Genomic DNA, 113911 nt, shown 5'->3' on the forward strand with positions numbered 1-113911 from the left:
GGTTGCTGCTGCTGGTCGTGGTGGCCCTGGGTTTCTTTCTGCGCCACCATCGCGGCCGGCGGCCGCTGGACAGCGCGCTCCCCGTCGAGGCGACCACCGAAGAGGATCTGCGTACCACCGCCCTGGCCGAACTGGCCCGCCTGCCGCGTCCCTATGGCGCGCCGGCCGGACCCTGGCTGCAGGCGCTGAATGCGCTGCTCAAGCGCCTCTGCCGCGCCAGCTATCCGGATCAGCTCAGCCAGACCCTGAGCGGCCGCGACTGGCTGGCCTTTCTCGATTCGCGCTGCCCGGCGGCCGGCCTGACGCGCTACATGATTCTGGTGGACGGCGGCTATCGCCCGGACTGCCGCCTGAATGACCGCGTCATCGACGGCCTGCAGGACGCCGTCGCCACCTGGATCCGCAAGCATGTTTGAATTCGCCTGGCCCTGGCTGTGGCTGCTGTTGCCGCTGCCCTGGGCGCTGCGCGTGCTGTTGCCCGCGGCCGACAGCGGCCAGGCGGCCCTGCGCGTGGAATTCCTCGGCGAACTCGAACACCTGGGCGGACGCATCCGTCACACCGGCGGCCTGAGCGGCACTCGCCGCCTGCTGCCCTTTCTGCTGGGCTGGCTACTGATCCTGGCCGCCGCGGCGCGCCCGCAATGGGTGGGACCACCCCAGCCGCTGGACGTAAGCGGGCGCGACTTCTTGCTGGCGGTGGACGTCTCCGGGTCCATGGACACCCCGGACATGCCGCTGGGCGACGAGAATGTCAGCCGCCTGACGCTGGTCAAGCAACTGCTCGGCCGCTTCATCGACAGTCGCCAGGGCGATCGAGTCGGCCTGATCCTGTTCGGCTCCCAGGCCTATCTGCAGGCGCCCCTGACCGCCGACCGACGCACCGTGCATGCCCTCCTCGAAGAAGCCCAGATCGGCCTGGCCGGGCGCAACACGGCGGTGGGCGACGCCGTGGGCCTGGCGGTCAAGCACCTGCGCAAGCGGCCGTACAACAGCCGCACCCTGATCCTGGTCACCGATGGCGCCAGCAACGGCGGCGTGGTGACGCCCGAGGTGGCGGCCAGCCTGGCGGCCAGCGAGCGGGTACGCGTCTATACCCTGGGCATCGGTGCCGATCCGGACACCCTGGGCGCCAGCGCGACACCCAGCGATCTCGACGAACCCATGCTGCGTCACCTCGCCGAGGTCACCAACGGCGCCTATTTCCGGGTGAGATCCAGCACCGAACTGGCCGCCGTGTCGCGCCAGCTCGATCGCCTCGAACCCATCCGCCAGCAGCCGGACCAGGCCCGTCCCACCCGTGAACTCTATCCCTGGCCGCTGGCCGGGGCGCTGCTGCTCGGCCTGGCCCTGGCGCTCGGCCGCCTGCCGTGGCCGCAGCGCTGGCAGCGTGGAGGCAAGGCCCGATGAACGACTGGCTGCCGCTGTTCCTGCGTCCCGGGTGGCTACTGGCCCTGGTGCCGGTCGCCCTGGTGATCGGCTCGCTGCGCCGACGCCGGCATCGCCACGGGCACTGGCAGGCGCTGCTGCCTCCGGCGCTGCAACCCTGGCTGCTCAGTGACAGCGATCGCCAGCGCTCGCCCCTTGGCCTGGTGCTGCTGGGCCTGGCCGGGGTGCTGGCCTGTCTGGCGCTGGCCGGCCCCAGCTGGCAGCAGGGCGAAGCGCAGAGCTTTCGCCGCAACGATCCGCTGGTGGTGGTGCTGGCGCTGACGCCCGACCTGCTCGCCACCGACGTCACCCCGAACCGCCTGCTGGCCGTGCAGCGCAAGCTGCAGGATCTGCTCAAGGCGCGCCAGGACGGCGAGACCGCCATCGTCGTCTATGCCGGCAGCGCCCACACCCTGGTGCCCCTGACCGACGACCTGCCGACCATGGACAACCTGCTCAAGGCGCTGCGGCCGTCGATCATGCCGGTGCCCGGGCAGCGCGCCGACCTGGGGATCGCCCAGGCCCTGGAGCTGCTCGGTCCGGCGCCCAGCGCCAGTGCCCGGTTGCTGCTCATCGCCAGCGACCTAGACGACCGCGAGCGCCTGGGTATCGAGCGCCAGCTGCAGGGTCGACTGCGCCAGCTGGCGATCCTCGGCCCGGGTACGCCCCAGGGCGCGCCGGTGGCCGCCGAGACCGGCAACTACCTGAGCGACGCCGCCGGCGGCATCCGCATCGCCCGACTGGACGAAGGCCACCTGCAGGGCGTCGCCCAGGCACTGGGCGGGCACTATCAGCGCTTGCAGCGTGACGACGGCGACCTGCGCCGTCTCGGCCTGCTGGAGCGTCCCGGCGCTGTGCGGGCCAGCGACGGCCGGGCCCCTGCGGACTGGCGCGACCAGGGTTACCTGTTGCTACTGCCTCTGCTGCTCCTGGTCGCCTGCGGCGCGCGCCGCGGCTGGCTGCTGAGCCTGCCCTTCTGTCTGCTGCTGACGCCCCCTCCGGCGCAGGCCGGCAGCTGGGACGACCTCTGGCTGCGGCGCGACCAGCAGGCCCTGCAGCTGCTGGCCGACGACCAGGCTGGCGCGGCCGCCGAGCTCTTCAGCGACGAGCGCTGGCGCGGCGTGGCGCTCTATCGCGCCGGCGACTTCAGCGGCGCCGCCGCGGCCTTCGCCCGGGATCCGTCGGCGGACGGCCACTACAATCGCGGCAACGCCCTGGCCATGGCCGGACGCCTGGAAGAGGCCCTGCGCGCCTACCGGGCGGCGCTGGTGTTGCGCCCGGATCTGACCCCCGCCCTGCGCAATCGCAATCGCCTCGAACGCCTGCTCGCCCAACGCGCCGCAGCCCAGGCCGAGGCCGCCGCCCGCAGTCGCAAGGCGCAGAACGCCAGCCAGAGCAGCGCCCAGGCGGACGAACCGGCCAATAGCGGTACCCCGCCGTCCGCTGCAGCCGCCGCGGCCAGCCCGCAGCAGCAGGCCCAGGCCGGCGCGGACTGGCTCGTCAGTCCCGCCTATGCCGAAGATCCCCTGGCGGAAGAACAGCGTCAGGCGGCCGAACAGTGGCTGCGGGAGATCCCCGACAACCCGGCCGAGCTGCTGCGCCGCAAGTTCTGGTACCAGCAACAACAACGCGAGGAGAACGCGCTGCAATGAAGTCCTATCCGTTGCTGCTGCCCCTCGCGCTGCTCGCGCCCCTGCTCCAGGCGGCGGATCTCAGCGCCCGTCTGGAGCGCAACCAGCTCAGTCAGAACGAGACGCTGGAGCTCATCCTCGAGACCACCGACCCCGCCCAGTTCGGCAAGCCCGATCTCGGCCCGCTCGAGCAGGACTTCCGCGTGCTCGGGGTGCGGCAGAACAGCCTGCCGCCCGGTGAGCGGGTGACCACGCGCTGGAACGTGACCCTGCAACCCAAGGCCAGCGGCGCCCTGACCATTCCCGCCCTGACCTTGGACGGCGCCCGCAGCCAGCCGCTGACGGTTACCGTGGAGGCCACCGCCGCCAGGCGCCAGACCCGCGAACCGGTCTATCTGGAAGCCGCGGTGGAGCGCACCCGGCTCTATGTACAGGCGGAAACCATCCTGACCATCCGCCTCTACCACGCCGTGGCGCTCTATGACGACCATGTGCTCACCCCGCCCAATCCCAGCGATGCGCGGGTGGATCTGCTCGGCACCCCCCAGGTCTACGAGCGCGACGTCGAGGGGGTACGGCATGGCGTGATCGAATGGCGCTACGCCATCCATCCCCTGCAGAGCGGTACCCTGGTGCTGCCACCCCAGACCTTCAGCGCCACCCTCGCCGGTGGCCTCGACGACAGCTCGCGCGCTGGCCAGCCGATCCAGCTGCGCACCCCGGCGCTGACCCTGGAGGTTCTGCCACAACCGGCCAGTTATCCGCCGCAGACGCCCTGGGTGCCGGCGCGCAGCCTGACCCTGACGCAACAATGGAATCCCGCGCCGGAAGACGCTCGCGAGGGCAGCGCCCTGACCCGCACGCTGCAGCTGCGTGCCGAAGGCCTGGCACCCGGTCAGCTCCCCCCGCTGGTGCTGCCCGAGATCGAGGGCGTGAAGCGCTATGCCGAGCAACCGCGGCTGTCGCTGCAGACCCAGGCGCGCGGGCTGGTCGGGCAACGCGAGGAACGGGTCGCCCTGATTCCCACATCCACGGGTGACAAGGTCCTGCCGCCGGTGGAGGTGGTCTGGTGGAACACCGAGACCGATACCCTCGAACGCACCACCCTGCCCGCCCAGCCCCTGGTGGTCGCCGAGGATCCGACGCTGCAACCGGTGGCATCAGCGGCGGCCAAGATCACCGGCAGTGACCGGGGACTCTGGCGCTGGCAGCTGGCGACGGCCTTCTTCGCCCTGACCACCCTGCTCGGCTTCGGCCTCTGGTGGCGCGCCCGCCGTCAGCCGGCGGTGTTGCCGACCGTGCCCGATCTCGACAGCCGCCTGCAGCGCGAAGAGCTGCGCCGCGCCTGCCAGAGCAACGATCCCCACGTCACCCGTCATGCCCTGGACGCCTGGGCCCGACAGCAACCGGAAACCCTGGCGGCCATGGGGGCACGTTTCGAGCCCCTGGCCGCCGCGCTCGACGACCTCAACGGGGCGCTCTACAGCGAAGCCGGTCAGCGCTGGCAGGGCGAGACGCTATGGCAGGCGATCAATGCCCTGCCGCCGCTGACGCCGGCAGCCGTGCACGACACCCTGCCACCGCTCTATCCGCGCTGAGCGGCTTCTTCCAGCTGCGCCAGGCGCTCTTCGAGGGCGGCGATGCGGGCTTCCAGCGCCTCCAGCCGGCCTTCGCGTCCGCCGGCAGGGGTAGCGCTCTCGGCGGCACTACCCAGCTGCGCGACCTGGGCATCGCGTTCTGCCGCGTTGCCGAACAGATGCAGATAACGCTCTTCGCGCTGGCCAGGCTGTCGCCCCAGGCCGGTGGCCAGGCCGCGGGCGATCAGCCGCTCCAGATGGTGGCGCACCTGCTCAATATCATCGAAGGCGTGCATCCGGCCGCTGCGGGCCAGCAATTCGCCCAGGGTCTGGGGCCCGCGCAGGAACAGCAGGGCGCAGAGCACCCACTGGGGTGGAGGGAGTTCCAGGGCCCTGTCCAGCCGCTGTTCCCAGCGATCCGCCCGGCTGCCCATGACCAGGCGGGCCAGGCCGCGTTCCTCCAGACGTCGCAGTCCCTGCCCCACTTCGCCCGGGGTGAGGTTGAGCACCGGCTCGCGGCTGGTCTTCTGGTTGCAGGCCAGCACCAGGGCATTGAGGGTCAGGGGATAGCTTTCCGGGGTGGTCAGCTGCTTCTCGATGAGACTGCCGAGGACGCGGATCTCGGTAGCCTCCAGCGGCTCTTCGGCAAAAGCTGGGGTGACTGCTTGGCTCATGGCGGACTCCGCTTGGATGACGCGCCAGCCTAGCCTGCTCTCAAAGCCGTCGCCACTGCGGCAGCCCGATCAGCACCACCGCGCCCACGATGACCAGCATGGCCAGCGCTTCGGCCGCACCGATCCGTTCGCCGGCGAACAGGGTACCCAGCAGCACCGCCACCACCGGATTGACGTAGGCGTAGCTGGTGGCGGCCGCCGGCCGTACCCGCCCCAGCAAATAAAGATAGGCACTGAAGGCGATCAGCGAGCCGAACACCACCAGATAGCCCAGCGCCAGCCAGCCACCCAGGGCCGGCCAGTGCTGCAGGCGCTCGCCGCTGAGGTAGCTGGCGCCGAGCAGCACCGCGCCCGCCACCAGCATCTCCACCGCGCTGGCCATGGCGCCACGCGGCAACGGCAGGTAGCGACTCCAGATCGAGCCGAAGGCCCAGGCCGCCGCGGCGAGCAGGATCACCGCGGCCCCGAGCGGCGTGGCGCTCATGGTATCGCCCAGATTGAGCAGGGCGATCCCCACCAGGCCCAGGGCGATGCCGGCCCATTCCAGCAGGGTATTGCGCTGCCCCCAGAGCAGACCGAACAGCAGGGTGAACAGGGGGACCGTGGCGATCGACAAGGCGGCGATACCGGAAGTCACGCCCCAATGCTCGGCCAGGGTCACCCCGCCGTTGCCGACGCCCAGGAGCAGGATGCCGATCACCGCGGCCGCGGCGGTCTCGCGCGCCGTTGGCCAGGGCGCCCCGCGCCAGCGCAACCAGCCCAGCAGGAGACTCCCGGCGATGAGAAACCTCAGCCCCGCCATCAACAGCGGTGGCCAATGGGCCACGCCGATGCGAATCACCAGATAGGTGGAACCCCAGACCACATAGAGCGCGAAGAAGGCTGCCAGCAGCGGCAGCCAGCTGGGCAGGCGTGGCGGCGCGAGGCAGGGCGAGGCGGAGGTGTCCATGCGCGAGAGCTTCCTGAGGGGTCAGGCTGCCATTGTAGAAGCGCGTGATGCGCCGGCTAAGATACAGTCAAGAGAGAAACGGCCGACCAGCCTTTGATTCAGCATACTTTAGGGATGGAGACCTTCGATTCGAAGGCAGGGAAACGGACATGGACCATATTGATCGTCGGCTCATCGACCTGCTGCTGGTGGACGGCCGCGCCAGCTACGCGGAGTTAGGTCGCCGGCTGGGCCTCTCCGCCCCGGCCATCGCCGAACGCATCGCCAAGCTGGAAGACGCCGGCATCATCACCGGCTATGGCGCCCGTATCGACCGCCGCGCCCTGGGCTACGGCACCGAATGCCTGATCTCGCTGCGCCTGCACAGCACCAGTCAGGGCCCGGTATTGAAGAAGCTTGAGGCCCTCCCCCAGCTGCTCGCCTGTCACCGGGTCACGGGCGAAGACTGCCTGATGCTGCGGGTCGCCGTACGCGACATGGGCGAACTGGAGAGCCTCATCGATCAGCTGACCCGATTCGGCATGAGCCGGACCGTGGTGGTGCTGTCGACGCCCTTCGAGCGCCCGCTGCCGCTCATGCCCAGCTGAAGACGCGCATAAAAAAGCCCCGGCGCCTCGCGGCACCAGGGCTGGCGGAGTACGACCACCTAGATGAAGGAATCGTCGTCGCCACTGTCGTCGAAGAAGCCGCCACCACCGCCGGTATCGCCATAGTCGGCGGCGTCCTGGAAGCCGGCGTTATCCTGGAAACCACCGGCATCCTGGAAACCCCCCGCCATTGTCGTAGCTGGCGTTGTCCGCCCAGCCTCCCTGGGAGCCGGCATCGGCCAGGCCCTGGTCGGCGGTCGGGGTCTCGTTGATGACGTTGACGATCTCCTCGGGTTGCGAGTGATGGAACAGGCCCGAGATAGCCTGGGCCGCCAGCACGCCACCGGCGACCCCGGCCGCGGTCTGCAGCGCACCGCCCATGAAGCCGCCCATGCGGGAAGGCGCGGCCTGGGGCGCGCCATAGCCGGGTGCGGGCTGGGCATAGCCGGGATTGGACTGGGCATAACCCGGATTGGCGGGACGCGGCGCTGCCGGACCCGGGTCATTCCAGCCGCGCGACGGCGCGGCGTTGGCCGGTGCCTGACCGCCCGTTGCCTGGCTGCTGCCACCGCCGAACAGGCTGGAGAGGAAGCCACCGCTGCTTGGACGATTCTGCTGGACCTGGGCCATCTGGCTTTCCAGTTCCTTGACGCGCTGATCCAGCCGCTTGATGGCGGCCTCCTGGATCAGCATCGCCTGGGCCATGTAATAGGGAGCCGCGGGCTGCTCGCGCAGGCGCTGCTGGATCAGCGCCTCGGCTTCCCGGTCACGGGGTGCGGTCTGGGCTTCCGTGGTCTTGAGACGGTCGAACAGACCTTCGATCAGCTGGCTTTCTTCGCGTTGCATGATGACCCTCCCGCAGACGGTCTACTGGCGGCCTTCCCCTGGGAACGGCCTGGATATCGAAAGGCGCAGCAGCCTGCGCTGCTATGCCAGATAGAGGCGTTGTAGCAGCTTTTCAAGCAGGACACGCGCTATGTTCAGCGCGGATTCAGCCAGCCCTCCCCGCCTTGGCATCACTCTTCTGAAGGGACAGCGGGGTGACGAGTTCCAGCGCCGCGCCGGTGACTGGACAACCGGCCTGTGCTGGGGGAGTCTGCCGCTTTCCCCGCGAGACTCGCCCATGCCGCCGCTGCTTATCCTCATCGACCAGCAACAGGGGATCCGCGCCCCCCATCTGGGCCCACGCAACCACCCGGACGCCGAGCTGCGCATGGGCGACCTGCTGGCGGCCTGGCGTCAGGCCGGAGCGCCCTTGCTACACGTCCGGCACCTGTCGCGCAGTCCGACTTCGGTGTTCTGGCCGGGACAGCCCGGCGTGCAATTCCAGCCGGCGCTGGCGCCGCTGCCCGGCGAGACGGTGTTCGACAAGCAGGTCCCCGACGCCTTCGCCAACAGTGGCCTGGAGCACTGGCTGCACCAGCGCGGAATAGGCTCACTGCTGATCTGCGGCGTGGCCAGCGAGAACTCGGTGGAGGCCACCGCGCGCAGCGCCGGCAATCTCGATTTCACCACCTGGGTCGCCGAAGACGCCTGCTACACCTTCGCCAAGACCGACTTCGCCGGTCGGCCGCGCAGCGCCGAGGAGGTCCATGCGATGGCCATGGCCAATCTGCACGGCGAATACGCCACCGTCACCTCCAGCGCGGCCATGCTCGAACGTCTGCGGACGAACGGGTCGCCCTGCTAGACTGCCCGCCTGCCCGTCTGGAAGAGCTGCATGAACCCTGTCGATATCCTGCGCGACTCGCTGTCTTTCTTTGCCCGCAATCTGCGGCCCCTGGCCGTCCTCACCCTGCCCTGGCTGCTGCTCGAAGCCCTGCTGCGCTATCAGGTGCTGGAACGCTTCGGCGCCAGTGGCGGCCTATGGGACATGCTGGTGAGCCTGCTCTGCTATCCGCTGTACACCGCCGCCCTGCTGATCTTTCTGGAGGCACGCACCCAGGGTAATACCCCGCGCCTGAGCGGCGTCTGGGGCGCCGCCCTGCTGCTCTGGCCACGCTTCGCCCTCCTCGCGGCCTTGACCTCGGGGCTGGTGATGCTGGGCTTCTCGCTGTTGATCGTGCCGGGCTTTCTGATCATGGCCAAGCTGGCCTTCGCCGAGAATCTGCTGGTGCTGGAAGGGCGGGCGCCGCTGGACGCCCTGCGTGGCAGCTTCCGGCTGAGCCGCGGGCACTTCTTCACCCTGCTGGCGTGCATCCTGGCCACGGTCCTGCCGGCCTGGCTGCTCGACGCCTGGATCACCCGGCATTTCGCCGAGGCCGCGGTAACGGAGATCGCACTGCAGACCCTCTCGGGCTTCCTGCAGCTGATCCCCAGCATCGCCGTCTACCGCATCTACATGCTGGTCAGGCAGAACGCCTGACCTTGCCGCTTACCACATAAGGTCATCCGGAACCTGATAGGCGGCATAGGGATCGTCCGGATCCGGCTCGCCGCTCTGCACGTTGAGCAGCACCACCCGCTTGGGATCGCGCTCCTGGATGCGCTCGGCGGTAGCCCGGGGCACCACCTCGTAGCGGCCTTCGTAGCGCACGATGGCCAGACTGCCCTTGCTGAGCTTGTCTCTCATCATGACGTTGACCGACAGGCGCTTGACCTTCTTGTCGTCGACGAAGTTGTAGTAGTCCTCGGTGCTCAGCTTGGGCAGGCGGCTGGTTTCGATCAACTGCTTGATCTGTGCCTGCTCGGCCTTGCGCTTCTTCTTGTCTTCCTGAGCGCGATTGAGCTCCTGGTCCTTGGCCAGCTTCTCCGCCTGGGCCTGCTGGACGGCCAGCTCCTGGGAGCGGTCCTTTTCCGTCTGCCCGCGATGCTCCATGCGGGTCTGCTTCTGCTTCTGCTTGACGGCCTGCTTGGCCTGCTTTTCATTGACCAATCCGGCTTTCAGCAGCTGGTCGCGTAGGGACATGCTCATCGATACGACTCGTCTAGATCATCCAAGGGGGCGCGACTCGAAAGCGGCCGCGCGCCAGGGTGTCCATCCTGCGCAGCCGACGAAGCGAGTGCAAGCCTTTCTCTGGGGTGAAATAATGCGGTCATTACCTATCCGCCCCTGGTTCGGGCGCTGCCGATCACAATTCGCCCATGATTACCTTCGCGATCGTCCTGCTCTTCGTCGCCAGCGTGCTCTTCGTCCACCTTCGCGGACGCGCTCGGCTGCCTTTCCTGCGCCAGCTGGTCAACCACTCGGCGGTGTTCGCCCCCTACAACGCCCTGATGTACCTGTTCTCCAGCGTGCCGTCCAAGCCCTATCTGGATCGCAGCCGCTTTCCCGAGCTGGACGTGCTCAAGGACAACTGGCAGGAGATTCGCGTCGAAGCCCTGCGGCTGTTCGACGAGGGCTATATCCGCGCCGCGGAAAAGGACAATGACGCCGGCTTCGGTTCCTTCTTCAAGAAGGGCTGGAAGCGTTTTTACCTGACCTGGTACGGCGAGCCGCTACCTTCCGCCCAGACGCTCTGCCCGCGGACCGTCGAACTGGTGCGGCAGATCCCCAACGTCAAGGGCGCCATGTTCGCCCTGCTGCCGGGTGGAAGCCATCTGAACCCCCATCGCGATCCCTTCGGCGGCTCGCTGCGCTACCACCTGGGCCTGGCCACGCCGAACTCGGACGCCTGTCGCATCTATGTCGACGGCCAGCCCTATGCCTGGCGCGACGGCGAAGACGTGATGTTCGACGAAACCTACGTGCACTGGGTCAAGAACGAGACCGATCAGACCCGGGTCATCCTCTTCTGCGACGTCGAGCGTCCGCTGCGCAACCGTCTGCTGACCCGCGTCAATCAGGCGGTCAGCCGTTTCCTCGGCAGCGCCACGGCGCCGCAGAACGTCGAAGGGGAGCGCGTCGGCGGCATCAACCAGGCCTATGCCTTCAGCAAGAGGTTCGGGGATCGCATCGGGGGTGGCGTGAAGAAGTTCAAGCGGCGCCATCCCAAGGCCTACCGCATCGCCAAGCCAGTGCTGGCGGTACTGGTGGTGATTGCGCTCTACCACTGGATCGTCAGCTGAGGCAGCGATCCTGCGCCACCGGCCTGATCAGCCGGAACGCTGCTGGCGTTGCCGATGCAGCCGCGCCACCAGCTCGGCTTCGGCCTGGGACAGACCACAGGCCTGAGTGAGATCGTCGGCGCTGGCGCCCAGCCCCACCAGGCGTGCCGCCTGGGAAAACGACAGACTGGTGGGATCGCTCTGCTCGATCTGGGTCAGGCGATCGGGCAAGGGTGCCACCACCTGGGCCAGCCCCTGCACCTGTTCACCCATGCGCACCTGCCCGGCCTGGTAGGTTTCCAGGCGTTTGAGCAGGATCTGCATGCGCTTGTCGACCAGGGCCTCCCGCTCGGCCAGCTTGGCCGCCTGTTGCTGCTGGCGCTGCCAGAGCAACCAGCAGCAACCGCCGAGGCCGGCACAGGCCAGCCCCAGGGCAACGCTGAGCAGGATCAGCCCGACGAGCATCAGATGCTTTCCAGCTCCGACCACTCTTCTTCGGTCATCAGCTTGTCGAGCTCGACCAGGATCAGCAGCTCGCCGTTCTTGTTGCACACGCCCTGGATGAACTTGGCGGACTCGTCATTGCCGACGTTCGGTGCGGTCTCGATCTCCGACTGCCGCAGATAGACCACCTCGGCCACGCTGTCGACCAGGATGCCGACGACCTGCTTGTCGGCCTCGATGATGACGATACGGGTGTTGTCGGTGACCTCGGTGGGCAGCAGACCGAAGCGTTGACGGGTGTCGATCACCGTCACCACGTTGCCGCGCAGGTTGATGATGCCCAGCACGTAGCTCGGCGCACCCGGGACCGGAGCGATTTCGGTGTAGCGCAGGACTTCCTGGACCTGCATCACGTTGATGCCGTAGGTCTCGTTATCCAGGCGGAAGGTGACCCATTGCAGGACCGGATCTTCGGAACCCTGTGCGGACGTTTTTTTCATGTTCCCTAGCCTCGTCAAATACCGCACGTGCGGCGAAGCGGGCGAACCCGCCGGTTAGTTGCAGCGGGCAGCCCTAGCGACGGCCACCCACCACCTGTTCAGCGAGCGCCGCCACATCCAGCAGCGCACACATCTGATCGATCACCGTACCGGCCAGCCACGGCCGGGTAGCGCGCTGATTCCGCCATTTGACCTCGGCGGGATCCAGCCGTACCGAATGGCTGACGCCATGCACGGCCAGGCCCCAGTCCAGGCCTTGCAGCGATATAACGAATTTCAGGCCTTCGCGATAGTCGTCGCGGTAGCGCTCGGGCATTACCCAACGCGCCGCGTCGAGCACGCGCAGGTTGCCTGCCTGGCAGGGTAGCAGGCCCAGGAACCAGTCTGGCTGACCAAACAGCGGCGTCAACTCTTCGTCGGTCAGCGGGTAGATGGAGCCCAGGCACACCAGGGGCGCGGCCAGGGTCAGGCCGGCCACGTCGAACAGCAGGCATTCGAAGGGTTCTTCGCCCCACTCAGGGCGACCTTCCAGGTGCACAGCGCCGGGCGGTACGCCAGCCGCGGCGGCGGGCTGCACCGCCGGGGTACCGAGGGCAATGCCCTCCACCACCGGACGCGCGGGCTCGGCAGCGGGGGCCAGGTCGGGGACGCGCCAGTCCAGCTCGATGTCGGTTTCCGGTGGCAACGGCACCTGGGTTGCAGGCTGCAGCACCTCGGGCAGGGCGACGCCGGCACGGCGGGCGGCCAGCGGCACAACCCGGGGTTGCCACGCGGCATCCCGTTCGAGCTCCTCGCGCACCGCGGCGGCGAATTCGTCTTCGCTCACGCTGGCGATCGGCGCCGCCGGTGCCACCACGGAAGCCACGACCGGCGTGGATTCGGCGGTCGGCAGTTCCAGGAACGCGTCCAGCAACAGGGCATCGAGATAGCCCTGGAGGACACGCTGAGGACGATTGTCGAGAGACGTCGGTTGGCTCATGGCGATCTACGTGGGTGAGTTGTCCAGCCTATCGGCCGGCGGGGTGGAAAACTTGAATCAGGCGACCTGGCTGCTGGGCGCCCCGTCGAGCAGATGCCGCAGCAACGCCCGGTAGGCGATGACGCCGCGACTGTTCACCTCGTGGCGCGACGGCACCTGCCCGGAACGACTGGCGTCGCGCAGCCGCGTATCGATGGGAATGAAGGCCTGCCACAGCTGCGCCGGATAGGTGCTGCGCAGCACCTTGAGCGTACCGATGGAGGCCTGGGTACGGCGGTCGAACAGGGTCGGCACTATGGTGTAGGGCAGCGCCTGCTTGCGCGAGCGGTTGATCATGGTCAGGGTGTTGACCATGCGCTCGAGTCCCTTGAGCGCGAGGAATTCGGTCTGGGTCGGAATCACCAGATGCTGACTGGCCGCCAGGGCATTGACCATCAGCACGCCGAGCAACGGCGGACTGTCGATTAGCACATGATCGAAGTCGTTCCACAGCTGTGCCAGGCTCTTGGAGATCACCAGGCCCAAGCCGCTCTGGCCGGGCGACTGACGTTCCAGGGTAGCCAGCGCCGTGCTGGACGGCAGCATCGACAGCTGCGGATGACTGGTGGGCAGCAGCAGCCGCTTCGGTAGGCCCTCCGGAACCTGACCACCGTGCTGGAACAGGTCGAACGCGCTGTGTTCGAGGCTGTCCGGATCCTGACCGAAATAGCTCGTCAGGGAGCCGTGGGGATCGAGATCCACCAGCAGGACGCGCTTGCCTTCATCGCCGAGCAACCCGGCGAGGGCAACGGTGGTGGTGGTCTTGCCCACCCCACCCTTCTGATTGGCGACAGCCCAGACTCTCATGTGCAGACTTCCTCCCGACGACACGACCAGCCGGGTCAAGGTGCCGGCTTGGTAGCCGGCGACGAAGATTTGACAGGCGCCACCCCGGGCGCCGGTTCTCCAGGCGATGCTGCAGATTGTGTGCCAGTCGACGAATTTTGCAAGGTGCTCTGTGGCCGGAACAGGTCGAGATTGCGCGAAATCAGCAGAACCACGCGCCGATTGCGGGCGCGATTGACGTCGCTGGTGTTGTCGACCACCGGTTGATAGGCGCCATAGCCCACTACAGCCAGGCGCTGCGGCGCGATGCCGTTACCGATCAGCAGCCGCACGATACTGGCCGCCCGCGCCGCGGACAGTTCCCAGTTGGTGGGATACAGCGCCGTGCTGATGGGGCGGTCGTCCGTATAGCCCTGTACCTGGATCGGATTCTTGAACGGCGCCAGAATCTTGGCCACCTTCTCCATGAGGCCGAAGGCGGGATTGCTCGGCAGGGAGTCGCCGCTGGCGAACAGCAAATTGGAGCTGAGTTCGATCTCCAGCCACATCTCACTGGCCTTGATGTTCAACTGGTCGCCGGCGATGAGATCGCCGAAGGTGGCGCGCACACTGTCGGCGATCTGCTGCAGCGGGTCGCTGGGGGTGCCCCTGGCCGGCTGAGCGGCACTGGCGTCCATCACCGTCGGTGTCACGCCCGCGGGACGCTGATCGCCGAGGGGAATGGGTTTGAGCGAGCGCTCCGGCTGACTGAAGATGCCCGACAGGCTGTCCGAAAGCACCTTGTACTTGCTTTCGTTCAAGGAAGAGATGGAATACATCACCACGAAAAAGGCGAACAGCAGGGTAATGAAGTCCGCGTAGGAGACCAGCCAGCGTTCGTGGTTCTCGTGTTCTTCGGGACGGCGGCGGCGACGAGGCATGCGGCGTCCTCCTAGTCCAGAAAACCTTGCAGCTTCATTTCAATGGAGCGGGGATTCTCACCCTCGCCGATGGACATCAGCCCTTCCAGCAGCATTTCCCGGTAGCGGGACTGTTGCTGGGCCAGCGCCTTGAGCTTGTTGCCGACCGGCAGCAACAGCAGGTTGGCGAAGCCGACACCATAGATGGTGGCGACGAAGGCCACGGCGATGCCGCTGCCCAGCTGGGAGGGATCGGCGAGATTCTGCATGACATGGATCAGACCCATCACCGCGCCGATGATCCCGACCGTGGGTGCATAGCCACCCATGGCTTCATAAACCTTGGCGGCAGCGATGTCGCGATCTTCCTGGCCGTAGAGATCCACCTCGAGGATGCTGCGCAGGGCCTCGGGCTCGGTGCCGTCCACCAGCAGCTGCAGGCCCTTGGCGGCATAGGGATCGGCTTCGCGAGCGACCAGGGGTTCGAGACCCAGCAAGCCTTCCTTGCGCGCAACGTTGCTCCAGTTGACCACCTTGCGGATGCCGCCAACGAGGTCCAGCCGTGGCGGTACGAACACCCAGGCCAGCATGGTGAGGGCCCGGCGCAGTACCGGCAGGCGGGTCTGCAACAGGACGGCACCGAGAGTGCCGCCGACCACGATCAGCGCCGCCGGAGCGTTGGCCAGGGCGGTAAAGGAACCGCCCTCCAGCAGGTTGCCACCCATGATGGCGGTAAAGGCCAGCAGGATGCCGATGAGACTGAGAACGTCCACGCTCAATGCCCTTCTGGCCAGCGAACGCCTGCCGTCACGAACAGGCCTCGGTCAGGTGTCTGCCGATGTCGTCCAGGCCATAGATGGCGTCGGCCAGATTGGCCTTGGCGATGGCCATGGGCATGCCGTAGATGACGCAGCTGGCTTCGTCCTGGGCCCACACCTGGCTGCCGACCTGCTTGAGCATCCGCGCGCCTTCGCGGCCGTCGGCGCCCATGCCGGTCAGGACCACCGCCAGCACCTTGTCGGCATAGGCCTTGGCCGCGGAGCCAAAGGTCACGTCGACGCAAGGTTTATAGTTGAGGCGCTCGTCGCCCGGCAGGATCTTCACCGTGCCGCGGCCGTCCACCATCATCTGCTTGCCACCGGGTGCCAGCAGAGCCAGTCCCGGACGCAACTGGTCGCCGTCCTCGGCTTCCTTGACGCTGATGCGACAGAGCTTGTCCAGGCGCTCGGCGAAGGCCTTGGTGAAGGCCGCCGGCATGTGCTGGATCAGCACCAGCGGTGCCGGGAAATTGGCTGGCAGCTGGGTAAGCACCCGCTGCAGAGCGACCGGGCCGCCGGTGGAGGTGCCGATGGCCACCAGGCGATAGTGCTTGCGCTTGGGCGGCGGCGAAGCCGGAGCCGTGGCTGCATGACTGGCAGGAGCGCTGCTGGGCGCCACCGGACGCGCCGCCGGGCGAGCGGTGGCCGGCGCGGTCGCGGTACTCGCGGGCGTAGCCGGCGCGACGCTGGGGGCCACGGCGAAGCGCCGGTTGGAACGGGCGATATGGTGGATCTTCTCGCACAGCAGCTTTTGCACACTGGCGGGATTGCGCGAGATGTCCTCGAAATTCTTCGGTAGGAAGTCGACCGCGCCAGCATCCAGGGCATCCAGGGTGACCCGGGCGCCTTCATGGGTGAGCGAGGAGAACATCAGCACCGGGGTCGGGCACTTCTGCATGATGTGGCGGACCGCGGTAATGCCGTCCATCATCGGCATCTCGTAGTCCATGGTGATGACATCGGGTCGCAGCGCCAGGGCCTGGTCGACCCCTTCGCGCCCGTTGCTGGCCGTGCCCACCACCGAGATGTTGGGATCGGCCGCCAGGATTTCCTTGAGCCGACGCCGGAAGAAGCCGGAATCGTCCACCACCAGTACTTTTACCGGCATACGTTGAAACTCCTAACTGGGGCGGCGCAGGCCGCCCGATGGCGCCAGGCCCAGGGCCCGACGCCGCTCGTATCGGGCCGACTCAGAGTCCGCGACGGGCGTAGCGCTTGAGCATGCTGGGCACATCGAGGATGAGCGCGATGCGCCCGTCGCCGGTGATGGTCGCTCCGGACATGCCGGGCGTTCCCTGCAGCATCTTGCCGAGTGGCTTGATGACCACCTCTTCCTGGCCCACCAGCTGATCGACCACGAAGCCGATGCGCTGGGTGCCCACCGAGAGGATCACCACATGCCCTTCCCCCTGCTCCACATGGGCCGCATTGGGCACCAGCCAGCGCTTGAGGTAGAACAGCGGCAGCGCCTTGTCGCGCACCACCACCACTTCCTGGCCGTCCACCACGTTGGTGCGGGACAGGTCGAGGTGGAAAATCTCGTTGACGTTGACCAGCGGGAAGGCGAAGGCCTGGTTGCCCAGCATCACCATCAGCGTCGGCATGATCGCCAGGGTCAGGGGCACCTTGATGACGATCTTGGAGCCCTGGCCCTTGGTCGAGTAGACGTTCAGGGTGCCGTTGAGCTGGCTGATCTTGGTCTTGACCACGTCCATGCCCACGCCACGACCGGAGATGTCGGAGATCTCGGCCTTGGTGGAGAAACCCGGGGCGAAGATCAGGTTGAAGCACTCGGTCTCGGTCAGGCGATCGGCCGCGTCGCGGTCGAGCAGGCCTTTTTCCACGGCCTTGTTGCGCAGCAGATCCGCGTCCATGCCCTTGCCGTCATCGGAGATCGACAGGAGGATATGGTCGCCTTCCTGCTCGGCGGAGAGCACTACACGCCCCGCGCGGGACTTGCCGTTCTCTTCACGTTCGGCCGGTCCTTCGATGCCGTGGTCGACCGCGTTGCGCACCAAGTGCACCAGCGGATCGGCCAGGGCCTCGACGAGGTTCTTGTCCAGGTCGGTTTCTTCGCCGACCAGCTCCAGATTGATCTCTTTCTTCAGGCTGCGCGCCAGATCGCGGACCAGGCGCGGGAAGCGGCCGAAGACCTTCTTGATCGGCTGCATCCGCGTCTTCATGACCGAGGTCTGCAGATCGGCGGTGACCACGTCGAGATTGGACACGGCCTTGGCCATGGCCTCGTCGCCGCTGTTCAGGCCCAGACGCACCAGGCGGTTACGCACCAGTACCAGCTCGCCGACCATGTTCATGATCTCGTCCAGCCGTGCGGTATCGACCCGCACGGTGGTCTCCGCCTCGCTGGTGGGACGTTCGGCGGGCGCTGCCGCTGCCGGCTTGGGCACCGCGGCCTCGGCAACCGGAGCCGGTTTCGGCGCGGGTGCAGGTGCAGGTGCAGGCTGAGGCGCAGCTACCGGTGCCGGCGCAGCAGCAGGTGCGGCTACAGTGTCGGCAGCTGCCGCGGGACCACTGAATCTGCCCTTGCCGTGCAATTCGTCGAGCAGGGATTCGAATTCGTCGTCGGTGATCTCGTCACCACCCGCCGCCGCCGCCGCCGGAGCCGCTGCAGCCGGTGCCGCAGCCTTGTTCGCGACGAACTTGCCCTTGCCGTGCAATTCGTCCAGCAGGGCCTCGAATTCATCGTCGGTGATGTCATCACCGCTTGCGGCAACGGCAGCAGGCGCTGCGGCAGCAACCGGCGCGTCATGGAACTTGCCCTTGCCGTGCAACTGATCAAGCAGGGCTTCGAATTCGTCATCGGTGATGTCGTCGCCACCGACGGTCGCAGGCGCTGCCGCTGCCGCACTCGGCTCACTACCCAGGGCATCGAGCAGATTCTGGAAATCGGCATCGCTCAATTCCGGCTCGGCAGCTGCAGCAGCAGCGGCGGGCGCCGGTGCCGCGACCACCGGAGTGGCAGCTACGGGCGCAGCCGCTACCGGCGCCGGTTCGCTGCCGGCCGGATCGGCCAGGCGGGCCAGCGCCGCCAGCAACTCGGGCGAGGCCGGGGTCGGCTCTTCGCGTTCCCGAACCTGACCAAACATCTCATTGACGGAATCCAGCGCCTGCAGCACCACATCCATCAGTTCGGCATCCACGCGGCGTTCGCCCTTGCGCAGGATGTCGAAAACGTTTTCCGCGATATGACAGCACTCGACCAGGGTATGGAGCTGCAGGAAACCGGCACCGCCCTTTACGGTATGGAAGCCACGAAAAATGGCGTTCAGCAGATCCATGTCATCCGGACGGCTTTCCAGCTCGACCAATTGTTCCGACAACTGTTCGAGAATCTCGCCGGCCTCTACCAGGAAATCCTGGAGGATCTCTTCATCGGCGTCGAAGCTCATTCCTGCACTCCCCAAGAGGGTCTGGGTCAGAAGCCCAGACTGGATAGAAGATCGTCGACGTCGACCTGAGCGGCCACGACGTCTTCACGCTTATCGGCATGAATCTGCGGACCTTCACCCTTCATCGTCTTTTCTTTTCGATTCTGTTCGATCAGCGCGCTGTGATCGTGACTGAAGCCGGTATAGCGATCGACCTGGCTGGCCATCATCACCAGCTTGACGAGGTCTTTCTCGATCTGCCCGACGAGATTGACCACGCGCTTGATCACCTGACCGGTAAGGTCCTGGTAGTCCTGCGCCAGGAGGATGTCGTTGAGCTTGGCCGACAGTTGTTCGGCGCTGCTCTCGCTGTGGCTGAGGAAGGCATCGACGCGCTTGGCCAGCTCGCGGAATTCGTCCGCGCCCATTTCCCGGCGCATGAACTTCTTCCAGTCGGCATGCACGGCACGGGCTTCGTCGCCGAAGTTGCCCACCAGGGGCGCGCTCTCCTCCACCAGATCCATGGTCCGATTGGCGGCGTTCTCGGTCATCTTCACCACGTAGGAGAGACGATCGGTGGCATCGCTGATCTGGGAGACCTCTTCGCCGGCCATGCCGCGCGGATCGATCTCGAAGTTGACGATGGCGTTGTGCAACTCGCGGGTCAGCTTGCCGACTTCCTGGTAGAGCCCCCGGTCACGCAACTGGTTGAGTTCATTGATGACATGCACCGCCTGGGTGAAGTCGCCACTTTCCAGGCATTTCACCAGCTCCTGGGCGTGCTGTTTTAGATTCGACTCGAAGTCGCTGAAGCTGTTGGTGCCAAGCTGATCCATAACGTCCCCGCGGCTTTCTTCAGCCGTTCACCCGCTCGAAGATCTTGTCGATCTTTTCTTTCAGCACCTGGGCGGTGAAAGGCTTGACCACATAGCCATTCACGCCGGCCTGAGCGGCTTCGATGATCTGCTCACGCTTGGCCTCGGCGGTCACCATCAGCACCGGTAGGGTCTTCAGGCGCGCGTCGGCGCGTACCTGGCGCAGCAGGTCGATGCCGGTCATGCCGGGCATGTTCCAGTCGGTGACGAGAAAATCGAAGTTGCCGCTCTGCAACATTGGCAGGGCGGTGTTGCCGTCGTCTGCTTCGGCGGTATTGGTGAATCCCAGATCGCGCAGCAAATTTTTGATGATGCGTCTCATCGTGGAAAAATCATCCACGATGAGGATTTTCATGTTCTTGTCCAAGTCGACCTCCGTCCTAATCCGCACACACGCCGCAAGGCGCGCCTAAGCAATCGTAGTAGCCTGAGTACCAGCCGGTTAACGCGAACGCCATTCCGCCAGCCGCGCCCGCAGGCGTGCCGCGCATTGACTGTGAAGTTGGCAGACGCGTGACTCGCTCACGCCCAGCACCTCGCCGATTTCCTTGAGGTTGAGTTCCTCGTCGTAATACAGCGAGAGCACCAGACGTTCACGCTCCGGAAGATTGGCGATGGCGTCGGCCAGGGCCTTGCGGAAGCGCTCGTCTTCCAGACCGCGACCGGGTTCGAGTTCATGCGAACCGCTCTCCTCGAGCCCATGCTCACCACCCTCCATGAGGTCGTCGAAACTGAACAGGCGACTCCCCATGGTGTCGCCAAGGATGCCGTAGTACTCATCCAGACTCAATTTAAGTTCGGCCGCGACTTCGGAATCTTTAGCGTCGCGACCCGTGCGCGCTTCCACGGCGCGAATGGCGTCGGTGACCATGCGCGTGTTGCGGTGCACCGAGCGCGGCGCCCAGTCGCCCTTGCGGACCTCGTCGAGCATGGCGCCGCGGATGCGGATGCCGGCGTAGGTCTCGAAGCTGGCGCCCTTGCCGGCGTCATATTTGCGCGAGGCCTCCAGCAGACCGATCATGCCGGCCTGCATCAGGTCCTCGACCTGCACGCTGGCCGGCAGACGCGCCAGGAGGTGGTAGGCGATGCGTTTCACCAACGGCGCGTAGCGGTTGATGAGTTGCTCCTGCTGGGTACGTTCCGAGGTTTTGCTGTACATGCGAAGCCCGCTGGATGCTGTCATGCGTGGGTACCGATGGCTGGTTGCACAAGGCGCTCGACAAAGAACTCGAGATGGCCGCGCGGATTGGCGGGCAACGGCCAGCCATCGACTCTCTGAGCTACCGCACGGAAGGCCAGCGAGGCCTTGGCACGCGGAAAGGCTTCGAACACGGGGCGCTGTTTCTGTACGGCTTTGCGCACCGCCTCGTCGAACGGAATGGCGCCCACATACTGCAGGGCGACATCCAGGAATCTGTCGGTCACCTTGGTCAGCTTAGCAAAGAGATTGCGACCTTCCTGGGGCGTCAGCGCCATGTTCGCCAGAACCCGGAAACGGGTGACGCCATGGTCGCGATTGAGCAGCTTGATCAGGGCGTAGGCATCGGTGATGGAGGTGGGCTCGTCGCACACCACCACCAGGACTTCCTGGGCGGCGCGAACGAAGCTGACCACCTGGTCGCCGATGCCGGCAGCGGTATCGACGATGAGCACATCGAGGTTCTCGCTGATGTCGCTGAAGGCCTGGATCAGACCGGCGTGCTGGGCCGGCGTCAGATTGACCATCGCCTGGGTGCCCGAGGCCGCCGGAACGATGCGGATGCCGCCCGGGCCGTGCAGCAGCACGTCGCGCAGCTCGCACTCGCCGGAGATGACGTCGGCCAGGGTGCGCTTGGGCGACAGGCCGAGCAGAACGTCGATGTTGGCGAGGCCCAGGTCGGCGTCGAGCAGCATGACGCGCCGCCCGATATCGGCCAGGGCCAAGGCCAGGTTGACCGACACATTGGTCTTGCCGACACCGCCTTTACCGCCCGTGACCGCTATGACTTGGACGGGATGCATGCTACCCATTGCCTGATACCTTTGATTGAAATCCGTCACACTTTAGACTAAGTGCATTTGGCGTGCCCAGGCATGCAATGCACCACTACCGTTCGTCTGCGCTAACCGGCGCGGCGGGCATTGCCTTGATACAGGCCGGCAAGCATGCCGGCCATGGTTTCTTCGCTCGGCTCCTCGGAGGCCTGCAGGCTCACCGCACGGCTCACCAGCTGATGGCTGCGGGCCGGATGCAGGTCGTCCGGGATACGCGGGCCGTCGGCGATATAGGCCACCGGCAGACGCTGGCTGATGGCCAGGCCCAGGGCTTCGCCGAGGCTGGCGGCTTCGTCCAGCTTGGTCAGCACGCAGCCACTCAGGCCGCAGCGCCGATAGCTGTGGTAGGCCGCCTTGAGCACCTGGCTCTGGCTGGTGACACCCAGTACCAGATAATTGCGAATCTTCAACTGGCGGTTGGCCAGGGCTTCGAGCTGCACCTTGAGCGCCGGATCATTGGCGGGCATGCCCGCGGTGTCGATCAGTACCAGGCGCTTGCGCGCCAGGGGTGCCAGCGCCTGGGCCAGGGACTGGCCGGGATCGACCAGGGTGACCGGCACGTCGAGAATGCGGCCGAGGGTCTTGATCTGCTCCTGGGCACCGATGCGGAAGCTGTCCATGCTGACCAGCGCCAGACTCTGGGGGCCGTACTTGAGCACGTAGTTGGCGGCGAGCTTGGCCAGGGTGGTGGTCTTGCCCATGCCGGCCGGACCGACGAAGGCGACGACACCGCCCTCCTCCAGGATCTTGGCGTCGGTGGTCTTGGCCAGCTGGGCGAAATTGGCCAGCAGCATGCGCCAGGCATGCCGCGGGTCCTGGATCTTGGCGACGCTGTCGAGCAGGTGGCGAGCCAGATCGGCGGGCAGGCCCATGCGCTGCAGACGGCGCCAGAGGCCGGCCTGTTGCGGACGGGTGGACTGCACCTGGGTCCAGGCCATGGAACCGAGCTGGACTTCCAGCAGTTCACGCAGGCCGCTGAGTTCGCTGCGCATGGCTTCCAGGGCGCGGCGGTCTTCCGGCGCGGCGCTGGCGGCAGGGGCGGCGGCGGCCGGCTGAGGGGCACGTGGCGGGGCGATTACCGGCTCGCGACGGCTGTCGGCGGCGCTGATGGCGCCGAGCAGCTGCTTGTCCTTGGGTGCGGCCGAGGGCACGCCCGGCGCGCGGATGCTGAGGTCGGCATGGGCCTGGGCGATCTTCGCATGGGTCTTGCGCAACTCCGCCTGCAGCTCCGCGTTGGGCGCGGCTGGTGCCGGAGCCTGGTAGTCCAGCGCCGCGGTCAGCTCGACCCCGCCGGCGACCCGGCGGTTGCTGAGGATGGCGGCATCCGGGCCCAGCTCGTCGCGTACCAGCTTCATGGCTTGACGCATATCGGCAGCGAAGAAACGTTTGACTTGCATGATCTAGACCTCAGCCATTCTGGCCAACGGTAGCGACGATGGTGACCTGCTTGTTGTCCGGAATTTCCTGGTAGGCCAGAACACTCATGTTCGGTGCCGCCATCCGGGCGAAGCGGGACATCATCCCGCGGATCGCACCGGCCACCAGCAGCACCACTGGCTTACCCATCATTTCCTGACGCTGCGCTGCCTCGATAAGGGAACGCTGCAGTTTTTCAGCCATGCCAGGCTCGAGGAACATGCCGTCCTCAGCGCCTTGACCGGCCTTCTGCATACTACTTAGCAACATCTGTTCCAACCTTGGCTCAAGGGTGATAACAGGCAGCTCAGGCTCCATTCCCACGATGTTCTGGACGATAGCGCGCGACAGGGCGACCCGCACGGCACCAGCGATGGCGGCGGGATCTTGACTCCGCGGCCCGACGTTGGCGATGGCTTCGGCGATGGTACGGATGTCACGGACCGGCACCTGCTCCTGCAGCAACTGCTGGAGGATCTTGAGCAGGGTCGACAGGGAGACGATGCCGGGCACTAGCTCCTCGGCCAGCTTGGGCGAACTCTTGGCCAGCACCTGCAGCAATTGCTGGACTTCCTCGTGACCGATCAGCTCGTGGGCGTGCTTGAAGAGCACCTGGTTGAGGTGCGTGGCGACCACCGTGCTGGCATCGACCACGGTGTAGCCGAGGGATTGGGCCTGGTCGCGCTGGGTGACGTCGATCCAGACGGCCTCCAGACCGAATGCCGGATCCTTGGCGGCGACGCCGTTGAGGGAGCCGTAGACCTGACCGGGGTTGATGGCCAGTTCGCGATCCGGATAGATCTCGGCCTCGGCCACACTGACGCCCATCAAAGTCAGACGATAGGCGTTGGGCAGCAGGTCAAGGTTGTCGCGGATGTGCACCGACGGCATGAGGAAGCCGAGGTCCTGGGACAGCTTCTTGCGCACGCCCTTGATCCGCGCCAGCAGCTGGCCACCCTGGTTGCGATCGACCATGGGGATCAGCCGGTAGCCGACTTCCAGACCGACCATGTCCACCGGGGTCACGTCATCCCAGCCCAGCTCCTTGGCCTCGGCCGGACGCTGTACGGGGGCCAGGTCCTGCTGCTTCTTGGCTTCCACCTCGGCGGTCTGCTTGGCCTGGCGCTGGCGCTTGTAGATCAGCCAGGCACCGGCTGCGGCGCCACCGCCCAGGCCGAGGAACGGCAGGTGCGGCATGCCCGGGACCAGGCCCATGGCGATGATGATGAAGGCCGAGACTGCCAGCGCCTTGGGCGAGGCGAACATCTGACGATTGACCTGCTGGCCCATGTCTTCGGCCGAGGACACCCGGGTCACCATGATGGCAGCGGCGACCGACAGCAGCAGCGAAGGGACCTGGGCGACCAGGCCGTCACCGATGGTCAGCAGGGCGTAGATGCGCGCCGCTTCGCCGAACGGCAGACCGTGCTGGGCCATGCCGATGGCCATGCCGCCGATGAGGTTGATGAAGAGGATCAGCAGACCGGCGACGGCGTCACCGCGGACGAACTTGCTGGCACCGTCCATCGAACCGTAGAAGTCGGCCTCCTGGCCCACTTCGGTCCGACGCTTCTTGGCTTCGACCTGATCGATGATGCCGGCATTGAGGTCGGCGTCGATGGCCATCTGTTTGCCGGGCATGGCGTCCAGAGTGAAACGCGCCGACACCTCGGAGATACGGCCGGCACCCTTGGTCACCACCACGAAGTTGATGATCATGAGGATGGCGAACACCACCGCACCGACCACGTAGTTGCCGCCGACCACCACCTCGCCGAAGGCCTGGATGACCTTGCCCGCGGCATCGTGGCCGTCCTGGCCGTGCAGCAGCACGACGCGGCTCGAGGCCACGTTCAGCGCCAGGCGCAGCAGGGTCGACACCAGCAGGATGGTCGGGAAGACCGCGAAGTCCAGCGGCCGCAGGGCGTAGACGCTGACCAGCAGGACCACGATCGACAGGGCGATGTTGAAGGTGAACAGCACGTCCAGCAGGAACGGCGGCATCGGCAGCGTCATCATGGCGAGCATCGCCAGGACGGCCAGCGGCACGCCCAGGTTGCCGCGAGCCAGACCGCGCATGTTGCCCATCATCATGGATTTGTCGACTTTCACACCCATTCCTCGCTTGCCGGTGCCGGCGTCACGGAAAGTTGACGCAGCGCACTGTTCGCAGGGGCTTGAGCAAGCTCCGGGCCAACTGCTCAAGACCTTGAATCAGCGAGGTTTTCCCGGGGGTGATACAGGACTGGTTACGGATCGCCGGAATCGTCGGCTGAACCGCGGGCGGCGGCCATGAGTCTGTCTAGGGACCCGCGCTAGCGCGCCTATCCGAGGAACATCATCATGAGAATCTGGACCGCGACGCTGTTGGCTACCTGCCTGGTCGGAACCGCCCAGGCGGCCGAATCCCTGACGATCCCGCTGAACAAGGTCACGACCGACGGTGTGGGCGAAAGCGTCGGTAGCGTACAGGTGACCCGTTCCAAGTACGGCCTGGTCTTCACGCCCGATCTCAAGGGCCTGGAGCCCGGCATCCATGGCTTCCATGTCCATACCAAGCCCAACTGCGGCGCGGCCGAGGTGAATGGCACCCTGACCGCGGGTGGCGCCGCGGGCGGCCATCTGGATCCGCGCAACACCGGCAAGCACAGCGCGCCCTGGTCGGACGACGGCCACCTGGGCGAATTGCCGGCGCTCTATGTGACCGCCGACGGCCAGGCCACCCAGCCGGTGCTGGCGCCGCGCCTGAAGCGCCTCGAAGAGCTCAAGGGCCATGCACTGATGGTGCATGCCGGTGGCGACAACTATGCCGACCAGCCCAAGCCGCTGGGCGGTGGCGGCGCGCGCGTCGCCTGCGGCGTCATCAAGTAGGCGCCTTCCCCTCCTCATCCCGCCGCAGATCCGGCGGGATGGGTAGATCGGACAGCTTGGGCTTGCGCCCGCGTCCGGCGCGGAATTGCCTGAGCTGATAGACATAGGCCAGGACCTGGGCCACGGCGACGTAGAGACCGGCCGGAATCTCCTGGTCCACTTCGGTGGAGAAGTACACCGCCCGCGCCAGCCCCGGCGACTCCAGCAGCGAGACCTGATGCTGCTGGGCGATCTCGCGGATCTTCAACGCGGTGAAATCGCTGCCCTTGGCCACCAGCACCGGTGCCCCACCCTTGGCCGCATCGTACTTGAGCGCCACGGCGAAGTGGGTCGGGTTGGTGATGACCACATCGGCGTTGGGCACCTCGGCCATCATCCGCCGCTGCGCCATCTGCCGCTGCATCTGGCGAATCTTGCCCTTGACCTCGGGCTTGCCCTCGCTGTCCTTGTACTCGTCCTTGATCTCCTGCTTGGTCATCATCAGCTTCTTGCGATTGCTGAGGATCTGGAAGGGCACGTCCACCGCGGCGATGATCAGCAGCCCCAGGGCCAGCAGCAGGGTGGCATGCCCCACCACCTGCATGCTGTGCAGCAGCGCCTGCTCGGTCGGCAGCTTGGCGATCTGCAGCAGCGCCGTGCGTTCGCTCATCAGCACCATCACCGACACGCCCAGGATGATGAAGAACTTGCCCAGCGCCTTGAGCAGTTCCACCAGGGAATGCTTGGAAAACATCCGGGCAATGCCGGACATGGGATTCATCCGGCTCGGCTTGGGCGCCAGCACCTTGCCGGAAAACAGGAAGCCACCCAGGGCGATATGACCAATGATGGCGGCGATCACCACCAGGGCGATCATCGGCAGCATGCCGATCATCGCCGCCTTGCCCGAGGCCAGCAGGAAGGTGCCCATGAAGCGCTCGTCCATGACCTCTTCCCGACGCAGGGAGAAGTTGCTGCGCATCACCTCCAGCAGCTTGCCGCCGAGAAAGGCGCCATACATCAGCAGGCCGCCGACCCCCGAGAGCATGACCGCCACCGTACCGAGTTCGCGTGATCGCGGGAGCTGCCCCTCCTCCCGGGAATCACGCTTGCGTTTCTCTGTGGGGTCTTCTGTGCGGTCTTCGCCATCGGATTCAGCCATGCGGCATATCTCCTAGCGGGCTCGGGCGAGTTCGCGCAGCCACTGCAGCGCCTCGCTGGCGAGACTTTCATAGTGGGAGAGGATGTCGGCGGTGCCGAGCCAGACGATGACCATGCCCAGCACCACGATCAGCGGCATGCCGACGGAAAAGATGTTCAGCTGCGGTGCTGCGCGGGTCATGATGCCGAAGGCGATGTTGACCACCAGCAGCGCGGTGATGGCCGGCAGCACCAGCAGGATACCGGCGCCCAATACCCAGCCCAGCCGCCCGGCGACCTGCCAGAAGTGCTCGACACTCAGGGTATCCCCCACCGGCAAGGTGACGAAGCTTTCGGCGAGGATCTCGAACACCACCAGGTGGCCGTTCATGGCCAGGAACAGCAGCGTCACCAGCATGGTGAAGAACTGGCCCATCACCGGCGCCGAGGCGCCGTTGACCGGGTCGATCATGGACGCGAAGCTCAGGCCCGCCTGGGTCGAGATGATCTGCCCCGCCACCACGAAGACGTGGAAGAACAGCTGCAGGCTGAAGCCCATCACCGCGCCGATGAGGATCTGCTCGACGATCAGCGGCAAAGCCTGGGGGCTGATGGCATCCACCTGCGGCATCGGCGGCAGGGTCGGTACCAGCACCAGACTCAAGGCCAGGGCCAGATACATGCGCACCCGCACCGGGACCAGCGTGGTACCGATGATCGGCATGGTCATCAGCAGCGCGGCGATGCGAAACAGCGGAAACAGGAAGCTGCCGACCCAGCCGCCGATCTGGGCGTCGCTGAGGGCGAGCATGGGCTAGCCGATCAGCCGCGGGATGTTGGCGACCGAGGTCTGGATGAACTCCATCAGCTGTCTGACCATCCAGGGTCCCAGCACGATCAGCGTCAACAGGGTGACGATCAGCCGCGGCAGAAAGCTTAGGGTCTGTTCGTTGATCTGGGTCGCCGCCTGGAACACCGCCACGATCAGGCCAACGATCAGGCTGGGTACCACGAGCACGGCCACCAGCAGCGCGGTTAGCCAGAGGCCCTGGCGAAACAGATCGACGGCGACTTCAGGGGTCATTTCGCTTCTCCACGCAAAGGGGGCACCGCTAGACGGTGCCGAAGCTGCTGGCCAGGGTACCCATGATCAGCGCCCAGCCATCCACCAGCACGAACAGCATCAGCTTGAACGGCAGCGAGATGATCATGGGTGACAGCATCATCATGCCCATGGCCATCAGCACGCTGGCGATCACCAGGTCGATGACCAGGAAGGGAATAAAGATCATGAAGCCGATCTGGAAGGCGGTCTTGAGTTCGGAGGTGACGAAGGCCGGCACCAGGATCGACAAGGGCGCCTGATCGGCACTGGGAATGTCGGTGCGCTTGGACAGCCGCATGAACAGGTCCAGGTCCGATTGCCGGGTCTGCCCCAGCATGAAGTCCTTCATCGGCACCTGGGCGCGGGCGATGGCATCCTGGGCACTGAGTTGTTCGTTCAGGTAGGGCTGTACGGCGGTGGTATTGATGCGGTCGAACACCGGCGCCATGATGAACAGCGAGAGAAACAGCGCCATGCCCACCAGTACCTGGTTGGACGGCGTGGTCTGCAGACCCAGCGCCTGACGCAGAATGGCGAAGACGATGACGATGCGGGTGAAGCTGGTCATCAACATGACGAACGCTGGAATGAAGCTCAGCGCCGTCATGATCAGCAGGATCTGCAGGCTGACCGAGTACTCCTGCTGACCCTGGCCGTTGGTACTCAGCGTAATGGCCGGAATCGACAGCGGATTGGCCTGCCCGGCCTGCTGCGCCAGTGCAAGGGGCGCGAACAGCAGCACGGCCAGGCCCAGCAGCCAGCCCAGGGTGCGCCCCAGACCGGCCGGTAGACGCGAAGGAATCATGGTTTCGCCTTGGGATCGCGGCTGATGAGTTCCAGCAGGCGCTGGGCGAATTCCGGCGCCGGCGCCTCGGTCTCGCCGAGTCGCACCGGCTCGCGCAGGCTGTGCAGCGGCGTGATTCGTCCGCCAGCGACGCCGATCAGCAGCTGCTCCTGGCCGACCTGCACCAGCACCAGCCGTTCGCGCGGCCCCAGGTGCTGGGTGGAGATCACCTTGATCACCTGCTGGCCGCGTGACCCCTGCTGCTGCACCCGACGCACCAGCCAGGCCAGACCGAGGATCAGCGCGATCACCAGCAGCAGGCCGAGCAGCAGCTGACCGACCTGCGCCCCCACATCCAGCCCCGGCGAGGTGGCTTCGGCGGCACGCGCGGTCAGGGGCAGGAGACCCAGCGGCAGGAGCAGACTCTTCATGGATCACCGCAGCTTCTTGATACGTTCCGTGGGGCTGATGACGTCGGTGAGGCGGATCCCGAACTTCTCGTTCACCACCACCACTTCACCGTGGGCGATCAGCGTACCATTCACCAGCACGTCCAGCGGCTCGCCAGCCAGACGGTCGAGCTCGATGACCGAGCCCTGGTTGAGTTGCAGCAGGTTGCGAATGGAGATGTCGGTATGGCCGACCTCCATGGAGATGGTCACCGGGATGTCCAGGATCACATCCAGATTGGGCCCTTCCATGCCAGTCACTGCCAAACCCCCACTGCTCTGACCAAATTCCTCCACCGGCGCCTTGGGCGGCTTGGGGGCTTCGACCTGGGTACCCTGAGCCATCAGGGCATCGATATCGTCCTGACTGGCATCGCCGGCTTCGGCCAGGGCTGCGGCCCACTCGTCCGCCAGGGCTTGTTCTTCGGGGTTGTCTGCCATCGTGTGGGTCTCGTGCTACGCCGGGCCGCGGCCCGGACGGAAAAAACGGTTTTCGCTCAGCGGCCGCGGCTGACCGGTTCGAGAATCTGCAGGGCCAGGTTGCCCTTGCGTGCGCCCATCTTGACCTTGAAGGTGGGCATGCCGTTGGCTCGCATGAGCATCTCCTCCGGCATTTCCACCGGAATCACGTCGCCTGGCTGCATGTTGAGGATATCGCGGAGTTTGAGTTGGCGCCGGACAACCGTCGCCTCCAGCGGCACGCGCACATCGAGCAGGTCCTCGCGCAGGGCCTTGACCCAGCGTTCATCCTGGTCATCCACGTCCGACTGGAAACCGGCATCGAGCATTTCGCGGATCGGCTCGATCATCGAATAGGGCATGGTCACGTGCAGTTCGCCGCCACCGCCATCCAGCTCGATGTTGAAGGTGCTCACCACCACCACTTCGCTGGGGCTGACAATGTTGGCCAGCGCCGGGTTGACCTCGGAGTTCATGTATTCGAACTGGCAGTCGAGCATGGCGCCCCAGGCTTCCTTGAGATCGACGAAGCACTGGTCGAGCACCATGCGCACCACGCGCAGTTCGGTGGGGGTGAATTCCCGGCCCTCGATCTTGGCGTGGCGGCCGTCACCGCCAAAGAAGTTGTCCACCAGCTTGAACACCAGCCGGGCATCGAGGATGAACAGCGCGGTACCACGCAGCGGCTTCATCTTGACCATGTTGAGGCTGGTGGGGACGTATAACGAATGGATGTATTCACCGAACTTGGTGACCTGCACCCCGCCCACGGAGACGTCGGCCGAACGCCGCAGCAGGTTGAACATGCTGACCCGGGTATAGCGGGCGAAGCGTTCGTTGATCATCTCCAGGGTCGGCATGCGTCCGCGGACGATGCGATCCTGGCTGGTGAGGTCATAGCCCTTGATGGTGCCCGGCTCGGCATCGGTCTCGGTCTCGACGATGCCATCGTCGACCCCGTGCAGCAGGGCATCGATTTCATCCTGAGAGAGCAGATCTTGCACGGCCATGGCGTTACCTATTGCAGGACGAGATTGGTGAACAATACCTGTTCGATGGCAGTCTGGCCGGTCAGTTTCTTCGCCAGCTCCTGAACCTTGCTGGTGGCCTGCTGGCGCAGCATCTCCTTGCCCACCGGGGTCAGGAGGCTGTTGAAGTCCTGGCCGGAAAACAGCATCACCAGCTGGTTGCGGACCTGCGGCAATTGCGCCTTGAGCGCATCCATCTGCGCCTGGTCGCGCCCCATCAGGGTCACCGTGACCTGCATGTAGCGCTGGCGACCGTCGGCGTTGTAATTGACCACAAAGGCTGGCACCAGCGCCTGGTAGACCGCCGCCAGGTGCACGGGTGCCGCCGGAGCGGCCGGCGCGGCGTGCTCGGGCTCCGCGCTCTTCTTGCCGAGCAGGAACCAGGTCGCGCCCACCGAGGCGCCAATGACCAGCAGCAGGGCCACGACGATGATGATGATAAGTTTGAGCTTGCCCTTGCCCTTGCCTTCCGCGGCTGCACCCTCTGCCGCAGGGGCCTGCTTCTTCGCCATAAGTGCTCGACCGAATCCTGTGCTGCGCGTCACCCCTGTTGGGTGACGCAGCTAACCTATTGATACGAAGGGGATATAGCAGGTGCGGCCGAGGCTGTCACCTGGCAGCCGGCGGCCCGTCATGCGTAGTAGTCGACCAGACTGCGCGCCGCGAGCGTCGCCGCGCCACGGGTTTCGGCGACATTCGCCACCGCTTCATCCTCGCCCCCGCCCGCGCCACGGCTGCCGCGACGCGAGTTATCGCTCTGGCCACCCTGCTGCGACTGCTGCCAGGCCTGACCGGACGACTGATCGGAAACGTTGACGTTGGCGAGGTTCATGCCCTGCTGGGCGAAGAGTTCGCGCAGGCGCTGGCTGCCGTTGTCCAGCGCTTCGCGCACGTCGGCGTGGGGACTGGCGAAGGTGACCTGGGTCTGGTCTTGGGTCATGTCGATGCGCACCTCCAGCTTGCCCAGTTGCGCCGGCTCCATCTGGATGTCGGCGGTCTTGAGATTCTGGCTGGACATCCACATGACCTTGTCGACCACCGCCTCGCTGAAGTTGCCTGCCTGCGGGCTGAGCGGCTGGCCGGGTACCGTGGCCGTGACCGGGCGAGCTGTCGCAGCGGGCGTGCTGAGGGCTTGGGACAGGACGGTGAGTTTGTCGGCGAAGGCATCGCTCTTGCTCGGTACCGCCGCGTCCTGCCCATCGCCCTTGTCCAGGGCCGCAGCCAGGGCCGCGCTGGCCGCCTGATCCGCCACCTGAGCGGGAGCGCCATCAGCCGGCAGCAAGCCTTGCAGCTGAGTGGCCGCCAGGTTGTTGGCGTTGGTGGCGGCCTTGGCGGCGTCACCCTGGGTCTGGGGTACCTGGCCCAGCAGTTGCGCCAGACCATCGTCCGCGGCCTGCTGCTCGCCGGGCTTGGCCGGAGTGGCCGTAGTGCCCGTGCCGACACCCGGGGTGGTCGTCTGGGCTACGGTTGCCACGGCAGCGCCCAGCAGCGCCGCCGGATCCAGGGCCTGGGCAGTGGCGGTGGCTGCGGCGTCCGCGGCCGTCCCGGTCGGAAGCTGAGGCGTTGCCACAGGTGTAGCTACCGGCTGCGGGAACTGACCGGTCATGCCGAACATGAACAGCGGATCCAGGACCGCGTCCAGCGGCGCCTTGGCGTCTTCGCCCTGGGCCACCGGCAAGGTCTTGCCGCTGTCGTCGGTAGCGGCTGCCGACGGCGCGTCGCTTTTGGCGGTGCTGTCGACCTCGGGCTTGGCGTCCGCCGTGCGGTCGTCATTGCTGGAGCGCTTCACCCGGTCATCGCCATCCCGGGCTCGCCCGGGTTCGTTCTTGCGCGCCAGGGTCGGGGCCTTGCTGTCGCTGGTGTCGCGCGGCTTTTCGCTGCGCACCGGCTCACGCGGCTGCTCCTGGGCGAAGACATCGGCGAACCGCTCCTGGGCTGCCGGGCGATCCTGGGAAGGGGTCTTGGCCGCCGCCCGGCCGGTACCGGCTGGAGAAGTGGCGGTATTCAAAAGGAAATCGGGCACGACGGCCATGGAGAGCTCCGAACGACGGGTTTCCGGGTATCTAGCAAGTTGCGCGCCAGCTGGAAACGCCAGCGCTTTGACGAGGTCAGCCCGCGTAGCGTTGCCGCTCGACCTTGAACAGGATGCGGACGATGGCGAATTCGCGCTCCATGGCGGAAACGCCCATGGCCAGTTCGGCGGTGGTCGCCCGGCGCCGCGCGCCCTCCTCCACGTCTCGACACAGCTGCGCCAGGGGCGCGGCGCCCATGTTGCCGGCGCTACCCTTGAAGCTGTGCGCCAGCTGGCGGACCTGCTCGGCATCGCCACCGATCACGCTGCGCTTGAGTTCGGCGATGCGCTCTTCGCAATCGAGCAGAAAGGTTTCGATGAGATCGACGTACTCCTCCTCCATGCAGTCGCGCAGGGCGGCGAGCGTTTCCGGATCGAGATGGGAGGAAAACATCGGCATTCTCACTGACAAGAAAAGGAACGAAGGCGGGGCCTGGCCTAGATATAGGTCGAGCGCGCCCGCTGGGCGTATTCGTCCATCTGTTTCTGTTCGCGCTTGTCCTCGACCTGGCGCTGCTCCTGGCGATAGCGCTCGACCAGTTTGCGCAGGCCTTCGAGGCGGGCATAGCGCTCCTGCCACTGGGTACGCGCCTTGGTCACCACGTCGCGGTGCCACTGGGCGTTGCGCTCCTGCTGGCCGATCGCCTCTTCCAGCTGGCTGAGAAAGCGCTGATAGCCGATCAGCCACTGCCCGGTGACACCACGGCTGCCATTGACCACCAGGCGCTGCTGGTAATCCTCGCGATAGCGCTGCAATTCACCCAGCTTGAACTCGGCCTGGGCCAGTTGCTGCTGGCATTGCCCCAGGCGCTGGGCGGCGTCGCGCTCGTCGCGCTCGCTCATCTCCACCACCGGACCCAGACGCTCGGCTCTGCCTTTCATGATCTATCAGCCTCCCAATACGACTTGGAGATTGGCGGAACTCTGCTCCAGCGATTCGCTTTCGCGCAGGCCCTGGCGCAGGAACTGCTGCATGGGCGCATAGCGGGCGATCGCCAGATCGGTTTCGGCATTCCCGCCGGGCACATAGGCACCGACGCTGAGCAGGTCCTTGGCCTGCTGATAGAGCGACCAGAGCTGCTTGACGCGCTGGGCGTTGCGCAGATGCTCCGGGCTGACCACCTGGGGCATGACCCGGCTGATGGACGCCTCGATGTCGATCGCCGGATAGTGCCCTTCCTCGGCCAGCCGCCGCGACAGCACGAAGTGACCATCCAGCACGCCACGCGCCGAGTCGGCGATGGGATCCTGCTGATCGTCGCCTTCCGAGAGCACAGTATAAAACGCCGTGATCGAACCCCCACCTTTTTCTGCGTTGCCGGCCCGTTCCACCAGGCGCGGCAGCTTGGCGAACACCGACGGCGGGTAGCCCTTGGTCGCCGGCGGCTCGCCGATGGCCAGGGCGATCTCCCGCTGCGCCTGGGCATAGCGGGTCAGGGAATCCATCAGCAGGAGCACGTTCTTGCCCTTGTCGCGAAAGTATTCGGCGATGCGGGTGCAGTACATGGCCGCGCGCAGGCGCAGCAGAGGCGCATCGTCCGCCGGCGAGGCCACGACCACCGCCCGCTTGATGCCCTCCTCGCCCAAGATGTGCTCGATGAATTCCTTCACCTCGCGGCCCCGCTCGCCGATCAGCCCGACCACAATGATCTCGGCCTTGGTCAGCCGGGTCATCATGCCGAGCAGCACGCTCTTGCCCACGCCGGTACCGGCGAACAGGCCGAGACGCTGGCCGCGACCTACCGTCAACAAACCGTTGATGCTGCGGATGCCAACGTCCAGGGGCTCGCTGATGGGTTCGCGCTTGAGCGGGTTGATGGTGGGGCCGTCCATCGGCACCCAGTCTTCAGCGCGCATGCGGCCCTTGCCGTCCAGGGCGTTGCCCAGGCCATCCAGTACGCGCCCCAGCATTGACATGCCCATCGGCAGGCGACCGGTATCCGGCACCGGCACCACCCGGGCGCCGGGCGCGATGCCGGCCAGGCTGCCCACCGGCATGAGAAAGGTCTTGTTGCCGTTGAAGCCCATCACCTCGGCCTCGACCTCCACCGGCTGATAGCCACCGCCATTGATCAGCCGGCAGCGACTGCCGACAGCGGCGCGCAGGCCTTCGGCCTCCAGGGTCAGACCGACCATGCGCAGCAGGCGGCCTTCGATCACCGGCTGCTGCTCCACCCGGATGGCTTCATCGTAGCCGCTGAGGCGGCGTTCGAAACTCAGACGCTCAAGACGCATGGGAGGCATCCTCGATGTCGATGTGCAGATCGGCTTCCTGGGGCTGGGTCGCCTGGTGGCGCTGCTGTTCGGCCAGCTGGGTCAGCGCCTGGGTCAGACGGGTCTCGATGCTGGCGTCGATGACGCTGCTCTCGGTCTCGATCCGGCAACCGCCAGGCATCAGGGTCTCGTCCTCGAGGATGCGCCATTTTTCTTCGTGGCGGTCACGCAAGGCCTTCATCAGCTCGAAGTCCTGGGGGCTGACCTGGATGCGGATGTTCTCGGCACCCATGGGCAGCAGCTTCAGCGCCGTGCGCACCACCTGAACCAACTGACTGGAGTCTAGCGTGAGTTCGCGCTGGATGACTTCGCGGGTGATATGCCGGACCAGCTGCACCATGCCGGCCTCCAGGGCTTGGTCCTGCTCGCCGATGGGATCGAGCAGATGGCTCATCAGAGTTTCCAGGCTGGCGAGCCGAACGGTCAGCGCCGCCTCGGCTTCCTGGCGCGCCTTGAGCTGGCCGGCGTGGTAGCCGTCGCGCTCGCCGGTGCCGAAGCCCTCGTTGTAGGCCTCCTGGCGGATCGCCTCCAGCTCTTCGAGGGTGATCGGCTGGACCTCTTCGACCGGGACCTCTTCGATCTGGGGCTCTGGCTGGGGCTCGGGCTCGGCTGCCGCGGGCACAGGGATTTCTGCAGGCGCGTCGAAGTTGTCGAAGGCTGGCAGTCGCCAGACGTCGAAGGCTTCCAGATCACGCGCCCTGATCAGTTCGCTCGCCGCTTCTTTGCTCATTACCTGTCCGTCAGAAAACCGCTACTGACCAGACCTTAGCAAAGCACAGGCCAATCCCGGCAAGCCGTCAGACCATTTCCTCGCCACCCTTGCCGCCGAGGACGATCTCACCGGCGTCGGCCATGCGGCGGGCCACGGCAAGCACCTCTTTCTGCGCCCCCTCCACCTCGGACAGTCGCACCGGCCCCTTGGCTTCCAAGTCGTCGCGCAGCAGCTCGGCCGCGCGCTTGGACATATTGCGGAAGAATTTCTCCTTGATGCCATCGTCGGCGCCCTTGAGCGCCAGCACCAGCACATCCGAGGACACCTCGCGCAGGAGCGCCTGGATGCCGCGATCGTCGACATCGGACAGGTTGTCGAAGACGAACATCAGGTCCTCGATCTGCCCCGACAGATCCTGATCCGCGTCGCGGATCGCGTCCATCAGCGGGCCTTCGACCGAACTGTCCAGGTAGTTCATGATGTCGGCGGCACGTTTGACGCCGCCCAGGGCGGTACGGGTGGTGCTGGCGCTGCCGGAGAACTGCTTCTCGAGGATCAGGTTCAGCTCCTTGAGCGCCGCCGGCTGCACGGTGTTCAGCGAGGAGACGCGCAGGACGATGTCCAGGCGCACCTTGTGATCGAAGTGGCCAAGGACTTCGGCCGCCTGGTCGGGATCCAGGTAGGCCACCACGATGGCCTGGATCTGCGGGTGCTCGTAGCGAATCACATCCGCCACCGCCCGCGGCTCCATCCACTTCAGGCTGTCCAGACCGCTGGTGTTGCCACCCAGCAGGATGCGGTCGATCAGGCCGCTGGCCTTGTCCTCGCCCAGGGCCTGGGTGAGCATCTTGCGGATGTAGCCGTCGGCGCCCACGCCCAGACTGGTCTGGTCGCCCACCACCTCGATGAAGTCGCCCAGCACCCGCTCGACCTGTTCGCGGTTGACGTTGCGCATCTGGGCCATGGCGGTACCGACCTTCTGCACCTCCTTGGGCCCCATGTGGCGCAGGATCTGCGCGGCGTCGGCTTCGCCCAGCGACAGGAGGAAGATCGCGGCCTTCTCTACCTTGGAAAGTTGCGCTTCATTCGTCGCCATTGATCCAATCCTTCACTACCTGGGCGACACGGCCCGGATCATCGTTGACCAGCTGCTTGATGGCGGTCAGTTGAGCGTCATAGCCCTCGCTCGGGCTCGGCAGCAACAGCGGCGCCGGACCGGCCAGGCTCACCTTGTCGTCGGCCAGATCGTCCGACAGGCCATCCAGACCACCGGCACCCAGGGCACCGGCACCACCGGCAGCGGCCAGGGCAGCGGCGTCCTTGGTGTTGCCACCGGACAGATTCTTCAGCACCGGACGCAGCACCCCAAAGACTAGCACCAGGATGAAGAGGACGCCGAGGGCCTGCTTGACCACGCCCCAGAACCAGGGCTGCTGGTAGAAGGGAATGCTCTCGATCTCTTCCTGCTGCACCGGGGCGAAGGGCGCGTTGATCACGCTCACGCTGTCACCACGGCTGGCGTCGAAGCCCACGGCATCCTGCACCAGACGGGTGAAGCGAGCCAGGTCTTCGGGGGTCCAGGGCTGGTGGCTGACCTTGCCGGCCGCATCGACCTTGACCTGATCGTCCAGCACCACCGCGACGGAAAGTCGACGCAGACGGCCCTGCTGCTGACGGGTGTAGCTGATGCTGCGGTCCAGCTCGTAGTTACGGGTGTTCTGCTCACGCTTGTCGGTCGGGTACGGCAGGGTTGCCGGCAGGCTGGTCTTGCTGTCGTAGATGTACTGGTCGTTGGCGTCACGCAGCGGCTGGCCGGGAGCGATGTAGTTGGCGCCGCCACCCTGGGCACCGGCCTTCTCCGGGGTCGAAGACGGACCGGGCGGCTGGTTGGACAGGGCACCGGGCACGCCCTGGGCGCCGCCGCCGGACGTCTGGCGCTGCTCGCTGTTCTGCTGCTCGCTGCGCAGGGCCGGCTGATCCGGATTGAACTGCTCGGAGGTCGACTCCACGGCATTGAAGTCCACATCCGCGGCCACTTCGGCCTTGAAGCGGCCGTTGCCCAGCACCGGCTGCATGATGTTCTGCACGCGCTGGGTCAGGGAGCCTTCCATCTTGCGGGTGTAGTCCAGTTGCTTGCCGGCGATCGACAGCTCGGAGAGATTCTGCTGGTCGGACAGCAGCTGGCCCTTCTGGTCGACGATGGTGACCTGGGACTTGTCCAGTTCCGGCACGCTGGTGGCGACCAGATTGATGATGGCCATGACCTGACCGGCATCCAGGGTACGGCCGGGATACATCTCGACCAGTACCGAGGCGCTCGGCTTGCGCTCGTCACGGACGAACACCGAACTCTTCGGGATCGCCAGGTGCACCCGGGCGCCCTTGATGTTGTTGAGGCTGGAGATGGTCCGGGCCAGTTCGCCTTCCAGGCTGCGCCGATAGTTGGCCGCCTCCATGAACTGGCTGGTGCCCAGCGGCTGCTCCTTGTCCAGCAGCTCGAAGCCGACATTGCCATCGGAGGCGGTGATGCCGGCCGCGGCCATCTTCATGCGCGCCCGGCCGAGGTCGTCGGACTTGACCAGCAGGGCGCCGGAATTCGGATCGACCTTGTAGCCGATGTCGGCCGCGCCCAGGGCCTGCAGCACCTGATTGGCGTCGAGACCATTCATGCTGGTGTACAGCGGCCGATAGTCCGGCTGCTGGGTCCAGAGCACCACGGCAAAGCCCAGGGCGACGCTGGCGGCCAGGCCGATCAGCAGACCCATCTGCCGCAGCAGCGGCATGTCGGACAGGTTGTCGAGAAAGCTGAGCCCCAGCAGCGACTTCTTAGGCTTGTCTTCAGCCTCGGGCTTGGTCGTCGGGACGGGTGCGTTGGTGAGAGCTTCAGCCATTTTCTAGACCGTCCTCAAATCGACATTTGCATGATGTCTTGGTACGCCTGAACAAACTTGTTGCGTACCTGGGTCAAGGCCTGCACGGAGACGCTGGCCTTCTGCGAAGCGATCATGACTTGAGTGAGGTCGACGCCGCCCTGCCCCAGCTCGAAGGCCTTGGCCATCTCGCCAGCGGTCTGCTGGGTCTCATTGACGGAGCCCACGGCCTTGCTGAGCATGTCGGCGAAGCTCGGACCCTGGACCTGTTCCGCGCCGGCAGCCGGAGCTACCACGGCTTTCGACCGGGCCATGGCTTCGGTCTGCATGGAGCGCATTTCCAGCATCAACCGATTGAACTCGACACCTTGAACCATTTGCTCTGCTCCTCTGGCACGGGAAATTGACGCCGTGCCCACTCGTGTCAGAGATAGAGCAATGCTTGTGCCAGATCCTAAAAATCCAGCTAAAACAATGGTTTGGGAAAAAGGTGCAAAGAGATGGTTAAAGTTTGCCGAAAATCAGTCGACGCTGAGCAGTTCGCGGTTGCGCTACAGCAGGGCCTTGCCGATGCCCTTCACCTCGAGCAGCTCGTCCACCGAGGCAAAGGCGCCATGGGCTTGGCGATGGTCGACGATCGCCTGTGCCTTGACGGCCCCTATTCCCCGCAGCCGTTGCAGCGCGGTGACGTCGGCGACATTGATGTTCAGGGGTGCCAGGCTGGCATTCGCGGCAGGTTTGGGTGCAGCACCCGTGCCAGGCTCACAGGCATTGGCCCACGGACCGAACAGGGCCAGCAACGTCACTATCCAGACGAATCTCATAGAGGAACCTCCCTGTTCCGCTGTTTGATCCGGAGAGCTTAACGCAAAGGGTCAGACGGTCAACTCACCAGAGACCCTGCTTGGGCACGCTCGGTCTGGAGGGCCAGTAGGGTCTGGCGAACGCCCTGGCGCCAGTCGCTCGGCGGGATGCCGAAGTGCTGCTCCAGCGCGCTGGAGTCCAGCATGGAATAGGCCGGGCGCTTGGCCAGGGTGGGAAATTCGGACGTGGCGATGCCGGTGATGAGCGGCGCCCGTTCCAGCATGCCCAGCTCCTCGCCGGCATCGATGATGTAGCGCGCGAAGTCGCACCAGCTCAGGCCGCTGTCGCCGCCGAAGTGATAGAGGCCATAGGCCGTCTGCTCAGGCTGAGCTTCGGCCTGGACGGCGATCTGCAACAGCGCATCGGCGATGTGGCCGGCGTAGGTCGGGCAACCCACCTGGTCGCTCACCACCCGCAGTTCGTCACGATCGGCAGCGAGCCGCAGCATGGTCTTGAGGAAGTTGTTGCAGTGTTCGCTGAACACCCAGGCGGTTCTCAGCACCACCGAGCGCGGGCAGGCGGAGAGCACGCGGTTCTCCCCTTCCAGTTTGGTCATGCCGTAGACCCCGGACGGACTGACCGGATCCTCGACCTGATAGGGTTCGGTGGCGGTACCGTCGAACACATAGTCGGTGGACAGGTGCAGCAGGGCGATGCCGGCGGCGCCGCAGGCCTGGGCAAGCACCGCAGGACCTTCGATATTGCCGCGGGCGGCGATCTCGGGTTCCTGCTCGGCCTTGTCGACCGCCGTGTAGGCGGCCGCATTGATCACGACGTCCGGAGCGAACCGCTCGAGATGGCTGGTTACCGAGCCTTCGTCAGCGATATCCAGAGTGGCACGTCCATGGGCCTCCCATGCCAGTTCTGAACGCTGAAGACGATCGGTCAGACAGCGTCCGACCTGACCGTTAGCTCCGGTAACCAGTATCTTCATCTATACAGCTCCGCCAATCGAAGGCCTTGTGCATCTTTGGCGGACAGGATGGGATCCGTTACCCGCCAGTCGATATTCAGATCCGGATCATTCCAGATCAAAGAACCTTCATCAGAGGGATCGTAATAATCTGTGCACTTGTATTCAAAATCAGCGGTTTCCGACAGCACCACGAAGCCGTGGGCCAGGCCCGGCGGTATCCAGAGCTGGCGCTTGTTGTCTTCCGAGAGGATCTCGGCGACCACGTTGCCGAAGGTGGGCGAACCGCGACGGATGTCGACGGCCACGTCCAGCACCTCGCCGCGCACCACGCGCACCAGCTTGCCTTGCGGCTTGCTGCGCTGGAAATGCAGGCCACGCAGCACGTTCCGGGCGGAGCGCGAATGGTTGTCCTGCACGAACGGCAGGGTGATCCCCGCCTGCTGGGCATAGCGCTCCGCCTGGAAGGACTCCAGGAAGAAGCCGCGGTCGTCACCGAAGACCTTGGGTTCGATCAGCTTGACGTCCGGGATCGCGGTGTCGAAGACCTGCATCAGTCCTGCTCCTTGCACAGCCGCGCCAGGTACTGGCCGTAACCGGTCTTGCTCAGCGCTTCGGCCTGCATGGCCATCTGCTCGCAGGTGATCCAGCCCTTCTGGAAGGCGATCTCTTCGAGGCAGGCGACCTTCAGACCCTGACGCTTCTCGATGGTCTGGACGAAGTGGCCGGCTTCCAGCAAGGCGTCGTGGGTACCGGTGTCCAGCCAGGCGAAACCGCGGCCCAGCAGGGAAACGTTCAGCGAGCCACGGCGCAGGTACTCGTTGTTGACGTCGGTGATTTCCAGCTCGCCCCGGGGCGACGGCTTGATGTTGGCGGCGATGTCCAGCACGTCGTTGTCGTAGAAATACAGACCGGTGACGGCATAGTTGGACTTCGGCTTCTTGGGCTTTTCTTCGATGCTCAGGGCCTTGCCCTGCTCGTCGAACTCGACCACACCGAAACGCTCGGGGTCGGCGACGTAGTAGCCGAAGACGGTGGCGCCCTTGTCCACGCTGGCAGCCTTGAGCAGCGTCTCGCTGAAGCGCTGGCCGTAGAAGATGTTGTCGCCGAGGACCAGGCAGACGTTGTCATCGCCGACGAATTCGCGACCGATGATGAAGGCCTGGGCCAGGCCGTCCGGGCTGGGCTGCTCGGCGTAGCTCAGCTGCATGCCGAAGTGGCTGCCGTCGCCGAGCATGCGCTGGAAGCCGGGCAGGTCGGCCGGCGTCGAGATGATCAGGACTTCCTGGATACCGGCCAGCATCAGCACGGACAGCGGATAGTAGATCATGGGCTTGTCGTAGATCGGCAGCGACTGCTTGGACACGCCCAGGGTAATGGGGTGCAAACGGGTACCGGAGCCACCGGCCAGCAGAATTCCCTTGTATTTGCTCATGGCAATCGTCCTCTGAAAATTGACTGTTGCTGTCGGTCGAACACGCCCGCGGGCGTGTCCGCGATAGGATCGTTAAACGGCTTCGCCGAGACGCTCGAGGCGGTAGGCGCCGGACAGTACCCGCTGCCACCACTCACGATTGTTCAGGTACCAGGTTACGGTCTTGCGCATGCCGGTCTCGAAGGTCTCTGCCGGCGTCCAGCCCAGCTCGCGGCCGATCTTGCTGGCGTCGATCGCGTATCTCATGTCGTGACCCGGACGATCCTTGACGAAGGTGATCAGGTCGCGATAGCGCTCGACACCCTCGGGCTTCTGCGGAGCCAGTTCTTCGAGCAGGTCACAGATGGTCTCGACGACCTGAAGGTTGCGTTTCTCGTTGTGACCACCGATGTTGTAGGTCTCGCCGACCTCGCCCTGGGTCACTACGGTATAGAGGGCGCGGGCATGATCTTCGACGAACAGCCAGTCACGCACTTGGGAGCCGTCGCCATAGATCGGCAGCGGCTTGCCATGGATGGCATTGAGAATGACGTGGGGGATCAGCTTCTCGGGGAAGTGATAGGGGCCATAGTTGTTCGAGCAGTTGGTCACCAGTACCGGCAGCCCGTAGGTCCGACCCCAGGCACGTACCAGATGGTCGCTGCCGGCCTTGCTAGCCGAATAGGGCGAGCTCGGGGAATAGGGCGTGGTCTCGGTGAAGAGGTCGTCGGTACCGTGCAGGTCGCCGTAGACCTCGTCGGTGGAGATGTGGTGGAAACGGAAGGCTGCCTTGGCCTCCGGCGCCAGGTCGTTCCAGTACGCACGGGTCACCTCGAGGATGACGCCGGTGCCGACCACATTGGTCTGTATGAAGGCGGCAGGGCCCTCGATGGAGCGGTCCACGTGGGACTCGGCAGCCAGGTGCATGACCACGTCGGGCTGGAAGGACGCGAAGACCTGCTGCAGGGCGGCGAAGTCGCAGATGTCCACCTGGTGGAATTCATAGCGGTCGGAGTCGGCGACTTCGGCCAGGGAATCCACGTTACCTGCGTACGTCAGCTTGTCGACGTTGGCAACCTTGCATTGGGGTCTCGTTGATAAGAAAACGTACCACGGCGGAACCAATGAAACCCGCGCCACCTGTTACCAGTACCTTCATCCTGAATCCTGCCTATATCGATTTGTACATCATCGCGCCCGGCGCTGCGGACGAGACATCGGAGGACGGCGCAGCCATCCCTGGCTTGGGTCACAGCCACGGCTATGTACCCAAAGACCTGAGTTAAACAGTGGCAGGAAAAGAAAGTTCAGCCTAGCGCTGGGCGGCTGCCGCTTCTGTGCTCGGCTTCAAATCCAGGCTGAAAGAAAGCGTGGACGGGATCACTCGATGGATCTCTTGCCGTGCAGCCAGTCGACGATGTCGCCCTCTGGCGAATAGCCCGCGACGGTGTCGCGCAACAGTTGCCGGACGCGGAGATAATCACCGGCATCGATCGCGCGACTCAGCTCGACGAGGGCTGCCCGGAAGGCATCCCAGGCCAGGAAGTCTTCGCTGGCACGCATGATCTTCGGATGGGAAGTCGGACTCACGTCGTCACCGATGAGCAACTCTTCATAGAGTTTTTCACCGGGTCGCAGCCCGGTGAACTCGATGGCGACATCGCCATGGGGATTGGCCGGCGAGCGGACGCTCAGGCCCGATAGCTTGATCATCTGCTCGGCCAGTTCGACGATGCGTACCGGCTCGCCCATGTCGAGCACGAAGACGTCTCCGCCCTCGCCCATGGCGCCCGCCTGGATGACCAGTTGGGCGGCCTCGGTGATGGTCATGAAGAAACGCGTGATCTTGGGATGGGTGACGGTGACCGGCCCACCCTTGCGGATCTGGGTCCTGAACAACGGGATGACCGAACCGGACGAGCCCAGCACGTTGCCGAATCTCACCATGGTGAAGCGGGTGCGATTGACCTGATGGATACCATCCGTTTGCCCGTGCAGCACGGGCGCCGCCTCGCGACTCAGGGCCTGCAGGATCATCTCGGCCAGGCGCTTGGTACTGCCCATGATGTTGGTGGGCCGTACCGCCTTGTCGGTGGAGATCAGCACGAAACTGGTCACGCCAGCCTGGATGGCCGCCTGGGCGGCATTGAGGGTGCCCAAAACGTTGTTGCCGAAACCCTCGGCAATGTTGTGCTCGACCATGGGCACGTGCTTGTAGGCTGCCGCATGGTAGAGGGTGGCCACCTTCCAGTGCCGCATCACCTGCAGGAGCAACGGCGCGTTGCGAATGGAGCCCAGCACCGGCACCAGGGTGACCGGCAGGGCTTCGCGCTGGATATAGGTCTCCAGCTCACGGTGGATGCTGTAGAGGTTGAATTCGGCGTGGTCGAGCAGGATCAGGGTGCGCGGTTTCTGGCCAATGATCTGCCGGCACAGCTCGGCGCCGATGGATCCCCCTGCCCCGGTCACCATCACCACCTGGGCGGTGATGCAACGGGCGAACAGCTCGGGCCGGGGCGTCACCGGATCCCGTCCCAGCAGATCGGCGATATCGACCTCCTGGAGGTCGTCCACCTGTACCTTGCCGCAGGCCAGGTCGCTGATCCGCGGCACGGTTCTGACGTGCAGCGGATAGGGTTCCAGCAGACCGAGAACCTCACGCCGCCGTGCACGAGTAGCGGACGGGATCGCCAGAAGGATCTCCTCGGCGCCCGTTTCATCGATCATCTGCTGGATGTGTTTGGGGGTGTAGACCTTGAGACCGGCAATGATGCGATTCGCGATGCTCTTGTCATCGTCGATGAAGGCCACCGGACGCATGGCCCGGCCCATGCGCAGCGCCGCGACCAGCTGATTGCCCGCCGAGCCGGCGCCGTAGATGGCGACCCGTGGCAGTTCGTCCGGCTGTTTGATGAAGGGCACGGTAATGGCGCGATACCAGTCGCCCAGGAAATACTGGCGCAGCGCGAGACGCAGGCCGCCGATCAGGATCAGGCTGACGATCCAGTAGTTGAAGATCATCGAACGCGGAACGATCTCCGGCAGGTCGCGATACCAGTAGATGACTACCGACAGCAGCAGCGTCGACAGCGTCACCGCCTTGGCGATGGCGATCAGGGCGTCGTTGCCCAGGTAGCGCATGACCGCGCGATACATCCCGAAGCGGATGAACAGGGGAATGGCGATGGCCGGCGCAGTGATGAACAGCCAGGCGTGCCCGCTGAAGGGCTCGATCATCTGCACGGAACCCAGGCGCAGATAGAAGGCCAACCATAGCGAGAGCCAGATCAGCAACAGGTCGACCGCGACCTGGATGACTCTCTTGGTACGCCGGTTCAGCTTGACCAGATGGTCACGCAACATGTCAGTGTCCCTAATCCCTGAATCCGGTGGACTGCGCAGCCATGGCTACCTCATCGGTCCCAGCATGGTATCGAAGGGCCAGGCAAAGCAAAGGCCCATAGGCAAGCAAGAGCCCCAGTATGGCACTTAAAAGACCCAGCCCCACCAGCAAAGCGATAGGCAGCAACCAGAACAGGTTGATGGCGAGTACCGACAGGGTCACCGGACGATGGGCGCCATGCTGACGGGAGGCCCACTGATAGGCGTGGGTGCGATGAGCCTCGTAGGGCTTCTTGCCCCGGCTCAGCCGCCGCAACAGGGTCCAGGTCGCATCGACCACGAAGACGCCGAGCAGGATCAGCCAGGCCCAGAACAGCGACAGCTCCACCAGTGCCGCCTGCAACGACAGCATGCCGAGAATCAGACCGAGAAAGCCACTGCCGACATCACCCATGAAGATGCGCGCTGGCGGAAAATTCCAGCATAGGAAGCCACCCACGGCCGCCGCCAGGAGCAGGGGTGCGCCCAGCAAGGCGCCATGCTCGGTCACGGCATAGATCAGCGCCATGCCCAGACAGACGACGAGCGCCTCGACGCCGGCGATACCATCGATGCCATCCATGAAATTGTAGAGATTCAGCAGCCAGACCAGATAGAGGACGCCAAGGGGCATCACCAGCCAGCCGGGCAGCCCCAGAACAGCGGACAGCTGCTCAGGAAGCGCGCCATAGCCGCCCAGCCACAGCAGGGCAGCGACCGCCGCCAGAAAGTGACCCAGCAGACGCCAGCCGGCGCCCACGTGCCGATGATCGTCGACGAAGCCGAGCACTGCCACCAGCAGCCCCGCTCCTATCAGGACGCCGCAGGAAGCCGGATCAAGCTGCCCCAGCAGCTCCAGCACCACACAGCCGAGCACGAACACCACGACGATCGCCAGGCCGCCGCCTCGAGGCGTCGCCACCTGGTGCGAACTGCGCGCGTTGGGTTCGTCGAGCAGTCCTCCGGACAGGGCATAGCGGCGCAGCGCCGCCGTGCCGAGCCAGCTGCAGCCGCCAGCCAGGAGCAACAGGAGCAGCATCATTTCCGACCCTCCGCACCGGCCCGTTGCGCGCCCAGCGCACGCAAGGCGGCCCGCGCCGACAGCGGGGGCTGCCAGCCCAGCAAGGTCTTGGTGGGCTGGATGTCGACCTGCAGCGACCCACAGAGACGTTGCGCCACCTCACCCCGCCCCAGCAATCTGGCGCCCCATTCGAGCCAGGCGGACGGAACGGCGATCAGCCGGGGTTTCTGACCCAGGCCTTCGGCCAGCGATTCGAGCAGCTCGGCGGTGGAAAGATCTTCATCGTCGCTGACCAGCAGGATGGCCCCGGCCGCCTTGGGCGCCGCGATGCACAGGATCAACAGATCGAGCAGATTCTCCAGCGCGAGCAGACTGCGCCTGTTGTGCCGAACGCCCCCCAGTGGCAGCGGTACGCCCCGCGCCAGGGTGTCCAGCAGACGGGCCACATTGGCCTTTACCCCAGGCCCGTAGATCAGTGGTGGACGCACGATGACCACTTCCAGCCCGGTCTCGGCCATCAGCGCCAGCAGCTGCTGTTCGGCAGCGGCCTTGGAACGCGCGTAGGCATCGGTGGGTGCGGGCAGATCGTCAGCGCGAAAGGGCTTGCCGGGAAGGGTCCAGTCACCATTGACCTTGATGCTGCTGACGAAGATGAAGCGACGGACGCCGGCAGCCTGGGCATCCCGGGCCAGCTTGAGGGTTGCCGCCCGATTCACCTCATCGTAGCGAGCCTCGCTGACCACGCCTGGCTGCTCGCCCAGCTGATGGACCCGGGCGGCGAGATGGATGACGGCATCCACCCCTGCCAGGGGCGCGGACCAGTCGGTATCGGCGGACAACTCACGGATCACCGGAATCACCTCGCCCGCGATCGAGGCAGCTGCCGGCTGGCGCTGCGCGGCGACCACCGGATACCCCTTGGCCTGTAGCTGCCGAACCAGGGCTGCGCCGACGAAGCCCCCCGCCCCAGTCACCAGAATCTTGCGTTCCATCAATGCGTTGCGCCGTGCCAGTCAGCCAGGAAAGGGCGCTTATGGTAAGACATTGCCCCGCGAGGGCCTAGCCACGCAGAACGCAGGCATAAAAAAGCCCGCCGAACCTGAGCTCGGCGGGCCGAAAAACTTGAGAACCTTAGAAGGTCTTGGCGGAAGCCTGGACTTCGACGGCCTGGAAGCGAGCGCTCGGCTGGCCAACGTAGTGGCGCGAGAAGCTCTCGACGCGCTGAACGGGCTGCAGGAACAGGGCAACCATCCAGCTACCGGCCAGAGCGGCTACAGCGAGGAAGGGATGACCGAGGTGCATGCTGGTGAAGCAGGCGGCGATACCGATCCAGATGAAAAGATAGTGGCGCATGACAACTTCCTCACTCGGCGTGGACTACGAGGTCACCCAAGACCTTATGTGAAGGAAGTCTCATACAAAAATCGGAACCCGTCTACAAAAATATCAAAACGGCTTGACTTTTTTTGTAAACGTCAAAATACCGATACCAGCCTTATGAATAACGCTTTTTTGACGGCTCCGAGCTAGCCAAAAAAACAAGGAAAATCAAACTCTTGTCGGGCAGACAGAGAAAAGACCGGCAGTGGGCGACGGCTTTATGGCTCCAGCTCGTTGACCCTGTCCCGCAGCTCCTTACCTGGCTTGAAGTGCGGAACGAACTTGCCGTCCAGCAGCACCGACTCGCCGGTCTTGGGATTGCGCCCCGTACGGGGTTCGCGATAGTGCAGCGAAAAGCTGCCGAAGCCGCGGATCTCGATACGGTCTCCAGTGGAAAGTGCCTGGGCCATCTGCTCCAGCATGGTCTTGATCGCCAGTTCGACATCCCTGGACGACAACTGCCCCTGATAGGAAACGATGCGCTCGATCAACTCCGACTTGGTCATGGATTTTTTCCTTCGTTATCAAGCGGCTAGATCACCTCCAAGGACTTTTAGCACGCCGACGGATTTTTGAAAAGTCAAGCGGACGACTTTGGTCCCGGCAACTTTTTACGGGTCATGACCACCCTGCCCACTTTTCGCCAGCCAAAAAAAAGCGACCCCGAAGGGTCGCCTTTTATTCAAGCTCGAACTTAGTTCTGGCTTTCCATCTGCGCCTTGATCAGGTCGCCGATGGTGGTGGGGCCAGCAGCAGGCTCTTGCTTGCTACGCAGGGAGCTCATGGCTTCCTTCTCGTCGTCGACGTCCTTGGACTTGACGGAGAGGCTGATCACGCGGCTCTTGCGATCGATGCTGATGATCTTGGCTTCGACTTCGTCGCCTTCCTTCAGCACGTTACGGGCGTCTTCGACGCGGTCACGGCTGATTTCGGACGCCTTCAGGACGCCTTCGATCTCGTTGGCCAGGGTGATGACAGCGCCCTTGGCATCGACTTCCTTGACAGTACCGCGCACGATAGTGCCTTTCTCGTTCAGGGAGGCGTAGTTGGAGAACGGATCGTCTTCCAGCTGCTTGATACCCAGGGAGATGCGCTCGCGCTCCGGGTCAACGGACAGGATCACGGTGTCCAGCTCGTCACCCTTCTTGAAGCGACGCACGGCTTCTTCGCCGGTTTCGTTCCAGGAGATGTCGGACAGGTGTACCAGGCCGTCGATGCCGCCTTCCAGACCAATGAAGATACCGAAATCGGTGATCGACTTGATGGTGCCGGAGATGCGGTCGCCCTTGTTGAACTGACCCGAGAACTCTTCCCACGGGTTGGCGCGGCACTGCTTGATGCCCAGGGAGATACGACGACGCTCTTCGTCGATATCCAGGACCATGACTTCCACTTCGTCGCCGACCTGAACGACCTTGGACGGGTGGATGTTCTTGTTGGTCCAATCCATTTCGGACACGTGCACCAGGCCTTCCACGCCCTCTTCCAGCTCGGCGAAGCAGCCGTAGTCGGTGAGGTTGGTGACGCGCGCCTGAACGCGGGTGCCTTCCGGGTAACGGGCCTTGATGGCGACCCACGGATCTTCGCCCAGCTGCTTCAGACCCAGGGAGACGCGGTTGCGCTCGCGGTCGAACTTCAGCACCTTGACGTCGATCTCGTCGCCGACGTTGACGATTTCCGACGGATGCTTGATGCGCTTCCAGGCCATGTCGGTGATGTGCAGCAGGCCGTCTACGCCGCCCAGGTCGACGAACGCACCGTAGTCGGTGAGGTTCTTGACGATACCCTTGACTTGCTGGCCTTCCTGCAGGGATTCCAGCAGAGCTTCACGCTCGGCGCTGTTCTCGGCTTCCAGGACGCTACGACGGGAAACGACAACGTTGTTGCGCTTCTGGTCCAGCTTGATGACCTTGAACTCGAGTTCCTTGCCTTCCAGGTGAGTGGTGTCACGCACCGGACGGACATCGACCAGGGAGCCCGGCAGGAACGCGCGGATGCCGCTGACGTCGACGGTGAAACCGCCCTTGACCTTGCCGTTGATGACACCCTTGACCACTTCGTCGGCGCTGAACGCGGCTTCCAGGACCAGCCAGGATTCGGCGCGCTTGGCCTTTTCGCGAGACACTTTGGTTTCGCCGAAACCGTCTTCGACGGCATCCAGGGCTACGTGGACTTCGTCACCCACGTTGATGGTCAGCTCGCCTTGTTCGTTGTAGAACTGCTCGAGCGGAACCAGGCCTTCGGATTTCAGGCCGGTATCGACCACAACCCAGTCGCCATCGATCGACACCACGGTGCCGACGATGATGGCGCCCGGCTGCATGTCGAGGGATTTCAGACTTTCTTCAAAGAGTTCTGCGAAGCTTTCGCTCATGTTCATACCTGTTGTATGGATACCCGATGTATCCGGCTACCGCATGACCAGCCCATGCGGGGTGAGTGGTTACCATCCGGCTGCCGGGATGCGACTGGTTCCCGGTAGCTTTCACCGACGACTCGGATGAGTCTCGGCCTTCATCCCGCCAGGTCGCGCTCGGCGGCCAGGGTCAGGATGCGTTCCAATACCTGTTGTATGGAGAGATGCGTGGAATCCAGCTCGACGGCATCGTCGGCCGGCTTGAGCGGAGCAACGCTACGCTGACTATCGCGGGCGTCCCGCTCACGGATCTCTTCCAGGAGGGCAGGCAAGCTAACATTTTCGCCCTTCTGCTTCAACTGAAGATAACGCCGCTGTGCTCTTTCCTCGGCACCGGCGGTCAGAAAGATCTTCAGCTCGGCGTCCGGAAACACCACGGTGCCCATGTCACGGCCATCGGCGACCAGACCGGGCGCCTCGCGGAACGCCTGCTGGCGCTGCAGCAGGGCATCGCGCACGGCGGGCAGGGTAGCGACCTGGGAGGCGCCGGCGCCGACTTCCTCGGTACGGATGACGTCGGTGACGTCCTCCCCTTCGAGGATGATGCGCTGGCCGTGCTCATGCCCGGCAAGAAACTGGACGTCCAGGTGGGCCGCCAGCAACTTGAGCGACTCTTCGTTGGTGTAGTCCACGCCATGGTTGCGGGCGGCGAAGGCCAGCAGGCGGTAGAGGGCGCCGGAATCCAGCAGATTCCAGCCCAGCTGACGGGCGACCAGCGCCGCGAGGGTGCCCTTCCCCGAACCGCCAGGGCCATCGAGGGTGATGACGGGTGCGGTACTGCTCATGAGTGCCCCTCCGTAAGAGATTGATGGACGGCGACCTGAGCGCCGGCCTGGGTACGACTGGCGAGGATGCGCCCGAAATATTCGCGCGCGCCGCGGGCATGGGTCAGCACCTCCATGAGGAACTGACCATCGCCGGCCTGGATGGCGCCGCGCAGCTCGTCGAGATCGGCGCGATAGGTGTCCAGGGCCTGCAGTACGGCTTCACGATTGGCGATGAAGATGTCGTGCCACATGGTCGGATCGCTGCCGGCGATGCGGGTGAAGTCGCGGAAACCGCCAGCAGCGTAATGGAAGATCTCGCGGTTCTCGCTGCGCTTGGCCAGGGAATCCACCAGATTGAAGGCCAGCAGGTGCGGCAGGTGACTGGTGGCAGCGAGGACCTGGTCATGATGCTCGACGGTCATGTGTTCGACATCGGCCCCTATGGCGCGCCAGAGCCGGTCGACCTTGTCCAGATCGGCTGGAAGGGTCTCTTCCAGTGGCGTGAGGATGACCTTGTGCCGGTTGAACAGCGCCGCGTTGGCTGCCGTGACGCCGCTGCGCTCGGAGCCGGCGATGGGATGACCCGGCACGAAGCGCAGCGGCTGGCCGGCGAAGGCCTGGCGAGCGGCGCGCACCACGTTGCCCTTGGCGCTGCCGACGTCGGTGAGGATGGCACCCTGCAACGGCAAGGCCGCGAGATCGGCCAGCACCCGCTCCATGGCCAGGATGGGCACGGCGAGCTGGATGACGTCGGCACCCGGGCAGGCATCGTCCAACTCGGCGACGCAGCGGTCGACCACACCCAGCTCGACCGCCAGCCGGCGGGTCTCGGGATCGCGATCGACCCCGACCACCTCACGACAGAGACCACTGGCGCGAGCGCCCTTGGCGAAGGAGCCGCCGATCAGGCCCAGGCCGACAACGACGAGACGGTCGATCAGAAGGGTGGCCACTTCAGCCACGACCCAGGACCTTGCTCAGCGCCGTCAGGAAACGGGCATTTTCCGCTTCGGTGCCGATGGACACGCGCAGGAAGGTCGGCATGCCATAGCCGGCGACGGGCCGCACGATGACGCCCTCCTGCAGCAGCCCCTGGTTGATCGGCGCGGCGTCGCGCCCCAGGTCCACGGCGATGAAATTGCCACGGGAAGGAATCCACGCCAGGCCGAGGTCGCGGAAACCGGCTTCCAGCTGGGCCATGCCCGCATCGTTGAGGGCCCGACTGCGGGCCAGGTAGTCGCTGTCGGCCAGGGCCGCACAGGCCGCGGCCTGGGCCAGGCTATTGACGTTGAACGGCTGGCGCACCCGATTGAGGACGTCGGCCACGGTCGGCGAGGAGAAGGCATAGCCGACGCGCAGGGCGGCCAGGCCATAGGCCTTGGAGAAGGTACGCGAGACGACGAGGTTGGGGTACCGGGCAAGGAATGCCAGGCCGTCCGGCAGCTCGTCGCCCTCGGCGTATTCGATATAGGCCTCGTCCAGTACCACCAGGACGTGCTCGGGTACGCGGGCGAGGAAGAGTGCCAGGGCCTCGCTGTCGAACCAGGTGCCGGTAGGGTTGTTGGGATTGGCGATGAAGACCACCCGGGTGTCGGCATCGATGGCGGCGAGCATGGCGTCGAGGTCATGCCCGTAGTCCTTGGCCGGGACGCTGCGGCCTTCGGCGCCGATGGCCAGGGTCACCAGCGGATAGACGGCGAAGGCATGCTCGCTGAACACGGCGTTGTAGCCGGGCGCCAGATAGGCCCGGGCGACCAGTTCGAGGATGTCGTTGGAGCCGTTGCCCAGGGTGATGCCAGGGGCGGCCACACCGAATCTCTGGCTGAGGGCCTGCTTGAGGTCGAAGCCGCCGCCATCCGGATAGCGGGTCAGCTCGGCCAGTTCGGCACGAATGGCTTCGAGGGCCTTGGCGCTGGGGCCGAGCGGGTTCTCGTTGCTGGCGAGCTTGACGATGCTGGCCGGCGCCATGCCCAGTTCACGGGCCAGTTCATCGACGGGCTTGCCAGGCACGTAGGGCGAGAGTTTCTGTACGCCGGGAAGGGCTTGTGCCAGGAAATCGCAGCTCATGGAGACCTCTTCAACTTGCAATGACGACGGTCGGGCCGCCGAAAATGGGCGCCATCTTAAAGCCAAGGCGGGTCGCGGACCAATCGAAGTTGCGCCTGCGCGACGGAAAGCCCCTAGCTGATGGCGCTGTAACGCCCGGGCCGATGGTTGATCGCCAGGGTCAGATTGAGGATCACGGCGCCCAGGATCGAGACGAGGATGGCAACGGGCTCGACGACCCACAGCGCCAGCAGGACGATCAGGCAATCGATGCCCATCTGCACCTTGCCCGCTCGCCAGCCATAGCGCTGCTGCAGATAGAGCACGGCAATGTTGATGCCGCCGAGGCTGGCCTGGTGACGGAAGAGGATCAGCAGCCCCACGCCCATCAGGACGCCGCCCATCACCGCGGCATAGAGGGGTTGCAGTGCGCTGAAAGCGATGAAGTGCGGGGTCAACTCGGTCAGCAGCGACACCAGGGTCACGGCCGCCAGGGTCCGCAGGGTAAAGGCCCAGCCCATGCGCCGCACGGCCAGCCAGTAGAACGGCAGGTTGATGAGAAAGAACGCCTGACCGAAGGAGAGGCGCGTGCCGTACTGGGCGAGAAAGGCCAGGCCTGCGGTACCGCCGGTGAGCAGGCCGGCCTGGCGATAGAGGTTGACCGCCAGGGCGATCATCAGGGTCGCGCTGAGCAAGGCCAGCACATCTTCGAGCAGATTGTGCCGTTGGGGAGTCACGGAGGTCATGGGGCCATCCTGGCGCAAGGGGGAAGCCGACCCCGACTCCGGAATCGGCCGGGAGACTGTCAGCCGAGCTCGGCCAGCAGCTTCTCCCACTCCTTGGTTTCCTTCTTGGAAGGCGCACCCAGCAGCTCGACCGCCTGGCGCAGGCGGAAGCGGGTGAGGTCCGGACCGAGGATCTCCATGGCATCCAGCACCGAGACCGAACTGGCCTGACCGGTGATGGCGGCGAACAGCAGCGGCATGACGTCGCGCAACTTCAGCTGCTGGTGCTCGGCGACCGCCTGGATCACCGCAGTAGTGCGTTCCTTGTCCCACTGGCGCAGGGCTTCGAGTCTTCCACAGCAGCAGTTGCATGACCAGGCGGACCTGGTCGGTGGACAGCTTCTTGTGCTGGAACAGCGCCGGATCCAGATTCAGGGCGCCGCTGAAGAAGAAGCCGGCCAGCGGAGCGATCTGGCTGAAGGTCTCGACCCGCTGTTGCACCAGCGGGGCGATCTTGAGCAGGTACGCGGGATTGAGCGCCCACTGCTGCACCTCGGCGGCGAAGCGCTCGGGGCTCAGCTCGCGCAGCCACTGGCCGTTGAGCCAGGAGAGCTTCTCGACGTCGAAGATCGGACCGCCCAGGGAGACGCGCTGGAGGTCGAAATGCTCGACCATCTCGTCCAGGGTGAATTTCTCGCGCTCGTCGGGCATGGACCAGCCCATGCGGCCGAGGTAGTTGAGCATGGCCTCGGGCAGATAGCCCATGCGCTGGTAGAAGGTCACCGAGGTGGGATTCTTGCGCTTGGAGAGCTTGCTCTTGTCGGGATTGCGCAGCAGCGGCATGTAGCAGAGCTGCGGCTGCTCCCAGCCGAAGTATTCGTAGAGCTTGATCAGCTTGGGCGCCGAGGGCAGCCACTCTTCACCGCGCAGGACGTGGGTGATACCCATCAGGTGGTCATCGACCACGTTGGCGAGGAAGTAGGTGGGCAGGCCGTCGGCCTTCATCAGCACCTGCATGTCCATGCGATCCCAGGGGATCTCGACCTCGCCACGCAGCAGGTCGGGGACGACGCAGACGCCCTCCTCCGGGACCTTCATGCGGATCACATAGGGCTGGCCGGCGTCCAGGCGCTGCTGCACCTCATCCGGGGTCAGCCGCAGGCCGCGACCATCGTAGCGCGGGGTCTCGCCCCGTGCCTGCTGTTCGGCGCGCATCTGGTCGAGTTCTTCCGGGGTGGCGAAGCAGAGGAAGGCATGCCCTTTCTCCACCAGCTCCCGGGCGTACTTCCAGTAGATCTCGCCGCGTTCGCTCTGCCGATAGGGGCCATGGGGGCCGCCGACGTCGGGGCCTTCGTCCCATTCGATGCCCAGCCAGCGCAGGGCGTCGTAGATCTGCTGTTCGGATTCGCGGGTCGAGCGGACCTGGTCGGTATCCTCGATGCGCAGGATGAACTGACCGCCGTGCTGACGGGCGAAGCAGAGGTTGAACAGGGCGATATAGGCGGTACCGACATGCGGGTCGCCGGTGGGCGACGGCGCGATGCGCGTGCGAACGGTGGTCATCGGCTTTCTCGAAAAACGCGAAGGGACAAAGGCGGAATGGTAGCAGCGCCAGCCCTGGCGCTGCCAGTTGGCGGAAAGCCCGAGCCTGTTCATGTTCTCGTGAGCTAGAGCCAAGCAAGGCGAAAATAGCTGAGGAAGCGGAGTTTACGAAGGGTAAATGAGCATTCCGAAGCTATTTTCAACGCGGCTTGGCCGACGCGCAGCAGAACAGGTACAGGCTCCTAGACCTGGACCAGGCGCTCGCGCAGTGCCTGGATCTCATCGCGCAGCTGGGCGGCGGATTCGAACTGCAGGTCGCGCGCCAGCTGCAACATCTTCTCTTCGAGCTGACGGATGCGCTTGCCGATCTCGCTCGGCGAGCGCAGTTCGGCGGCGTATTCGCCCTGGTCCTCGGCGGCCTTGGCCACTCGGCGCTTGCCCTTGGCACCCGGGGCCGCGGCGCCTTCCATGATGTCGCGGATGTCCTTCTTGATGCCCTGGGGCACGATGCCGTGTTCTTCGTTGAAGGCCAGCTGCCTGTTGCGCCGGCGTTCGGTCTCGTCGATGGCGCGCTGCATGGAGCCGGTCATGTTGTCGGCATAGAGGATGGCCTTGCCGTTGAGGTTGCGCGCCGCCCGGCCGATGGTCTGGATCAGCGAACGCTCGGAACGCAGGAAGCCTTCCTTGTCCGCGTCGAGCACCGCCACCAGGGAGACTTCCGGCATGTCCAGGCCTTCGCGCAGCAGGTTGATGCCTACCAGGACGTCGAAGGTACCCAGGCGCAGGTCGCGGATGATCTCCACTCGTTCCACGGTGTCGATGTCCGAGTGCAGGTAGCGCACCCGTACGTCGTGGTCGGCCAGGTAGTCGGTGAGGTCCTCGGCCATGCGCTTGGTCAGGGTGGTGCAGAGCACCCGCTCCTCCTGGGCCACCCGCAGGCGGATCTCGGAGAGCAGATCGTCCACCTGGGTGGTGGCCGGACGGATCTCGATGATGGGGTCGACCAGGCCGGTGGGGCGCACCACCTGCTCGACCACGCGGCCGGCGTGCTCTTCCTCATAGGGACCGGGGGTAGCCGAAACGAAGATGGTCTGGGGCGCACCGGCCTCCCACTCCTCGAATTTCAGGGGCCGGTTGTCCAGCGCCGAGGGCAGGCGGAAGCCGTATTCCACCAGGGTTTCCTTGCGCGAGCGGTCGCCCTTGAACATGGCGCCAATCTGCGGAACGGTGACGTGGGATTCGTCGATCACCAGCAGGGCATTGCTCGGCAGATAGTCATAGAGAGTGGGTGGCGGCTCGCCCGGACCCCGCCCGGACAGGTAGCGACTGTAGTTCTCGATACCGTTGCAATAGCCCAGTTCGAGGATCATTTCCAGGTCGAAGCGAGTGCGCTGCTCCAGCCGCTGGGCTTCGAGCAGGCGATTCTGGCTGCGCAGCCATTCCAGGCGTTCGGCGAGCTCCCGCTTGATGTTCTCGATGGCGCCCAGCAGGGTCTCGCGTGGCGTGGCGTAGTGGGTCTTGGGATAGAAGGTGAAGCGCGGCAGCTTGCGGATCACCTCGCCAGTCAACGGATCGAAGGCCGACAGGCTTTCCACCTCATCGTCGAACAGCTCGATGCGTACCGCTTCCAGGTCGGATTCCGCAGGGAAGATGTCGATGACGTCGCCGCGCACCCGAAAGGTCGCGCGGGCGAATTCCATGTCGTTGCGGCTGTACTGCAACTCGGCCAGGCGACGCAGGATGGTGCGCTGGTCGATGCGGTCGCCGCGATCCAGGTGCAGGACCATCTTCAGGTAGGCCTCGGGACTGCCCAGGCCGTAGATCGAGGACACCGAGGCGACGATGATGGCGTCCTTGCGCTCCAGCAGCGCCTTGGTGGCGGACAGACGCATCTGCTCGATATGGTCGTTGATGGACGAGTCCTTCTCGATGAAGGTGTCCGACGAGGGCACATAGGCTTCCGGCTGGTAGTAGTCGTAGTAGGAGACGAAGTACTCCACCGAGTTGTTCGGGAAGAAGGCCTTGAATTCACCATAGAGCTGGGCGGCCAGGGTCTTGTTCGGCGCCAGCACCATGGTCGGGCGCTGCACCTGGGCGATGACGTTGGCGATGCTGAAGGTCTTGCCCGAGCCGGTCACGCCGAGCAGGGTCTGGTGCGACAGGCCCGCCTCCAGGCCTTCCACCATCTGGCGAATGGCTTCGGGCTGGTCGCCGGCCGGGGTGTAGCGAGTGGAGAGCTGGAATGCGGACATGGCTGCCTCAAGAGCGCGGAAATGCACGGACACCACCGCGCCGACGCAAGGTCAGGGCGGTGTGGACGAGGAAAAAGCTGGAAGGCCCTAGATGAGGTCGCATGCACCCCTTTGCAATCCGCCTGCGGCGCCGCACGTCAGGAAATCTCCTACCGAGGTCGGGTCGCGATGGTGCCTGCAGGGGGCTATACTCCTGGTTCCTAAGCGTTCCGCCCTTCCCTTCACCCCTCATTCGAGCCCCTGCCCCATGAGTTTGTTCTCCGCCGTCGAAATGGCACCCCGCGACCCCATCCTTGGCCTGAACGAGGCCTATAACGCCGATGCCCGTCCGCACAAGGTCAATCTGGGCGTGGGGGTCTACTACGACGAGCAGGGCCGCATTCCGCTGTTGCGCGCCGTGGCCGAGGCCGAGCAGCAGCGCGTGGCCGCCCAGGCACCGCGTGGCTACCTGCCCATCGAGGGCATCGCCGCCTATGACCAGGCCGTCCAGCACCTGCTGTTCGGCGCCGAGTCGAGCCTGGTGCGCGAAGGCCGCGCCGTCACCGTGCAGGCCGTTGGCGGCACCGGTGCACTGAAGATCGGCGCCGACTTCCTCAAGCGGCTGCTGCCGGATGCCGTGGTCGCCATCAGTGACCCGAGCTGGGAAAACCACCGCGCGCTGTTCGAGGGCGCCGGCTTTCCCGTGCAGAACTATCGCTACTACGACGCCGCTAGCAATGGCCTGAACCGCGCAGGTTTCCTGGCCGATCTCCAGGCATTGCCGGAGCGCTCGGTGGTGGTGCTGCATGCCTGCTGCCACAACCCCACCGGCGTCGATCTGCAACCAGCCGACTGGCAGGCGGTGCTGGACGTGGTCAAGGCGCGCAACCTGGTGCCCTTCCTCGACATCGCCTACCAGGGCTTTGGCGACGGCATCGAGGAAGACGCCCAGGCGGTACGCCTGTTCGCCGACTCCGGCCTGACCTTCCTGGTCTCCAGTTCCTTCTCCAAATCCTTCTCGCTGTATGGCGAGCGGGTCGGCGCCCTGACCCTGGTCAGCGAGAGCCGCGAGGAAAGCGCCCGGGTGCTGTCCCAGGTCAAGCGGGTGATCCGCACCAACTACTCCAACCCGCCGACCCATGGCGCCACCATCGTCGCCAGCGTGCTGAGCAATCCCGAGCTGCGCGCCCTGTGGGAAGCCGAACTGGGCGAGATGCGCCAGCGCATCCGCACCATGCGCAACGCCCTGGTGGAAGGCCTGGCTGCGGCTGGCGCCACTCGCGACTTCGCCTTCGTCAACGCGCAGCGCGGCATGTTCTCCTACTCCGGCCTCACCGCCGAGCAGGTCGAGCGGCTGAAAAGCGAATTCGGCATCTATGCGGTCAGCACCGGACGCATCTGCGTGGCGGCGTTGAACGAGCGTAATCTGCCACCGACCGTCCAGGCCATCGCCGCCGTCCTGAAGGGCTAAGATGGCACTTCCGGCAGCGTCTTTTCAAGGCGCTGCCAAGGCTTGACTTCCCTTTATCTATCAGTAAGATACGCTCCGTTGTTCCGCGATAGCTCAGTCGGTAGAGCAAATGACTGTTAATCATTGGGTCCCTGGTTCGAGTCCAGGTCGCGGAGCCAAAATCTGAAAAGCCCGTAGCGGGCGACCGCTACGGGCTTTTTCATGGGCGCAACTTACCGCCCCTGCAAAGGGTCTAGGCATAGCGCCCCTGGCGCCCGGGCGGCGGGCAACTGCGGTGCAACGCCTCCAGATCCCAGGGCTTGGGCAGAAAGGTCGCTCGTGCCGCGCGAGCGGGATTGTCGTCGCAATAGCCCGAGGTGATGACGATGGGCAGATTGGCCTGCCGCCCACGGGCTTGCAGTGCCAAGTCGACGCCGCTCAGGATTCCCGGCATGCGCACATCGGTGAAGAGCAGATCCAGCTGCGGCTGCTCGTCCTGCAGAAAGGCACAGGCCGCATCGGCACTGCCGAAGGCATGCACCTGATAACCCCAGCCCTCGAACAGCTCCTGCAGCAGATCCAATAGGACGGGCTCATCTTCGGCGACCAATACGCGCTGGCAACTCATGAGCGAATCCTGTGATGGTTAAAGACGTAATCGTTTGACCATAACGTTTCGCTGCCGTCCTGACTTGTACGACCAAGGGCACTCTGTACAAGAAAAAACCCTCGTCCCGCCCAGAGCCAGCCATTTCGCTCGGGAAGGTGCAGGCCTTGTACAGGAAATCGCCGTCGAGCCGGACAGAGCCACCTTTGGTGCCACCATCCGCCCAAGCGAGACGGCTTTGCGTTAAGCTTGCGCCGCCGCCGTCTACCCCGCAGGTCAGAGCCTTGGATCCGTCGTCTCGTCGTCACTGGATCAGCGATCTCAGCAGCAGGATCCGCGCTCGTCCGGCACTGGCCTACAGCCTCGCCTTGCTGGCATTCGCCCTGGCCCTGGCGGCACGCTTCGCCCTGGTGGACGTCCTGATGCAGGGCTTTCCCTACCTGACCTTCTTTCCCGCCGTCATCCTGACCGCCTTCTTCTGCGGCAGCCGCGCCGGCACCCTCTGCGCCGTGCTGTCCGGACTGGCCGCCTGGTACTTCTTCATTCCGCCGGGCTGGACCTTCGACGTAGGGCCCCAGGGTGCCCTGGCCCTGGCCTTCTATGTGGTCATCGTCAGCGTCGACATCGTGCTGATCCATTACATGCACACGGCCAGCGCCCGGCTGCGCGCCGAACGGCAGGTGATCCACGACCTCTACAACGTCCAGACGACGATGTTCCAGGAGTTGCAGCACCGGGTCGCCAACAACATCCAGTTCATCGCCTCGCTGCTCATGCTGCAGCAACTCAAGTTGCCCGGCGACAGCCAGGCGTCCCAGGCCCTGGAAGAAGCCCGTTCGCGGCTGGAGAGCATCTCGCGCATCCACCGGCGCCTGCACGACCCCGCCGATGCCGATCAGCCGGTGGCCCATCACCTGCAGTTGCTGACCAGTGATCTGCTGGCCGCCGCGGGCCAGGCCAATGTCTCCTGCGCCATCACCGCCGAACCGCTCAATTTCGACCTGCCCCGTCTGACCACCCTGTCGATGCTGGTGGCGGAGGTGGTGACCAATTCCCTCAAGCACGCCTTCGACGCCGGCCAGCGTGGCCTGATCAGCATCAGCCTGCAGCGCGGCGACGATCAGCGACTGCTGTTGCGGATCGCCGACAACGGTCGGGGCATGCCGCCGCAATTCAATCCGCGTACCAGCCAGCGCCTGGGCTTCAAGATCATCAAGAGCCTGGCCGAACAGCTCGGTGGCGAGGCGCACTACCGCAACGACCACGGTACCGTGGTCGAGGTACAGCTGGCAGCCTAGGGCATGGCCCCCACCCGCGCCGGGCTAAAACCCTATACAATGCGCGGCTTTTCCAGCCAGGTGCCCCGCCATGACCGCTTTGCCACCCTGTCCCCTCTGCGCATCCGAATACACCTACGCCGATGGCGATCAGCTGATCTGCCCGGAATGCGCCCATGAATGGACGCCCGGGGACGTCGGTACCGCGGCTGAAGCCAAGGTGATCCGCGATGCGGTCGGCAATCCCCTGCAGGACGGCGATACCGTCAGCGTGATCAAGGACCTCAAGGTCAAGGGCTCGTCGCTGGTGGTCAAGGTCGGCACCAAGGTCAAGAACATCCGCCTGGTCGACGGCGATCACGACATCGACTGCAAGATCGATGGCATAGGTGCGATGAAGCTCAAATCCGAGTTCGTCAAAAAGGTCTGATCGTCGTGCCGGGGTGTTCCCTGGCGGAGCGATGCCCTACCCTTGAGGCTCTTTCCCTCCTGCCAAGGACTCTCCATGTCTCAGCGCTTCATCCGCTCGGCCCTGTTCCTCGCGCCCCTGCTGCTCGCCGGCCAGGCCTTCGCCCAGTCGGCGCCTGCCAACGCCCAGGAACCTCAGCCGTCCGTCACGGAGAAGTATGGCGACTGGCAGGTGATCTGCCGCATCGCCCGCAACGCGGACCGCTCCGCGCAGCTGTGCGCCATCACCCAGCAGAAGGACAGCGCCAAGGGCCAGCGCATGCTGGTCACCGAGTTGCGCCCCAATCGGGAAGGTGTGGACGGCATCCTGGTGCTGCCCTTTGGCGTGGCGGTGACCAAGCCGATCTCGCTGCAGATCGACAAGCGCAGCCTGGAGAATCGGCCCTTCCACACCTGCATCCCCCAGGGCTGCGTGGTGCCGGTGGAATTCGTCGGTGACGTCTTCAAGCAGCTGCAGCGCGGCGGTCGCCTGACCGTGACCACTCCGGTCGCCAATGGCGAGACCGCCAGCGAAAGCCTGTCGCTCAAGGGTTTTTCCAAGGCCTATGACCGCGCCAAGGAACTGACCAAGCCGCTGTAAGGACCGCTAGTCTGGCAAGGGCGCTGCCGGGTGCTGTGCCGTGCCGCTGGCGGCGGCACGCTCCACGGCGGCCACCAGCGCCAGGGTACGGGCGGCATCCTCGGTGCTGACCAGGGGAGCCTCCTCTCCCCGCGCGACCCGCACGAAGTGCTCCAGCTGCAGCCGCAAGGCCTCGTCCGGGACCGTTGCCCGCACCTCTGTCGCAAGCGGCTGGTGCCAGCCGGCGCCCGGCTCGGCATAGCGCCAGAGGCGCAGCTGCGGCACGCTCAGGGCGCCTTCGGTGCCGGCGAAGAGGTAGCAGGACTGGTCAGGCTGGTGGGGATAGACTGGATTCTCGCCACTGGTGAGCTCCCAGCTCCAGGGCGCGACGGCGCCGTCACTGGCGGTGAGACTGCCCAGGGCGCCGCTCTCGAATTGCAGATTGATCACGGCGCTGTCGGCATTGGCGTAGCCGCGCAGGGCGTTGTCGGCGAAGGCCTGGACCTGGCGCACCTCACCGCAGAGATGACGCAGCAGGTCGAGGTCGTGGATCAGATTGGTAAGCAGCATCCCGGCCCCCGCTTCGCGGCGCCAGGCACTCTCGAAATAGCTCTCAGGCTTCTGCAGTTGCCACAGCGCGGTGACGGTGACCAGGCGGCCAAGCGCGCCCTGGCGCAACAATTCATGAGCCCTGGCGATCAGCGGATTGTGGCGACGATGATGCCCGACCAGCAGTGGCACGCGCTGGTCGCGCTGGGCGTGCAGCAGCTGAGCCACCTCTGCTGACGTGGTCCCCACGGGCTTCTCCAGCAGCAGCGGGATGCCCAGATCCAGACAATCCAGGGCGGTGGCCACATGCAGCGCATTGGGATTGGCGACGATCACCGCTTCCGGGCGCACGCTTTCCAGCAGCTGCCGATGATCGCGGAAATGCGGCACGGCCCACTGCGCGGCGAGCTCGGCCGCCCTCGGATCGGGATCGGCCAGGGCGCACAGCCGGGCGCTCGGCACGGCTTGAAGATGATGCAGGTGCTGGCGGCCCATGTTGCCGGCGCCGATGAGGGCGATGCGCAAGGCAGCGACCATGAGAGAACCCCTTGTTGTGGTTGTCGAGGTCGCTCGACTCTAAGGGACGCCCGGTCGAAGGCGCTACTGCACCGGCAGGAAATTGATGAACAGCAGACTCTGGGCGTAGTTGACGCCGATGCGCCGATAGCGCTCGTCGAGCAACTGGGCGAGCAGGTCCAGGCGGGCGACGATCTTGCCGAACTCGGTGGCGAAGCTGAGGTTGCTGCCCTCCTCCGAGATCTCGTTGGCGAACAGCAGCGGTTCGCCCTCGGCGTTCTTGCGCTGGCCGAGCAGCCAGGTGGCCTTCTCGATGTTGCGGGCCGCGTTGTTGACGAAGCGCGCATTCACCACATCGGTGATGTAGAACTCGGTGCGATTGCCGTGGGCCGCGATGATCATGCTGCCGATGGCATAGATGAAGGCGCCGACGCGGTCGCCGCGGTAGTCGTCGCCGAGCACGTAGCTCAGGGCCGCCACGTCCTTGCGTCCGCCCAGCGCAGGCAGGCTGCGCTGCTGCTCGATGGCCATGCGGATCTCGCGCTCGGCGCTGGCGGCATCGGGCAGGCCGGTCTTCTTCCATTCGGCCGGATTGCGCAGGTAGAGCTTGTTCATCAGCCGGTAGAGACTTTGCAGATTGGCCTGCATGGCGAGGGTAGCCATGCGGTCGGAGCTGGTCTGCAGGAATTCGCTGGGGCGGGTCTTGCCGAATTGCCGGGCAATGTCCTGGGCGGACTGGCTGCTACAGCCGGCCAGGCTCGCGAGCAGGAGGCCAATCACACACCCGAGACGGGCGACGGCTGTGAAGGTAAGGGCAGGCATGGGGGCTTCGGCGGCTAAGGGCAGCCGAAGGGTAAGGCCTTCCCTGGCCGGCCTGCTGTGCGGCAGGCCAAGGAATGGGCCTTTTCGAGCCTATTCAAAGGCTCGCGAGCTAGCGACAAACACGGCCTAGGTGGCCCGCGAAAATGGCTGAGGAAGCGGATCGGACCTGCGCTCGGGTTTACAAGTAGTAAATGAGCATTCCGACCGGGCTGGCGACCCAGGGCATTTTCAACGCCGTTCGACCGACGCGTAGCAGCTATTGAACAGGCTCAGCCGTTGCTGGGGAAGGCAAACTGCGAAGCCTCCTGGGCCTCGCGTTGCGGCCAGCGCTGGGTGATGGTCTTGCGGCGGGTGTAGAAGCGCACACCGTCCGGGCCGTAGGCGTGAAGGTCGCCGAACAGCGATCTCTTCCAGCCGCCGAAGCTGTGGTAGGCCACCGGCACCGGCAGCGGCACGTTGATGCCGACCATGCCCACCTCGATCTGATCGGCGAACAGCCGCGCCGCTTCGCCGTCGCGGGTGAAGATGCAGGTGCCGTTGCCGTACTCGTGGGCATTGATCAGGGCGATGCCCTCTGCCAGGCTCTTGACCCGCACCACGCAGAGCACCGGACCAAAGATCTCTTCCTTGTAGATGCGCATCTCCGGGGTGACCTGATCGAACAGGCAGCCACCGAGGAAGAAGCCCTCTTCATGATCGGCCACCTTGAGACTGCGGCCGTCCACCACCAGCTTGGCGCCCGCCGCCACGCCATCGACGACATAGCCGGTGACCTTGTCCAGGTGCGCGCCGGTAACCAGCGGGCCCATGTCCAGGCCGCACTGGGTGCCCGGGCCGACCTTGAGCTTCTCGATCTCCGGCACCAGCCGGGCGATCAGGGCATCGGCGACCTGGTCACCGACGCAGACCGCCACCGAGATGGCCATGCAGCGCTCGCCGCAGGAGCCATAGGCAGCGCCCATCAGGGCATTGACGGTGTTGCCGAGGTCGGCATCGGGCATGACCACCGCATGGTTCTTGGCGCCGCCCAGGGCCTGGACGCGCTTGCCCTTGGCGGTGCCGCGGGCATAGATGTATTCGGCGATGGGGGTGGAGCCGACAAAGCTCAGCGCCTTGACCTCGGGGGCGTCGATCAGGCCGTCCACGGCTTCCTTGTCGCCATGCACCACGTTCAACACGCCCTTGGGCAGGCCGGCTTCCTCGAACAGCTGGGCGATGGCCAGGGTGGAACTGGGGTCACGCTCGCTGGGCTTGAGGATGAAGGTGTTGCCGCAGGCGATGGCCAGCGGATACATCCACAGCGGCACCATGGCCGGGAAGTTGAAGGGGGTGATGCCGGCCACCACGCCCAGGGGCTGGAAGTCGGACCAGGTGTCGATGCTCGGACCGGCGTTGCGGTTGTATTCGCCCTTGAGCAACTCGGGTGCCGCGGTGGCGTATTCCACGTTCTCGATGCCGCGACGCAATTCGCCGGCGGCGTCTTCCAGGGTCTTGCCGTGTTCTTCGCTGATCAGCTGCACCAGGCGCTCTTCGTTGCTCTCCAGCAGCTGCTTGAAGCGGAACAGCACCTGGGCGCGCTTGGCCGGCGGGGTATTGCGCCAGGCCGGAAAGGCGGCCTGGGCGGCGTCAACGGCCTGCTGCAGGGTGGCCGCATCGGCCAGGGGCACTTCGCGGATGACCGCGCCGGTGGAGGGGTTGTAGATCGGTGCGCGGCGGCTGCCACCGTCGACCAGCTGGCCGCCGATGAGATGCTTGGGACTCATGAAGGGACTCCTTGTACGAGGGATGGGCGCTTCCTCGGGGAAGCGCCGGAAAGAGGGTCAGTCGAGGCGATTGAGGACGTCACCGACCGCGGCGAAGACGCGATCCAGGTCTTCGATCCTGGCATTGAAGGTAGGTCCGAACTGCAGGGTGTCGCCGCCGAAGCGGACGTAGAAGCCGGCCTTCCACAGGGCGATGCCGGCCTCGAACGGGCGGATTACCGCATCGCCGTCACGCGGGGCGAGCTGCAGGGCACCGGCCAGGCCGCAATTGCGGATGTCCACCACATGCTTGGCGCCCTTGAGGCCATGCAGCGAGGCTTCGAACTTGGGTGCCAGCTCGGCGGCCTGCTGCACCAGATTCTCACGTTCCATGAGTTCCAGCGCCGCCAGACCCGCGGCACAGGCCACCGGATGGGCCGAATAGGTGTAGCCATGGGGAAACTCGACCATGTGCTCAGGCGTGGCCAGGTTCATGAAGGTGTCGTAGATGGCGCTGCTGGCGATCACCGCGCCCAGGGGCACGGCGCCGTTGGTGACCTGCTTGGCCACGTTCATGATGTCCGGCGTCACGCCGAAGAATTCGGCGCCGGTATGACGGCCCATGCGGCCAAAGGCGGTGATGACCTCGTCGAAGATCAGCAGGATGTCGTGCTGGGTGCAGATCTCGCGCAGGCGCTGCAGATAGCCCACCGGCGGCACGATCACCCCGGCCGAGCCGGACATGGGCTCGACGATGACGGCCGCGATATTGGACGCATCGTGCAGCTCGATCAGCTTGAGCAGCTCGTTGGCCAGCTCGACGCCGCCGGTCTCGGCCATGCCCTTGGTGAAGGCCATGCCCGGTTGCAGGGTATGGGGCAGATGGTCGACGTCCATGAAGGAGCCATACATCTTCCGGTTGCCGCCGATGCCGCCCAGGCTGGTGCCGGCAATGTTGACGCCGTGGTAGCCGCGGGCCCGGCCGATCAGCTTGGTCTTGGCCGGTTGACCCTTGATGCGCCAGTAGGCCCGCGCCAGCTTGACCGAGGTGTCGGCGCTCTCGGAACCCGAGCCGGTGAAGAAGACATGGTCCAGACCCGCCGGGGTTAGCTCGGCCATCTTTTCGGCCAGCTGGAAGGACAGCGGATGGCCGTACTGGAAGCCCGGCGAATAGTCGAGGGTGCCCAGCTGGCGCGCCACGGCCTCCTGGATCTCCTTGCGCGAGTGACCGGCGCCGCAGGTCCAGAGTCCGGAGAGGCTGTCATAGATGCGCCGCCCCTGGTCGTCGATCAGCCAGCTGCCTTCGGCGGCCACCACGATGCGCGGATCCTTCTGAAAGGCGCGATTGGCGGTAAAGGGCATCCAGTGGGCACGCAGGTTGAGCTGGGCGGCGACAGGTGGCGAAACGGTCAGCGGCTGGTTCATGACGGGGCCTCGGGCGGTGACATTGAGCCTGCAGAGTGCGCCCAGTCTTGCGTGAGTTAAATGGTTTTCTTCTCGCGCCTAAACATCTTATAACTCACCCAATCACCGGTTCTAACTCACTAAATCAAAAGAGGCTGACGGGGAGAACGACGCCGCTTCCTGCAGTCACGGATGGGCTTAATAGCCTTTCATAGACGCGATTATCCGTGCCAACTCGACACCAAAGAAACATCTTGAAACCAACAAATTTGATTAGTATTCAGTAAATTGCCTGAAACACTTTAAGCTGGCCGCCTGCCACCGTAGTCCCGTGGCGCCGAGGCACCCTCGCCTCACCTCTCTTCCCGGCGCGTAGTCCAGCCGGGCGCGGTAGCCTGTCCGCCGTCTCTGCCGCGTACCCAACTTTCCGCTTTTGCCAACCCGTGCCCCTCTTCCGAGGCAGAGCGCGCGGTTCAGCTATTCCTCAAGGAAACCTCCCCCATGCTGATTCAGCTCAACTGGATCCGCGGCCTGGCGGCCGTTCTCATCGTTTTCCACCACATGACCGTGGGCAGCTACCAGACCACCGAACATCAGCAGATCGCCCTGAATCTGCTGTCGCTGGAAACCACCTGCATCTTCGTCGCGCTCTCGGGCTTCTTCTTTCGCTACAACCTCGGCAAATACAGCTACCAGGTCTATCTGGGCAAGAAGCTGCAGAACGTCATCCTCCCCTATCTGCTGATCTCGATCCCCGCCGTGCTGCTCTATGTCTCCGGACTCAAGCAGGAACACGAGTGGATCGACATGAACGCCTTCCACGACTGGCCCCCCTTCGCCCAGACCGCGCTGCTGCTGGCTACTGGCGCGCACCTGGGTCCGCTGTGGTTCATTCCGGCGCTGACGCTGATCTTCCTGCTGGCGCCGGCCCTGGAGTGGATCGTCAAGCGTGGCCTGCTGCCGGCGGCGACCATGGTCGGCCTGCTGTATTTCCTGGTGTCCGATCGCCCGATCAATGACGCCGATCCGCTGCTGGCGGCCCTGCACTTCCTGCCGATCTACCTCTGCGGCATGCTGGCCTGCGAACAGCGCGAGCGGCTGCAACAGCCCCAGGCGCGTTACTGGCTGCTGGCGGCCCTGCTGCTGCTAAGTGGCGCAGCAGTGCTCGACAGCGCCTTCTACGGGCTACAGAAACTGGCACTGTGCCTGTTGCTGTTCGCCGTTTTCAGCCAGAAGGTCAAGGCGCCGGGATACGCCGAGAGCCGCCTGACCAAGGGCATGGCCCTGCTGGGCGCCTACAGCTTCGCCATCTACTTCCTGCACGGCTATCTCGCCGGCGCCTATCGCGTGCTGGGTCGCCTGCTGGGTGAGCAGAACTTCGCCCAGTACCTGGGCACCCGCCTGTGCCTGACGCTGATCACCCTGCTCTGCTGCATCGCCGCGGTCTGGGTGGTCAAGCAGGTCACCCGGCAGCGCAGCCGGGTCCTGATCGGCGCCTGAAACCGGTCGCTGGCGCCGCTCCCGACGGCGCCTTATGCTGTCCCGCATTTGCGGTGGCAGCCATGAAGACGACGCGCAAGGCCCTGCTCGCCCAGGTCGGCGATTTCGAGATCCGCCTGCTGCGACTGTTCAAGACGGTGGTGGAATGCGGCAGCTTCACCGCCGCCGAAGGCCGGCTGGGCATCACCCGCTCGGCCATCAGCCTGCACATGAACGACCTGGAAAAACGCCTGGGCATGCGCCTCTGCCAGCGCGGGCGCGCCGGTTTTTCCCTGACCGACGAAGGCCGCGAGGTGCTCAAGGCCAGCCAGTCGCTGTTCGCCGCCCTGGAAGGCTTTCGCAGCGAGGTCAACCAGTTGCACCAGCACCTGCGTGGCGAGCTGAACCTGGGCATCATCAACAACCTGGTGACCCAGCCGCGCATGCGCATCACCCATGCCCTGGCCGCGCTCAAGCGCGCCGCGCCGGGGGTGGTGGTCAACATCGGCATGACCCTGCCCGGCGAGATCGAGACCGGCGTGCTCGACGGCCACCTGCACCTGGGCGTGCTGCCGCTGATCAATGCCCTGGCCGGGCTCGACTACCTGCCGCTCTACGAAGAGCGCGCCCTGCTCTATTGCAGCCGCAGCCATCCGCTGTTCGCGGTGGCCGACGCGGCGCTGGACGACGCCCTCCTGGCCGCTCAGGACGCCGTCGGCCCCAATCACCTCCTCAACCAGGACGGCCACGAACGCCATGCCGCGCTGAACTGCACGGCACGCGCCTCGGATCGCGAAGGCGTGGCCTTTCTCATCCTCACCGGCTGCTACATCGGCTACCTGCCCGACCACGTCGCGCAGCCTTGGGTGGCCCAGGGCCAGTTGCGCGCCCTCGATCCCGAGCGCTTTCACTTCGACACCACCCTGGCCGCCGTCACCCGCAAGGGCCGGCGACCGAATCTGGTGCTGGAGCGCTTTCTCGAAGCCCTGGCCGAGACCGTCTAGTTGGCGCTGCGGGTCGGGCGCACGACGATCTCGTTGACGTCCACGTCGTCCGGCTGCTCGATGGCATAGCGCACCGCGCGGCCGATGGCGTCGGGTTGCAGGGCAATGGCGCGATAGTCGTCCATCATCGCCCGCGCTGCGGGATCGGTGATGGTGCCAGCCAGTTCGCTTTCCACCACACCCGGATGGATGCAGGTGACCCGCAGATCGTCGCGCTCCTGACGCAGTCCCTCGGAGATCGCCCGTACCGCGTGCTTGGTGGCGCAATAGACCGCCGCCGTGGGCACCACCGACAGCGCGCCGATGGAGCCCAGGTTGATGATGTGTCCGGCGCCACGGGCGGTGAATTCCGGCAGCACCGCGGCGATGCCGTTGAGCACGCCCTTGATGTTGACGTCGACCATCTGCATCCATTCTGCGGTCTTGAGGGAGGCCATGGGCGACAGCGGCATGATCCCGGCGTTGTTGACGATGACGTCCACCCGCCCCCAGCGCTCGCGAGCCGCCTGGGCGAAGGCGGTCACCTCGGCGCTGTCGGTGACGTCCAGCCGGCGGCAGGCGGCCTCGCCACCCGCGGCGTTGATCTCGGCCGCCAGGGCCTCCAGCCGCTCGCTGCGGCGCGCGCCGAGCAGCAGCTTGCAGCCGGCCGCGCCCAGTTCGCGCGCGATGCCCGCGCCTATGCCACTGGACGCGCCTGTGATGAGTACGACCTTGTCGATAGCCATGAAGTGTTCCTCTCGAAATGGGGTGGTTTGCCAGGACGGCCTGCTGGCCGGCTGCGTGCCCTTCCGGCACTGCGCCCTTCCAGGCTTGCCACCACCTTAGCGAAGGCTCATTGTCGTGATAATTCCCCCGCTCCTGACTGCCATGGTTAGCCAGACTCACCAATGCACACCGATCTGAATCTGCTCAAGGTCTTCGTCGTGGTGGCCACGGCGGAGAATTTCCGCGTGGCGGCGGATCGCCTGGGCGTCAGCCGCTCCGCGGTGAGCCAGGCCATCCGCCGTCTGGAAGACGAACTGGGCAGTTCGCTGGTGCAGCGCACCACCCGCAGCGTGCGCCTGACCGAGGCTGGCGAACGCCTGCAGCGGCAGATTGCCGGGCCCCTGGCCGGTCTGCTGGGCGCCCTGGAAGACGCCAGTCACGCCGGCCCGCCGCGCGGATTGTTACGGGTCGCGGTCACCTCCATCGCCGAGCGCTTTCTCGATGGGCCGCTGCTGGCCAGCTTCGTCGAGGCCTATCCGGAGGTGACCCTGGACGTCACCGTCACCGACGAGGAATTCGATATCGTCGCGCGTGGTTTCGATGCCGGCGTACGGCTGGGCGAGGTGATCGAGCAGGACATGATCGCCATTCCGGTGACCGGACCGCAGCGCGAAGTGGCCGTGGCGACCCCGGGCTATTTCGCCCGTCATGGGCGACCCCGGCACCCACGCGAACTGGCGGACCACCGCTGCATCGGCTGGCGCCCGGCCCCGGAGGTGGCGCCCTGGCGCTGGGAATTCAGCGAGAACGGTCGCGCCTTCGATGTGGCCGTCGCGCCGCTCATCACCACCAACGACATGTTGCTGATGGTACGCACCGCCCTGGCCGGAGGCGGCATCACCTTTGGCATGGAGGACACCTTCCGCCCCTATCTGGCGCGGGGTGAACTGGAGCGCGTGCTGGAAGACTATCTGCCGCCCTTTCCCGGCTTCTACCTCTACTATCCGAACCGCCACAACCTGGCGCCCAAGCTGCGGGCGCTGGTGGAGCATGTGCGGGGGTATCGGGAGGAGAAGGCGGGGTAGCGCGGGTTGGGGCGGCCCTCACCCCGGCCCTCTCCCGGAGGGAGAGGGAGCGCCCGCCTGACCCCGCGTAGGGTGGAAAACGGCGCAGCCTTTTCCACCTGGTGCGAAGGCAGGCCCTGTTGGGCTTGGGCGGTGGAACCGCCTCAAACCAACCTAGGCATCCTGTAGGTTGGGCTGAGGGCAAGCGAAGCCCAACATCGACCGACCGATATCAGCTTTCCAGAATCCACCGATCGATGGCCTGGGCCAGGCCATCTTCCTGGTTACTGGCCGTTACCCGGTCAGCCGCTTCCCGTACCCCTGCGCCGGCCTGGCCCATGGCGATGGCCAGGCCAGCCTGGCGGAACATGGGCACGTCATTGCTGCCATCGCCAATAGCCGCCGTGCGCGCCACCGGTACGCCCGCGGCCTGGGCAAGTTCGATCAGGGCATCGCCCTTGTTGGCCTTGGGATGGGTGATGTCGAGATAATAGAGCTGGGAGCGCAGCACCGTGGCGCCCTCCCCCAGCCGCTCGCCCAACTCGCCTTCCAGGGCTTCGAGGCCGGCATGATCGCTACCGGCGGCGACGATCTTGTCGACCCGATCCAGATAGGGTTCGAAGGATTTCACCACAGTCGGCCCATATCCCAGCGCCCGAGTTTCACGCGGAACGTAGGCACCCTGTCCATCGCGCGTCAGCCAGAGGTCATCGGCGAACAGCCAGACCTCGAAGGCTTCATTGTCCAGCCGCTCCAGCACCTGGCGCGTCACCGGCTCCGCCAGGCGATGGGCGCGGATCAGGGTACCGTCCGCCTCCACCAGATTGCCGCCGTTGAAACCGGCCACCGCCTGATGAATGCCCAGTTGCCGTACCAGCGGCAACAGCGCCCGCGGTGGGCGGCTGCTGACCAGGGTAATGGCCTTGCCGGCCGCCTGCAGCCGCTTGACGGCGGCGATCACCGCCTCGCTCAGGCTCTTGTCGTCGCGCACCAGGGTGCCGTCGATATCCGACACCAGCAGGTCGATGGGGATCAGGTCAGCGGATGCCATGAGCGGCCGTCCTTCTGCAGGAGTTCATCGGCACCGGCGGGACCGGCACTGCCCGCGGCGTAGCTTTCCACCGCGCCGCCCTGCTGCCAAGCGTCGAGGATGGGTTGCACGGCGCGCCAGCCGTTCTCGATGTTGTCGGCGCGCTGGAACAGGGTCTGGTCGCCGATCAGGGAATCGTAGATCAGGGTTTCATAGCCGGTGGACGGCTGCATCTCGAAGAAGTCGCTGTAGGCGAAGCCCATGCGGATGTTCTCCAGCTCCACCAGGGGCCCCGGGCGCTTGGCGTGGAAGTCGAACCACATGCCTTCGTCGGGCTGGATCTGGATGATCAGGTAATTGGGCCGCATCCGGTCGATCTTGGTATCGCGGAATTGTGCATAGGGCGCGTGCTTGAAGCAGATGGCGATCTCGGTATCGCGCGCGGTCAGGCGCTTGCCGGTGCGCAGGTAGAAGGGCACACCCGCCCAGCGCCAGTTGTCTACGAACAGCTTGAGTGCCACATAGGTCTCGGTCTGGCTTTGCGGATCGACCCGCTCTTCCTCGCGATAGCCTTTGACGGGCTTGTCGTTCATCGTCCCGGCGGCATACTGGCCACGGACCGAGTTGGCCAGGGCCTCTTCGGTGGTCTGGGGGCGGATGGCGCCGACCACCTTGGCCTTCTCGTCACGCACTGAGGTGGCATTGAAGGACGCCGGCGGCTCCATGGCGACCATGGCCAGCAGCTGGAACAGGTGGTTGGGCACCATGTCCCTCAGGGTGCCGGTCTTCTCGTAGAAATCGCCGCGCGACTCCACGCCGACGGTCTCGGCCGCCGTGATCTGCACATGGTCGATGTAGTGGTTGTTCCAGAACGACTCGAACAGCGCATTGGAGAACCGGCTGACCAGGATGTTCTGCACCGTCTCCTTGCCCAGGTAGTGGTCGATCCGATAGATCTGCTTTTCGTCCATGTTCGCCAGCAGGCGCTGGTTGAGCGCCTGGGCACTGGCCAGGTCGGCGCCGAAGGGCTTTTCCACCACCAGTCGGCGATAGGCGTCTTCGCGTTCTTCCAGCAGGCCTGTCTTGCCCAGGCGCTCGGCGACGTCGCCAAAGAAGCGGGCGGCGGTGGCCAGGTAGAAGACCGCGTTGTCGGTGTCGGCCTGGGCGATGCGCTCGCCCACCGCCTGATAGGTGGCATCTTCGAGGAAGTCACCCTGCAGATAGCGGATGCGCCCGCGCAACTGGCCCCAGAGATCGGCATCCAGCGCCTCGTCCCGGGACTTGCCCTTGGCTTCGGCCTGGTCGCGGATGAAGGCTTCCAGCCGGTCGGCGAAACCTTCGTCGGTGTTGGGATTGTGATCGACGCCGATGATCTGGGTGCGGTCGTCGAGCAGGCCGTCACGCAGCAGGTTGTACAGCGAGGGGATCAGCAGTCGCTTGACCAGATCGCCATTGGCGCCGAACAGAAAGAGCGTGGCGGGCGGCGCGGTGGGCGCCTTGGTACAGGAGCGGCGCTCCTGGGCGGCGGTGCTGGGGGTAACGGCAGGAGAATCGGTCATGACAGGGCCTTATCCACGAGGGCGGCTGATGCCGTCCCCCGGGACGCGGCCCGTGGCCGCTCCACAGGGGAACGGCCGGGGTTTTATTGCGGGATTTCGACGTGGCCGCCAAAGCCGAAGCGCATGGCCGACAGCAGCTTGTCGGCGTAGGTGGCTTGCTGGCGGGAACGGAAGCGCGCATAGAGGGCAGCGGACAGGACGTTGACCGGCACCGCCTCCTCGATGGCCGCCTCGATGGTCCAGCGGCCTTCGCCGCTGTCGGCCACCGAACCGGAGAACTTCTCCAGCTCGACGTCGCCGGCCAGGGCCTGGGCGGTCAGGTCCAGCAGCCAGGAGGACACCACGCTGCCACGGCGCCAGACTTCGGCGATGTCGGCCAGGTCCAGCTCGAAACGCTCGTCTTCCGGCAGCTTGTCGCTGTTCTTCATCTTGAGGATGTCGAAGCCCTCGGCGTAGGCCTGCATCAGGCCGTACTCGATGCCGTTGTGTACCATCTTGACGAAGTGACCCGAACCGGCCGGACCGGTGAAGATGAAGCCGCGCTCGGCACGCTCGTCCGGGGCGTTGCGGCCACGGGTCCGTTCGATGCTGCCGTAGCCGGGAGCCAGGGCCTCGAAGATGGGCTCCAGGCGCTCCACAGCCGCGGACTTGCCGCCGATCATCATGCAGTAGCCGCGCTCCAGGCCCCAGACGCCACCAGAGGTACCGACGTCGACATAGTCGATGCCCTTCTCGGCCAGGGTCTTGGCGCGACGGATGTCGTCCTTGTAGTAGGTGTTGCCGCCATCGATGATGACGTCACCGGGAGCCAGGCGGTCGGCCAGCTCGGCGATGGTCTGTTCGGTCGGCGCGCCCGCCGGCAGCATGACCCAGATGGCCCGCGGCTGTGCCAGGGCGGCGATGACGCCATCCAGGCTATCGGCGGTGATGGCGCCTTCCTTGCCGAGGCCGGCCACGGTTTCGGCACTGCGGTCATAGACCGCGACTTCATGCCCATGCTTCATCAAACGCCGTGCGATGTTGCCGCCCATGCGGCCCAGTCCGATGATTCCCAATTGCATGCTGATGACTCCTTGAGGTCAGGCGACCGCCGCCTCGACCAGTTCGACGATTTGTTGCAGGCCGGCGTCGATGTCGCCGCCCTTGATATGCACGCGCAGATAGCGCCGTCCCCGTTCGGCCAGCACCTCGAGGTCGCCTTTGGCCTGGGCGGCCTCGACGACACCAAAGCTCAGACTCCGCCCTGGAATCTGCAGGTCGTTCTGGGCATCGGCGGTAATCTGAATGAACACACCCGAGTTGGGACCGCCCTTGTAGGCCTGTCCGGTGGAGTGCAGGAAACGGGGGCCGAAGCCGCCGACGGTCGCTACGCGCTTGCTGTCGCGAATGCTATCACGCATGGCGCCCAAGGCCTCCTCGTGCACGGCATTGCGCTCGAGATAGGCCAGCACGGCGAGATAGTCGCCGGGCTGCAGGCGTGCCAGGTGCGCCTTGATCGCCGCGCGGGCGGTGTCCTGCCCCTGCAGGTCGGCATCGCCGAACAGTGTCAGCGTGCCCTCCTCCAGCAGCGGCTCATCACCGGCCAGACGACCCTCGCGCTCGTAGCCATCGGTAAGGGCACGGGTCTTGATCTTGCTGGCTTCCACATCCGGCTGGTCGAAGGGATTGATACCGATGACGGCACCTGCCACTTCGGTGGCCACCTCCCAGCGGAAGAATTCCTGGCCGATCAATTCGGCGCGCGCCAGACGGATGTCCACCACCGGATGCCCGGCGGCGGCCAGGGCCTGCAGGCGACTGTCGCGCTCGGCGTCTTCCTCGCCGGCCAGCACCAAGCTGACGAACACCCGGTCCCTGCCGTAGACGCCTGGCTCGCCGAGGGGCTCCAGGTCCACCGGGATGATGCCCTTGCCCTGCTTGCCGGTGCTCTCGGCGAGCAGCTGCTCCAGCCAGGCGCCCAGACTGGCGACACCCGGTGAAGCGATCAGAGTGACCTTGTCGCGTCCGGCACGCACCGCCTCGCCCAGGACCACGCCCAGGCGAATGCCGGGATTGATGGCAGGGGGCGCACTGGGGCTGCAGGCCAGTACCATGGGCTGGGTCACCTGGAAGAAGTCGGCTACCGAGTGGCCAAGCAGCGCCAGGGGCACCATGCCGAACACCGACAGCACCGAGTAGCGCCCGCCGATATGGGGATCGCCCTGGAAGATGGCGCGGTAGCCTTCGGCCGTGGCACTGGCTTCGAGTTTGGACCCCGGATCGGTGATGGCGACGAAGCGCCGCCGCACCTCTTCCGCCCCCAGCGCCTGCTCGACGGCCTTGTGGAAGTAGGCCCGCAGGATTTCCGGCTCCAGGGTCGAGCCGGATTTGCTCGATACCAGGAACAGCGTCTTGCGCAGGTCCAACTGTTCTTCCAACGCGGCGATTTGCGCCGGGTCGGTGGAATCCAGCACCTTGAGGGTGAGTCCGCCCGTGGCGGTACCCAGGGTATTGGCCAGCACTTCCGGGCCCAGGCTCGAACCACCCATGCCCAGTAGCACCACGGTATCCAGGCCTTCCTTGCGAACGGCCTCGGTCAAGACCCCGAGGGCAACCGGATCGGCCTGGCGCCCCTGGGCCGCGGCCAGCCAGCCGACCCACTGGTCTTCGTCACGACCGGTCCAGAGCGAGGCGTCGCCCTGCCAGAGCCGGCGCGACCAGCCTTCACGCCGCGCCTCATCCAGGCGGGCCTCGACGGCTTCATTCAGATCGTCTGGCAGACGATAGTCCGCGGCATTCAGGCGCTCGCCAAGAAACTCGAGGCGCTTCTGCCCGACCGCGCCCAACAGGGCATCGGCGGCATCTTCGAATTGCCGGGCGCCGTCCTTGACCAGCCGCTTGGCCACGCCATCGAGATCCAGCCCGAAACGGACGGTCGCATCCACCACCCGCTGCGCGGCGTCGATAGCGGTGCTCAGCATGGGGGCTGCCGTGCCATGGTCGCGGAAGGCGTCCATGGTCTTGGGCGGCATGGTGTTAACGGTGTCCGGGCCGATCAGTTGATCGACATACAGGGTATCGGGATAGGCGGGATCCTTGGACCCGGTGGAGGCCCACAGCAGACGCTGCGGATGAGCGCCCTTGGCTGCCAGCACCTTCCAGCGTGGCGACTGGATGAGACGCAGGTAATCCTGATAGGCCAGCTTGGCGTTGGCGATGGCGACCTTGCCGCGCAGCTCGGTCAGTTCGCCGTCGTTACCCTTGCGCTCGTCGATCAGCTTGTCCAGCACGCCGTCGACCCGGCTGATGAAGAAGCTGGCGACACTGGCGAGCCGACTGATGTCCTTGCCCTGATGCAGCCGGGCTTCCAGACCCGCGATATAGGCCTCCGCCACGGCCATGTAGGCATTGCGATCGAACAGCAGGGTCACGTTGACGTTGATCCCCTCCTCGATCAGTTTGCGGATGGCCACCGCCCCTTCGGGCGTGCCGGGCACCTTGACCATGAGGTTGGGCCGATCTACCGCCTGCCAGAGGCGGCGCGCCTCGTCCAGGGTGGCACGGGTATCCAGCGCCAGATAGGGCGAAACTTCCAGGCTCACATAACCATCGCGTCCTTCAAGCCGGTCATAGACCGGCCGCAGGATGTCGGCCGCCTGCTGGATGTCCTCGATGGCCAGATGCTCGTAGACATCCACCGGCTCGGCATCGGCCCGTTCCAGGAAGGCCTTGAGGCTGGCATCGTAGTCGCTGCCGTGGCCCATGGCCTTCTCGAAGATCGAGGGGTTGGAGGTGACGCCCGTCAGGCCGTCACGCTCGATCAGCTTTTGCAGCTCACCCTTGGCGAGGAACTCGCGGCTGACGAAGTCGAGCCAGACCGCCTGGCCCTGCTCCGTCAGCTGCTTGAGTGGATTGCTCATGTGGCGCTCCCTTTGCGTTGCGCCTGTTCCTTGGCCAGCTTGACCACGTTTTCCACGGTGTAGCCGTATTTCGCCTGCAGCTTGCCGATGGGCGCGGAGGCACCAAAGGTGCTCATGGTCACCGAGGCACCCTTGCGACCGATGTAGCGCTCCCAACCCAGGGGACCGGCCTGCTCGATGGCAACGCGGCCCAGGACCTCGTCCGGCAGCACCGACTGCTTGTAGGCCTCGTCCTGCTCCTCGAACAGCTCCCAGCAGGGCATGGAGACGACTCGTGCCTTCACCCCTTCGCCCTGGAGCTGCTCATAGGCCTGCATCGCCAGGCCCAGTTCGCTGCCGGTGGCCATGAGGATCACCTGGGGCTTGCCGCCTTCGGCATCGGCCACCACATAGGCACCCTGGGCGACGCCCTCGGCGCTGGCGTACTTGGCGCGATCCAGGGTCGGCAGCGGTTGCCGCGACAGCACCATGCAGGAGGGTCGATTGGTCTGCTGCAGCGCGATCTTCCAGGCTTGCACCGTTTCATTGGCATCGCCCGGACGCAGGGTCAGCAGACCCGGGGTGGCGCGCAGCTGCGCCAGGTGCTCGATGGGCTGGTGGGTCGGGCCATCTTCGCCGACGCCGATGGAGTCGTGGGTGAAGACGAATACCACCGGCAATTCCATGATGGACGCCAGGCGGATCGGCGGCTTCATGTAGTCGCTGAACACCAGGAAGGTGGCAGTGAAGCTGCGCAGGTAGCAGAGCGCCATGCCGTTGGCGATGGAGCCCATGGCGTGCTCGCGGATGCCGAAGTGCATGTTGCGCCCCGACGGCTCACGGGCGGAGAAGCTGCCCGCGCCATCGAACTTGAGATTGGTCTTGGTGGACGGCGCCAGATCCGCCGCCCCGCCCACCAACCAGGGAATGTTCTGGGCAAAGGCATTGAGCGCCTTGCCACCGGACTCGCGGGACGCCACACCCTTGGCATCGGTATCGAAGCTGGGCAGCTTGGCGTCCCACCCTTCCGGCATCTCACCGGCGCGCATGCGCTGGAGTTCATCGGCGCGGGTCGGATCGTCCTGACGCAGGCGATCGAAGGCACGGTTCCAGTCTTCGTAAAGACCGCTGGCACGTTCCAGCAGGGCGTCGCGCAGGTGGTGACGGGCGTCGTCGGGCACCAGGAAGTCGGCATCCTCGGGCCAGCCATAGGCCTTCTTCGCCAGCTTGATCTCGTCCGCACCCAGGGGCTCGCCGTGGGCTGCCGCGGTGTTCTGCTTGTTGGGTGCGCCGTAGCCGATGAGGCTGTCGACCACGATCAGGGTCGGTTTGCCGGTGTTGCCCTTGAAGCGATGCAGGGCGGCGGCCAGTGCTTCGGCGTCATTGGCATCCTTGACGTGCAGGGTATGCCAGCCATAGCCGCGGAAGCGCTCGGCCACGTCCTCGCTAAAGGCTAGCTCGGTGTGGCCTTCGATGCTGATGGTGTTGTTATCGTAAATCCAGCAGAGGTTGTCCAGCCCCAGGTGACCGGCCATGGAGGCCGCCTCGCCGGTGACGCCTTCCATCATGTCGCCATCGCCGCAGAGCACATAGACGTCATAGTCGAACAGGGTCACGCCCGGCTGGTTGAAACGGGCGGCCAGCCACTTCTGCGCCAGCGCCATGCCGACGCTGTTGCCGCAGCCCTGCCCCAGCGGACCGGTGGTGGTCTCGATGCCGGTGGTCATGCGGTACTCGGGATGACCCGGGGTCTTGGAATCCAGCTGGCGGAATTGCTTGATGTCGTCGAGGCTGACCGCTTCCTTGCCGGTGACGGTGCCGTGCTCGTCGATTTCCTTGACGCCCGCCAGGTGCAGCAGCGAATAGAGCAGCATGGAGGCATGGCCGACCGACAGCACGAAGCGGTCGCGGTTGGGCCAGTCCGGATGCTCGGGGTGATAGCGGAGGAAGCGGCTCCACAGCGTGTGGCCGACCGGGGCCAGGGCCATCGGCGTACCAGGGTGGCCGGAGTTGGCCTTCTGCACCGCGTCCATGGACAGGGTACGGATGGTATTGATGACGAGCTGGTCGGCGTTGGAGCTGGAAGGTGCGGTGGAACCCATGGCAAGCGTCCTCGTGCTGGCAGGCGCGCCACCCGCGGCGAAAACGGCAAACACCGTCCGTGAAACCGTTTTCAGCAAAGGCGGCGCCTAAGAGAAGAAAGCAAAGCGGCCGGACAGGGTCCGGGGCGGCGGGGGCATGCATCCTCTGCAACCCCACGCCGCAGTCGCGATCCTTTCTCTAGAACAGCACGCCAGAGGGTTGGTTCCGCACGGGTAGATAGCCGGCTATCGACTTGCGCGCTCAGTAGCCGGCGGCGAGGGCCAGCTCGACATCCAGGCCGGCGTCGCGCATCTGCGCCAGCTTGTACCTAAGGGTACGGGCGCTGATGCCGAGGCGCTCGGCGGTCTCCTTGCGGCGGCCGCGTTCGGCCTTCAGGGTATCGAGAATCACCTGGAATTCCCGATCGCGCAGATCGGCGTCCAGCGGACGTATGTCATCGCCAATGCCTGTCGCTGGCACAGGCGCGGCGGCAGGCGTCGGGGATACCCCGGTCGGCAACCAGTGCAGCCCGAAGTCCTCGGCCTGGATCTGCTGGCCCGGTTGCAGGATCAGCGCCCGCTGCACGGCGTTGTCCAGCTCGCGCACATTGCCCGGCCAGGGGTGCTCGGCCAGGGCCTGGCGCGCGGCAGGGCTCAGGACCGGTACCGAACGATTCATCCGCGCGGCCTGGACCGCCAGCAGTCGTTCGGCCAGGGGCACGATATCGGCCGGTCGCTGGCGCAGCGGCAGCCAGGCCAGCGGAAACACCGACAGGCGATAAAAGAGGTCTTCGCGGAAGCGCCCGGCGGCCACCTCCTCCGCCAGCTTGCGGTTGCTGGTGGCCACCACGCGGATGTCCAGCGCCAGCGGCTTGCGCGCGCCGACCCGCTCCACCTCGCGCTCCTGCAAGACGCGTAACAGCTTGGCCTGCAGGCCCAGCGGCATCTCGGAAATCTCGTCCAGCAGCAGGGTACCGCCCTGGGCCAGTTCGAACTTGCCCGGCTGGGCGGCGATGGCCCCGGTGAAGGCGCCCTTCTCGTGCCCGAAGAGGATGGCCTCGAGCAGGTGATCGGGAATGGCCGCGCAATTGACCGCCACGAAGGGACCATCCGCCCGCGCCGATTGATCGTGGATGAAGCGCGCCAGCACCTCCTTGCCGGCGCCCGACTCACCGGTGATGAGCACCGTGGCCTCGCTCCGGGCCACCCGGCTGGCCAGCTCCAGCAGTTGTCGACTCTGGGGATCGGCCGCCACCGGCTGGCGAGCATCGGACAGGCGCCGTCCCTGTGGGCAGCAGCGCGCCAGGGTCTCCAGCAACAGGCGCGGCTCGAAGGGCTTGACCAGATAATCCGCCGCCCCACCGCGCATGGCTTCGACGGCGCGTTCGATGCTGCCGAAGGCGGTCATCAGCAGCACCGGCAGCGCCGGATCGCGCAGTCGGATACTGGCCAGCAATTGATGCCCGTCGATACCTGGCATGTTGACGTCGCTGATCACCAGGCCGAAGGGTTCCTCGGCCAGCGCCAGCAGCGCCGCCTCGCCGCTGTCCACGGCGCGATAGCGATAGCCACCGAGCTCCAGGGTGTCCGCCAGGGCTTCGCGCAGGGCACGGTCGTCTTCCACCAGCAGAATGGGCAGGGTCATGCCGGGATCTCCTCGCTCGCCAGCAGCGGCAGGATGAAGGTCACCAGCGTGCCGCGCCCCACCCGGGAGCGCACGTTCAGCCGCCCGCCATGGGCCTTGGCCATCGCCAGGGCGACCGGCAGGCCGAGACCGGTGCCGGTGGTCTTGGTGCTGAGAAAGGGTTCGCCCAGCCGTTGCTGGACCGCCTGCGGAATGCCGGGACCGCTGTCGCTGATCGCCAGGCACAACTCCCCGTCACGACGATGGAGATGCACCTTGAGTCGTCCCGGGCGGCCACTGCCGGCCATGGCCTGCAAGGCGTTGTGAATGAGGTTCAAGGCGGCGCCTACCAGCATGTCGCGGTTGCAGGTGAGCAGCCCAGCCTGGACATCGAGTTGCCAGCGCACGGGGCAGTCGCCGAGATGCGGGTTCGCGGCCTCGCGCAGGGCAGTGAACAACGCGGCCGGCGTCAGCCGATCCGCCAGCGGCAATTCGCCCCGGGCGAACACCAGCATGTCGCGGACCTGGTTTTCCAGTTCGTGCAGCCGTTCCTTGAGGCGGCCGGCGAAACGCTGCTGTTGCGCCAGCGCCAGACCGCCCTCCTCCAGATGGCTGGCATAGAGCAGCGCCGCGGTCAGCGGGGTCCGGATCTGATGCGCCAGCGAGGCCATGGTCCGCCCCAGTGCCGAGAGTCGTTCATGTCGTGCCAATTCGCCCTGCAGATGACGGGTTTCGGTGAGGTCGTTGAGCAGCACCAGTTGCCCCGGTTCGCCATCCAGGGAGCGGATGGCGATGGACAGGCGTCGCCCGTCGCGCAGGGACACTTCGTGGCCATCGTCATGGCGCGGCGCAAAGGCCCGCGCGATCACCGTACGCCACAGCTCACCGGCCAAGGGTTCGCCGAGCAGGGCCTCCGCCACCGGGTTGGCGTCGCGCACGCGCCCGGCGCCATCCACCACCACGATACCGGCGGGCAGCACATCGAGCAGATTCTGCAGCCGGCTGGCCAGGCGCTCCTTTTCCGCCAGCTCCTGCAGACGCTGGGCGGACACCCACTCCAGTTCGCCCTGCAGCGAATTCATCCGGGCTTCGAGCAACTGGAAGGATTCGCTCAGCTGACGCGACATCTGCCCCAAGGCTTCGCGGGCCTGTGCCGAGGCGGAGGCCTCCACGGCAGCGTCGACGGAGACGGTGGAAGAAAGGGCTTGCGCAGGCATCGGCTGGGGCTCGCGACGGACAATTGACATTATCCGGGCTGGAGCAAGACCCATGCCGCCCTGGCGTCAAATCGCCGTAGCGTGGAAAACGGCGCTGCCTTTTCCACCCACTTGCAGCGCTATAAAGTAGAGGGTGGATGAGGCTACGCCGTCATCCACCCTACCCGATACGCTAAGTATCGCTGAAGGTGCACTAGATCTCTTCGTCGAACTCGTCGTCGCGGCGACCCATGCCGTACTTGCGCATCTTCTCGACCAGGGTGGTCCGGCGGATACGCAGTCGCTCGGCGGCACGCGCCACTACGCCACCGGCATCGTCCAGCGCCTGCTGGATGAAGCTCTTTTCCAGGTTGGCCAGGTAATCCTTGAGATCCAGGCCTTCACTGGGCAATAGCGCCGAGGAAGACACCTCGAGGGTCCCGATCCCGGCCATGGCCTCGCGCTCCTGCAATTCCTCGCGCAGGGATTCCACCATGGGATCGGCTTCGTCCTCCACATAGCGGAACTTGAGCGGCAACTCGGCCACGCCGATGACGCCATAGGGATGCATGATCGCCATGCGCTCCACCAGGTTGGCCAGTTCACGGACGTTGCCCGGCCATTCGTGGCGGCACAGCGACATGATCGCCGCGGAGTTGAAGCGGATGGAACCACGCTTCTCATGTTCCATCCGGGCGATCAGTTCGTTGATCAGCAGCGGAATGTCTTCGCCCCGCTCGCGCAGCGGCGCCATGTCGATGGGGAAGACATTGAGACGATAGTAGAGGTCTTCGCGGAAGGTGCCCGCGGCGATCATCTGCTCCAGATTCTTGTGGGTCGCCGCGATGATGCGCACGTCCACGCTTTGGGTCTTGTTGCTGCCCACCCGCTCGTAGGTCCGTTCCTGCAGCACGCGCAGCAGCTTGACCTGCATGGGCAGCGGCATGTCACCGATCTCGTCGAGGAACAGGGTGCCGGTGTTGGCCAATTCGAAGCGTCCGGCGCGGCTGGTGATGGCACCGGTGAAGGCGCCCTTCTCATGGCCGAACAGTTCGCTTTCAAGCAACTCGGCGGGAATGGCGCCGCAGTTGACCGGCACGAAGGGTGCCTCGCGGCGCTTGGAGTGGAAGTGCAGGTTGCGCGCCACCACCTCCTTGCCGGTACCCGATTCGCCGAGGATGAGCACCGTGGCCTCGGTATCGGCCACCTGCTGCATCATCTTGCGCACGCCCTGAATGGCGCGGCTGGTACCCACCAGGCTGCGGAACAACTCGGGCTCGCGCTGACGCCCGCGATCCCGGGCCTGGTCGTACATCTCTCGATAGACCTGGGCGCGGTGCAGGGAGTCCAGCAGCTTGTTGTAGGCCAGCGGATACTGGAGAGAGACCAGCACGCGGCGGCGAACGTCGTCCGGCCACTCCGGCTGCGCTGATTCGCCCAGCAGCAGCAGCGGGACCATCTCGTCCCAGGCGACGACCTGCTTGAGCAGCTCGACGCTGTTGCCGCGGCTGTCGACGCGGCCGACCAGCACACAGCTGACCTGGCGACTGCTGTCGAGCGCTTCGAGGGAGGCTTGCCAATCGGAACTGGTGCAGGCGAGGTGATCTTCGCCGAGAAAATCGAGAATGACCGATACCGCCTTGCGCCGCTCGGCTTCATCGTCGATCAGAAGGATCTTGGTTTCACGCCACATGTCCCTGCCCCAATTCGGCTTGTCGGTTCGCTACGCGCAGGTGTCGCCTGCATCCAAGTGCCAACTGGTCGGCATCTTGCGCAAGTTAAGACAAATTGTGATGCGGGGTCAATTTTATGGCGGCGAAATATTCAAACTTTGAATTACCGTCCAACAGATGACAGTCAACCGAACAGTTGATAGACCTTGGCGGCCTGATTCGACTTGTTGAGCTTGGTCAGCTCCTGGGCGGTGGCGTCCCGCTCTGCCTTGCAGCCTTGCAGCAGGGAGGCATAGAGGGCAAGGAGACGCTCGAGACTGGCACGTAGGGCTACGGCCTCGTCGCCCGTGGCATACATAGCTTCGTCGACGAACAGCCGGCAATCCAGATCCAGCTCGGCGATCCGCGTCCAGTCTCCGGCCTTGAGCGCAGCGGCCATCTGCTCATAGACGAGCTCGACGCGTTCCACCGGGGTCTTTTGCATGGCGACGTTCATCGGTCGACTCCAGATCAGGGGGCAATGGCATCCCAGCCGGATTTGATCTCGCGGATCAGGCCGGATACTTCTTCCAGGATAACAGGATCATTGTTGCGGTTGGCTTCGCTGAGCCGGCGGATCATATAGTCATACAGACGATCCAGGTTTGTGGCGAGCTCGCCACCCTGCTCGAAATCCAGAACGTCCTTCAAGCCAGCGATGATGGATACCGCCTTGCCGATCAGCTCGCCCTTCTCCGGCAGCCAACCGCGTTCCAGGGCACCTTGCGCCTTGGCCAGACGATCCAGGGCGCCCTGCATGAGCATCTGGATCAGCTGATGGGGACTGGCTTCAAACACCTGCGCCTGCAGGCCGACCTGCTGGTACTGGCGCATGGCTGTCATTGCGTTCATGTCACGACCTCTATGTGTTTCCGATACTTTGTTTATCGGTCATGACGCGAAGAACTTGACCCCTTTATCGACCGGATTGGCCGAATCCGCCCACTCAGCTCTTGTTGGCGAAGGGCATGGCCGCCAGCTGCTGGGACAGCGAGGACGCGGTGCTCGACAACGACGAGTACAGCTGGTCCATGGTGTTGTATTGCTTGTAAAGACGGTCGGAGAGCGCAGTCATCCGGGTATTTAGCGTCGCGGTCTGGGCGTCGACCTTTTTCAGGGTATCGCTCAGGGAATTCGAACGCTGCTCGAGAATGCCATTGGTCATGGTATAGGGATCGAGCTTACCCTTAAGGCGCGCCGCAATCCCCTGGTCGCCTGTGAAGAAACCAGACAGGTCACTGAAATTGGAGCTGACCATCTTGCTGAGCTTGGTATCGTCCACAGCCAGGGTGCCATCTTTCTGGGTGGTGATGCCCAGGTCAGCCAGCGCCTTGACGGCGCCCGTACCCTGCAGGGTGCCAAGTTCGTTGCGGATGGTGGTCGTAAGGCCGCGAGCAGTGGCATCCCCCACCAGCGCAGCCGCGATGGGCGAACTGTTGTCCCCGACCTTCGTCACCGAGGTCTGGGTCTTGATAACGCCCATGAGCTTGTTGTAGGAATCGACGAATTTCTGAATGTTGCCCTTGACCCCCGACTCGTCCTGGCTGACGCCGACGGTCATGGGACTGTCCGCCGGGGTGGTTGCCTTGAGGGTGAAGCTCAGGCCATCGACCGCATTGCTCACCGTGTTCGAGGCACTGGTGACCTTCAGCCCATCGATGGTCATCTGGGCGCTCTTGGCCTTCGTGAGCGAATGGGCGGCAGCAGGATCAGTGGAGTCAGTGTTGCTCGGCGTGTAGGCCAGCTTGGTCAGACTCTGCTTGCCCGAACCGTCGTCACCACTCACCGCTACCGAGATATCGTTACCGTCGCCGGCCTTGGTGCTGCTCAGTACCAGTCGCGAACCCGAGTCGTCATTGACTACACTGGCACTGAGGCCCTGGCTCTGTCCGGCCTTGTTGATGGCATCACGAATGCCACTCAGAGTGTTGTTGGTGGCATCGACCTTGATATCGGCCAAGGCGGTATTACCAACCTTGATGCTGAGCGTGCCCTGGCCGAAGGTGGTGGGAGACGTCGTAGAGGTCTTGTTGTCGCTGGCAGTGGTGGTGGAAGTGGCTGGCACGGATGCCAGGGCCACTTTGCTGCTGCCCGCCAGTTGAGTGACGGCGACCTGATAACTCCCAACGCTGGCGCTGGTACTGGCCGTTGCCGTGAGGTAGTCGCTCTTCGACAGGGTGACGGCGCGCGCCTGGAAGCTGGTGGGGCTGTTGAGCGTGGTCAGCGCGGTCTGGAATTCACTGATAGCGCCCTTCAGGGAACCGATCGCGGTCAGCTGTGCGGTCGCCTTGGTTTGCGTCGCGCTCAACTGATCCTGCTTGGGTGCCTTTTCGGCGGCCACCATCTTGGTGACGATGGAATCGATGTCCAGTCCCGAGCCGCCAATCCCGCTAATACCTGCCATGTGTCTATCCCCCTGCCAACGTTACGTCGTCGCCTCTGCGTTCAGGTAGCCTGATACAAGTTTCGCGCCAACTAGGCTTCGGCCTTGAACATCAGGCTGCGCATGTCATCCAGCTGCTTGGCCAACTTGAGCACTTCTTCGCTGGGCATCTGCCGGATGAGCTTGCCGGATTCGCCGTCCAGTACTTTGACCACCACCTCGCCGGTAGAGTCATCGATACTGAAATCGAGGTTGCGGTGGTCTTCCTGGAATTTCGACTTCAGCTTCGACAGGGCACCATCCACATTGCCGTCTTCCGGCTTCTCGGCCTTGTCACCGTCCGCCTTGCTGGCCTGGGAAACCGGCTTGATCGTGGAGTCCGCCGTGGGCTCCGAAGCACTGAAGGACGTCGCGGCCGCAGGGCTCGATTGAGCGCCATAAGGCCTTACCGCTGAAAAACCCGTTGTCTTGACGATGTCCATTGTAATGTCCTCACAACGCATGAAAGGGAGAAGGGGCGTCCCCCTTCTCCCTGCCTAGACCGATCTCCGCCCTTACTGGAGCAGGCTGAGAACCGACTGCGGCAGCTGCTTGGCCTGAGCCAGGATCGCGGTACCGGCCTGTTGCAGCACCTGGTTCTTCGACAGGTTCGCGGTTTCCGCGGCGTAGTCGGTGTCCTTGATGCGGCTACGGGCGGAGGTGGCGTTCTCCGAGATGTTGGTCAGGTTGCTGATGGTGTTGTCGAAGCGGTTCTGCACCGCACCGAGGTCGGCGCGCTGGGAGTCGATATTGGCCAGGGCCTGATCGATCACGGACAGGGCCTTCTGGGCGCCGTCGGCGGTGGAGATGTCGACGGTAGAAACCTGACTGAGCTGAGACTTGGTGGCCCCGAACAACTGGGCGGTGTCACCAGTCATCGCGAAGGTCGTTGGCGAGTCCAGCTTGATGTAGCCCATCGCTTGACCGCCATTGGCGCGGACATCCACCGGGCCGCTGAAACTGCCGTCGGACTTCTGCGAGGAGACACTGATGGCACCCGCAGCATTACCGGTATCCTTGCCAAAGGTTACGTTCTCACCAGTGGCTGAGGTAATCGTCAGCTTCTTAAGTTGGTCGTCGTAGTTGGCGGTGACGCCCAGCTTAGCGGCGTTCGCATTGATCTGGTCAGCCATGTCCTTGGTACTAGCCACACCGACCAGATTCAGCGAGTTGCTGCCAACGTTCATGGTCATGTTGGCTGCACCACTGGAGATGCTGTCAGTGACGGTCAGCACAGTACGCGCCGAGGCAGCCAGGCCGGGAATCTGGCCATTCATTTTGCCAGCGATGGTCTTAGCAGTGTCACCTGCAGCGTAGACTACGTCCTGGCTCTTGCCACCACCCACCAAGGTTACGGTGCCACCGGAAGCCAACGCATTGCCGCTACCAGCAACGGCACTACCTGCGGAGGTGCTGGCACCGGAGCCGACCTGGTTCGAACCCAGCGCAGTAGCCGAGGTGTCCTTCAGGGTGACGTCGATGGTTTCGTAGGCGTTGGCGCCGATCTGGAAGCTGGTGGTGCCGAAGGAACCGTCCAGCAGCTTGCGGCCACCGAAGGTGGTGGTCTGGGCGATACGGGTCAGTTCGTTCTGCTGCGCGGTCACTTCCTTCTGCAGGGCAGAACGGTCAGCGTCGCTGTTGGAGCCGTTGGCGGACTGCACGGCCAGGTCGCGGATACGCTGCAGGATGTTGGTGGACTGCTGCATGGCGCCTTCAGCGGTCTGCGACAGGGAAATACCGTCGTTAGCGTTGCGAGTCGCCTGGTTCAAGCCGTTGATCTGGTTGGTCAGACGGTTGGAGATCTGCAGACCGGCGGCATCGTCCTTGGCGCTGTTGATACGGCTACCGGTGGACAGGCGCTGCATCGAGGTGGCCAGCGAGCTGGACGCGTTCTGCAGGTTGCGCTGGGTGTTCAGGGAAGGGATGTTGGTATTGACGGTAAGTGCCATGGTGGCGTCTCCAGTTGAACCTTGTGTGCCTGAGCATGCGAATGGGACCTGCTTGCTCAGACGCCCCTGTATTTCGCATTCAAGATATTTATCGGTACCTGCTGTCAAACCTTTAGGATTTTTCCGCGATTTTCTTCAGCAGAAGCTTGACAGGTGGTGACATACCGATTCGTGCATACTGGTTATCGACCGAACCCGTAAATTATTTAGCCCCTTAGCGACGCTCACCCTGGCAGATCGGGTTACAAGGGACGCATCCGCCTACACACTCACGCCTCGCAGCTTCTTGGTAGCGGCAACGAGCTCGTATGAGGCCGTGCTCCAGTCAGTCAGGCAACCAGGCCGCTCGCCATGCCTCGAGATTTCTTCCCTCAAGCATCCAATCACGATGAATGTGCTGGCGAAGGCTGGCCCCCAATGCACGGGCCCCCTCGATATCGGCCAGATGATCGCGAATAGCAGCTAGCCAGTCTTTATATCTATTGCGTACCAGGGTAACGGGAAGACCGCACCTATAGGGCTCTATGTCAGTAGCTACAACGGGGAAACCACAGGCGCCGAGCTCCAACAGCCGCAAATTGCTCTTGCACTCATTGAAGGCGTTGATTTCGAGCGGGGCGATGGCTAGATCCAAATCGAGACTGGCGAGCTTCGCGGGAAATTCCTCGATTTCGACTCCATAATGGAATTCATGGGGTGGCGCACCCGGTGGGCTCATACCAAGAAACACCCACTCCACCTCGTCGGCCAAGGCCTTCATGACATCCACCACGATCTGCAGATCTCCTGTATGACTGGTGCCGCCTGCCCAACCGACCCTTGGGCGACCTTCGCGCCGCTTGCCTTGTAGTTCTCCCCACCAAGGGACAGGCAATCGATTGGGAACAACGCGAATGTCCGCATTAAATCCGCGCATCGCCTCAGCCAAGGGTTCCGTGGAGACCGTCATTCGATCCGCGATGGCTAATCCGTTACGCAGAGCTCTCGCGACCTGGGAAGGCTGGAAAGACTCACGATGTATGCTTTTGAGCGGGAGGTTACCCAGTAGATCGTCCAGGTCGTACACGAGAAAGGACGAGGTATAGCGCTTGATAGCCTGCATTTCCTCGATCTGCGGCACGGAGAGCTGGCGCTGTACGATGATGCTGTCTGCCTGAATGCGTCCCTGGTTGGCTGCGTGCAGGTAGCGGAACTGCACGTTGGAATCGATCTGCAGGGCGGCTTCCATCGCTCGCTGCGGCTGGATCAAGCGGTAGTGACCGCAGCCCCAGCGATCGCCGGGCATGACCTGGATTACCGGCAGCGGACGCCAGGACAGTGGTCGCCATAAGTTTTCGGGTTCGACTTCCACTGCGAAGTCCGCCTTGTCCAGAGCTAGACTTGGGTTATAGGCGGGATCATTGGCCAGGACGGGTAGCCACTGCTCGTAGAGTCTCGACTCGGCCCGCGTCCACGCCGACACCTCTGGGCTCTGCTCCGACTCCCAACCGAGACGGGCGTGGGGCGTCCAGACCACAAGATAGCCGGCCTGACCAACCTTGAGACAGAACTCGACATCGGCGAACGGCTGGGTGGCGAAGGAACCGCAATCAGGGATGGCATGAAATATCTCCGCCCGCACCAATAGACAACGACCGCTCACGGCACTGAAGTTTTGCACCACCTGCTGCCGGTAGAGATAGCCTGCGCGGTCATCGGGTTCACCCAGGAAGAGGCTGCTGGCAGGACCACGCAGTCCGAGTACCAGCCCGGCCATGGCTACTTTGCCCTCACGATCCAGAAGCTTGGCGCCTACCACCCCGACCTCCGGGCGTCGCGCCTGATTGACCAGCTCATCCAGCCAAGAGGCCTTGATGCTGAGACAACCTGCACTGAGCCAGAGCAGGTATTCGCCCTTGGCAGCCCGAGCCAGGGCCTGAGCTCCGTCAGCGGGGATGACCCGCAAATGCTCCAAGCCCAGCGTCACCAGCTCGTCTAGCCAGCAGCCGGTATCGACCGCGACGTTCGAAGGCCGCCCGACAAGGATCTCGTAACGTGGATAGGCGGTGCCTCCCAAGACAGACTCCAGGCAGCGACCCAGCTCTTCGAGCGAACCCCTGGCTTCAATCAAAATGGAAACCAGCGGTTGGTGATCGCTCTGGTAGTGAATACGGCTGACACATGGAAGAGCACCAGCGCTGATCTCCGCCTGCACACCCAGGCGCGCCAGGTGCGCGCGGACGATGCCATGGGTCGCCGCCGGTTCGCACTGTTGCAGCCAGTCGGGAAAGGTCTGTCGCGAGTGGTGGAATACTTCGGGTAGATGGGCGATGGCCGTGACACCCTGGCGCTCGACCACCTGCAGCAACACGTCTTGGACCAGTGCCACGCCAGGCGCGGTGACGCTGGATGAGGACGCCAGCAACGCCTCGCGACTCATGGCCAGCAGAGAGCCGGTGTAGGGATAGCTGCGTAGCAGATCGAGATTGAAGCCAGGTCTGAAGATCGGACACTCGAGACCACTATCGGCAAGATGATCTTCGTCGCAATAGCAAGCATGTATGCCACCGGAGACAAGGATACGCTCAGCCAAACGCAACAATGTTTCGGGCTCTAGGTGGCTACCCGCTGGAAGCTTCAGCGACCAGTGCGCCTCACTGCTCGCCAGCGCTTCCTGCCAGTCCGACAGCTCGTTGGCCGAAGCCACCACCAGTGCGGTACTGAAGTTGGGATAATGCTGCTCAGCCAGCGATGCCAGGGTAGAGCTGGCTTCCGTCGGACTGCCGACGATCACTACCAAGAAATGCAGCTGAGCATTTTGGATCAGTGCCTGGCGATAGATTTCAAGGCGCGTCGCGCTGGAGCGCCGATCAGCCAGCCACTGCGCATGGCTCCGATCAACCTCAGCCGCCGTAGGCACCTCACCCGAATCGGTATCGGCATTACAGAACACATTGGCGGGTGAGCCCGTCATCTTGAGACCTCTTGCTGGTTAGCTTCTGCTCCAGTCAAGAAATCGGCAGCAGAAGGTGGATGGCCGAGACAAGCAAGAAGCTAACCAAACTCGAACCCCAAGCTTCCGGGTCGGCACTGCGACACAATCGCAAGGAAACCCCCTGAAGGCCGGCCCTCGCCTTGGGGATCTAGGTTGTCAAAGGCCGGCAGCGCAGCCCCTGGTACTACAAAGATAGGCACGTCCGCCAAGGCTCGAGAGTAGAAGGAGGCTAAGCACCTGCCAGTGGCGGGCTAACATCTCCTAGCCTGGCAACCAGTCTCGTTTCCAACTTCTCAAATTGGCACCCTCCAATAGCCAGTCACGTTGCACGGCTTCTCGCAGCCGCTGCCCCTGGATGAAGGCCGCGTCCAAATCCACCAGATGAGCGCGGATCGCCTCCAGCCATTGCGTCGGCTCGTTGGCGACCCGTTGTACAGGGAGGTCTCCCCGGTATGGCGCGATATCCGATGCAATCACCGGATAGCCACAGGCTCCCATCTCCAATAGGGCGCAGGTTGCTCTTACACTCGTTGAAATCGTTCGCCAGCAAGGGCGCAAGCGCGATGTCGAGGTCGAGACCTGCGAGCTTCCCTGGATAATCCTCAATCGGCACGGGAGCGTGGAACTCGTCGATCTTGGCCACTGCGGGCCGGATTCCGAGGAATACCCATTCGACCTCCTGCCCGAGTGTCTGTATCACTTCCTCGATTATCGCCAAATCCAGCCTATGACCAGCGTTGCCGGCAAAACCGATCCGTGGCCGCCCTTGGCGTCGCCGATTACTGACAAGGGAGCCCCAATGGGCAGCGGGAAGTCGGGTAGGTACCACGCGTACGTCGTGATGCCGGCCCTCCAGCCGATTCGCCAGCGCAGGGGTAGAGACGACCACACGATCGACGTTGGCGAGTGCTCTTTCCAAGTCGGCAACGGCTGGTGCCCCAGTCGCCGCTCCCTTACCTGCAGCAGGCGAATCGGCGAGCCAATCGTCCATGTCGTAAATGACAAAGGCGTCCGTGGCCCGCCTTAGGGTCTGCAACGCATCCATTTGCAAGGGCTGGTGCTCACGCTGGACGACCACCACGTCAGCTGCGATACCGGCCAACAGTACAGGCGACTTCGGCCGCTCGGTGATGATGCCCTCGATTTCGAGCGCCTGTTCCAATGCTCGGAAGGGTTGCAGCACACGGTAATAAGCACATCCCGCCGACTGACCCGGCACGATCTGGACGACCGGTAGCGGCCGCCACGCCAGGGGTCGCCAAAGATGCTGCGACTGGGTCTCCAGTTCGAAATCCAGGCCCTCACGGCTGAAGTTACGATTGTAAGCAGCATCGTCGACCAGCTTCGGCAGCCATTGTTCGTAGAGCCCCGGAGAGACCTCGTCGAGCATGGCCCCACGATACTCCTGTTCCTGCCAGAGCAATTTCGCGTAGGGCGTCCAAACCAGCAGATAGCCGGCCTGCGTAAGTTTCAGGCTCAACTCGACATCAGCGCCTCGCTGCCCCCAGGCGAGGTCAGCCAGGCCATCGATTTCAGCGAACGCTGCCTTCTTGAGCAGCAGGCATCTTCCGTCTAGGGCGCTGAGATTCTGGGCAACCTGAAGACGATGCAGATAGCCGCCATTCTGATCGGACTCGCCCCTGAACAGGCAATCGGCAGCACCCCGTAGACCCAGTACCAGCCCGGCCGATACGATGCGGTCGTCGGGCCCGACGAGTTTTGCACCCACCGCCGCGACCTCATCGCGGCGCCCCTGCGCCAGCAGCTCCAGAAGCCAGTCAGGATCTGTGGCGAGACAGGCAGCGTCGAGCAGCACGAGGTACTCACCCTCCGCCGATTCAATCGCCTGGCTCAGCGGTGCGCGTACGACCCGGATCAACGGCTCACCCATCGCCTCGATTTCCATCAACCAGGCGCGCAACTCGGGCTCCGCTTGCGATGACTCCACCAGATGGATCTGGTAATTGACGCCGCGCGTCTGTAATAGACTTTCCAGGCAGCGAGTGACCTGGGACAGCGGCCCGCGGGCATCTACGAGCAAGGACACCAGGGGGTTGCCTGGCCATACCAGGCGGATGCGGTTGACGAACGGCAGACGACAAGACTCCACCTGAGCGGCCAGGCCCAGCCGTTGAAGATGGGCCTGCACGATGCCGCGTCCGACTGAAGGATCGACTTGCTCGGCCAGCCAGGCTGCATAGCTTTGGCGACTGTGATGGAGGATAGCGGAGAGATGACCAATGGCCGTCACCCCATCCCGTTCAACGCTCTGGAATAGAATATCGGTGAAGATGGCTTCGCCAGTACAGGGCACACTGGGGACCGTAACCAGCAGCGCGTCACGACTCACCAGCAACAGCGAGCCCGTATAGTTGTAGCTGCGGAGCAAGTCCAGATTGAAATCCGGCTTGAACACGGGATTGGCAGGCCCCTGGGCGGTCAGCTCGTCCTGGTCGACGTATAGCGCCTTAAGGCGCGGGTTCAGGGAAATGGCTTCGGCCGCCAGCAGTAATAGATCGGTCGCTACCTCATCGCCATTGGGTAGCAGCACGAACCATTGGCAACGACTGGCATGTGCCAGCGCCTGCCATGGCGTCAGGTAGTCCGTCGCTTCCGGCAGGAAGGACGCCTGGGTAAGTGGATAGTGCTGCCGCGCCAGACTGGCCAGGGTCCGTTCGTCCTCCCCTGCTCCACCGAACACCACTACCTCGAAGTGCAGCGGCCGCTCTCCCACCACCAGCGCCTGCTCGTACAGGCGCAGCCGGGTACCCTGCAGCGCACGTTCGCCCAGCCACCGCTGATACTGCTGGTTCAGACGATCAGCGCCCACGTGATGCTCGCTACGTGCCTGGGTGAGTTCGATGAAGCGATCGAGCTGCCGCCAGAAGCCATGTTCGAGCCTCGCATAACGCGCCATGGCATCGGCCAGCCCCCCTTGAGCAACCTCCAGTGCTTGAGGCGCGTCGAACATGGCGAAGCCACCGGAACCTATGTAGCTCTGGTCCAGAAAGGTCTCATCAATGCCTCCTTCCCGCATGAACAGCACCGGACAGCCGCATAGAATTGCTAGGACACAGGTCATGGACCATTCGTACGTGTAGAGAACCTCAGCGCCTCGGAGCAGCTGCGCCAGCCTGGGCAGGGGAAGCGGCTCGTGCATCGACAATTCCTGGACGTCCAGGGGGAATCGGCTGAAGTCCACCTGATCGAGCGGATAGCGATGGCGATAGAGATAGCGGCCCAGGCGCGTACCGCAACCATTGGCATTGAACAGCACGGTGTTGATGCAAGGGACGTCGAGAAAGCCATCCGCACGCTCGCCGGGATCTCGGACGAGGACCGGGCCGGCATATATCCTCAGGTCGTCGCTGCCTGCCTCCATACCTCGACCGGTCAGGGCACCCTCGAAATTGAGCAGGTAGCGCACCACGACATCTGCGCCAGCCGGGTTACCACTGACCACCTCTGGATAGATAACGATGGGAACCTTGCCCAGTTGTCGATGGCTATCCACCAGTTCCTGGCTCACCCGCGGAGTCTTCAGGTTGGGGTTGACCTGATTGCAGCTCATCACATAGGCATCTCGCCCGTGGATGTTAAGGGTGTGACAGAGGTAATGCAGGCAGGCTACCCCGGCCGAGGAATCGCGGAAATCTGGCGCATAGATGTAATAGGGATGCCCCAGCCCAAGGTGCATTTGGTGGAGCCTGCTGTCTGTCGGTACGCCCGCCATCGATGAGAAACTCATGCGCGGTCCTTCCTGGATTCCACATTGAACAAAGAAAGCGAAGTCGGCCTGTAGAAGCCTGTGACAGCCTCCGTGACTTGCCGTACCTGCTCGTGGGTCAAGTCCGAGAACAAGGGCAGCCTGAGGATGCGATCGGAGATGTCATGGGTGACCGGCAGCTCCCCGGACGCTCGGCCAAAACGTTGGCCGCCGGGAGAGTCGTGCAACGGGACGAAGTGGAACACCGCACTAATACCCAGCGCCTGTAGATGAGCGATCAGCGCCCGCCGCTCTTCGCTGTCCCGGGTGAGAACGAAGAAGATGTGGGCATTGGCCGAGGCATCGCCGCGATAGGTGGGCAGTGTCAGAAACGCATCGCGCTCCAGCGGCAGCAGGGCCTGGTAATAGTATTCGTAAAGCTCCCGACGATGAGCGTTGATCCGCTCGCCATGCTCGAGCTGGGCGAAGAGGAAGGCTGCCGTCAGTTCGCTTGGCAGAAACGATGAACCCATGTCGACCCAGGTGTATTTGTCTACCTCGCCGCGGAAGAACGCCTTACGATTGGTGCCCTTCTGCCAAATGATCTCGGCGCGCTCGATCAGGCTCTCGTCGTTGATCATCAACGCTCCACCCTCGCCAGCGATGATGTTCTTGGTCTCGTGAAAGCTCAGGCAGCCCATGTCGCCTATGGTACCCAGCGACTGGCCTTCGTTCTTGACGAGGATGGCCTGAGCCGCATCCTCGATCAGCCGTAAGCCATGGCGTACGCAGAGGGCCTTGAGCGTGTACATCGCGCAGGATTGACCAGCGTAATGCACCGCGACGACGGCCTTGGTACGCGGTGTGATGGCTGCCTCGACCAGGCGCTCATCGATGTTGAGGGTATCCGGGCGAATATCCACGAATACCGGTACTGCTCCGCGCAGGACGAAGGCATTGGCTGTAGAGACGAAGGTGAACGAAGGCATGATGACTTCGTCTCCGGGACCGATCCCAGCCAGAATCGCGGTCATCTCCAGAGCCGCCGTGCAGGAGTGAGTCAACAGGACCTTCCGGCAACCGAGCTGCTCTTCAAGCAAGGCCTGGCAGCGCTTGGTGAACTCGCCGTCACCAGCAATGGAACCATTCATTACCGCTTGGGCGATGTAGAACAGCTCCTTGCCCATGATGAATGGCTTCGCGAAGGGGATACGCGCTCGTGACATGAGGTCTCCCAGAATGGAGTAGATCGAATGCCACGAGCGGCGCTAGCGCTCTCGAGCTTCCGACATGGAATCTGCAATGCCTTCGTTGCAAGAACCAGACCCGCCAGTTTTTCGACGCATAGTGTTCAGCCCTGACCACTCCGGTAAAGGCGATGCTCCGTGGGCTGGTAGTAGTCATCCAGCGAAGCCACCACCCGAGTGTAGTAGCCCAATAGCTGACGACTGCGTTCTGGCAGGCCGTCTAGCAGAGTGGCGTCCAGGGCACGACAATAATCGATCTGCTGTTTTATCCAGGGACGGGTGAACTGGTGATTGATCGCCAGACGATCACGGCTACTGCGGTTGGTCCCCGCCGCGTGCCACAACGTCGAATCGAACACGATGGCATCGCCGGCGGCACAGATCACAGGCCGCGCCCAACGCCGGCAGAACTCTTCCAAAGGAGCTATCTCGCGCTGATGAGTTGCAGGAACCACTAGGGTCGCGCCATTTTCTGCGGTGAAGGCGTCGATGGCGATCATGACGTTCAGCGATGCCCGATAACCGTTGAGATAGCGCGGGAAGTCCTGATGGAAACGATACTGGAAGACATCCGCGTCAGGCTCGCTGGTAGGCGGCAGCAGCAAGCCATTCTGCAGGTGAAGAATGGCTGTGCTCCCCATGAGTTCATCTACAAGCGTGAGCAGGATGGGCAACTCCAACAGCTCGGTGAAGACCGGATCGAACCTCATCATCAGCCGTAGGACGCCCACTTCCCTGGCTCTTTCCAGGCGAAACCGCCCCACCTCTTCCTCGATTCGATCCCGCACCCTGTAGAGACCTTCGCTCATGCGCGCTAGCAACCGTGGGGGGACCACGGCAGGCACGACAGCGTACCCCTGGGTATCAAGTAGAATCTTGAGCTCGTCGATGTCGAGCGTGCTTGTTTTCATGGGCGATTACTCTTCCAGACGCGCCAGACCGAACCCGTGACGACCATAGCCGTTACCGTTGTACAGCATGTAGAGGACGCCTTCAGCCGCGAAAACGCAGGGATAGGTCTGGCTCTCACCCTCCCATGCGCCGACCGGTCCAAGCCAATGGAGTCGCTGGTCCAGCCGTTCCCAGTTCGTTCCATCAGCTGATTCGGCATACCCCAGCCGATACCCCTGGGACGACCGAATGGCATACCAGAGCCGGTACCGGCCCTGAGGGTCGATCAGGACGCAGGGTCGGGAAAGGCCCAGCTCGCCCTCACGCAACGGCAACACCACCGCGCCCGAGCGTTGCCAGGAAAGGCCATCCACCGACTCGGCATACTTGATGACGTGCTGCATGCTTTCTGGCTGGGCTCCCCAGGCGAGGTTCGAGCCGTACCACATACGCCAGCGGGAATGCTGGGCGTCCCACAGCACCCAGGGATAGGAAAGGGAAAAGGGATCAGCTTCGCTGCGGTCGAGAATGGGTACTCGTCCTACCCGCTCGAGGAGATACTCCCCCTGGCCACGGGCGAGCCCGATGAAGTTGCGCCAAGGGACGCTGACACTCAGGTTCCAGCCGACATAAAAGCACCACAGCTCCGCGTCACGGACGACGATATTGCCCAGCGAAACGCCATCCTCGTCAAAATGTCCTTCTTTGCCAGGGAGAAGCACCGGGTGTTCGCTTAACGAGATCACCTCATTTGTGGCAAGCCGCCAGTCCAGCCAGGCAATTCCGGAGCGCCTACGCTCATCACGGAAGTTGAAGTAAATCCGGTACAGGTCGGAATGGGGAAGTTTTATCGCTTGGGGATTGGCGGCATGGCTGAATAGCCAGGAACGCTGCCGATCCGGAACGAACACTGATCCGAGCCGACGCCAGCGCTGTTCACTCATGCTCGACCTTGAAGTAGCGCTTGGCTCCAGCAACATTGGTGGCGGCGACGCCCTTCGCGATCTGATCGGTGGCGACGCTGCGGGTGACCAGCGCACCGGCTCCCACCAGAACATCGTCGGCCAAAGCGACATCATTGACCAACGTTGCATTGACTCCGATGAACTGGTGATCGCCGATCCGGCAATTGCCGGAAATCACTGCCTGGGACGCGACGAACACGTGGTTGCCAATGACCGAATGGTGACCTATGTGGTTACCGCTCCACAGTACTACGTTGTCGCCCAAGGTCACGAACGGTTGCACCGTATTGTTCTCAAAGATGAAGCAATGCTCACCAACTACCACATTACGCCATACAAAAGCATTGGAACTGATATAACTCGCCGCTAGGAAGCCCATGGCCTTGGCTTCTCTATAGAAACGTTCGCGGGTGCGATTCAACTGGCCGTACGTGATGGCAGCGTAGAAGTGAGGCCGGGTAGCAGTATCGGAAAAATATTCGGTCAGCCTATCAAAGGGAATGACCGGCAAACCGAACTTCTCCGAGCTGCGCAAATAGTCCTGATCGACGCTGAACGCAACGACATGGTACGAAGAATCATGAGTAAAGTATTCATAGGCTATATCAGCGAACAGCCCGTCGCCGATGATGACCAACGGAATCTCCATGCGTCACACCCTTTTATCATTGGTCCGCATTGCCAGAGAGCATCAAATGGCCCCTTCTCACGACTTCCTTACGAGCACCGTAAATTCGTATAAATCATAATCATGAAGCAGCGCGACATTTTTCGCAAAATGCCTCTTGCAATGATCGAAGAAAAACAGCGGGTCACCGTAATAGAGATCGGCGCGCTGACGGTCAAGGTCGGAATAGATGCTGAGGCAATTGAAGGCGAATCCCCGACTACTGTTGCTGTCAAGCTCCTCCAACATGGACAGTACATAGGCATGCCAATCGGTTACGGATGCCGTCTGACGGACGTTGAACACTCCGCTGGCCACCGAGTAGTGGGCAGGCCCTGCACAGCTGCGCTTGACCTCGAACTGGGCATTACCGGCTCCGGGATGAGCGTTCCGCGCTGCTGCGATCATGCCCGCTGAGAGATCGGTACCCCGGTAGCTCAGCGGGATGCTCAATGTGTTCAAATAATCGTAGTAGGCTCCATAGCCGCAGCCCAGGTCATTTAGCGATATCGGCTCCTGCCCGGCTTCGCCAATGATCTTGGCCAACTGATGGAACCTGATCTGCTGCGACTCGTGACCATTCCAGTCCACCCCTCGGGGAGTGGCACCGAACTCACTGATCTTCCTCGAATAATATCTTTCCGTCGCCCCCTCGAGAGCCTGCAGAACCTCAGTCATGCGAGCTCCTTTTGCAAATAAGCGGCAGCGGTTTCTCCAGTATTGAGCAGCAGGTCCAAGATACTGACGGCCGATTCGAATCCACCGTGCAACTGTGCGTATGCTGGATAGCCAGCATAATCAAAATACTCGACGCCTATGTTTCGCCTTTCAAAGAGGTCGTGCTGCAAATAAACCTTGGCAGCGGGGCCCGAAATGTAGGTATTGGCTTTCAAGGCTACGCAGAGGTTGACGAGATTCTCGGTACGGCCGGACACGCTTGGAAAACTCGATGAAAAGATCAGTGGCGTAGGGATACCGAGCAAACGACATATGCCGCTGAGCAAAAGCTGGTTGACATCGGAGAGTCGCTCCAGAGGCTGGCACTGGGCATAGAGCTCTTCTAGGCGATTTGCCATAGCCGCAAAGCCCGCAGCTTTGCGATAGCTAGTGCTTATGGTCTGCCAGTGCTTTGCGGACCAGTCGCGGTCACTAACCTCTACATCTTGGATTCTCTGGGTAAAGCGACCACGGCTCTTCACTGGAATACTTAACCAATGCAGCCCCTGTGCAGTCCTGATCAGATTGCGGTTACGCCAATCCCGTCGAGTAAACTGGACATCATCATACAGCACAAATACATCAGCACTTCGGATCAGATCAAAATAGCCGCGCCAAGGAATGTAATTGGACTGGACGATGGCCACTTTCGTCATTAATCGAACCCCATAATAATAAAACAACCTTCTACAGCTATGATAGATAATTGAACAGACTCAACTGCGACACCTTCACGAAACTCTGCTGGGTCGCCTGCAGTACGGTGTTCTGCAGCGCGTAGCGTGACAAAGCCTCAGCATAGTCCAGATCCTGGAGGTCCGACTGCACCGACTTGTTGACCAGGCTGACGTCGGCGATGAAGTCGCTGGTGGAGTCGATGACGTTGAGACGTGCACCGACCTTGCCGCGGATGCCATCGACCTGGGTATAGGCCGTATCGAGGTTGCTCAGGGCTACTGCAGCGTTGTCGCGCATCTTGTACACACCCTCGGTGCTGCCATCGCCGCTCTCCAGGGCCTTGCGCAGATCGGATACCACGTTGAGCAGGCTGCGCTTCTCGTTGGAGGTATCGCGGGTGATCTTGAACTCATCGCCGGCAGCGGGAGCACCGTCCATCTGCACCTTCACCCCGCCGTAGTTGATGAACTTGCTGGCTTCCTGGGTGCTGTTGAGGCTATCTGCCTTGAGCTGGCCAGCCGGCGGATTGGCCGGGTCGTAGGCCGCCCATTCGGCAGCGGTAGGCGCTTTGGACAGGTCGTAGATGACGTACTTCTTGTCATCGAGGAAATGGATGCCGACGCCATCGGTAGCGGCCGGTGGGTTGCTGGCGGGAAAAGTGGAATCGTAGGCTTTCTTGTCATCCACCAAGCCGAGCGAGATCCGCCCGGTACCCGTGTTGCCAGCCACCGGCGTGGTATCCACCCGATTGGCGTTGAAGTTGTTCTCGAAGGCGTCCTTGCCGCTGTCGCTGATGGGCACGAAGGTCGAGCTGGCGATCTGTACGCTGCGCTGGCCTTCATCACCGTTGTAGCTGTAGGTGCCATCGGCGTTGCGCACATAGGGCTGGGTATCGCCCATGGAGCCGGAGAACAGGTACTTGCCGCTGGCATCCTTGCTGTTCATCAGGTTCATCAGCTCGTCTTCGCGCTGACCGACCTCCTTGGCCAGGGACGCGCGATCGGTTGGATCCAAGGCACCGTTGCCGGCCTGGACGGCGATCTCGCGGATGCGCGTCAGCACGGTTTCCACCGAGGTCAGCATGGACTCCTCGGTGTTGAGGCTGTTCTTGGCGGCGGTCATGCCGGTGTTGTACTGACCGTTGAGCGCCTCTTCCTGGCTGATCTGCAACAGCTTGACCGAGGCCACCGGATCGTCCGCCGGGGTCAGGATCTTCTTGCCCGTGCTGATCTCTTCCTGAGTACGGGTGACGCTGCCGTAGTTGTTCTGCAGGCCGCTGATGCCGTTGTTGAATGCCTGGACGGTTGAGATGCGCATGGGCGGTTTCCTTATCTGAAGGCGCCGAGCAGGGTATCGAACAGCGACTGGGCGATCTTGATGACCTGCGCCGAGGCACCGTAGTACTGCTGGAACTGGACGAGTTTGGCGGCTTCCTCGTCGAGGTTGACGGCCGACAGGGAGTCACGGTTGTCCTGGGACTGCTTGAGCACGGTTTCGCTGGCGGCCGAATCCACCCGCACCTGGGCGGTCAGGGTACCGACCCGCTCCACCAGGCCGCCGTAAGCGTTGTTGTAGGTGGTGCCGGTATTGCCATAGCCGCCCATGGTGGGCTTGGTCTGCAAGGCCACCAGGTTCAGCGCGTTACGGTTGTCCGAGACCGCGCCCTTGTTGGTTCCCAGGGTAAAGCTGTCACCGGCCTGGGGAACGCCACTGATATTGAAATCGTAGGTGTAGCTGTTGCTGGTGGTCGGGTCGGTATACGTGAGGCGAACAGCGTTGGTCTGGCCACTGGTAAGACCGGTCGTTGAAGGCGACACGTAGCTGAGCGTCGCGCCGCTCGGCAGGGTGCCATCCAACTGGCTGGTAGTGCTGTTGAAGCTCAGCTTCAGCCCATTGGCTCCGAACAGCCGCCCGAAGTCGGCGGTGTTGACCGGCGACACCGTGCTGGTCAGCGCCGGTTGGGTGATGGCCCCCGTACCGCGGTTGTTGGTCGTGGCCGCGGTCTTGGCGGTACCGGCGAAGCCCAGCTGATCGGCCTGGGCTAGATCCACCTTGAGCTGGGAAGCACCGCGACGCGTCGGCTGCAGGCTGAAGACATCGCCAGCCTGGGCCTTGGCGAGCTCGGCAGCACTGAATTGCACCTTGAAGCCCTGATCGTTGCCATTGGCATCCGTCAGGGTCAGGGTGACCGGATCGGTACCGCTCTGGTTGACCGTGAGCGCCGCGTTGTCACTCGCCCGCCGCGCCGTGAAGCCGGTGCCGTTGTAGTCGAGACGGTAGTCGCTGGGCGAGAGCTTGCTGGTATCGGTGATGCTCAGGGTCGCGCTGGCCGAGCCGGTATTGGTGGCCCGCCCCATCACCCGCAGGCCGATGCTCTGGGCGTCGTTGATGTCGCCGAACAGCGCCGAGCCGGCATTGCCGGACAGGTCCAGGCCCTGTCCCAGCTGCTTGTTGACGGTGTCCGCCAGGGTCAGCGACAACTGCCCCAGGCTGTTGTAGGCGTGGTCCAGAGCCGTGTCGCGATATGACAGCAGGCCGCCCATCTCGCCGCCGCTCAGCTGGCTGGTGACATTCTGCTCGGTCGAGCCGGAGGTCAGGACGATCTGGAAGCGCGAGGGATCGTCGGTGCCGGGCTTGGCCGTCATGCTGGACACGGTATTGCCCACCACCAGCGGCTGGCCGGTGCCAACGAAGAGGTTCAGCGCGCCGTCGTCCTGTTCCACTACCTGCAGCCCGACCATGCCGGACAGCTGCTTGATCGCCTGTTCACGGGAATCGATGAGATCGTTGGGCGAACCGCCGGCGGCCTTGGAGCGGGCGATGGCGTCGTTGAGACTGCCGACGCTCTTGGCCAGGGCGTTGACCTGATTGGTCAGCGCCGACAGCTGGTCGTTGATCTGGCCGTTCTGCTTGTCGACCTGGTCGTACAGGGTGTTGAACGACTTGGCCATGCCCTGGGCCTGAGCCAGCACGGCCTCCCGCGCCGGGATCGACGAAGGATCCTGGGCAGCGGTCTGCAGGGTGGCGAAGAACTTCTGCATGGCCGGGGTGATACCCGTCGTGCTGTCGGACAGCAGGCCGTCGAGCTGGGAGATCTGGCTCTTGAAGGTCTGCAGCTCGCTGTTCTGGCTGTTGGCCGAGCGCACCTGGCTGGTGAGGAAATCGCTGGCGAGACGGCGCACATCCACCGTCTGGGAGCCGGAACCGACATAACCCGAGCCATTGAACTGGGCGATGTTGGTCTGCTGGATGGTCTCCTGCCGCGAATAGCCGGGCGTGTTGACGTTGGCGATGTTGTGGCCGGTGGTGGTCAGGGCGTTCTGCGTGGTGCGCAGGCCCGACAGACCAATGGAAAGTAGATCAGCCATGGCTCACCTCAACCGCGGGACGGACTGGTGCCCAGGGAGGCGACCGTCTGATAGGTGTTCATGTTGCGGGCGATCTGGATCACCTTGCGTGCGTATTGCGGATCGGTGGCGTAGCCGGCCTGCTGCAGGCCCTGCATGAAGCGCTCGGAGTTGCCGTTGGTGGACAGCGCCTTGTCGTAGCGGTCGTTGCTCTGCAGGAAGTTCACATAGTCGTGGAAGCTGTCGGCGAAGGAATCGTAGGTGCGAAACTTGGCGGTCTCGGTCACCGCCTTGCCATTGACAAATTCCTGGGTCACCGCCGGGGCGCTGCCGCCGTCCCAGCCGTGGGACTTGATGCCGAACAGGTTGTTACTGTTGCTGCCATCGGCCTGCTTGACCATGTGCTTGCCCCAGCCGGTTTCCAGCGCCGCCTGGGCGACCAGGTACTTGGGGTCCACGCCCAGGCGCTTCGCCGCGGCTTCGGCCATGGGCATCATGGTGTCGACGAATTCCTGACGGGTACGGAAACGGGTCTTGCCGGTGGCAGCGGCGCCGTCCACGCTGGCGACGGCCTCGGTCGAGGCAGCCGGCTTGCTGCCGGGTTGCGTGGCCTGCTGGCGCCAGGCGCTCTGGGCGGCAGCCACTTCCTGGAAGCTCTGCTTGAGGGTGGCGCCCTGCTCCGCCGCGCCGGAAATATTGGCGGCGGTACGCTCGGCCAATCGCCCGGGCAGCGCCAGCCGACGCGAATTGAGCGCGCTGGAATCGTCACGCCCGGACGCCACCGCATTGGTCGGCTTGAGGCCGTGGCTCGCCACGTCGTTGAGCTTGGCGTTGCGGCCGGCGGCCAGTTGGCCGTCGGTGGGCGCAGCCTGGCCGACCTGGGCGAAGGGATTGGGGCGCGCCGACGGCTGGGCGGTCTTGCTCAGCTGGCGCTCGAGCACGTTGGCCAGGCCGATACCGCCGCCGTCCCGGGACAGGGAGACGGCCAGCTGCTGGTCGTACATGTCCTGGTACTGCTTGGTGGTTTCGCTGGAAAAGGGGCTGTCCTTGTCCGCCAGCGCCTGGTTGGCACTGCGCATGGACTTGAGCATCTGGCTCAGGAACAGCGACTCGAATTCGCCGGCGACCTTCTTGACGTTTTCCGAGCTGTCGCGATCTTTACCCTTCATCTGGGCCAACCGATTCAGGTCGGTAAAGGCCCCCGAATCCTTGACGTTGCCGTAGTTGCCACCCAGACGAGATTCCATCGCCCGTTCTCCTTAGATAACGATCAGATCGGCCTGCAAGGCGCCGGCCTGTTTCAACGCTTCGAGAATGGCGACCAGGTCGCTGGGCGCCGCGCCCACCTGATTCACCGCTCTCACAATCTCGTCCAACGTGGTACCCGGACCGAACTTGAACATCGGCTTGGCCTCCTGCTTGGCCTTGACGGTCGACTGGGGAGTCACCACCGTCTGCCCACCCGACAAGGGATTGGGCTGGCTCACCTGGGGGTCCTCGCTGATGGTCACGGTCAGGCTGCCCTGGGTCACCGCCGCCGGCGAGACCTTGACGTTCTGGCCGATGACAATGGTCCCGGTGCGGGAGTTGACGATGACCTTGGCCACCGCCTGCCCCGGATCCACTTCCATGTTCTCCAGGATCGAGATGTAGTCGACGCGCTGGCCAGGATCCACCGGCGCCGTGACACGAATCGATCCGGCATCAACAGCAGATGCAACACCCGCGCCAAGTGTCTCGTTGATCTTGTCGACGATGCGCTTGGCAGTGGTGAAGTCGCTGCGATTGAGGTCCAGCGTGATGCTGTTGCCCTGGTCGAAGCCGCTCGGCACCGGTCGCTCGACGGTGGCGCCATTGGGAATGCGGCCGGATGACGGAACGTTGACGGTAATCTTCGAGCCGTCACGGCCTTCGGCGTCAAAACCCCCGACCACCAGGTTGCCCTGGGCGATGGCGTAGATCTGGCCATCGATACCCTTGAGCGGCGAGAGCAGCAGACTGCCGCCTCTCAGGCTCTTGGAGTTGCCGATGGAGGACACCGTGATGTCGATGGTCTGGCCAGGCTTGGAAAAGGCCGGCAGATCGGCATGGATGGACACCGCCGCGACGTTCTTCAGCTGCGCCGTGGTACCCGGCGGCACCTTGATGCCGAACTGGGCCAGCATGTTGTTGAAGGTCTGCACGGTGAAGGGCGTCTGGGTGGTCTGGTCGCCGGTACCGGGCAGCCCCACCACCAGGCCGTAGCCGATCAGCTGGTTGGTCCGCACGCCCTGGATGCTGGCGATGTCCTTGAGCCGATCCGCCTGGGCCAGGGGCATGACCAGGGCCAGGGCGGCAGCGGCGATGAGGGTCTTGAACATGGCGCTCATCCTCAGAAGGGCATCAGCGGGCTGCCGAAGAACTGGCTCAGCCAGCCCGGCTGACTGGCATCGGCGAAGGCGCCGGTGCCCGAATAGGTGATACGGGCATCGGCCACGCGGGTGGACGACACGGTGTTGTCGGTGGCGATGTCGTCGGCGCGGACCATGCCTTGGATGCGCATGAGTTCGTTGCCGGTGTTGAGCGTCAGCCACTTCTCGCCGCGGACCACCAGGATGCCGTTGGGCAGCACCTCGGCGATGGTCACGGTCAGCGAGCCGGACAGGCTGTTGCCCTGGGCCGCCGTGGACTTGCCGGTGTTGGAGCGGTTGCCGGAGAAGCCGGCGTCCAGGCTCAGGTCGCCATCGGCCAGGGGATTGGGGATCTTCGGCTTGGCGCCGAACAGCGAGGTCATCCCCAGGGTCGCCTTGCTGTTCTTGGCGACGTCGGAACTGGCGTTCTTGCTGGCCTGGGTCTTCTCCTGCAGGGTGACGGTGATGATGTCGCCGATGCGGAAGGCCTTGCGGTCGGTATAGAGATTCTGCTCGAACCCCGACTGGAAGATGGCGCCGTTGTTCTGCGCCGCCGGCACCGGCGTGCGCGGCAGCACCGGGGCGTAGTAGGGATCGTCCGGCTTGGCGGCCGGGGCTACGCATCCTGCGAGTACGAGCGCTCCCAGGAGCGGGGCGACGGCGAACAGAGGTTTCATGGAGCGCTTCCTCACAGGGGATTAGAGCTGTTGACTGACGAAGCCGAGCATGTCGTCGGCCGCTTTGATGACCTTGGAATTCATCTCGTAGGCGCGCTGGGTGGTGATCATGTTCACCAACTCCTCCACGGTGCTCACGTTGGAGTTTTCCAGGGTGCTCTGCAGCACGGTGCCAAGACCGTTGAGGCCCGGGGTACCGACCTGGGGGGCGCCGCTGGACGCCGTCTCGCTGAACAGGTTCTGGCCCACGGCCTGGAGACCGCCCGGGTTGACGAACTGGGCGATCTGCAGATTGCCGATGACCTGGGGTGCGGCCTGGCCGGCGGTAGTGACCGACACGGTGCCGTCTTCGCCAACGGTGAAGGTCTTGGTATCGGCCGGCAGCACGATGGCGGGCTGCAGGGCGAAGCCGTTGGCGGTGACCAGCTGGCCATCGGCATTCAGATGGAAGGTACCGTCACGGGTGTAGTTGATGGTCCCGTCAGGCATGGTCACCTGGAAGAAGCCGTCGCCGTTGATGGCCATGTCCAGCGGCTGGTCGGTGGTCTGCAGCGAACCCTCGGTGAAGTTCTTCTGGGTGCCGACGATGCGCACACCAGTACCCAGTTGCAGGCCGGAGGGCAGCTGATTGTCCTGAGTAGACTGGGCACCCGGCTGGCGACGGATCTGGTACAGAAGGTCCTGGAATTCGGCGCGATCGCGCTTGAAGCCCGTGGTGGACACGTTGGCCAGGTTGTTGGAGATGGTGGTGAGGTTCATGTCCTGGGCGGACAGACCGGTCTTGGCGACCCACAGTGACGACATCATGATGGTATTCCTCGAAGTGCCGGTTTTACGTCGGCGCTAGCCTTGATCAGGAGAATTGCAAAACCTTTGCCAGCGCCGCGTCGTTGTCTTCGGCGCTGCGCATCATCTTCACCTGCAGCTCGAACTGGCGGGACAGCGACAGGATGGAGGTCATCTCCTCCGCCGCATTGACGTTGCTCGACTCGACGAAGCCGGATACCAGGGACACGTTGGCGTCCATGGGCGGCGCGGCCTGGCCCTGCTTCATGTGCAGCAGGCCGTCGAGCCCCTTTTCCATCTGCTTGGTGTCGGGATTGACCAGCTTGATGCGGTCGACCTGGGCCAGGGCGTTGGCCGCCTGACCGGAGCCGCGCACGGTGATGCTGCCGTCCTGACCGATTTCCACCTTGGAAGCGGGCGGCACGGCGATGGGTCCGCCATTGCCGAGCACCGGCAAGCCGCTGCCGGTCCGCAGCATGCCCAGGGGATCGATCTGCAGGCTGGAGGTGCGGACATAGGCCTCCTTGCCGGAGGGATCCTGGACCGCGACGAAGCCCGGCCCCTGGACGGCCACGTCCAGGTCACGCCCGGTTTCCTGCAGCGCACCGGGGGTGAAGTCGGTCGCCGGCCGCTCGCTCATGGAATAGACGCGCGACGGCATGGTTTCGCCGAACACCTGCATCGAGCGCGCCTGTTCGAGATCCTTGCGGAATCCCGAGGTCGAGACGTTGGCCAGGTTGTTGGCATGGGCGCGCTGGGCCATTTCGTTCTGGCTGGCGCCGGTCATGGCGACGTACAGCAGCTTGTCCATCTGATCCTCCGACGGCGGCAGATTGCCGCCAAGCTTGCGTTCAGAGGTTCTATAGCAAGGCCCGTTCCAGAAAACGGAAACCCCACTGAATCAAGAACTTGAGAATAGAAAAGCCTCCCAAGGGAGGCTTTTCCTGACGTCTGACCGGCAAGCCGTCAGAGAAACGACATCAACGCAGGTTGATGATGGTCTGGGTGATGGCGTTCTCGGTCTCGATGGTCTTGGCGTTCGCCTGGTAGTTGCGCTGCGCCACGATCATGTCGACCAGCTCGGTGGAGATGTCCACGTTGGAAGACTCCAGCGCCCCGGACTGCAGGGCTCCCAGGGTGCCGGAGCGCGGCGTGCCGACCACTGGTTGACCCGATTCCGAAGACTCGGTCCAGGAGGTCTTGCCCATGGGGGTCAGGCCCTGGACGTTGGCGAAGTTCGCCAGCACGACCTGGCCCTGCACCTTGGACTGACCGTTGGTGTAGCGCGCGAAGATCTGGCCGGTATCGTCGATCTCCAGGCCGGACAACTGGCCGGTGGTGTAGCCGTCCTGGTTGACGCTGGTCACGGCAAAGGCACTGCTGTACTGGGTCGAGCCACGCATGTCCAGGGTAATGCCGGCCGGGTTGGCCACGGCGCCGTTGGAGGCCCAGGTCGCCGGGGTACCACCGTTGGAAATGGCCGGGACCCAGTTGTCCAGCTTGAGCACGCCCTCGAAGGCATTGGTGCTGGCGTTGTTGACCTGCTTGAGATCGGTCGAGGCCACATTGGCACCGTCGAGCGCACCACTGCTGGTGAACGGCAGGGTCACGCTGTAGGGCGTGGCGACCTTGGTGGTCGCATCTTCCTTGGTGGGGTCGCCCGGATTGCGACCGTCGATCAGCACGTTCATGGTCCAGGAGTTGTTCGCGCCCTTGACGAAATACTGCGACAGGACGTGGGCGTTGCCCTGGCTGTCATAGATGTTCACCGAGGTCGAGGAGTTGTAGCTGGTCGGATCGGACGGGTTGAACGGCGTCGTGGTCGGCGTCGTCTGGGTCGAGTTCAGGTTCACCGTCTGCTTGATCGAGCTGGACGCCTTGGGCGCCTGGCTGGCGGTCTCGATGCGCAGGTCGCTGCGCACGCCCGGCTGCAGCAGACCCTGGTCGTTGGTGGTATAGCCCTGCAGCTTGTAGCCGTTGTTGTCGACGATGAAGCCTTGCTTGTCGGTCCCGAAGTAACCGGCACGGGTGTACTGGATAGCGCCATTGTTGCTGGTGACGAAGAAGCCGTTGCCGTTGATGCCCATGTCCAGCGCGTTCTGCGTGGAATCGATGGTGCCCTGGTTGAACAGCTGGCCGACATTGCCGAGCAGCACGCCGCTGCCCTGGGCATTCTTGCCGGTGCCCAGAACCGAGGCGGCATAGAGGTCCTGGAACTCCGCCCGCGACTGCTTGAAGCCGACGGTACTGGCGTTGGCGATGTTGTTGCCGGTGATGTTGAGGTCACTGGACGCGGCCTTGATGCCGCTCAAACCGATATTGAAAGACATGCTGGATTCCTCTCGTGTGCCGCGCCTTACTGGCCGACCGCCTGGACTTTGGAGATGCCGATGCTGCCGACGCCGCCAAGGTTGAGTGTCATTTCGCCGCCGTTCTGCCCGAGCGTCACACTGTCGACGTTGGCTGGCAGACTGGTCTTCATGGCCGTGGTGGTGTCGTTCACATTCGCCTGGGCCTCGAAGCGATAGGTGCCGGCATCCAGCTTCTTGCCGCTGGCGTCGGTGCCATCCCAGGTAAAATTCACCAGGCCACTGGATTGCTGCCCCAGGTTCAGACGATTCACCTGACTGCCCGCGTCGTTGTAGACGTTGACCCAGACGTTCGGACTGGACGCGGTCAGATTGAGCGCACCCTTGAAGTCCGCACTGGTATCCACCTTGACCTTGTCGGTATCGACGATCACCTTGCGGCCCACCAGGGTGGACGCCTGCAGCGCCTGGGAAGACTGGCTGCCGGAGAGGATTGAGCTGACGCTGGTATTGAGGTTGGTGATGCCCTCGACGGTACTGAACTGCGCCAGCTGTGCGATGAACTCGCCGTTGCCCTGGGGCTCCAGCGGATTCTGGTTGTTCATCTGGGCGACCATCAGCTTGAGGAACTCGTCCTTGCCGAGCTTGCCGCCTTTCTTGCCATCGCTGCTAGCGGTCTCGGAGGTAGCGTCTGTCTTGTTGACGGAGTACTTGTCGAGCACCGACTGAGCGGTTGAATTGGTCGTGCTTATGGACATGGCGCCGGTTCCTTACTGACCGAGGGTCAGTACCTTCTGCATCATCTGTTTGGCGGTATTCATCATTTCCGCATTGGTCTGGAAGGCGCGACTGGCCGAAATCATGTCGGCCATCTCCTCCACCACGTTCACGTTGGGGTAGTAGACGTAGCCTTCCTTGTCCGCCATGGGGTGGTTGGGCTCATAGCGCTTCTGCACCTCGCTCTGATCCTCGACGATGCCCTTCACCTCTACCCCGACCCCGGCCTGGCCCTGGTTGTCGAACAACGAGGCGCCGCCCTGGGCGTCATTGAGCTGGGCGGCGAATACCGGATGCCGCGCCTTGTAGGTCTGGTCGACGCTGGAAGACACGGAATCGGCGTTGGCCATGTTGCTGGCCACGGTGTTGAGGCGAACGTTCTGGGCGCTCATCCCGCTACCGGCGATGTTGAACAGCGAACTCAGGGACATGGCTACTCTCCGCGCAGGGCCGACATCAGCCCCTTGAACTTGCTATTGAGCAGGGTGAAGCTGGCCTGGAAATTCATCGCGTTTTCGGCGTAGTTGGCCTGCTCGACCTGCGCATCCACGGTGTTCTGGTCCACCGAGGGCTGAGTGGGGATGCGATACTTCAAGGCCGCATCGCCCATGCCCATGTCGAAGCCTTCAGCGGCGATATGGCGGCTGTTGGTGGTTTCCAGCTGATAGTGGCTGGCAGCTCCCGGAGCGCTCTTGGCCGTCTGCTCTGCCATCACGGCGCTGAAATCCAGATCCCGCGCCTTGTAGCCCGGGGTGTCGGCATTGGCAATGTTGTTGCCCAGCACCTCGGCGCGCTGCGAACGGAAGTTCAGCGCCTGCTCGTGCAACCCGAGTGCTTTGTCGAAACTGATGCTCATGTCGAGAGACCTTTGACGTGGCTTGCAAGCGATTTAGCAAGGCCCGTGCCAGTCTCTTGCATCCATTTAAATCAAGGGTTTAGCGCAACGCGGCAGTCAGAACGACGGCAAGCGGCAAGGTTTTTCCGCCGCCTTTGCCGGCCCCGGGATCGGGGGCGGCAAAACTTTGGCGCAGAAAAGGTAAACCGGGAGCCAGACCTACATGCTGTGGATTTTCCCCTATCGAACCGGACCAATGCCCCGTCAAATTGCGGCCTGCCACAAACGCCTAAAATCCTGCAGCGATCGGTATTCGACGCGTTGTACGGATAACCCTCGCAATGCCTGACAGCGATAGCCAGGTTGCTTAGGGTCTTTGCATAGTCGAGCTTAGACATGTGGCGGATATAACCGCCCTTCTTAGTCTTCACGAAGCTTTCCGCCATCCCGCTGCCTGGGGACTACACGCCGTTTTCATCAGAAGCAACAGGTCGACCTGCTGCGCAAAAGATGAGTCTGTTTGGCGGTATAGGTCTACTCATTACCAGCCAGATACTGCGCCGTTAACGAAAGTCGCCTAACTCCAAGCCATGTTCGATAGCGCCTAGCATCACGTCGCGAACCACGTCACCGCTACAGCGTCTTGCGCCAGCCGCCCAACTGACAGTAAGGCAATGGCAGGCTATCGCCCGCCATTGCCGGGAAAGGACCTAAACCGATGTCCAAAGCCAGTTGAACATTACGTCTGTCTCAAGAGTTGTTGTGGCGCGCATCGGATAGAGCACGACGATAAAGGGTAACCATCTCGCCCAGCAGCTCCTGAGCGATATTACAGGCAACCTTTAGCCGCAGCTCTTCAGGATGACCGGAGTCGCGCTCTGCCAGCTGAATTAGCAGGTCACCTAGCATTGAGGCACGAAGATCCGCATCGGCTTCGATAGATCGAGTGGAAAGATCCATTTGGTCGAGCGTGACTGGCTTGCTGGGGAACGGGACGATAGAGGGATTCTTCTCAGCCATAGCAAACCTCCGTTGTAGAGGTAGATGGCATACAGGTAGCGCCAAGGCGGAGCTCGGGCTTAAAAGGAGATACAGGCATTTTAACTGCTCCTCAGACGATTAAGGAGCCGCCACCCGCCGTTGTCACTCGGTGATGGGAGGCGGACCGTGAGGGGGTGACAAACCGGCGTCCGAGGGAACCGGCCAGGCAAAAGCCTGCCCCACACGGCCCGCCATAGAAAACCACAGATGTGGTCTAGCTACAGCGCTACCGCGCCTCGAACGAATCGGGTTGTCACACCCGGTCGTGGGATTGACCACGACAATGCAAATTTACCGTTTTGGAACGCGCCCTAGCAACCCGTGACGACGCTCGCTACCTATGACTCATCTAGGTTGGTCTACAGCAGACCATTTGGTACGCAACAGAAATACGGTAACGGGCCAAATCAGATTGTTCTGGGACAGACCAATCCAGCCCCACGAGACTCGCTGACAGCCGAACGGCCTTCGTAGGGGGAGAGCAAATGGGAAACTATTGCACGCACAAGCGCTACGCATCGACTAACTGGTTCACGACGCCAATCGCACTGCTGGTAGATCCGCGGCTGACGCCGCTGGAGCGCAACGGGTGGCAGGTCTTACGCATGCTCAGTGATGCAGACGGTGTGAGTTCGCTTACGAGTCTGAGCCAGCTTCGACGCTATCTCAGCACCACGCCGTTAGGACAACGGGCGGGCTATGAGACGGCACGACGTGTGCTGAAGGTGCTGCGCCTGACGGGTTGGATCACTCTGTTCGGTGTACAGCGTGACCCCATGACGGGCAAGGTGATGAGCGAGCGCTACAGGGTGCATGAGCGTGCCTTAGCGTTTGATCGAGCATGCACTGCCGACCAGACGCTTGCCGGCCTATTGCACGCGTGCCTTCACGAGACGGGCCATCCGATCCACCGGATTGCGCAGCATCTCAATCATGCGTTCGAGCAAAAGCAGCGCAGTGACGATGGGCAGGCTAGCCCTGATGACCTCGGGAGCTCTAGCTCCGAGGCGGTACAGATGGGGTCTGGCATAGGCCAAACTGGTCTGTCACAGACCAACGAAGTCCACGACGAACCCATTGGCCAATACAGTACGTACAGTAGTAAGACGTATAAAGTACGTACGTACCCTTCAGAGGTCGAAAGCACAGAGGGCAGCACTCCGCTTCCATCCTGTCTTGCGGGAGTTGATGAAAAGCAGTTGCAAGAGCTTCTAACTGGACTTGATGAGTTGGCGCTGGAGCAGCGTCAGCAGGTGTTGGCAGAACTGGAGGCCAGACACCGTAGCGGCGGCATACGCGACGTAGTGGCCTATGCCTTTGGCTTGATCAGACGAGCGCAGTCGGGAGGTTTCCGGC

Annotated in this window: 105 protein-coding genes, 1 tRNA gene and 3 pseudogenes (2 of these 109 cut by a window edge); 18 read left to right on the plus strand and 91 right to left on the minus strand. The window is 64.1% G+C overall.

Annotated features, from left to right (window positions below; all coding sequences use genetic code 11):
- The 4 genes in view from QE444_RS18315 to QE444_RS18330 are tightly spaced (each overlapping or abutting the next) and all read left to right on the plus strand, a layout consistent with a single transcriptional unit that may run on beyond the window.
- Positions 1-416: the 3' portion of a DUF4381 domain-containing protein gene (locus QE444_RS18315; RefSeq protein WP_273861487.1), read on the plus strand. Its footprint begins 79 nt before the window's first position; the window shows 416 of its 495 coding nt (coding positions 80-495); its start codon lies beyond the left edge, outside the window; the stop codon is at positions 414-416.
- A complete protein-coding gene (locus tag QE444_RS18320; RefSeq protein WP_309740612.1) occupies positions 409-1407 on the plus strand; it encodes a VWA domain-containing protein in 999 nt (332 codons plus the stop codon). Before QE444_RS18315 ends, QE444_RS18320 begins: the two co-directional genes overlap by 8 nt.
- Positions 1404-3077 carry a tetratricopeptide repeat protein gene (locus QE444_RS18325; protein WP_309740621.1) on the plus strand — a complete coding sequence of 558 codons (1674 nt, stop codon included), beginning with the start codon at positions 1404-1406 and terminating at the stop codon, positions 3075-3077. The genes QE444_RS18320 and QE444_RS18325 overlap by 4 nt, the downstream gene beginning before the upstream one ends.
- Positions 3074-4654, plus strand: a complete 1581-nt coding sequence (locus tag QE444_RS18330; protein WP_309740622.1) for a BatD family protein — start codon at positions 3074-3076, stop codon at positions 4652-4654. The genes QE444_RS18325 and QE444_RS18330 overlap by 4 nt, the downstream gene beginning before the upstream one ends.
- Here QE444_RS18330 and QE444_RS18335 read toward each other — a convergent pair.
- Both QE444_RS18335 and yedA read right to left on the minus strand, forming a co-directional pair.
- Complete coding sequence (locus QE444_RS18335; RefSeq protein ID WP_187979871.1) at positions 4642-5307, minus strand: YceH family protein; 666 nt, start codon at positions 5305-5307, stop codon at positions 4642-4644. The genes QE444_RS18330 and QE444_RS18335 overlap by 13 nt on opposite strands.
- 40 nt (positions 5308-5347) lie before the next feature.
- On the minus strand, positions 5348-6256 hold the full coding sequence (yedA, locus tag QE444_RS18340; protein ID WP_133862370.1) for a drug/metabolite exporter YedA: 909 nt from the start codon (positions 6254-6256) through the stop codon (positions 5348-5350).
- A 149-nt stretch (positions 6257-6405) separates the two neighbouring features.
- On the opposite strand from yedA, the gene QE444_RS18345 reads away from it, so the two are divergent.
- Positions 6406-6843 (plus strand): Lrp/AsnC family transcriptional regulator, encoded by a 438-nt coding sequence (locus QE444_RS18345; RefSeq protein ID WP_309740652.1) that lies wholly within the window; start codon positions 6406-6408, stop codon positions 6841-6843.
- Between the two features lie 59 nt (positions 6844-6902).
- Here the strand turns inward: QE444_RS18345 and QE444_RS18350 are convergent, their stop codons facing one another.
- Together QE444_RS18350 and QE444_RS18355 are read right to left on the minus strand one after the other, a co-directional pair.
- Positions 6903-7034 carry a hypothetical protein gene (locus QE444_RS18350; protein ID WP_309740655.1) on the minus strand — a complete coding sequence of 44 codons (132 nt, stop codon included), beginning with the start codon at positions 7032-7034 and terminating at the stop codon, positions 6903-6905.
- The gene (locus tag QE444_RS18355) at positions 6994-7689 is read right to left on the minus strand and encodes a DUF2076 domain-containing protein (RefSeq protein ID WP_309740657.1); all 696 of its coding nucleotides are present in this window, start codon (positions 7687-7689) and stop codon (positions 6994-6996) included. Before QE444_RS18355 ends, QE444_RS18350 begins: the two co-directional genes overlap by 41 nt.
- A gap of 277 nt (positions 7690-7966) precedes the next feature.
- Between QE444_RS18355 and QE444_RS18360 the strand changes: the two genes are divergently transcribed.
- The gene (locus QE444_RS18360; protein ID WP_309740660.1) at positions 7967-8533 is read left to right on the plus strand and encodes a cysteine hydrolase family protein; all 567 of its coding nucleotides are present in this window, start codon (positions 7967-7969) and stop codon (positions 8531-8533) included.
- A 30-nt stretch (positions 8534-8563) separates the two neighbouring features.
- Positions 8564-9208 (plus strand): YciC family protein, encoded by a 645-nt coding sequence (locus QE444_RS18365; protein WP_309740663.1) that lies wholly within the window; start codon positions 8564-8566, stop codon positions 9206-9208.
- 9 nt (positions 9209-9217) lie between these two features.
- On the opposite strand, the gene QE444_RS18370 is transcribed toward QE444_RS18365, so the two are convergent.
- Positions 9218-9757, minus strand: a complete 540-nt coding sequence (locus tag QE444_RS18370) for a DUF2058 domain-containing protein (RefSeq protein WP_133862375.1) — start codon at positions 9755-9757, stop codon at positions 9218-9220.
- 170 nt (positions 9758-9927) lie between these two features.
- Between QE444_RS18370 and QE444_RS18375 the strand changes: the two genes are divergently transcribed.
- Complete coding sequence (locus QE444_RS18375; protein WP_133862376.1) at positions 9928-10851, plus strand: aspartyl/asparaginyl beta-hydroxylase domain-containing protein; 924 nt, start codon at positions 9928-9930, stop codon at positions 10849-10851.
- Between the two features lie 27 nt (positions 10852-10878).
- Here the strand turns inward: QE444_RS18375 and QE444_RS18380 are convergent, their stop codons facing one another.
- The 14 genes from QE444_RS18380 to flhA all read right to left on the minus strand — a co-directional run bounded on the left by QE444_RS18380 (position 10879) and on the right by flhA (position 25103).
- Positions 10879-11295, minus strand: coding sequence for a DUF2802 domain-containing protein (locus tag QE444_RS18380; protein ID WP_133862377.1), 417 nt, complete (start codon positions 11293-11295; stop codon positions 10879-10881).
- Positions 11295-11774: a chemotaxis protein CheW gene (locus QE444_RS18385; protein ID WP_007160357.1), complete on the minus strand. Its 480-nt coding sequence runs from the start codon at positions 11772-11774 to the stop codon at positions 11295-11297. The genes QE444_RS18380 and QE444_RS18385 overlap by 1 nt, the downstream gene beginning before the upstream one ends.
- A 73-nt stretch (positions 11775-11847) precedes the next feature.
- Entirely contained in the window at positions 11848-12753 is a 906-nt protein-coding gene (locus tag QE444_RS18390; protein WP_309740670.1) for a chemotaxis protein CheW, read from the minus strand.
- A gap of 57 nt (positions 12754-12810) precedes the next feature.
- The gene (locus QE444_RS18395; protein WP_208691981.1) at positions 12811-13599 is read right to left on the minus strand and encodes a ParA family protein; all 789 of its coding nucleotides are present in this window, start codon (positions 13597-13599) and stop codon (positions 12811-12813) included.
- Positions 13600-13634: 35 nt separating this feature from the next.
- Entirely contained in the window at positions 13635-14498 is an 864-nt protein-coding gene (motD, locus tag QE444_RS18400; RefSeq protein ID WP_273861477.1) for a flagellar motor protein MotD, read from the minus strand.
- Positions 14499-14509: 11 nt separating this feature from the next.
- Positions 14510-15250 (minus strand): flagellar motor protein, encoded by a 741-nt coding sequence (locus QE444_RS18405; RefSeq protein ID WP_133862381.1) that lies wholly within the window; start codon positions 15248-15250, stop codon positions 14510-14512.
- 34 nt (positions 15251-15284) lie between these two features.
- Positions 15285-16403 (minus strand): chemotaxis response regulator protein-glutamate methylesterase, encoded by a 1119-nt coding sequence (locus tag QE444_RS18410; RefSeq protein WP_133862382.1) that lies wholly within the window; start codon positions 16401-16403, stop codon positions 15285-15287.
- A gap of 82 nt (positions 16404-16485) precedes the next feature.
- Entirely contained in the window at positions 16486-18705 is a 2220-nt protein-coding gene (locus tag QE444_RS18415; protein WP_309740679.1) for a chemotaxis protein CheA, read from the minus strand.
- Between the two features lie 26 nt (positions 18706-18731).
- Entirely contained in the window at positions 18732-19520 is a 789-nt protein-coding gene (locus QE444_RS18420; protein WP_133862384.1) for a protein phosphatase CheZ, read from the minus strand.
- Positions 19521-19539: 19 nt separating this feature from the next.
- Positions 19540-19914: a chemotaxis response regulator CheY gene (locus tag QE444_RS18425; protein WP_169853335.1), complete on the minus strand. Its 375-nt coding sequence runs from the start codon at positions 19912-19914 to the stop codon at positions 19540-19542.
- 87 nt (positions 19915-20001) lie between these two features.
- Positions 20002-20742, minus strand: coding sequence for an RNA polymerase sigma factor FliA (gene fliA, locus QE444_RS18430; RefSeq protein WP_027597968.1), 741 nt, complete (start codon positions 20740-20742; stop codon positions 20002-20004).
- On the minus strand, positions 20739-21569 hold the full coding sequence (gene fleN, locus QE444_RS18435; RefSeq protein ID WP_133862385.1) for a flagellar synthesis regulator FleN: 831 nt from the start codon (positions 21567-21569) through the stop codon (positions 20739-20741). The genes fliA and fleN overlap by 4 nt, the downstream gene beginning before the upstream one ends.
- Before the next feature lie 92 nt (positions 21570-21661).
- Complete coding sequence (gene flhF / locus QE444_RS18440) at positions 21662-22990, minus strand: flagellar biosynthesis protein FlhF (protein WP_273861474.1); 1329 nt, start codon at positions 22988-22990, stop codon at positions 21662-21664.
- A 10-nt stretch (positions 22991-23000) separates the two neighbouring features.
- Entirely contained in the window at positions 23001-25103 is a 2103-nt protein-coding gene (gene flhA / locus QE444_RS18445; protein WP_252977320.1) for a flagellar biosynthesis protein FlhA, read from the minus strand.
- 249 nt (positions 25104-25352) lie between these two features.
- On the opposite strand from flhA, the gene sodC reads away from it, so the two are divergent.
- Complete coding sequence (gene sodC / locus QE444_RS18450) at positions 25353-25880, plus strand: superoxide dismutase family protein (RefSeq protein ID WP_133862388.1); 528 nt, start codon at positions 25353-25355, stop codon at positions 25878-25880.
- On the opposite strand, the gene flhB is transcribed toward sodC, so the two are convergent.
- From flhB to uvrB, 33 genes and pseudogenes are all read right to left on the minus strand, one after another.
- On the minus strand, positions 25873-27021 hold the full coding sequence (flhB, locus tag QE444_RS18455) for a flagellar biosynthesis protein FlhB (protein WP_309740687.1): 1149 nt from the start codon (positions 27019-27021) through the stop codon (positions 25873-25875). The genes sodC and flhB overlap by 8 nt on opposite strands.
- A gap of 12 nt (positions 27022-27033) precedes the next feature.
- Entirely contained in the window at positions 27034-27810 is a 777-nt protein-coding gene (gene fliR, locus QE444_RS18460; RefSeq protein WP_158889354.1) for a flagellar biosynthetic protein FliR, read from the minus strand.
- A gap of 3 nt (positions 27811-27813) precedes the next feature.
- Positions 27814-28083, minus strand: a complete 270-nt coding sequence (gene fliQ, locus QE444_RS18465) for a flagellar biosynthesis protein FliQ (protein ID WP_027597972.1) — start codon at positions 28081-28083, stop codon at positions 27814-27816.
- A gap of 28 nt (positions 28084-28111) precedes the next feature.
- Positions 28112-28909, minus strand: coding sequence for a flagellar type III secretion system pore protein FliP (fliP, locus tag QE444_RS18470; protein WP_133862391.1), 798 nt, complete (start codon positions 28907-28909; stop codon positions 28112-28114).
- Complete coding sequence (gene fliO / locus QE444_RS18475) at positions 28906-29319, minus strand: flagellar biosynthetic protein FliO (RefSeq protein ID WP_309740701.1); 414 nt, start codon at positions 29317-29319, stop codon at positions 28906-28908. Before fliO ends, fliP begins: the two co-directional genes overlap by 4 nt.
- Before the next feature lie 3 nt (positions 29320-29322).
- Positions 29323-29778, minus strand: a complete 456-nt coding sequence (fliN, locus tag QE444_RS18480; RefSeq protein WP_133862393.1) for a flagellar motor switch protein FliN — start codon at positions 29776-29778, stop codon at positions 29323-29325.
- Between the two features lie 56 nt (positions 29779-29834).
- Positions 29835-30806 (minus strand): flagellar motor switch protein FliM, encoded by a 972-nt coding sequence (gene fliM, locus QE444_RS18485; RefSeq protein ID WP_017642077.1) that lies wholly within the window; start codon positions 30804-30806, stop codon positions 29835-29837.
- 8 nt (positions 30807-30814) lie between these two features.
- On the minus strand, positions 30815-31336 hold the full coding sequence (gene fliL, locus QE444_RS18490; protein WP_027597975.1) for a flagellar basal body-associated protein FliL: 522 nt from the start codon (positions 31334-31336) through the stop codon (positions 30815-30817).
- A 119-nt stretch (positions 31337-31455) separates the two neighbouring features.
- Positions 31456-32856 carry a flagellar hook-length control protein FliK gene (locus QE444_RS18495; protein WP_309740713.1) on the minus strand — a complete coding sequence of 467 codons (1401 nt, stop codon included), beginning with the start codon at positions 32854-32856 and terminating at the stop codon, positions 31456-31458.
- Positions 32857-32932: 76 nt separating this feature from the next.
- The gene (locus QE444_RS18500) at positions 32933-33289 is read right to left on the minus strand and encodes an Hpt domain-containing protein (RefSeq protein WP_158889348.1); all 357 of its coding nucleotides are present in this window, start codon (positions 33287-33289) and stop codon (positions 32933-32935) included.
- A 44-nt stretch (positions 33290-33333) separates the two neighbouring features.
- Complete coding sequence (gene fliJ / locus QE444_RS18505; protein WP_309740718.1) at positions 33334-33777, minus strand: flagellar export protein FliJ; 444 nt, start codon at positions 33775-33777, stop codon at positions 33334-33336.
- Between the two features lie 6 nt (positions 33778-33783).
- A complete protein-coding gene (gene fliI / locus QE444_RS18510) occupies positions 33784-35130 on the minus strand; it encodes a flagellar protein export ATPase FliI (RefSeq protein WP_309740720.1) in 1347 nt (448 codons plus the stop codon).
- Entirely contained in the window at positions 35120-35899 is a 780-nt protein-coding gene (gene fliH / locus QE444_RS18515) for a flagellar assembly protein FliH (protein ID WP_309740721.1), read from the minus strand. The genes fliI and fliH overlap by 11 nt, the downstream gene beginning before the upstream one ends.
- 67 nt (positions 35900-35966) lie before the next feature.
- Positions 35967-36977 (minus strand): flagellar motor switch protein FliG, encoded by a 1011-nt coding sequence (gene fliG, locus QE444_RS18520; RefSeq protein WP_133862399.1) that lies wholly within the window; start codon positions 36975-36977, stop codon positions 35967-35969.
- Complete coding sequence (gene fliF, locus QE444_RS18525; RefSeq protein WP_133862400.1) at positions 36964-38772, minus strand: flagellar basal-body MS-ring/collar protein FliF; 1809 nt, start codon at positions 38770-38772, stop codon at positions 36964-36966. Before fliF ends, fliG begins: the two co-directional genes overlap by 14 nt.
- A gap of 14 nt (positions 38773-38786) precedes the next feature.
- On the minus strand, positions 38787-39128 hold the full coding sequence (gene fliE, locus QE444_RS18530) for a flagellar hook-basal body complex protein FliE (RefSeq protein ID WP_132832054.1): 342 nt from the start codon (positions 39126-39128) through the stop codon (positions 38787-38789).
- A gap of 174 nt (positions 39129-39302) precedes the next feature.
- Positions 39303-39575, minus strand: a complete 273-nt coding sequence (locus tag QE444_RS18535; protein ID WP_309740725.1) for a helix-hairpin-helix domain-containing protein — start codon at positions 39573-39575, stop codon at positions 39303-39305.
- A gap of 59 nt (positions 39576-39634) precedes the next feature.
- Complete coding sequence (rfbD, locus tag QE444_RS18540; protein ID WP_158889339.1) at positions 39635-40549, minus strand: dTDP-4-dehydrorhamnose reductase; 915 nt, start codon at positions 40547-40549, stop codon at positions 39635-39637.
- Positions 40546-41082: a dTDP-4-dehydrorhamnose 3,5-epimerase gene (gene rfbC / locus QE444_RS18545; RefSeq protein WP_133862403.1), complete on the minus strand. Its 537-nt coding sequence runs from the start codon at positions 41080-41082 to the stop codon at positions 40546-40548. Before rfbC ends, rfbD begins: the two co-directional genes overlap by 4 nt.
- Positions 41082-41963: a glucose-1-phosphate thymidylyltransferase RfbA gene (gene rfbA / locus QE444_RS18550; RefSeq protein ID WP_309740731.1), complete on the minus strand. Its 882-nt coding sequence runs from the start codon at positions 41961-41963 to the stop codon at positions 41082-41084. Before rfbA ends, rfbC begins: the two co-directional genes overlap by 1 nt.
- A 72-nt stretch (positions 41964-42035) precedes the next feature.
- A pseudogene (gene rfbB, locus QE444_RS18555) lies at positions 42036-43101 on the minus strand (dTDP-glucose 4,6-dehydratase).
- Between the two features lie 221 nt (positions 43102-43322).
- Entirely contained in the window at positions 43323-45305 is a 1983-nt protein-coding gene (locus tag QE444_RS18560; protein WP_187979891.1) for a nucleoside-diphosphate sugar epimerase/dehydratase, read from the minus strand.
- 10 nt (positions 45306-45315) lie between these two features.
- Positions 45316-46362, minus strand: coding sequence for an MraY family glycosyltransferase (locus QE444_RS18565; protein ID WP_405046481.1), 1047 nt, complete (start codon positions 46360-46362; stop codon positions 45316-45318).
- Positions 46362-47336, minus strand: a complete 975-nt coding sequence (locus QE444_RS18570) for an NAD-dependent epimerase/dehydratase family protein (RefSeq protein WP_309740737.1) — start codon at positions 47334-47336, stop codon at positions 46362-46364. Before QE444_RS18570 ends, QE444_RS18565 begins: the two co-directional genes overlap by 1 nt.
- A 139-nt stretch (positions 47337-47475) precedes the next feature.
- Positions 47476-47697: a hypothetical protein gene (locus QE444_RS18575; RefSeq protein ID WP_309740739.1), complete on the minus strand. Its 222-nt coding sequence runs from the start codon at positions 47695-47697 to the stop codon at positions 47476-47478.
- Positions 47698-47942: 245 nt separating this feature from the next.
- The gene (ihfB, locus tag QE444_RS18580) at positions 47943-48230 is read right to left on the minus strand and encodes an integration host factor subunit beta (RefSeq protein ID WP_133862410.1); all 288 of its coding nucleotides are present in this window, start codon (positions 48228-48230) and stop codon (positions 47943-47945) included.
- A gap of 188 nt (positions 48231-48418) precedes the next feature.
- Entirely contained in the window at positions 48419-50098 is a 1680-nt protein-coding gene (gene rpsA, locus QE444_RS18585; RefSeq protein ID WP_007160397.1) for a 30S ribosomal protein S1, read from the minus strand.
- Positions 50099-50238: 140 nt separating this feature from the next.
- The gene (gene cmk, locus QE444_RS18590; protein WP_007160398.1) at positions 50239-50925 is read right to left on the minus strand and encodes a (d)CMP kinase; all 687 of its coding nucleotides are present in this window, start codon (positions 50923-50925) and stop codon (positions 50239-50241) included.
- A 38-nt stretch (positions 50926-50963) separates the two neighbouring features.
- Positions 50964-51848 (minus strand): annotated as a pseudogene (locus QE444_RS18595) (prephenate dehydrogenase/arogenate dehydrogenase family protein); the annotation flags it as partial.
- Positions 51849-51861: 13 nt separating this feature from the next.
- Positions 51862-52974, minus strand: a complete 1113-nt coding sequence (hisC, locus tag QE444_RS18600; protein ID WP_309740747.1) for a histidinol-phosphate transaminase — start codon at positions 52972-52974, stop codon at positions 51862-51864.
- Positions 52975-53087: 113 nt separating this feature from the next.
- Positions 53088-53699, minus strand: coding sequence for a YitT family protein (locus QE444_RS18605; protein WP_309740750.1), 612 nt, complete (start codon positions 53697-53699; stop codon positions 53088-53090).
- Between the two features lie 59 nt (positions 53700-53758).
- Positions 53759-55241 (minus strand): annotated as a pseudogene (gene gltX, locus QE444_RS18610) (glutamate--tRNA ligase).
- A 221-nt stretch (positions 55242-55462) separates the two neighbouring features.
- Positions 55463-57472: an excinuclease ABC subunit UvrB gene (uvrB, locus tag QE444_RS18615; RefSeq protein WP_187979897.1), complete on the minus strand. Its 2010-nt coding sequence runs from the start codon at positions 57470-57472 to the stop codon at positions 55463-55465.
- A 247-nt stretch (positions 57473-57719) separates the two neighbouring features.
- Between uvrB and QE444_RS18620 the strand changes: the two genes are divergently transcribed.
- Positions 57720-58922 carry an amino acid aminotransferase gene (locus QE444_RS18620; RefSeq protein WP_309740755.1) on the plus strand — a complete coding sequence of 401 codons (1203 nt, stop codon included), beginning with the start codon at positions 57720-57722 and terminating at the stop codon, positions 58920-58922.
- Between the two features lie 82 nt (positions 58923-59004).
- A tRNA-Asn gene (locus QE444_RS18625) sits at positions 59005-59080 on the plus strand.
- 74 nt (positions 59081-59154) lie between these two features.
- On the opposite strand, the gene QE444_RS18630 is transcribed toward QE444_RS18625, so the two are convergent.
- Positions 59155-59529 carry a response regulator gene (locus QE444_RS18630; RefSeq protein ID WP_273861460.1) on the minus strand — a complete coding sequence of 125 codons (375 nt, stop codon included), beginning with the start codon at positions 59527-59529 and terminating at the stop codon, positions 59155-59157.
- Positions 59530-59792: 263 nt separating this feature from the next.
- On the opposite strand from QE444_RS18630, the gene QE444_RS18635 reads away from it, so the two are divergent.
- From QE444_RS18635 to QE444_RS18645, 3 genes are all read left to right on the plus strand, one after another.
- On the plus strand, positions 59793-60806 hold the full coding sequence (locus QE444_RS18635) for a DUF4118 domain-containing protein (RefSeq protein ID WP_309740761.1): 1014 nt from the start codon (positions 59793-59795) through the stop codon (positions 60804-60806).
- Between the two features lie 70 nt (positions 60807-60876).
- On the plus strand, positions 60877-61215 hold the full coding sequence (locus QE444_RS18640; RefSeq protein WP_158894478.1) for a zinc ribbon domain-containing protein YjdM: 339 nt from the start codon (positions 60877-60879) through the stop codon (positions 61213-61215).
- Between the two features lie 75 nt (positions 61216-61290).
- Positions 61291-61833, plus strand: coding sequence for an invasion associated locus B family protein (locus QE444_RS18645; protein ID WP_187979900.1), 543 nt, complete (start codon positions 61291-61293; stop codon positions 61831-61833).
- Between the two features lie 6 nt (positions 61834-61839).
- Here the strand turns inward: QE444_RS18645 and QE444_RS18650 are convergent, their stop codons facing one another.
- The 4 genes from QE444_RS18650 to QE444_RS18665 all read right to left on the minus strand — a co-directional run bounded on the left by QE444_RS18650 (position 61840) and on the right by QE444_RS18665 (position 66866).
- Positions 61840-62898, minus strand: coding sequence for a Gfo/Idh/MocA family protein (locus tag QE444_RS18650; protein ID WP_273861458.1), 1059 nt, complete (start codon positions 62896-62898; stop codon positions 61840-61842).
- Between the two features lie 63 nt (positions 62899-62961).
- Positions 62962-63699 (minus strand): hypothetical protein, encoded by a 738-nt coding sequence (locus QE444_RS18655; protein ID WP_187979902.1) that lies wholly within the window; start codon positions 63697-63699, stop codon positions 62962-62964.
- A 269-nt stretch (positions 63700-63968) separates the two neighbouring features.
- The gene (locus QE444_RS18660) at positions 63969-65462 is read right to left on the minus strand and encodes a CoA-acylating methylmalonate-semialdehyde dehydrogenase (protein ID WP_280306213.1); all 1494 of its coding nucleotides are present in this window, start codon (positions 65460-65462) and stop codon (positions 63969-63971) included.
- A gap of 57 nt (positions 65463-65519) precedes the next feature.
- Positions 65520-66866 (minus strand): aspartate aminotransferase family protein, encoded by a 1347-nt coding sequence (locus tag QE444_RS18665; RefSeq protein WP_309740769.1) that lies wholly within the window; start codon positions 66864-66866, stop codon positions 65520-65522.
- A 480-nt stretch (positions 66867-67346) separates the two neighbouring features.
- Here QE444_RS18665 and QE444_RS18670 point away from each other — a divergent pair, with 480 nt between their 5' ends.
- The gene (locus QE444_RS18670; protein WP_309740772.1) at positions 67347-68345 is read left to right on the plus strand and encodes an acyltransferase; all 999 of its coding nucleotides are present in this window, start codon (positions 67347-67349) and stop codon (positions 68343-68345) included.
- A 62-nt stretch (positions 68346-68407) separates the two neighbouring features.
- Positions 68408-69328: a LysR family transcriptional regulator gene (locus QE444_RS18675; RefSeq protein ID WP_280306210.1), complete on the plus strand. Its 921-nt coding sequence runs from the start codon at positions 68408-68410 to the stop codon at positions 69326-69328.
- On the opposite strand, the gene QE444_RS18680 is transcribed toward QE444_RS18675, so the two are convergent.
- Positions 69325-70053: an SDR family oxidoreductase gene (locus QE444_RS18680; RefSeq protein ID WP_280306208.1), complete on the minus strand. Its 729-nt coding sequence runs from the start codon at positions 70051-70053 to the stop codon at positions 69325-69327. The two genes, QE444_RS18675 and QE444_RS18680, sit on opposite strands and share 4 nt — an antisense overlap.
- A gap of 162 nt (positions 70054-70215) precedes the next feature.
- Here QE444_RS18680 and QE444_RS18685 point away from each other — a divergent pair, with 162 nt between their 5' ends.
- Positions 70216-71118, plus strand: a complete 903-nt coding sequence (locus tag QE444_RS18685) for a LysR family transcriptional regulator (protein ID WP_280306207.1) — start codon at positions 70216-70218, stop codon at positions 71116-71118.
- Positions 71119-71329: 211 nt separating this feature from the next.
- Here QE444_RS18685 and QE444_RS18690 read toward each other — a convergent pair whose 3' ends face one another.
- From QE444_RS18690 to QE444_RS18850, 33 genes are all read right to left on the minus strand, one after another.
- The gene (locus tag QE444_RS18690) at positions 71330-72148 is read right to left on the minus strand and encodes an HAD family hydrolase (RefSeq protein WP_309740778.1); all 819 of its coding nucleotides are present in this window, start codon (positions 72146-72148) and stop codon (positions 71330-71332) included.
- Complete coding sequence (zwf, locus tag QE444_RS18695; protein WP_280306204.1) at positions 72130-73686, minus strand: glucose-6-phosphate dehydrogenase; 1557 nt, start codon at positions 73684-73686, stop codon at positions 72130-72132. The genes QE444_RS18690 and zwf overlap by 19 nt, the downstream gene beginning before the upstream one ends.
- Before the next feature lie 83 nt (positions 73687-73769).
- The gene (gene gnd, locus QE444_RS18700) at positions 73770-74747 is read right to left on the minus strand and encodes a phosphogluconate dehydrogenase (NAD(+)-dependent, decarboxylating) (RefSeq protein ID WP_133862430.1); all 978 of its coding nucleotides are present in this window, start codon (positions 74745-74747) and stop codon (positions 73770-73772) included.
- A gap of 18 nt (positions 74748-74765) precedes the next feature.
- Positions 74766-77585: a bifunctional transaldolase/phosoglucose isomerase gene (locus QE444_RS18705; protein ID WP_309740784.1), complete on the minus strand. Its 2820-nt coding sequence runs from the start codon at positions 77583-77585 to the stop codon at positions 74766-74768.
- Positions 77582-79666 carry a transketolase gene (gene tkt / locus QE444_RS18710; RefSeq protein ID WP_309740789.1) on the minus strand — a complete coding sequence of 695 codons (2085 nt, stop codon included), beginning with the start codon at positions 79664-79666 and terminating at the stop codon, positions 77582-77584. Before tkt ends, QE444_RS18705 begins: the two co-directional genes overlap by 4 nt.
- Positions 79667-79907: 241 nt before the next feature.
- Positions 79908-81290 carry a sigma-54 dependent transcriptional regulator gene (locus QE444_RS18715; RefSeq protein ID WP_273861448.1) on the minus strand — a complete coding sequence of 461 codons (1383 nt, stop codon included), beginning with the start codon at positions 81288-81290 and terminating at the stop codon, positions 79908-79910.
- Positions 81287-82486: a PAS domain-containing sensor histidine kinase gene (locus tag QE444_RS18720; RefSeq protein ID WP_273861447.1), complete on the minus strand. Its 1200-nt coding sequence runs from the start codon at positions 82484-82486 to the stop codon at positions 81287-81289. Before QE444_RS18720 ends, QE444_RS18715 begins: the two co-directional genes overlap by 4 nt.
- A gap of 193 nt (positions 82487-82679) precedes the next feature.
- Positions 82680-84158, minus strand: coding sequence for a sigma-54 dependent transcriptional regulator (locus tag QE444_RS18725; RefSeq protein ID WP_309740791.1), 1479 nt, complete (start codon positions 84156-84158; stop codon positions 82680-82682).
- Positions 84159-84322: 164 nt separating this feature from the next.
- Complete coding sequence (locus QE444_RS18730; RefSeq protein ID WP_133862436.1) at positions 84323-84634, minus strand: flagellar protein FliT; 312 nt, start codon at positions 84632-84634, stop codon at positions 84323-84325.
- Between the two features lie 14 nt (positions 84635-84648).
- The gene (gene fliS / locus QE444_RS18735; protein WP_026083956.1) at positions 84649-85029 is read right to left on the minus strand and encodes a flagellar export chaperone FliS; all 381 of its coding nucleotides are present in this window, start codon (positions 85027-85029) and stop codon (positions 84649-84651) included.
- 94 nt (positions 85030-85123) lie between these two features.
- Positions 85124-86581, minus strand: a complete 1458-nt coding sequence (gene fliD, locus QE444_RS18740) for a flagellar filament capping protein FliD (protein WP_309740801.1) — start codon at positions 86579-86581, stop codon at positions 85124-85126.
- Positions 86582-86652: 71 nt separating this feature from the next.
- Positions 86653-87042, minus strand: coding sequence for a flagellar protein FlaG (locus QE444_RS18745; protein ID WP_309740802.1), 390 nt, complete (start codon positions 87040-87042; stop codon positions 86653-86655).
- A gap of 72 nt (positions 87043-87114) precedes the next feature.
- Positions 87115-88548 carry a flagellin gene (locus tag QE444_RS18750; RefSeq protein ID WP_309740805.1) on the minus strand — a complete coding sequence of 478 codons (1434 nt, stop codon included), beginning with the start codon at positions 88546-88548 and terminating at the stop codon, positions 87115-87117.
- Between the two features lie 325 nt (positions 88549-88873).
- Entirely contained in the window at positions 88874-91501 is a 2628-nt protein-coding gene (locus QE444_RS18755) for a hypothetical protein (protein WP_309740808.1), read from the minus strand.
- Positions 91502-91841: 340 nt separating this feature from the next.
- Entirely contained in the window at positions 91842-95270 is a 3429-nt protein-coding gene (locus QE444_RS18760) for a hypothetical protein (RefSeq protein ID WP_309740810.1), read from the minus strand.
- A complete protein-coding gene (gene rffA / locus QE444_RS18765; protein ID WP_183629122.1) occupies positions 95267-96454 on the minus strand; it encodes a dTDP-4-amino-4,6-dideoxygalactose transaminase in 1188 nt (395 codons plus the stop codon). Before rffA ends, QE444_RS18760 begins: the two co-directional genes overlap by 4 nt.
- Before the next feature lie 125 nt (positions 96455-96579).
- On the minus strand, positions 96580-97386 hold the full coding sequence (locus tag QE444_RS18770) for a phytanoyl-CoA dioxygenase family protein (protein ID WP_273861440.1): 807 nt from the start codon (positions 97384-97386) through the stop codon (positions 96580-96582).
- Between the two features lie 6 nt (positions 97387-97392).
- The gene (locus QE444_RS18775) at positions 97393-98310 is read right to left on the minus strand and encodes a hypothetical protein (protein ID WP_273861439.1); all 918 of its coding nucleotides are present in this window, start codon (positions 98308-98310) and stop codon (positions 97393-97395) included.
- Positions 98303-98980 carry an acetyltransferase gene (locus tag QE444_RS18780; RefSeq protein ID WP_183629117.1) on the minus strand — a complete coding sequence of 226 codons (678 nt, stop codon included), beginning with the start codon at positions 98978-98980 and terminating at the stop codon, positions 98303-98305. Before QE444_RS18780 ends, QE444_RS18775 begins: the two co-directional genes overlap by 8 nt.
- A gap of 57 nt (positions 98981-99037) precedes the next feature.
- Positions 99038-99676 carry a class I SAM-dependent methyltransferase gene (locus QE444_RS18785; protein ID WP_309740821.1) on the minus strand — a complete coding sequence of 213 codons (639 nt, stop codon included), beginning with the start codon at positions 99674-99676 and terminating at the stop codon, positions 99038-99040.
- Positions 99673-100371: a WbqC family protein gene (locus QE444_RS18790; RefSeq protein ID WP_309740823.1), complete on the minus strand. Its 699-nt coding sequence runs from the start codon at positions 100369-100371 to the stop codon at positions 99673-99675. The genes QE444_RS18785 and QE444_RS18790 overlap by 4 nt, the downstream gene beginning before the upstream one ends.
- A gap of 37 nt (positions 100372-100408) precedes the next feature.
- Positions 100409-101710, minus strand: a complete 1302-nt coding sequence (flgL, locus tag QE444_RS18795; RefSeq protein WP_273861438.1) for a flagellar hook-associated protein FlgL — start codon at positions 101708-101710, stop codon at positions 100409-100411.
- Positions 101711-101721: 11 nt separating this feature from the next.
- Positions 101722-103761 (minus strand): flagellar hook-associated protein FlgK, encoded by a 2040-nt coding sequence (flgK, locus tag QE444_RS18800; protein ID WP_309740826.1) that lies wholly within the window; start codon positions 103759-103761, stop codon positions 101722-101724.
- Between the two features lie 8 nt (positions 103762-103769).
- Positions 103770-104987, minus strand: coding sequence for a flagellar assembly peptidoglycan hydrolase FlgJ (flgJ, locus tag QE444_RS18805; protein ID WP_187979929.1), 1218 nt, complete (start codon positions 104985-104987; stop codon positions 103770-103772).
- A gap of 12 nt (positions 104988-104999) precedes the next feature.
- Positions 105000-106100 carry a flagellar basal body P-ring protein FlgI gene (locus tag QE444_RS18810; protein WP_133862454.1) on the minus strand — a complete coding sequence of 367 codons (1101 nt, stop codon included), beginning with the start codon at positions 106098-106100 and terminating at the stop codon, positions 105000-105002.
- A gap of 11 nt (positions 106101-106111) precedes the next feature.
- Complete coding sequence (gene flgH / locus QE444_RS18815) at positions 106112-106807, minus strand: flagellar basal body L-ring protein FlgH (RefSeq protein ID WP_309740835.1); 696 nt, start codon at positions 106805-106807, stop codon at positions 106112-106114.
- Between the two features lie 21 nt (positions 106808-106828).
- On the minus strand, positions 106829-107614 hold the full coding sequence (gene flgG / locus QE444_RS18820; RefSeq protein WP_027598031.1) for a flagellar basal-body rod protein FlgG: 786 nt from the start codon (positions 107612-107614) through the stop codon (positions 106829-106831).
- A 46-nt stretch (positions 107615-107660) separates the two neighbouring features.
- Positions 107661-108404, minus strand: a complete 744-nt coding sequence (locus QE444_RS18825) for a flagellar basal body rod protein FlgF (RefSeq protein WP_133862456.1) — start codon at positions 108402-108404, stop codon at positions 107661-107663.
- A 169-nt stretch (positions 108405-108573) separates the two neighbouring features.
- On the minus strand, positions 108574-109923 hold the full coding sequence (gene flgE / locus QE444_RS18830) for a flagellar hook protein FlgE (RefSeq protein WP_133862457.1): 1350 nt from the start codon (positions 109921-109923) through the stop codon (positions 108574-108576).
- Positions 109924-109949: 26 nt separating this feature from the next.
- On the minus strand, positions 109950-110660 hold the full coding sequence (locus tag QE444_RS18835) for a flagellar hook assembly protein FlgD (RefSeq protein ID WP_309740843.1): 711 nt from the start codon (positions 110658-110660) through the stop codon (positions 109950-109952).
- 12 nt (positions 110661-110672) lie between these two features.
- Positions 110673-111110 (minus strand): flagellar basal body rod protein FlgC, encoded by a 438-nt coding sequence (gene flgC, locus QE444_RS18840; protein ID WP_133862458.1) that lies wholly within the window; start codon positions 111108-111110, stop codon positions 110673-110675.
- 2 nt (positions 111111-111112) lie between these two features.
- Positions 111113-111535 carry a flagellar basal body rod protein FlgB gene (gene flgB, locus QE444_RS18845; protein ID WP_309740847.1) on the minus strand — a complete coding sequence of 141 codons (423 nt, stop codon included), beginning with the start codon at positions 111533-111535 and terminating at the stop codon, positions 111113-111115.
- Between the two features lie 729 nt (positions 111536-112264).
- On the minus strand, positions 112265-112534 hold the full coding sequence (locus QE444_RS18850) for a hypothetical protein (protein WP_309740851.1): 270 nt from the start codon (positions 112532-112534) through the stop codon (positions 112265-112267).
- Positions 112535-113040: 506 nt separating this feature from the next.
- On the opposite strand from QE444_RS18850, the gene QE444_RS18855 reads away from it, so the two are divergent.
- Positions 113041-113911, plus strand: the 5' portion of a protein-coding gene (locus QE444_RS18855; protein ID WP_309740854.1) for an STY4528 family pathogenicity island replication protein. The gene runs 188 nt beyond the window's last position; only the first 871 of its 1059 coding nucleotides appear in the window; the start codon lies at positions 113041-113043; the stop codon falls past the right edge of the window.

The sequence above is a fragment of the Pseudomonas sp. SORGH_AS_0199 genome (genome assembly GCF_031453735.1).
Taxonomy (GTDB): domain Bacteria; phylum Pseudomonadota; class Gammaproteobacteria; order Pseudomonadales; family Pseudomonadaceae; genus Chryseomonas; species Chryseomonas aestiva.

Bases quoted from the DNA above. Each gene is read 5' to 3' on its own strand.
- flgC (WP_133862458.1), bottom strand. From the start codon at position 111,110: ATGTCCCTGAGTTCGCTGTTCAACATCGCCGGTAGCGGGATGAGCGCC.
- QE444_RS18420 (WP_133862384.1), bottom strand. From the start codon at position 19,520: ATGGATCAGCTTGGCACCAACAGCTTCAGCGACTTCGAGTCGAATCTA.
- QE444_RS18605 (WP_309740750.1), bottom strand. From the start codon at position 53,699: ATGACCTCCGTGACTCCCCAACGGCACAATCTGCTCGAAGATGTGCTG.
- fliQ (WP_027597972.1), bottom strand. From the start codon at position 28,083: ATGACCCCTGAAGTCGCCGTCGATCTGTTTCGCCAGGGCCTCTGGCTA.
- QE444_RS18350 (WP_309740655.1), bottom strand. From the start codon at position 7,034: ATGGCGGGGGGTTTCCAGGATGCCGGTGGTTTCCAGGATAACGCCGGC.
- QE444_RS18390 (WP_309740670.1), bottom strand. From the start codon at position 12,753: ATGAGCCAACCGACGTCTCTCGACAATCGTCCTCAGCGTGTCCTCCAG.
- QE444_RS18535 (WP_309740725.1), bottom strand. From the start codon at position 39,575: ATGAGATTCGTCTGGATAGTGACGTTGCTGGCCCTGTTCGGTCCGTGG.
- fliF (WP_133862400.1), bottom strand. From the start codon at position 38,772: ATGGCTGAAGCTCTCACCAACGCACCCGTCCCGACGACCAAGCCCGAG.
- fliL (WP_027597975.1), bottom strand. From the start codon at position 31,336: ATGGCGAAGAAGCAGGCCCCTGCGGCAGAGGGTGCAGCCGCGGAAGGC.
- QE444_RS18640 (WP_158894478.1), top strand. From the start codon at position 60,877: ATGACCGCTTTGCCACCCTGTCCCCTCTGCGCATCCGAATACACCTAC.
- QE444_RS18650 (WP_273861458.1), bottom strand. From the start codon at position 62,898: ATGGTCGCTGCCTTGCGCATCGCCCTCATCGGCGCCGGCAACATGGGC.
- fliH (WP_309740721.1), bottom strand. From the start codon at position 35,899: ATGAGCAAAGAAGCGGCGAGCGAACTGATCAGGGCGCGTGATCTGGAA.
- rfbA (WP_309740731.1), bottom strand. From the start codon at position 41,963: ATGAGCAAATACAAGGGAATTCTGCTGGCCGGTGGCTCCGGTACCCGT.
- flgG (WP_027598031.1), bottom strand. From the start codon at position 107,614: ATGATGTCGTCACTGTGGGTCGCCAAGACCGGTCTGTCCGCCCAGGAC.
- QE444_RS18725 (WP_309740791.1), bottom strand. From the start codon at position 84,158: ATGTGGCGTGAAACCAAGATCCTTCTGATCGACGATGAAGCCGAGCGG.
- QE444_RS18385 (WP_007160357.1), bottom strand. From the start codon at position 11,774: ATGAAAAAAACGTCCGCACAGGGTTCCGAAGATCCGGTCCTGCAATGG.
- rpsA (WP_007160397.1), bottom strand. From the start codon at position 50,098: ATGAGCGAAAGCTTCGCAGAACTCTTTGAAGAAAGTCTGAAATCCCTC.
- QE444_RS18355 (WP_309740657.1), bottom strand. From the start codon at position 7,689: ATGCAACGCGAAGAAAGCCAGCTGATCGAAGGTCTGTTCGACCGTCTC.
- QE444_RS18345 (WP_309740652.1), top strand. From the start codon at position 6,406: ATGGACCATATTGATCGTCGGCTCATCGACCTGCTGCTGGTGGACGGC.
- fliJ (WP_309740718.1), bottom strand. From the start codon at position 33,777: ATGAAAGGCAGAGCCGAGCGTCTGGGTCCGGTGGTGGAGATGAGCGAG.
- QE444_RS18690 (WP_309740778.1), bottom strand. From the start codon at position 72,148: ATGGCATCCGCTGACCTGATCCCCATCGACCTGCTGGTGTCGGATATC.
- QE444_RS18705 (WP_309740784.1), bottom strand. From the start codon at position 77,585: ATGAGCAATCCACTCAAGCAGCTGACGGAGCAGGGCCAGGCGGTCTGG.
- QE444_RS18760 (WP_309740810.1), bottom strand. From the start codon at position 95,270: ATGAGTTTCTCATCGATGGCGGGCGTACCGACAGACAGCAGGCTCCAC.
- QE444_RS18370 (WP_133862375.1), bottom strand. From the start codon at position 9,757: ATGAGCATGTCCCTACGCGACCAGCTGCTGAAAGCCGGATTGGTCAAT.
- QE444_RS18560 (WP_187979891.1), bottom strand. From the start codon at position 45,305: ATGTTGCGTGACCATCTGGTCAAGCTGAACCGGCGTACCAAGAGAGTC.
- QE444_RS18365 (WP_309740663.1), top strand. From the start codon at position 8,564: ATGAACCCTGTCGATATCCTGCGCGACTCGCTGTCTTTCTTTGCCCGC.
- QE444_RS18575 (WP_309740739.1), bottom strand. From the start codon at position 47,697: ATGCGCCACTATCTTTTCATCTGGATCGGTATCGCCGCCTGCTTCACC.
- fliN (WP_133862393.1), bottom strand. From the start codon at position 29,778: ATGGCAGACAACCCCGAAGAACAAGCCCTGGCGGACGAGTGGGCCGCA.
- QE444_RS18835 (WP_309740843.1), bottom strand. From the start codon at position 110,660: ATGTCCATAAGCACGACCAATTCAACCGCTCAGTCGGTGCTCGACAAG.
- QE444_RS18675 (WP_280306210.1), top strand. From the start codon at position 68,408: ATGAAGACGACGCGCAAGGCCCTGCTCGCCCAGGTCGGCGATTTCGAG.
- QE444_RS18375 (WP_133862376.1), top strand. From the start codon at position 9,928: ATGATTACCTTCGCGATCGTCCTGCTCTTCGTCGCCAGCGTGCTCTTC.
- QE444_RS18745 (WP_309740802.1), bottom strand. From the start codon at position 87,042: ATGGACATCGTCAAGACAACGGGTTTTTCAGCGGTAAGGCCTTATGGC.
- QE444_RS18395 (WP_208691981.1), bottom strand. From the start codon at position 13,599: ATGAGAGTCTGGGCTGTCGCCAATCAGAAGGGTGGGGTGGGCAAGACC.
- ihfB (WP_133862410.1), bottom strand. From the start codon at position 48,230: ATGACCAAGTCGGAGTTGATCGAGCGCATCGTTTCCTATCAGGGGCAG.
- QE444_RS18790 (WP_309740823.1), bottom strand. From the start codon at position 100,371: ATGACGAAAGTGGCCATCGTCCAGTCCAATTACATTCCTTGGCGCGGC.
- fliG (WP_133862399.1), bottom strand. From the start codon at position 36,977: ATGGCGACGAATGAAGCGCAACTTTCCAAGGTAGAGAAGGCCGCGATC.
- sodC (WP_133862388.1), top strand. From the start codon at position 25,353: ATGAGAATCTGGACCGCGACGCTGTTGGCTACCTGCCTGGTCGGAACC.
- fliD (WP_309740801.1), bottom strand. From the start codon at position 86,581: ATGGCAGGTATTAGCGGGATTGGCGGCTCGGGACTGGACATCGATTCC.
- gnd (WP_133862430.1), bottom strand. From the start codon at position 74,747: ATGCAATTGGGAATCATCGGACTGGGCCGCATGGGCGGCAACATCGCA.
- flgL (WP_273861438.1), bottom strand. From the start codon at position 101,710: ATGCGCATCTCAACCGTCCAGGCATTCAACAACGGCATCAGCGGCCTG.
- QE444_RS18780 (WP_183629117.1), bottom strand. From the start codon at position 98,980: ATGGAGATTCCGTTGGTCATCATCGGCGACGGGCTGTTCGCTGATATA.
- QE444_RS18325 (WP_309740621.1), top strand. From the start codon at position 1,404: ATGAACGACTGGCTGCCGCTGTTCCTGCGTCCCGGGTGGCTACTGGCC.
- QE444_RS18665 (WP_309740769.1), bottom strand. From the start codon at position 66,866: ATGAACCAGCCGCTGACCGTTTCGCCACCTGTCGCCGCCCAGCTCAAC.
- QE444_RS18330 (WP_309740622.1), top strand. From the start codon at position 3,074: ATGAAGTCCTATCCGTTGCTGCTGCCCCTCGCGCTGCTCGCGCCCCTG.
- QE444_RS18495 (WP_309740713.1), bottom strand. From the start codon at position 32,856: ATGGCCGTCGTGCCCGATTTCCTTTTGAATACCGCCACTTCTCCAGCC.
- QE444_RS18630 (WP_273861460.1), bottom strand. From the start codon at position 59,529: ATGAGTTGCCAGCGCGTATTGGTCGCCGAAGATGAGCCCGTCCTATTG.
- QE444_RS18360 (WP_309740660.1), top strand. From the start codon at position 7,967: ATGCCGCCGCTGCTTATCCTCATCGACCAGCAACAGGGGATCCGCGCC.
- zwf (WP_280306204.1), bottom strand. From the start codon at position 73,686: ATGACCGATTCTCCTGCCGTTACCCCCAGCACCGCCGCCCAGGAGCGC.
- yedA (WP_133862370.1), bottom strand. From the start codon at position 6,256: ATGGACACCTCCGCCTCGCCCTGCCTCGCGCCGCCACGCCTGCCCAGC.
- fliM (WP_017642077.1), bottom strand. From the start codon at position 30,806: ATGGCCGTGCAAGATCTGCTCTCTCAGGATGAAATCGATGCCCTGCTG.
- flhA (WP_252977320.1), bottom strand. From the start codon at position 25,103: ATGATGATGGGCAACATGCGCGGTCTGGCTCGCGGCAACCTGGGCGTG.
- QE444_RS18715 (WP_273861448.1), bottom strand. From the start codon at position 81,290: ATGACCCTGCCCATTCTGCTGGTGGAAGACGACCGTGCCCTGCGCGAA.
- QE444_RS18755 (WP_309740808.1), bottom strand. From the start codon at position 91,501: ATGACGGGCTCACCCGCCAATGTGTTCTGTAATGCCGATACCGATTCG.
- QE444_RS18670 (WP_309740772.1), top strand. From the start codon at position 67,347: ATGCTGATTCAGCTCAACTGGATCCGCGGCCTGGCGGCCGTTCTCATC.
- QE444_RS18570 (WP_309740737.1), bottom strand. From the start codon at position 47,336: ATGGAACGCAAGATTCTGGTGACTGGGGCGGGGGGCTTCGTCGGCGCA.
- QE444_RS18655 (WP_187979902.1), bottom strand. From the start codon at position 63,699: ATGCCTGCCCTTACCTTCACAGCCGTCGCCCGTCTCGGGTGTGTGATT.
- flgJ (WP_187979929.1), bottom strand. From the start codon at position 104,987: ATGGAATCTCGTCTGGGTGGCAACTACGGCAACGTCAAGGATTCGGGG.
- flgH (WP_309740835.1), bottom strand. From the start codon at position 106,807: ATGAAACCTCTGTTCGCCGTCGCCCCGCTCCTGGGAGCGCTCGTACTC.
- QE444_RS18850 (WP_309740851.1), bottom strand. From the start codon at position 112,534: ATGGCTGAGAAGAATCCCTCTATCGTCCCGTTCCCCAGCAAGCCAGTC.
- QE444_RS18660 (WP_280306213.1), bottom strand. From the start codon at position 65,462: ATGAGTCCCAAGCATCTCATCGGCGGCCAGCTGGTCGACGGTGGCAGC.
- rfbC (WP_133862403.1), bottom strand. From the start codon at position 41,082: ATGCAGGTCTTCGACACCGCGATCCCGGACGTCAAGCTGATCGAACCC.
- QE444_RS18810 (WP_133862454.1), bottom strand. From the start codon at position 106,100: ATGTTCAAGACCCTCATCGCCGCTGCCGCCCTGGCCCTGGTCATGCCC.
- rffA (WP_183629122.1), bottom strand. From the start codon at position 96,454: ATGTCACGAGCGCGTATCCCCTTCGCGAAGCCATTCATCATGGGCAAG.
- flhB (WP_309740687.1), bottom strand. From the start codon at position 27,021: ATGGCTGAATCCGATGGCGAAGACCGCACAGAAGACCCCACAGAGAAA.
- tkt (WP_309740789.1), bottom strand. From the start codon at position 79,666: ATGGGTTCCACCGCACCTTCCAGCTCCAACGCCGACCAGCTCGTCATC.
- QE444_RS18825 (WP_133862456.1), bottom strand. From the start codon at position 108,404: ATGGACAAGCTGCTGTACGTCGCCATGACCGGCGCCAGCCAGAACGAA.
- cmk (WP_007160398.1), bottom strand. From the start codon at position 50,925: ATGAGCAGTACCGCACCCGTCATCACCCTCGATGGCCCTGGCGGTTCG.
- QE444_RS18410 (WP_133862382.1), bottom strand. From the start codon at position 16,403: ATGCCGGTAAAAGTACTGGTGGTGGACGATTCCGGCTTCTTCCGGCGT.
- uvrB (WP_187979897.1), bottom strand. From the start codon at position 57,472: ATGTCCGCATTCCAGCTCTCCACTCGCTACACCCCGGCCGGCGACCAG.
- QE444_RS18565 (WP_405046481.1), bottom strand. From the start codon at position 46,362: ATGCTGCTCCTGTTGCTCCTGGCTGGCGGCTGCAGCTGGCTCGGCACG.
- QE444_RS18415 (WP_309740679.1), bottom strand. From the start codon at position 18,705: ATGAGCTTCGACGCCGATGAAGAGATCCTCCAGGATTTCCTGGTAGAG.
- flgK (WP_309740826.1), bottom strand. From the start codon at position 103,761: ATGGCTGATCTACTTTCCATTGGTCTGTCGGGCCTGCGCACCACGCAG.
- QE444_RS18730 (WP_133862436.1), bottom strand. From the start codon at position 84,634: ATGAACGTCGCCATGCAAAAGACCCCGGTGGAACGCGTCGAGCTCGTC.
- QE444_RS18770 (WP_273861440.1), bottom strand. From the start codon at position 97,386: ATGAAAACAAGCACGCTCGACATCGACGAGCTCAAGATTCTACTTGAT.
- fliS (WP_026083956.1), bottom strand. From the start codon at position 85,029: ATGAACGCAATGACAGCCATGCGCCAGTACCAGCAGGTCGGCCTGCAG.
- QE444_RS18750 (WP_309740805.1), bottom strand. From the start codon at position 88,548: ATGGCACTTACCGTCAATACCAACATCCCTTCCCTGAACACCCAGCGC.
- flhF (WP_273861474.1), bottom strand. From the start codon at position 22,990: ATGCAAGTCAAACGTTTCTTCGCTGCCGATATGCGTCAAGCCATGAAG.
- hisC (WP_309740747.1), bottom strand. From the start codon at position 52,974: ATGAGCTGCGATTTCCTGGCACAAGCCCTTCCCGGCGTACAGAAACTC.
- QE444_RS18425 (WP_169853335.1), bottom strand. From the start codon at position 19,914: ATGAAAATCCTCATCGTGGATGATTTTTCCACGATGAGACGCATCATC.
- QE444_RS18680 (WP_280306208.1), bottom strand. From the start codon at position 70,053: ATGGCTATCGACAAGGTCGTACTCATCACAGGCGCGTCCAGTGGCATA.
- fliA (WP_027597968.1), bottom strand. From the start codon at position 20,742: ATGACAGCATCCAGCGGGCTTCGCATGTACAGCAAAACCTCGGAACGT.
- fliE (WP_132832054.1), bottom strand. From the start codon at position 39,128: ATGGTTCAAGGTGTCGAGTTCAATCGGTTGATGCTGGAAATGCGCTCC.
- fliR (WP_158889354.1), bottom strand. From the start codon at position 27,810: ATGCTCGCCCTCAGCGACGCCCAGATCGGCGGCTGGGTCGGCAGCTTC.
- fleN (WP_133862385.1), bottom strand. From the start codon at position 21,569: ATGGGTAGCATGCATCCCGTCCAAGTCATAGCGGTCACGGGCGGTAAA.
- QE444_RS18775 (WP_273861439.1), bottom strand. From the start codon at position 98,310: ATGAGTGAACAGCGCTGGCGTCGGCTCGGATCAGTGTTCGTTCCGGAT.
- flgE (WP_133862457.1), bottom strand. From the start codon at position 109,923: ATGTCTTTCAATATCGGTTTGAGCGGCATCAAGGCCGCGTCCAGTGAC.
- fliO (WP_309740701.1), bottom strand. From the start codon at position 29,319: ATGAAGAGTCTGCTCCTGCCGCTGGGTCTCCTGCCCCTGACCGCGCGT.
- rfbD (WP_158889339.1), bottom strand. From the start codon at position 40,549: ATGAAGATACTGGTTACCGGAGCTAACGGTCAGGTCGGACGCTGTCTG.
- flgB (WP_309740847.1), bottom strand. From the start codon at position 111,535: ATGAGCATCAGTTTCGACAAAGCACTCGGGTTGCACGAGCAGGCGCTG.
- QE444_RS18320 (WP_309740612.1), top strand. From the start codon at position 409: ATGTTTGAATTCGCCTGGCCCTGGCTGTGGCTGCTGTTGCCGCTGCCC.
- motD (WP_273861477.1), bottom strand. From the start codon at position 14,498: ATGCCTCGTCGCCGCCGCCGTCCCGAAGAACACGAGAACCACGAACGC.
- QE444_RS18620 (WP_309740755.1), top strand. From the start codon at position 57,720: ATGAGTTTGTTCTCCGCCGTCGAAATGGCACCCCGCGACCCCATCCTT.
- fliI (WP_309740720.1), bottom strand. From the start codon at position 35,130: ATGCGTCTTGAGCGTCTGAGTTTCGAACGCCGCCTCAGCGGCTACGAT.
- QE444_RS18645 (WP_187979900.1), top strand. From the start codon at position 61,291: ATGTCTCAGCGCTTCATCCGCTCGGCCCTGTTCCTCGCGCCCCTGCTG.
- QE444_RS18500 (WP_158889348.1), bottom strand. From the start codon at position 33,289: ATGTTTTCCTCCCATCTCGATCCGGAAACGCTCGCCGCCCTGCGCGAC.
- QE444_RS18685 (WP_280306207.1), top strand. From the start codon at position 70,216: ATGCACACCGATCTGAATCTGCTCAAGGTCTTCGTCGTGGTGGCCACG.
- QE444_RS18335 (WP_187979871.1), bottom strand. From the start codon at position 5,307: ATGAGCCAAGCAGTCACCCCAGCTTTTGCCGAAGAGCCGCTGGAGGCT.
- QE444_RS18720 (WP_273861447.1), bottom strand. From the start codon at position 82,486: ATGCCTGCGCAAGCCCTTTCTTCCACCGTCTCCGTCGACGCTGCCGTG.
- fliP (WP_133862391.1), bottom strand. From the start codon at position 28,909: ATGATTCCTTCGCGTCTACCGGCCGGTCTGGGGCGCACCCTGGGCTGG.
- QE444_RS18380 (WP_133862377.1), bottom strand. From the start codon at position 11,295: ATGCTCGTCGGGCTGATCCTGCTCAGCGTTGCCCTGGGGCTGGCCTGT.
- QE444_RS18785 (WP_309740821.1), bottom strand. From the start codon at position 99,676: ATGACTGAGGTTCTGCAGGCTCTCGAGGGGGCGACGGAAAGATATTAT.